Annotated in this window: 105 protein-coding genes and 1 tRNA gene (2 of these 106 only partly in view); 61 read left to right on the top strand and 45 right to left on the bottom strand. The window is 63.2% G+C overall.

The annotated features are described in order from the left end of the window. A protein-coding gene (locus IVB22_RS36665) for a methyl-accepting chemotaxis protein (RefSeq protein ID WP_247521999.1) crosses the window boundary here: on the top strand, positions 1-455 show its 3' end. It extends 1,243 nt beyond the left edge of the window; only the last 455 of its 1,698 coding nucleotides appear in the window; the start codon falls outside the window, past its left edge; its stop codon occupies positions 453-455. Between the two features lie 165 nt (positions 456-620). On the opposite strand, the gene IVB22_RS36660 is transcribed toward IVB22_RS36665, so the two are convergent. Then, positions 621-1,769 (bottom strand): transporter, encoded by a 1,149-nt coding sequence (locus IVB22_RS36660; RefSeq protein ID WP_247521998.1) that lies wholly within the window; start codon positions 1,767-1,769, stop codon positions 621-623. A gap of 36 nt (positions 1,770-1,805) precedes the next feature. Here IVB22_RS36660 and IVB22_RS36655 point away from each other — a divergent pair, with 36 nt between their 5' ends. The 3 genes from IVB22_RS36655 to IVB22_RS36645 all read left to right on the top strand — a co-directional run bounded on the left by IVB22_RS36655 (position 1,806) and on the right by IVB22_RS36645 (position 3,472). Beyond that, on the top strand, positions 1,806-2,054 hold the full coding sequence (locus IVB22_RS36655) for a hypothetical protein (protein ID WP_247521997.1): 249 nt from the start codon (positions 1,806-1,808) through the stop codon (positions 2,052-2,054). A 63-nt stretch (positions 2,055-2,117) separates the two neighbouring features. Continuing rightward, positions 2,118-2,633 (top strand): copper chaperone PCu(A)C, encoded by a 516-nt coding sequence (locus IVB22_RS36650; RefSeq protein ID WP_247521996.1) that lies wholly within the window; start codon positions 2,118-2,120, stop codon positions 2,631-2,633. A 617-nt stretch (positions 2,634-3,250) separates the two neighbouring features. Continuing rightward, positions 3,251-3,472, top strand: coding sequence for a hypothetical protein (locus tag IVB22_RS36645; protein ID WP_247521995.1), 222 nt, complete (start codon positions 3,251-3,253; stop codon positions 3,470-3,472). A 358-nt stretch (positions 3,473-3,830) separates the two neighbouring features. On the opposite strand, the gene IVB22_RS36640 is transcribed toward IVB22_RS36645, so the two are convergent. Next, positions 3,831-4,805: a squalene cyclase gene (locus tag IVB22_RS36640; protein ID WP_247521994.1), complete on the bottom strand. Its 975-nt coding sequence runs from the start codon at positions 4,803-4,805 to the stop codon at positions 3,831-3,833. Positions 4,806-4,911: 106 nt separating this feature from the next. Then, positions 4,912-4,988 (bottom strand) — tRNA-Arg (locus tag IVB22_RS36635). 173 nt (positions 4,989-5,161) lie between these two features. On the opposite strand from IVB22_RS36635, the gene IVB22_RS36630 reads away from it, so the two are divergent. After that, positions 5,162-5,638, top strand: a complete 477-nt coding sequence (locus IVB22_RS36630; protein WP_247521993.1) for a universal stress protein — start codon at positions 5,162-5,164, stop codon at positions 5,636-5,638. A gap of 18 nt (positions 5,639-5,656) precedes the next feature. On the opposite strand, the gene IVB22_RS36625 is transcribed toward IVB22_RS36630, so the two are convergent. Beyond that, positions 5,657-6,064: a YccF domain-containing protein gene (locus IVB22_RS36625; RefSeq protein WP_247521992.1), complete on the bottom strand. Its 408-nt coding sequence runs from the start codon at positions 6,062-6,064 to the stop codon at positions 5,657-5,659. A gap of 140 nt (positions 6,065-6,204) precedes the next feature. Here IVB22_RS36625 and IVB22_RS36620 point away from each other — a divergent pair, with 140 nt between their 5' ends. Together IVB22_RS36620 and IVB22_RS36615 are read left to right on the top strand one after the other, a co-directional pair. Beyond that, positions 6,205-7,284 (top strand): LLM class flavin-dependent oxidoreductase, encoded by a 1,080-nt coding sequence (locus IVB22_RS36620; protein WP_247521991.1) that lies wholly within the window; start codon positions 6,205-6,207, stop codon positions 7,282-7,284. Between the two features lie 140 nt (positions 7,285-7,424). Next, complete coding sequence (locus tag IVB22_RS36615) at positions 7,425-9,359, top strand: patatin-like phospholipase family protein (RefSeq protein WP_247521990.1); 1,935 nt, start codon at positions 7,425-7,427, stop codon at positions 9,357-9,359. On the opposite strand, the gene IVB22_RS36610 is transcribed toward IVB22_RS36615, so the two are convergent. The 3 genes from IVB22_RS36610 to IVB22_RS36600 all read right to left on the bottom strand — a co-directional run bounded on the left by IVB22_RS36610 (position 9,275) and on the right by IVB22_RS36600 (position 15,513). Then, positions 9,275-12,382, bottom strand: coding sequence for an EAL domain-containing protein (locus IVB22_RS36610; RefSeq protein ID WP_374207821.1), 3,108 nt, complete (start codon positions 12,380-12,382; stop codon positions 9,275-9,277). The genes IVB22_RS36615 and IVB22_RS36610 overlap by 85 nt on opposite strands. 187 nt (positions 12,383-12,569) lie before the next feature. Continuing rightward, complete coding sequence (locus IVB22_RS36605; RefSeq protein WP_247521989.1) at positions 12,570-14,345, bottom strand: bifunctional diguanylate cyclase/phosphodiesterase; 1,776 nt, start codon at positions 14,343-14,345, stop codon at positions 12,570-12,572. Positions 14,346-14,550: 205 nt separating this feature from the next. Then, positions 14,551-15,513 carry a sensor histidine kinase gene (locus IVB22_RS36600; protein ID WP_247521988.1) on the bottom strand — a complete coding sequence of 321 codons (963 nt, stop codon included), beginning with the start codon at positions 15,511-15,513 and terminating at the stop codon, positions 14,551-14,553. Between the two features lie 189 nt (positions 15,514-15,702). On the opposite strand from IVB22_RS36600, the gene IVB22_RS36595 reads away from it, so the two are divergent. Then, entirely contained in the window at positions 15,703-16,545 is an 843-nt protein-coding gene (locus IVB22_RS36595) for an SDR family NAD(P)-dependent oxidoreductase (RefSeq protein WP_247521987.1), read from the top strand. A gap of 13 nt (positions 16,546-16,558) precedes the next feature. Then, entirely contained in the window at positions 16,559-17,059 is a 501-nt protein-coding gene (locus IVB22_RS36590; RefSeq protein WP_247521986.1) for a cupin domain-containing protein, read from the top strand. A gap of 115 nt (positions 17,060-17,174) precedes the next feature. On the opposite strand, the gene IVB22_RS36585 is transcribed toward IVB22_RS36590, so the two are convergent. Further along, positions 17,175-18,551 carry a cytochrome P450 gene (locus IVB22_RS36585; protein ID WP_247521985.1) on the bottom strand — a complete coding sequence of 459 codons (1,377 nt, stop codon included), beginning with the start codon at positions 18,549-18,551 and terminating at the stop codon, positions 17,175-17,177. Positions 18,552-18,939: 388 nt separating this feature from the next. Beyond that, positions 18,940-20,181 (bottom strand): LLM class flavin-dependent oxidoreductase, encoded by a 1,242-nt coding sequence (locus tag IVB22_RS36580; RefSeq protein ID WP_247521984.1) that lies wholly within the window; start codon positions 20,179-20,181, stop codon positions 18,940-18,942. 96 nt (positions 20,182-20,277) lie between these two features. Here IVB22_RS36580 and IVB22_RS36575 point away from each other — a divergent pair, with 96 nt between their 5' ends. Together IVB22_RS36575 and IVB22_RS36570 are read left to right on the top strand one after the other, a co-directional pair. Further along, a complete protein-coding gene (locus IVB22_RS36575) occupies positions 20,278-20,700 on the top strand; it encodes a hypothetical protein (RefSeq protein WP_308200497.1) in 423 nt (140 codons plus the stop codon). Between the two features lie 138 nt (positions 20,701-20,838). Then, positions 20,839-22,050, top strand: coding sequence for a PHB depolymerase family esterase (locus tag IVB22_RS36570; protein ID WP_247521983.1), 1,212 nt, complete (start codon positions 20,839-20,841; stop codon positions 22,048-22,050). A 28-nt stretch (positions 22,051-22,078) separates the two neighbouring features. Here the strand turns inward: IVB22_RS36570 and IVB22_RS36565 are convergent, their stop codons facing one another. Further along, complete coding sequence (locus IVB22_RS36565; RefSeq protein WP_247521982.1) at positions 22,079-22,765, bottom strand: MBL fold metallo-hydrolase; 687 nt, start codon at positions 22,763-22,765, stop codon at positions 22,079-22,081. 160 nt (positions 22,766-22,925) lie between these two features. Here IVB22_RS36565 and IVB22_RS36560 point away from each other — a divergent pair, with 160 nt between their 5' ends. Continuing rightward, on the top strand, positions 22,926-23,741 hold the full coding sequence (locus tag IVB22_RS36560; protein ID WP_247521981.1) for an RMD1 family protein: 816 nt from the start codon (positions 22,926-22,928) through the stop codon (positions 23,739-23,741). 158 nt (positions 23,742-23,899) lie between these two features. Here IVB22_RS36560 and IVB22_RS36555 read toward each other — a convergent pair whose 3' ends face one another. Beyond that, positions 23,900-25,021: a VWA domain-containing protein gene (locus tag IVB22_RS36555; RefSeq protein WP_247521980.1), complete on the bottom strand. Its 1,122-nt coding sequence runs from the start codon at positions 25,019-25,021 to the stop codon at positions 23,900-23,902. A 155-nt stretch (positions 25,022-25,176) separates the two neighbouring features. Between IVB22_RS36555 and IVB22_RS36550 the strand changes: the two genes are divergently transcribed. Next, positions 25,177-25,665 (top strand): MmcB family DNA repair protein, encoded by a 489-nt coding sequence (locus IVB22_RS36550; protein WP_247521979.1) that lies wholly within the window; start codon positions 25,177-25,179, stop codon positions 25,663-25,665. 122 nt (positions 25,666-25,787) lie between these two features. Here IVB22_RS36550 and IVB22_RS36545 read toward each other — a convergent pair whose 3' ends face one another. Both IVB22_RS36545 and IVB22_RS36540 read right to left on the bottom strand, forming a co-directional pair. Next, on the bottom strand, positions 25,788-26,342 hold the full coding sequence (locus IVB22_RS36545) for an ActR/PrrA/RegA family redox response regulator transcription factor (protein WP_057852373.1): 555 nt from the start codon (positions 26,340-26,342) through the stop codon (positions 25,788-25,790). A 104-nt stretch (positions 26,343-26,446) separates the two neighbouring features. Further along, positions 26,447-27,772 (bottom strand): ActS/PrrB/RegB family redox-sensitive histidine kinase, encoded by a 1,326-nt coding sequence (locus IVB22_RS36540; RefSeq protein ID WP_247521978.1) that lies wholly within the window; start codon positions 27,770-27,772, stop codon positions 26,447-26,449. A 133-nt stretch (positions 27,773-27,905) separates the two neighbouring features. Between IVB22_RS36540 and IVB22_RS36535 the strand changes: the two genes are divergently transcribed. The 6 genes from IVB22_RS36535 to IVB22_RS36510 all read left to right on the top strand — a co-directional run bounded on the left by IVB22_RS36535 (position 27,906) and on the right by IVB22_RS36510 (position 34,321). Further along, positions 27,906-28,703 carry an ABC transporter ATP-binding protein gene (locus IVB22_RS36535; RefSeq protein ID WP_247521977.1) on the top strand — a complete coding sequence of 266 codons (798 nt, stop codon included), beginning with the start codon at positions 27,906-27,908 and terminating at the stop codon, positions 28,701-28,703. Positions 28,704-28,750: 47 nt separating this feature from the next. Further along, positions 28,751-29,518: an ABC transporter permease gene (locus IVB22_RS36530; RefSeq protein WP_249805631.1), complete on the top strand. Its 768-nt coding sequence runs from the start codon at positions 28,751-28,753 to the stop codon at positions 29,516-29,518. A gap of 127 nt (positions 29,519-29,645) precedes the next feature. After that, positions 29,646-31,016, top strand: a complete 1,371-nt coding sequence (locus IVB22_RS36525) for a polyhydroxyalkanoate depolymerase (protein WP_247521975.1) — start codon at positions 29,646-29,648, stop codon at positions 31,014-31,016. Positions 31,017-31,241: 225 nt separating this feature from the next. Then, complete coding sequence (locus IVB22_RS36520; protein ID WP_374207818.1) at positions 31,242-32,063, top strand: M48 family metallopeptidase; 822 nt, start codon at positions 31,242-31,244, stop codon at positions 32,061-32,063. Between the two features lie 314 nt (positions 32,064-32,377). After that, positions 32,378-33,412: an amino acid ABC transporter substrate-binding protein gene (locus tag IVB22_RS36515; protein ID WP_247521974.1), complete on the top strand. Its 1,035-nt coding sequence runs from the start codon at positions 32,378-32,380 to the stop codon at positions 33,410-33,412. A gap of 18 nt (positions 33,413-33,430) precedes the next feature. Beyond that, a complete protein-coding gene (locus IVB22_RS36510) occupies positions 33,431-34,321 on the top strand; it encodes a L,D-transpeptidase (protein ID WP_247521973.1) in 891 nt (296 codons plus the stop codon). A gap of 206 nt (positions 34,322-34,527) precedes the next feature. Here IVB22_RS36510 and IVB22_RS36505 read toward each other — a convergent pair whose 3' ends face one another. Next, positions 34,528-36,747 (bottom strand): penicillin-binding protein 1A, encoded by a 2,220-nt coding sequence (locus tag IVB22_RS36505; RefSeq protein WP_247521972.1) that lies wholly within the window; start codon positions 36,745-36,747, stop codon positions 34,528-34,530. Positions 36,748-36,892: 145 nt separating this feature from the next. Here IVB22_RS36505 and IVB22_RS36500 point away from each other — a divergent pair, with 145 nt between their 5' ends. Then, entirely contained in the window at positions 36,893-37,318 is a 426-nt protein-coding gene (locus tag IVB22_RS36500; RefSeq protein ID WP_247521971.1) for a DUF1330 domain-containing protein, read from the top strand. Between the two features lie 76 nt (positions 37,319-37,394). Here IVB22_RS36500 and IVB22_RS36495 read toward each other — a convergent pair whose 3' ends face one another. The 3 genes from IVB22_RS36495 to IVB22_RS36485 form a co-directional block, all read right to left on the bottom strand. Continuing rightward, the gene (locus tag IVB22_RS36495; RefSeq protein ID WP_247521970.1) at positions 37,395-38,621 is read right to left on the bottom strand and encodes an ABC transporter substrate-binding protein; all 1,227 of its coding nucleotides are present in this window, start codon (positions 38,619-38,621) and stop codon (positions 37,395-37,397) included. 289 nt (positions 38,622-38,910) lie between these two features. Continuing rightward, complete coding sequence (locus IVB22_RS36490; protein ID WP_247521969.1) at positions 38,911-40,137, bottom strand: ABC transporter substrate-binding protein; 1,227 nt, start codon at positions 40,135-40,137, stop codon at positions 38,911-38,913. A gap of 130 nt (positions 40,138-40,267) precedes the next feature. Further along, positions 40,268-40,630: a DUF1304 domain-containing protein gene (locus tag IVB22_RS36485; RefSeq protein WP_247521968.1), complete on the bottom strand. Its 363-nt coding sequence runs from the start codon at positions 40,628-40,630 to the stop codon at positions 40,268-40,270. Between the two features lie 92 nt (positions 40,631-40,722). Here IVB22_RS36485 and IVB22_RS36480 point away from each other — a divergent pair, with 92 nt between their 5' ends. Then, on the top strand, positions 40,723-41,295 hold the full coding sequence (locus tag IVB22_RS36480) for a methylated-DNA--[protein]-cysteine S-methyltransferase (RefSeq protein ID WP_374207833.1): 573 nt from the start codon (positions 40,723-40,725) through the stop codon (positions 41,293-41,295). Positions 41,296-41,970: 675 nt separating this feature from the next. Here IVB22_RS36480 and IVB22_RS36475 read toward each other — a convergent pair. The 3 genes from IVB22_RS36475 to IVB22_RS36465 all read right to left on the bottom strand — a co-directional run bounded on the left by IVB22_RS36475 (position 41,971) and on the right by IVB22_RS36465 (position 44,900). Then, positions 41,971-42,360, bottom strand: coding sequence for a response regulator transcription factor (locus IVB22_RS36475; RefSeq protein ID WP_247521967.1), 390 nt, complete (start codon positions 42,358-42,360; stop codon positions 41,971-41,973). 93 nt (positions 42,361-42,453) lie between these two features. After that, on the bottom strand, positions 42,454-43,125 hold the full coding sequence (locus tag IVB22_RS36470; protein WP_247521966.1) for a response regulator transcription factor: 672 nt from the start codon (positions 43,123-43,125) through the stop codon (positions 42,454-42,456). After that, the gene (locus IVB22_RS36465; protein WP_247521965.1) at positions 43,122-44,900 is read right to left on the bottom strand and encodes a PAS domain S-box protein; all 1,779 of its coding nucleotides are present in this window, start codon (positions 44,898-44,900) and stop codon (positions 43,122-43,124) included. Before IVB22_RS36465 ends, IVB22_RS36470 begins: the two co-directional genes overlap by 4 nt. Before the next feature lie 427 nt (positions 44,901-45,327). On the opposite strand from IVB22_RS36465, the gene IVB22_RS36460 reads away from it, so the two are divergent. Next, positions 45,328-45,597 carry a hypothetical protein gene (locus IVB22_RS36460; protein ID WP_247521964.1) on the top strand — a complete coding sequence of 90 codons (270 nt, stop codon included), beginning with the start codon at positions 45,328-45,330 and terminating at the stop codon, positions 45,595-45,597. A gap of 656 nt (positions 45,598-46,253) precedes the next feature. On the opposite strand, the gene IVB22_RS36455 is transcribed toward IVB22_RS36460, so the two are convergent. Next, entirely contained in the window at positions 46,254-49,049 is a 2,796-nt protein-coding gene (locus IVB22_RS36455; protein ID WP_247521963.1) for a [protein-PII] uridylyltransferase, read from the bottom strand. A 209-nt stretch (positions 49,050-49,258) separates the two neighbouring features. On the opposite strand from IVB22_RS36455, the gene IVB22_RS36450 reads away from it, so the two are divergent. Together IVB22_RS36450 and IVB22_RS36445 are read left to right on the top strand one after the other, a co-directional pair. Further along, positions 49,259-49,768 (top strand): OsmC family protein, encoded by a 510-nt coding sequence (locus tag IVB22_RS36450; RefSeq protein ID WP_247521962.1) that lies wholly within the window; start codon positions 49,259-49,261, stop codon positions 49,766-49,768. 182 nt (positions 49,769-49,950) lie between these two features. After that, positions 49,951-50,754: a hypothetical protein gene (locus IVB22_RS36445; RefSeq protein WP_247521961.1), complete on the top strand. Its 804-nt coding sequence runs from the start codon at positions 49,951-49,953 to the stop codon at positions 50,752-50,754. 89 nt (positions 50,755-50,843) lie between these two features. Here IVB22_RS36445 and mutS read toward each other — a convergent pair whose 3' ends face one another. Then, the gene (mutS, locus tag IVB22_RS36440; protein ID WP_247521960.1) at positions 50,844-53,579 is read right to left on the bottom strand and encodes a DNA mismatch repair protein MutS; all 2,736 of its coding nucleotides are present in this window, start codon (positions 53,577-53,579) and stop codon (positions 50,844-50,846) included. 321 nt (positions 53,580-53,900) lie between these two features. Between mutS and pcaF the strand changes: the two genes are divergently transcribed. The 18 genes from pcaF (at position 53,901) to IVB22_RS41490 (ending at position 71,677) form a co-directional block, all read left to right on the top strand. Next, on the top strand, positions 53,901-55,109 hold the full coding sequence (pcaF, locus tag IVB22_RS36435) for a 3-oxoadipyl-CoA thiolase (protein ID WP_247521959.1): 1,209 nt from the start codon (positions 53,901-53,903) through the stop codon (positions 55,107-55,109). 135 nt (positions 55,110-55,244) lie between these two features. Beyond that, positions 55,245-55,946 (top strand): protocatechuate 3,4-dioxygenase subunit beta, encoded by a 702-nt coding sequence (pcaH, locus tag IVB22_RS36430; protein WP_247521958.1) that lies wholly within the window; start codon positions 55,245-55,247, stop codon positions 55,944-55,946. Next, the gene (pcaG, locus tag IVB22_RS36425; protein WP_247521957.1) at positions 55,947-56,549 is read left to right on the top strand and encodes a protocatechuate 3,4-dioxygenase subunit alpha; all 603 of its coding nucleotides are present in this window, start codon (positions 55,947-55,949) and stop codon (positions 56,547-56,549) included. Between the two features lie 64 nt (positions 56,550-56,613). After that, positions 56,614-57,552 carry a LysR family transcriptional regulator gene (locus tag IVB22_RS36420; protein ID WP_247521956.1) on the top strand — a complete coding sequence of 313 codons (939 nt, stop codon included), beginning with the start codon at positions 56,614-56,616 and terminating at the stop codon, positions 57,550-57,552. 126 nt (positions 57,553-57,678) lie between these two features. Further along, complete coding sequence (locus IVB22_RS36415; protein WP_247521955.1) at positions 57,679-58,569, top strand: shikimate dehydrogenase; 891 nt, start codon at positions 57,679-57,681, stop codon at positions 58,567-58,569. 50 nt (positions 58,570-58,619) lie between these two features. Further along, the gene (locus IVB22_RS36410; RefSeq protein ID WP_247521954.1) at positions 58,620-59,756 is read left to right on the top strand and encodes an ABC transporter substrate-binding protein; all 1,137 of its coding nucleotides are present in this window, start codon (positions 58,620-58,622) and stop codon (positions 59,754-59,756) included. 94 nt (positions 59,757-59,850) lie between these two features. Continuing rightward, positions 59,851-60,726, top strand: coding sequence for a branched-chain amino acid ABC transporter permease (locus IVB22_RS36405; protein WP_247521953.1), 876 nt, complete (start codon positions 59,851-59,853; stop codon positions 60,724-60,726). Further along, positions 60,723-61,724, top strand: coding sequence for a branched-chain amino acid ABC transporter permease (locus IVB22_RS36400; RefSeq protein ID WP_247521952.1), 1,002 nt, complete (start codon positions 60,723-60,725; stop codon positions 61,722-61,724). The genes IVB22_RS36405 and IVB22_RS36400 overlap by 4 nt, the downstream gene beginning before the upstream one ends. Then, positions 61,721-62,479, top strand: a complete 759-nt coding sequence (locus IVB22_RS36395) for an ABC transporter ATP-binding protein (protein WP_247521951.1) — start codon at positions 61,721-61,723, stop codon at positions 62,477-62,479. The genes IVB22_RS36400 and IVB22_RS36395 overlap by 4 nt, the downstream gene beginning before the upstream one ends. Continuing rightward, entirely contained in the window at positions 62,476-63,216 is a 741-nt protein-coding gene (locus IVB22_RS36390; RefSeq protein WP_247521950.1) for an ABC transporter ATP-binding protein, read from the top strand. Before IVB22_RS36395 ends, IVB22_RS36390 begins: the two co-directional genes overlap by 4 nt. Further along, positions 63,213-65,084 (top strand): bifunctional sugar phosphate isomerase/epimerase/4-hydroxyphenylpyruvate dioxygenase family protein, encoded by a 1,872-nt coding sequence (locus IVB22_RS36385; protein ID WP_247521949.1) that lies wholly within the window; start codon positions 63,213-63,215, stop codon positions 65,082-65,084. Before IVB22_RS36390 ends, IVB22_RS36385 begins: the two co-directional genes overlap by 4 nt. 36 nt (positions 65,085-65,120) lie before the next feature. Continuing rightward, on the top strand, positions 65,121-66,950 hold the full coding sequence (locus IVB22_RS36380; protein WP_247521948.1) for a tannase/feruloyl esterase family alpha/beta hydrolase: 1,830 nt from the start codon (positions 65,121-65,123) through the stop codon (positions 66,948-66,950). A 6-nt stretch (positions 66,951-66,956) separates the two neighbouring features. Beyond that, the gene (locus tag IVB22_RS36375) at positions 66,957-68,708 is read left to right on the top strand and encodes an FAD-dependent oxidoreductase (RefSeq protein ID WP_256467508.1); all 1,752 of its coding nucleotides are present in this window, start codon (positions 66,957-66,959) and stop codon (positions 68,706-68,708) included. 53 nt (positions 68,709-68,761) lie between these two features. Continuing rightward, on the top strand, positions 68,762-69,685 hold the full coding sequence (locus IVB22_RS36370; RefSeq protein WP_247521946.1) for a DMT family transporter: 924 nt from the start codon (positions 68,762-68,764) through the stop codon (positions 69,683-69,685). A gap of 295 nt (positions 69,686-69,980) precedes the next feature. Next, a complete protein-coding gene (locus tag IVB22_RS36365) occupies positions 69,981-70,793 on the top strand; it encodes a sugar phosphate isomerase/epimerase (protein ID WP_247521945.1) in 813 nt (270 codons plus the stop codon). A 76-nt stretch (positions 70,794-70,869) separates the two neighbouring features. Continuing rightward, entirely contained in the window at positions 70,870-71,193 is a 324-nt protein-coding gene (locus IVB22_RS36360; RefSeq protein ID WP_247521944.1) for a metalloregulator ArsR/SmtB family transcription factor, read from the top strand. Between the two features lie 11 nt (positions 71,194-71,204). After that, positions 71,205-71,552 (top strand): SRPBCC domain-containing protein, encoded by a 348-nt coding sequence (locus IVB22_RS36355; protein ID WP_247521943.1) that lies wholly within the window; start codon positions 71,205-71,207, stop codon positions 71,550-71,552. Continuing rightward, positions 71,552-71,677: a hypothetical protein gene (locus tag IVB22_RS41490; RefSeq protein ID WP_256467507.1), complete on the top strand. Its 126-nt coding sequence runs from the start codon at positions 71,552-71,554 to the stop codon at positions 71,675-71,677. The genes IVB22_RS36355 and IVB22_RS41490 overlap by 1 nt, the downstream gene beginning before the upstream one ends. Positions 71,678-71,698: 21 nt before the next feature. Here IVB22_RS41490 and IVB22_RS36350 read toward each other — a convergent pair whose 3' ends face one another. From IVB22_RS36350 to IVB22_RS36340, 3 genes are read right to left on the bottom strand one after another with little or no spacing between them, the layout of a single operon-like run. Then, on the bottom strand, positions 71,699-73,255 hold the full coding sequence (locus IVB22_RS36350; RefSeq protein WP_247521942.1) for a DHA2 family efflux MFS transporter permease subunit: 1,557 nt from the start codon (positions 73,253-73,255) through the stop codon (positions 71,699-71,701). Between the two features lie 4 nt (positions 73,256-73,259). Further along, complete coding sequence (locus IVB22_RS36345; protein ID WP_247521941.1) at positions 73,260-74,429, bottom strand: HlyD family secretion protein; 1,170 nt, start codon at positions 74,427-74,429, stop codon at positions 73,260-73,262. After that, positions 74,422-74,916 carry a MarR family winged helix-turn-helix transcriptional regulator gene (locus IVB22_RS36340; protein WP_247521940.1) on the bottom strand — a complete coding sequence of 165 codons (495 nt, stop codon included), beginning with the start codon at positions 74,914-74,916 and terminating at the stop codon, positions 74,422-74,424. Before IVB22_RS36340 ends, IVB22_RS36345 begins: the two co-directional genes overlap by 8 nt. A 140-nt stretch (positions 74,917-75,056) precedes the next feature. Between IVB22_RS36340 and IVB22_RS36335 the strand changes: the two genes are divergently transcribed. Beyond that, positions 75,057-75,542 (top strand): Fur family transcriptional regulator, encoded by a 486-nt coding sequence (locus IVB22_RS36335; protein WP_247521939.1) that lies wholly within the window; start codon positions 75,057-75,059, stop codon positions 75,540-75,542. A gap of 35 nt (positions 75,543-75,577) precedes the next feature. Further along, positions 75,578-76,516: a DMT family transporter gene (locus IVB22_RS36330; protein WP_247521938.1), complete on the top strand. Its 939-nt coding sequence runs from the start codon at positions 75,578-75,580 to the stop codon at positions 76,514-76,516. A 133-nt stretch (positions 76,517-76,649) separates the two neighbouring features. Here the strand turns inward: IVB22_RS36330 and IVB22_RS36325 are convergent, their stop codons facing one another. Continuing rightward, complete coding sequence (locus IVB22_RS36325) at positions 76,650-77,525, bottom strand: sulfurtransferase (protein ID WP_247521937.1); 876 nt, start codon at positions 77,523-77,525, stop codon at positions 76,650-76,652. A gap of 264 nt (positions 77,526-77,789) precedes the next feature. Here IVB22_RS36325 and ispG point away from each other — a divergent pair, with 264 nt between their 5' ends. The 3 genes from ispG (at position 77,790) to IVB22_RS36310 (ending at position 81,581) form a co-directional block, all read left to right on the top strand. After that, positions 77,790-79,076: a flavodoxin-dependent (E)-4-hydroxy-3-methylbut-2-enyl-diphosphate synthase gene (gene ispG, locus IVB22_RS36320; RefSeq protein ID WP_247521936.1), complete on the top strand. Its 1,287-nt coding sequence runs from the start codon at positions 77,790-77,792 to the stop codon at positions 79,074-79,076. Positions 79,077-79,277: 201 nt separating this feature from the next. Continuing rightward, positions 79,278-80,171 (top strand): TauD/TfdA family dioxygenase, encoded by an 894-nt coding sequence (locus IVB22_RS36315; RefSeq protein WP_247521935.1) that lies wholly within the window; start codon positions 79,278-79,280, stop codon positions 80,169-80,171. 69 nt (positions 80,172-80,240) lie between these two features. Then, positions 80,241-81,581 carry a Rieske 2Fe-2S domain-containing protein gene (locus tag IVB22_RS36310; RefSeq protein ID WP_247521934.1) on the top strand — a complete coding sequence of 447 codons (1,341 nt, stop codon included), beginning with the start codon at positions 80,241-80,243 and terminating at the stop codon, positions 81,579-81,581. A 155-nt stretch (positions 81,582-81,736) separates the two neighbouring features. Here IVB22_RS36310 and IVB22_RS36305 read toward each other — a convergent pair whose 3' ends face one another. Continuing rightward, a complete protein-coding gene (locus IVB22_RS36305; protein ID WP_247521933.1) occupies positions 81,737-83,344 on the bottom strand; it encodes a Na+/H+ antiporter in 1,608 nt (535 codons plus the stop codon). A 36-nt stretch (positions 83,345-83,380) separates the two neighbouring features. Between IVB22_RS36305 and IVB22_RS36300 the strand changes: the two genes are divergently transcribed. Next, entirely contained in the window at positions 83,381-83,641 is a 261-nt protein-coding gene (locus IVB22_RS36300; RefSeq protein WP_247521932.1) for a hypothetical protein, read from the top strand. Between the two features lie 7 nt (positions 83,642-83,648). Here IVB22_RS36300 and IVB22_RS36295 read toward each other — a convergent pair whose 3' ends face one another. Continuing rightward, entirely contained in the window at positions 83,649-84,023 is a 375-nt protein-coding gene (locus IVB22_RS36295) for a nuclear transport factor 2 family protein (protein WP_247521931.1), read from the bottom strand. 330 nt (positions 84,024-84,353) lie between these two features. Between IVB22_RS36295 and IVB22_RS36290 the strand changes: the two genes are divergently transcribed. Continuing rightward, positions 84,354-86,132: a caspase family protein gene (locus IVB22_RS36290; RefSeq protein WP_247522089.1), complete on the top strand. Its 1,779-nt coding sequence runs from the start codon at positions 84,354-84,356 to the stop codon at positions 86,130-86,132. 91 nt (positions 86,133-86,223) lie between these two features. Here the strand turns inward: IVB22_RS36290 and IVB22_RS36285 are convergent, their stop codons facing one another. Both IVB22_RS36285 and IVB22_RS36280 read right to left on the bottom strand, forming a co-directional pair. Next, positions 86,224-86,904, bottom strand: a complete 681-nt coding sequence (locus tag IVB22_RS36285; RefSeq protein WP_247521930.1) for a DUF1345 domain-containing protein — start codon at positions 86,902-86,904, stop codon at positions 86,224-86,226. Between the two features lie 19 nt (positions 86,905-86,923). Next, on the bottom strand, positions 86,924-87,844 hold the full coding sequence (locus tag IVB22_RS36280) for a polyprenyl synthetase family protein (RefSeq protein ID WP_247521929.1): 921 nt from the start codon (positions 87,842-87,844) through the stop codon (positions 86,924-86,926). Between the two features lie 176 nt (positions 87,845-88,020). Here IVB22_RS36280 and mtgA point away from each other — a divergent pair, with 176 nt between their 5' ends. The 3 genes from mtgA to IVB22_RS36265 all read left to right on the top strand — a co-directional run bounded on the left by mtgA (position 88,021) and on the right by IVB22_RS36265 (position 89,908). After that, positions 88,021-88,692 (top strand): monofunctional biosynthetic peptidoglycan transglycosylase, encoded by a 672-nt coding sequence (gene mtgA / locus IVB22_RS36275; protein ID WP_247522088.1) that lies wholly within the window; start codon positions 88,021-88,023, stop codon positions 88,690-88,692. Between the two features lie 153 nt (positions 88,693-88,845). After that, positions 88,846-89,028, top strand: coding sequence for a 50S ribosomal protein L32 (gene rpmF / locus IVB22_RS36270; protein WP_028347701.1), 183 nt, complete (start codon positions 88,846-88,848; stop codon positions 89,026-89,028). 133 nt (positions 89,029-89,161) lie between these two features. After that, positions 89,162-89,908: a hypothetical protein gene (locus IVB22_RS36265; RefSeq protein ID WP_247521928.1), complete on the top strand. Its 747-nt coding sequence runs from the start codon at positions 89,162-89,164 to the stop codon at positions 89,906-89,908. Positions 89,909-89,972: 64 nt separating this feature from the next. Here IVB22_RS36265 and IVB22_RS36260 read toward each other — a convergent pair whose 3' ends face one another. Next, complete coding sequence (locus tag IVB22_RS36260; RefSeq protein ID WP_247521927.1) at positions 89,973-90,257, bottom strand: hypothetical protein; 285 nt, start codon at positions 90,255-90,257, stop codon at positions 89,973-89,975. Between the two features lie 230 nt (positions 90,258-90,487). Here IVB22_RS36260 and IVB22_RS36255 point away from each other — a divergent pair, with 230 nt between their 5' ends. Then, on the top strand, positions 90,488-92,179 hold the full coding sequence (locus IVB22_RS36255; protein WP_247521926.1) for a bifunctional diguanylate cyclase/phosphodiesterase: 1,692 nt from the start codon (positions 90,488-90,490) through the stop codon (positions 92,177-92,179). Between the two features lie 155 nt (positions 92,180-92,334). Here the strand turns inward: IVB22_RS36255 and phaR are convergent, their stop codons facing one another. Continuing rightward, complete coding sequence (gene phaR / locus IVB22_RS36250) at positions 92,335-92,934, bottom strand: polyhydroxyalkanoate synthesis repressor PhaR (RefSeq protein ID WP_247521925.1); 600 nt, start codon at positions 92,932-92,934, stop codon at positions 92,335-92,337. Positions 92,935-93,250: 316 nt separating this feature from the next. On the opposite strand from phaR, the gene IVB22_RS36245 reads away from it, so the two are divergent. The 3 genes from IVB22_RS36245 (at position 93,251) to IVB22_RS36235 (ending at position 96,406) form a co-directional block, all read left to right on the top strand. Continuing rightward, positions 93,251-94,429, top strand: coding sequence for an acetyl-CoA C-acetyltransferase (locus IVB22_RS36245; RefSeq protein WP_247521924.1), 1,179 nt, complete (start codon positions 93,251-93,253; stop codon positions 94,427-94,429). A gap of 224 nt (positions 94,430-94,653) precedes the next feature. After that, positions 94,654-95,379 carry an acetoacetyl-CoA reductase gene (gene phbB / locus IVB22_RS36240; protein WP_247521923.1) on the top strand — a complete coding sequence of 242 codons (726 nt, stop codon included), beginning with the start codon at positions 94,654-94,656 and terminating at the stop codon, positions 95,377-95,379. Between the two features lie 160 nt (positions 95,380-95,539). Further along, positions 95,540-96,406, top strand: a complete 867-nt coding sequence (locus IVB22_RS36235) for a DMT family transporter (protein WP_247521922.1) — start codon at positions 95,540-95,542, stop codon at positions 96,404-96,406. Between the two features lie 86 nt (positions 96,407-96,492). Here IVB22_RS36235 and IVB22_RS36230 read toward each other — a convergent pair whose 3' ends face one another. Continuing rightward, the gene (locus tag IVB22_RS36230) at positions 96,493-96,924 is read right to left on the bottom strand and encodes a cupin domain-containing protein (protein ID WP_374207812.1); all 432 of its coding nucleotides are present in this window, start codon (positions 96,922-96,924) and stop codon (positions 96,493-96,495) included. Next, positions 96,924-97,691, bottom strand: coding sequence for a hydroxyacylglutathione hydrolase (gene gloB, locus IVB22_RS36225; RefSeq protein ID WP_247521921.1), 768 nt, complete (start codon positions 97,689-97,691; stop codon positions 96,924-96,926). Before gloB ends, IVB22_RS36230 begins: the two co-directional genes overlap by 1 nt. 119 nt (positions 97,692-97,810) lie before the next feature. On the opposite strand from gloB, the gene IVB22_RS36220 reads away from it, so the two are divergent. Continuing rightward, positions 97,811-98,563: a methyltransferase domain-containing protein gene (locus IVB22_RS36220; protein WP_247521920.1), complete on the top strand. Its 753-nt coding sequence runs from the start codon at positions 97,811-97,813 to the stop codon at positions 98,561-98,563. Positions 98,564-98,665: 102 nt separating this feature from the next. Here the strand turns inward: IVB22_RS36220 and IVB22_RS36215 are convergent, their stop codons facing one another. The 5 genes from IVB22_RS36215 to IVB22_RS36195 all read right to left on the bottom strand — a co-directional run bounded on the left by IVB22_RS36215 (position 98,666) and on the right by IVB22_RS36195 (position 105,944). After that, positions 98,666-99,409 carry a DUF4167 domain-containing protein gene (locus IVB22_RS36215; protein ID WP_247521919.1) on the bottom strand — a complete coding sequence of 248 codons (744 nt, stop codon included), beginning with the start codon at positions 99,407-99,409 and terminating at the stop codon, positions 98,666-98,668. A 487-nt stretch (positions 99,410-99,896) separates the two neighbouring features. Next, positions 99,897-100,778, bottom strand: coding sequence for a peptide chain release factor N(5)-glutamine methyltransferase (prmC, locus tag IVB22_RS36210; RefSeq protein WP_247521918.1), 882 nt, complete (start codon positions 100,776-100,778; stop codon positions 99,897-99,899). A 184-nt stretch (positions 100,779-100,962) separates the two neighbouring features. Next, positions 100,963-102,042, bottom strand: a complete 1,080-nt coding sequence (prfA, locus tag IVB22_RS36205; RefSeq protein ID WP_247521917.1) for a peptide chain release factor 1 — start codon at positions 102,040-102,042, stop codon at positions 100,963-100,965. Positions 102,043-102,098: 56 nt separating this feature from the next. Then, positions 102,099-104,366, bottom strand: a complete 2,268-nt coding sequence (ptsP, locus tag IVB22_RS36200; protein WP_247521916.1) for a phosphoenolpyruvate--protein phosphotransferase — start codon at positions 104,364-104,366, stop codon at positions 102,099-102,101. A gap of 324 nt (positions 104,367-104,690) precedes the next feature. Next, a complete protein-coding gene (locus tag IVB22_RS36195) occupies positions 104,691-105,944 on the bottom strand; it encodes an aspartate kinase (RefSeq protein ID WP_247521915.1) in 1,254 nt (417 codons plus the stop codon). Between the two features lie 173 nt (positions 105,945-106,117). Between IVB22_RS36195 and IVB22_RS36190 the strand changes: the two genes are divergently transcribed. The 3 genes from IVB22_RS36190 to IVB22_RS36180 all read left to right on the top strand — a co-directional run bounded on the left by IVB22_RS36190 (position 106,118) and on the right by IVB22_RS36180 (position 108,526). Then, entirely contained in the window at positions 106,118-106,597 is a 480-nt protein-coding gene (locus IVB22_RS36190; RefSeq protein ID WP_247521914.1) for a PH domain-containing protein, read from the top strand. 4 nt (positions 106,598-106,601) lie between these two features. Then, positions 106,602-107,363 carry a bifunctional 2-polyprenyl-6-hydroxyphenol methylase/3-demethylubiquinol 3-O-methyltransferase UbiG gene (gene ubiG, locus IVB22_RS36185; protein ID WP_247521913.1) on the top strand — a complete coding sequence of 254 codons (762 nt, stop codon included), beginning with the start codon at positions 106,602-106,604 and terminating at the stop codon, positions 107,361-107,363. A gap of 263 nt (positions 107,364-107,626) precedes the next feature. Next, entirely contained in the window at positions 107,627-108,526 is a 900-nt protein-coding gene (locus IVB22_RS36180) for a DMT family transporter (protein WP_247521912.1), read from the top strand. 116 nt (positions 108,527-108,642) lie between these two features. On the opposite strand, the gene IVB22_RS36175 is transcribed toward IVB22_RS36180, so the two are convergent. The 4 genes from IVB22_RS36175 to IVB22_RS36160 are packed head-to-tail and all read right to left on the bottom strand — an operon-like array spanning position 108,643 to position 111,098. Further along, on the bottom strand, positions 108,643-109,116 hold the full coding sequence (locus tag IVB22_RS36175; protein WP_247521911.1) for a DUF1178 family protein: 474 nt from the start codon (positions 109,114-109,116) through the stop codon (positions 108,643-108,645). Then, positions 109,113-109,991 (bottom strand): carbon-nitrogen hydrolase family protein, encoded by an 879-nt coding sequence (locus IVB22_RS36170; protein WP_247521910.1) that lies wholly within the window; start codon positions 109,989-109,991, stop codon positions 109,113-109,115. Before IVB22_RS36170 ends, IVB22_RS36175 begins: the two co-directional genes overlap by 4 nt. Continuing rightward, the gene (grxC, locus tag IVB22_RS36165; protein ID WP_247521909.1) at positions 109,988-110,260 is read right to left on the bottom strand and encodes a glutaredoxin 3; all 273 of its coding nucleotides are present in this window, start codon (positions 110,258-110,260) and stop codon (positions 109,988-109,990) included. Before grxC ends, IVB22_RS36170 begins: the two co-directional genes overlap by 4 nt. 28 nt (positions 110,261-110,288) lie before the next feature. After that, positions 110,289-111,098, bottom strand: coding sequence for a ComF family protein (locus IVB22_RS36160; protein ID WP_247521908.1), 810 nt, complete (start codon positions 111,096-111,098; stop codon positions 110,289-110,291). A gap of 78 nt (positions 111,099-111,176) precedes the next feature. On the opposite strand from IVB22_RS36160, the gene IVB22_RS36155 reads away from it, so the two are divergent. After that, positions 111,177-112,022 (top strand): methyltransferase domain-containing protein, encoded by an 846-nt coding sequence (locus IVB22_RS36155; protein ID WP_247521907.1) that lies wholly within the window; start codon positions 111,177-111,179, stop codon positions 112,020-112,022. Between the two features lie 120 nt (positions 112,023-112,142). Here IVB22_RS36155 and IVB22_RS36150 read toward each other — a convergent pair whose 3' ends face one another. Beyond that, the gene (locus tag IVB22_RS36150; RefSeq protein ID WP_247521906.1) at positions 112,143-112,553 is read right to left on the bottom strand and encodes a (deoxy)nucleoside triphosphate pyrophosphohydrolase; all 411 of its coding nucleotides are present in this window, start codon (positions 112,551-112,553) and stop codon (positions 112,143-112,145) included. Positions 112,554-112,568: 15 nt separating this feature from the next. Further along, positions 112,569-113,250, bottom strand: partial view of a bifunctional glutamate N-acetyltransferase/amino-acid acetyltransferase ArgJ gene (gene argJ / locus IVB22_RS36145; protein WP_247521905.1) — the 3' portion only. The gene runs 575 nt beyond the window's last position; 682 of the gene's 1,257 nt are visible here — the last part of the coding sequence; its start codon lies off the right edge, out of view — the gene reads right to left on this strand; its stop codon occupies positions 112,569-112,571.

The following is a 113,250-nucleotide window of genomic DNA, read 5'->3' as shown; positions in this document are numbered from 1 at the left end:
CCCTGAACGCAACCATCGAGGCCGCCCGGGCCGGCGAAGCCGGCAGGGGTTTTGCCGTCGTGGCCAACGAGGTCAAGGCGCTGTCGTCGCAAACCGCCAAGGCTACCGACGAAATCACCAGCCAGATCCAGGAAATTCGCGACGCGACCGGCTCGACGGTCAACGCCATCCGCGAAATCGGCACCACGATCGGGCAGATGAACGAGATCACCGGCTCCATTGCCGCAGCGGTCGAGGAGCAGGGGGCTGCGACCCAGGAAATTGCCCGCAGCGTGCAGCAGGCGGCGCTGGGCGCCCAGGGCGTGATGCAAAACATCACGGGCGTTCGTGAGGCTTCCAGTCAGGTCGACGCGGCCGCAACCCTCGTATTGAACGCCGCCGCGCGGCTCACCTCGCAGTCCGAGCAGCTCGAGACCGAAACCGGCAAATTCCTCGGCAACATCCGCGCCGCTTGAAGGGTAGGCGTGAGCTTCCTCGTCATGCCCGGCCTTGTGCCGGGCATCCACGTTCTTGCGTCACTTTGGCAGGAAAGACGTGGATGGCCAGGACGTCTGCGCGAAGACGCGCTTCGCGCTTTTGCCCGGCCATGACGGACAAGCAGTGATCGCCGACCTCCGCGTTCAATTCAGCCGCGCACCAATTCCCGTAAGCACGCGAAAATCCGGCTTGGACTGAACGCCGTTGTGCTGGTTGATGACCGGAACGCCGACGGAGACGAAGCCCGAGAAGCGATCGAAGCCCACGCGCACGCCGGGTGAGAGATAGACCGTGGTGCCGCCCGAATTGGGATCCGGAATGCCGGCGATGCGCTGCTTGTCGTGCCACTCGCCATTCAGCTCGAGAACGAGGTCGAGCGTGTAGGGCGTCTTCTTCATGTCGCTGTGGTCGTGATTGGCGTGATAGAGGCAATGCTCCTGCAGCTGGTTGCGGGGCTGCATGCAGTATTCGTGCAACTCCACCTCTTTCGCCGAGCCTGTGGCGCCGACCAGGCGATACGACACCGCGGTGCCGAACAGGAAGCGGTCGCCGAGATTGGTGTTCTGCGTGCCGTTGCTGATCAGATAATAGAGGCCGCTCACGTCGAACGACCAGCGGCCTGTGCGCTTGGTGAAGGCGGCGCCGAACAGGCCGTCCCACGAACCGGAGCCCGGCTGAAATTCGGCCTGAAAGAGCTGGCCGGCGGCGTCACGTTGGTTGGTGTTGCCGGTCGGCGCCTTGAAGCCGAACAGCACGGCGGCTGATGTCCCGGTCTGCGCGTTGTTATGGAAGCGGTATTGCCCGAGCATGGTCACGTCGCCGAAGCCCGCCGAGTTGCCGCGCCGGTTGATGCCGTCGGGGCTCATCAGGCTGCTCATGTCGCTCATATTCATCATGCCCATATGGCCGCCGCTCAGCATGTCCCCCGCGGGTTCGCTGATCCCCGTGCGGCGGACGCCGGCCGCGCGAACGCCAACGGTGAAGTCATTGGTGATGCCGTAGGCGACCGAGAGCGAGACGCTGTCGATCGAGCGGAGCGAGTGCGCATGCGTGCCCTTAGCTGCGGCGGCGAGCAGGTCGGCGTCACTGAGCTGGCCCAGCCGGATGAATTCGTAGCGCACGGATGCTGCGATCAGCCCTTCGGAAAGCGTGTCGGCCGAGATGGTGTTGATGGGCCCGCCGCTACCGGTATTGCCGCCTCCGCCGGGATGATGCGCTTCCGCAGGAGCTGCGAGAAAAAACATTATGGATGAAAATACGCCGGCAGCCGGCCGTTTAAGATACGCACGCACATACGCCCCCTTTACTCACTGTCGGACGATTAGCCATTGCAATCGGGCGCGAGATTGACTGGATCATGCGAGAAGCGCGGCCTGCTCGCGACGGAAGGGAAGCGAAAAAGCGAAGGCGTCATCGCGGGCGCGGCATCGGTGTGGCTGTCGCGTGTTGAGCGAATGGCGAAAGAGGCGCAGTCCGATTGCCCGGTTGTGTGTCCGATTTTCTTCGCGTCGCGCCGCGATGCGGTGGCCGTAATCACGTCCGGCAGTAGCCGCAATCGCGGCGAGCACCGGCCGTAATCGCGTCTGATTGTTTCTCTACATGCCTTAGCCGTCCAGCGCGCGTATCGGAGTAGGACAGTTATGACAACCGTCGTCAGAGATATCTTTGTGTTTGTCACAGCGGCCATTTTTGTCGCAGCCGCTGTGCTCATTACGACCGCGGCCGGTGCGCACGATTTCAAGGTGGGTGCACTCGACATCGCTCACCCCTGGTCGCGCCCGACCCCGAAAGACGCCAACATCGCGGGCGGCTATCTCACCATCACCAACAAGGGAAAGACTGCGGATCGCCTGATCGGAGGCGCCTCACCCTCGGCGAGCCAGATCGAGGTACACGAGGTGATCGATGTGGACGGCATGTCGAAAACACGCCCGCTCGCGAACGGCATTGAGATCAAGCCCGGCAAGACCGTGGAGCTCAAGCCCGGCTCGTATCGTATCTTGCTGCTCGGCCTCAAGGAGTCATTCCAGCTCGGTCAGAAGGTGAAGGGCACGCTGGTGTTCGAGAAGGCCGGGCCCGTCGAGATCGTCTACAACGTCGAGGAAAATGCTGGAGCCGCCGTCAGTGGAGTCGCGCAGCAGCATAAGCACCATTAGGGCGCGGCTTTGCGTGCTCTGCCGGGGAAGGGCTCCCCGCCCTTGAGCATCGAATAGCTCTCCGCAGATCGAGCGATGTCCGCGAACTGCGGCGTCGCCCTGTGTTCGGCGTCACGCGCGGGACGAACCGCGCCGGGCCATCGCGATCGGCGATGGCTGGTCTCGAACTCATCATTCTCCAGCCAGGATCCTGACCAGTGTCCAGCCCGAACCAAATGTCAGCTGTCACCGCGGCCGGCCTGCAACCATCACCGCAAAGAAGACGAGTGACCTGGCCGTTCGCTGCGACGATGTTGTGCGCATCGCTTCTCGGGATCGGGTTGGCCTACTGTGTCCGCACACTGCTGCCCGCATGGGGGCTTGAAGCAGGCATCGCGTCTTTCTTGCCAGCGGATGTCGTCTGTTCGAGCGACAATTCTTCGACCGCGCCGCAGACAACTCGCGCGGACAAGTGAAGCGTTCGAGCTTCCGGCCTCCGGGGAGGCCACCCCGCGTCTGTCTGTGAGCGTCCGCCATCAACCGTTCGGAAACCACACGATCTCTCTTCCTCTCCCGCTAACGAATCGAAAATCGTTCTGCCGCAAGTTCGTGCCCGGGAAAGAAAGGGGAGATCTGACATGAACAGCATGGCCATCATGGAAAACGTTCGCCGATACCGCACCATCGCGTCATTGTACCGCCAAACCGCGGCCTTCCGCCCGCTTCATAGCGGCTCCCTCCTGGCGCAAGCCAGGGAATGGGAGCATCGCGCCGTTGTGGAGCTGGAAGCCTACTATGAGGCTTTCTGTTACGCGGCTTCCGGCAATACCACGACCCACTCGGCGAGCTGCGCAGCGTGAGCTGACGCGGGCGCACCGGAAAACGGACGCGCCTCGGGCTCGTTAAGGAAATTGTAGCGGTGTCGGGTGAGATCAACCGGCAGTTAACCGGCCTTCGCCGTCCCAGGCGGGTGGCTTGATCTGCGAAGGCGCCGTGATCGACGGCGATACGATCAAAATTCACAGCCGCGCATTCGGCTTTGGGCCGTCGACGCTTCAGAGGTTGACCAATCCTGGATCAGGTCGCCTAGCAAATTTCAAGAAATTCTTAAAAGTCGGTGGCGCGCCCGAGAGGATGAAACTGAGAACCGCTATGTCATTACAGGGGCTATAATGTAGCGACGGTCCGCTTCGGGTGGAGCAGTCGCCTCTGGTCGCTTCAACGGCCTTGCTCTTCCCACCACTTGAGCACGCGCATTGCTCGGAGGGTCACCCACTTGGAAGGCTTACCTGGGCCAGCGTCTACCTGGAACCATACCTGCCCCGCAGGAATCCAGTCGAGAGGCCAAGTGCCGTCTGCCAAGCGTTTGGAGCGGACATGGCTGATGGCTTCCGCAAGCCGTGGATCGGGAGTGGCGCCCGTGTGCATCGCGGAGGATCGGCAATAGTCGAGCGCGCGCAAGACATCGTAACGCCAGCCGTTTGGATGCAGAAAGCGCAGAAACTGCTCGTCCGCCGGCTCCCCCGTGCTGCGGCGGCGGAAGAGGTTGCGCTCCAGCAAATAAGCCTCGCCAGACCTGCGTGCCTCGCGTGAGGCCGGAGTGCCGCCGGTGGCCTTCTCATATTCCAACAGCCCCTCCAGCACGTTGATCGTGGTATGGAATGACGAGCGGCCCGACCCATTCGCCCTTTCGCAATTCCAACCGCCGTCATGGAGACGCTCGCCGAGCAGCCGAACGACAATGGATGAAACATCGACTCCGAAATATGCACCGTCAGCAACAGTTCGCCCGTTGATGCACTCTTCGACTTCCCCTTCCCAATAGGGCTGGCCGCCCTCATCCCAGCGCGAGTTGAGACCAACCAGCTCGACTATCCGTTTCGCGCGGTCCGACGAGGGATCGAGACCGAACTCGCGAAGCTGAGAAAGCGAATAGGTCGTAGCCGTCCAAGGCTGGCCGAACTTCTTCCAGTCTTGAAGGGTGAAGCCACGCGGGACGAACGAGCCTCCCGCCCATTGGCCGTCCGCATCCTGGAGAGCCAGTAGTTTGGCCCCCCACCCCACGGACTCGATCTTGGCGCGCTCCGCCGCCCAACCCGATTCCAGAGCGCCGACGAGGTCCCGCATTACCTGCCAGCGGATCGATGGGTCGGAATCGAGAAGCCAATCAGTCACATCGCTCGGAGCAGTCATTTGCCATCCAACTGGCTGGCCTTACAAAGGCACATTGGCCGGTAGCACAGTCGATTGATCGACAGCGAACCTCCAGTGCAGCTTAGTTCCGGATTGGCGGAAAAAATGGCGCACCCGACACGATTCGAACGTGTGACCTTTGCCTTCGGAGGGCAACGCTCTATCCAGCTGAGCTACGGGTGCTTCGCCGGTTCATTTAGCCGATTGGCTGGGCAGGGGCAACGGCCCTTCTCGGGGGTGGGGAGACGAAGGTGGCATGACGCGGGTCGCATCCCCCATGCAAAATTCCGATCCGTTCCTGCCAATTGGTGTTAATCTTGCCGCACTGATCTTCTCGCCATGGATGGGGACGTCCGATGTATAAGAAGGTTCTTCTCGCCTATGACGGTTCGGTCGAGGGGCGGCGCGCGTTGCGGGAGGGCGCAAAGCTCGCACAACTCTGCCGTTCCGAGGTCTTTTTGCTCGCCGTCGTCGAGGTTTCCTCGATCATGACGCCCGAGGCCGGGCTCACGATCCCGATCGAACTGCAGACCGAGGATTACAAGGCCATCCTGAACGAAGGCACCGAGCGGCTGAAGGCGTTGGGATTTAACCCGACCGCGCGACTCGAGGTCGGCGATGCCGGCCAGAAAATCGCTGAGGTCGCCGAAGAAATCGGCGCGCATCTCGTCGTCGTCGGCCACCGCCCGCAGGGGGCGCTGGCGCGCTGGTTCGGCTCGATCGGCAGCTATCTGGTCAAGCGCCTGCGCTGCAGCGTGCTGGTGGCCCAGACCGAGATCAGCGACGCCGAGTTCGAGCGGCTGAAGCCGGCGGAAATAGCAGCCTCGGGATAGTCAGAGGCTGCTTCGAACTTAAGTCGTGGGAACGATGATCTTGCCGATAGGCCACAGCGCGATGCCGGCAAGTTTTAAGTGCGCCCAGGCAAAGGGAATGCCGATGATGGTCACGGCCAGCACGACCGCCGTGATGACATGCCCGAGCGCCAGCCACCATCCCGCCAACACCAGCCAGATGATGTTGCCGATCACGCCGAACGGCCCGGTGCCGATATCCTCTTGCCCGCTATAGGCGTCGCGGGAGACCGCCGTGAAGCCGAACGGGAACAAGGTGTAGGCCGCGATATTGAACGCCGCCCGCGCCCAGGGAATCCCGATGATCGTGATCGCCATGACGATGGCGGCAACCAGCCAGCCGAACGCCATCCAGGCGCCGCCGAGAACGATCCAGATGATATTAAGCAGCAGCGAGACAGGTGACATGGCTGAGAACTTATCTTGCCGTGAACGCGATTGAAATCGAAAATCGCCCCTCGCAGGGAACCCGATTGCCCCAGGCTTCGCAGCCGCTAAACTCATCTGCCTAACGACCGAGCAACAAGGATCGACAGGGAGAAACGTTCATGCGTCCGCTCGAATTCGGCTGGTATCTGCCCACGCATGGCGACACCACGGCCTATGGCCTGATGGATGCACAGATTCCGGGCTCTCCCGAACTGTGCGACCGCGTAGTGCAGGCGGCGGAAGCGGCCGGTTTTGAGTATCTTTTGATCCCGGTCGGCTCGGTGTGCTGGGAAGCGTGGATCACGGGCGCGTTCATGGCAGCGCGTTCGTCGTCCATCAAGCCGCTGATTGCGGCGCGGCCCGGCTACATCAACCCGGTGCTGCTGGCGAAGATGATCTCGACCTTCGACCAGATGTCAGGCGGGCGCATCTGCATCAATTTGATCGCCGGCCAGAATGAAAGCGAGGTCGAAGGCGAGGGCGTGCGTTACCCCAAGGAAGAGCGCTACGCGCTGATGGAGGAGGAAGTCTCGATCCTGAAAGCGCTGTGGACCACGCGCGGACCGCTAAACTTCGAAGGAAAGTTTCACAAACTGTCCGGAGCGCATATCCGGCCGCGCCCGCACCAGCAGCCGTTTCCAAAATTCTATCTCGGCGGCGGCTCGCGCCAGGCCTGGGAATTATCAGCGAAGCACTCCGACGTGCATCTGTTCTGGGGCGATTTGCCGGAAAAGATTGCCTCGAACATCGCCGAGATCAGGGAGATGGCGCGCGCGCATGATCGCGAAAACGACATCGGCTTCGGCATGCGGCTGCAGGTGATTTGCCGCGAGAACGAGGCGGATGCCTGGGAGGCCGCCGATCAACTGGTGCGGCACGCCACCGAGCGGCAGAAGCAGGAAATCAAGACGCTCTACAACAAGTCGGAAGCAAACCTGCGCGTTCAGCAGCTTGCCCGCGAGCATGGCGATCTCCTGCTGCCGCATCTGTGGACTGGCATCACCAAGGTCCGCCCCGGCGCCGGCATCGCTGTCGTCGGCAATCCCGTCCAGTGCGCCGACACGCTGCAGCAATTCATTGATGCAGGCTGTCATTCCTTCTGCCTGTCCGGCTATCTGCATGATGAGGAGGCCGAGCGTTTTGGTCGCCTGATCCGGCCCATTCTGGCCGAGAACAATCGCGGCCGGTGGGCGGCGTAACGCGGACGCGGCTTCCGCCTCCATGTTGCAGCGCATCCGGGCGTATTGCTGCGGTGCGCTCCCGCGGCGTTGATATCGCTCGCGGTGGTGTGGGCCCGGCGGTAAGGTTGAGCCTTAAGAATTCAACTAGGTCCCGCCAAATGAGTGGATCGAGCTCGGTGCTTGCGTGGAGCTCCGCCCTGGAGGAGTTCGCGCTGTTTCGAACGCTCAGTTCCGAACAGCGGCTGAAGACGCTCAACGCCATGGTCCGCCAGGATCTGGTGCGCGGGCAGATGCTGGTCGCGCAAGGCGGGCCCTCGGATTCGCTTTTCCTGGTGCTGCACGGTGCGCTCGCGGTGCGCAAGACCGGCTATCTCGAGCCGATCGCCGAGCTTCGGGCCGGCGAACTGGTGGGCGAGATCGGCTTCTTCGCCGATGTCCCGCGCACCGCCGATGTGATCGCCATCCGCGACACCAGCGTGCTGGCGTTGACGCGCCCGGCCTACCAGAAGCTGGTTGAGGAAGCGCCCGCCATCGTCGAGGCGCTGCTGGCTGCGCTGGCGCGGCGGTTCGCCAAGGAGACCGCGCGCATCGCGCCGTTCCCCACCTCGCCGAAGGCGCGAACGGTGGCGCTGATCGATGGAGGATTGGAGCCGCTGCCGGGCGCTTTCGATCGCCGGATGCGCGAGGGGCTCGCCGCGATCGATGCCGAGATCGTCGACGCCGATCGCCTGCAGGCGATGTTTCCGGGGCGCGCGCTCGATGCACACGAAGTCACCGAGTGGCTCAACAGGCTCGAACACACCGCGCCGCTGGTGGTTTATCTCGGTGGCGGGGAGGCCTCGCACTGGGCCCGCAAGGCCATCCGTCAGGCCGACATGGTGGTGTTTGCGTGCCGCGGGGATGCGCCTGCGGCCGCACTGACTGATATCGAGGCCTTTGCCTGCGAGGTTCATGCCGTCTCGGCCAGACGCCTCGTCCGCGTTCATGACCGGCGAAGCGGCGAGGTCTCTCGCACCGCGGCCTGGCTGGCCCGGCTGCCGGCCTTCATGCATCACCATGCAGCCCTCGAAGACCAGATCGATATCGACAGCCTGATCCGTTTTCTGTGCGGCCGGGCGGTCGGCTTCGTCGCCGCCGGCGGCGGTAGTTTTGGGACCGCGCATGTCGGCATCTACAAGGCCTTTCGCGAACGCGGCGTGATGTTCGATATCTTTGTCGGCACCAGCGTCGGCTCCGCGATGGTGGCCGGCTTTGCCAAAAATCTCGAAGCCGAGCATCTCGAGCGCGGCACGCATGAAATCTTCGTCAGGAGCAGAAGCTTTCGGCGGCCGACGTGGCCGCGTTACGCGCTGCTGGATCACAAGGCGTTCGATCGCGCGCTTGCCCATCAGTACGGCCCCGACTGCCGGATCGAGGATTGCTGGCGGCCTTTCGCCGCCGTCGCGACCAATCTTTCGACCCATAATCTCGAACTGATCCGGACGGGGCCGCTCTGGCAGGCGGTGCGCGCATCGAGCGCGATCCCCGGGCTGTTGCCGCCGTTCTACACGCCGGAGGGCGCGATGCTGGTCGATGGATGTCTCATCGACAACGTGCCCTTGGCGTCGATGCACCAGCTCAAGAGCGGTCCCAATCTGGTCGTGCATTTCGGCGAGCCGGCGGCGGAGCTGTTCGACGTCGACTATGCGTCGCTGCCGGGACGGTTCGAACTGATCGCCGCCATGCTGACGCCGTTCCGCAAGAAGCTATTACCCGCCGCGCCGAGCGCGGTGAACGTGCTGTGGCGAAGCCTGGTTGCGCATCAGCGCTACGATACGTTGCCGGTCGGGCCGTTCGATACGGTGATGCGGCCGCCGTTTCCGGTCGGGATCGACGTGACGGATTTCGATCGCCACACGGAGATCTTTGAAGCTTCCTACCTGTGGGCCAAGGAGGCCATTGCGGCGCTGGAGGCGGGAGGCAGTTCGGCCATCGCCGCGATGCTCGACACCGGCGCGCTGGAACGGCGTCAGGCGACGGCTGTCGCGGTCTCCAATCGCACGCCCAGCAATCGCCTCGCCTCGGCGGCCGGCTTCGGCGCGCTGAACAGATAACCCTGCATCTGGGTGCAGCCGAGCTGGCGCAGGATCTCGCGCTGCTGCTCGGTTTCGACGCCTTCCGCGGTCGTTGTCATGTTGCGGGCTGCTGCGATGTTCACCACCGCCTGCACGATCGCCGCCGAGCCGTCGACCTCGATGTCGCTGACGAAGCAGCGGTCGATCTTGATCTTGTCGAACGGGAACCGCTTCAGATAGCTCAACGAAGAGAAGCCGGTGCCGAAATCGTCGAGCGCGATGCGCACGCCGATGCCGCGGAGCTGATGCAGGATCGTCAGCGCGCTTTCGTCGTCATGGATCAGCACCGCCTCGGTAATTTCGATTTCGAGTCGGTCGGGCGGCAGGCCGGAAGCGGCAAGCGCGCCCGTGATCCGCAGCGCCAGCGTCGGCGATTTCAACTGGATTGGCGAAACGTTGACGGCGAGCCTGACCCGTGACGGCCAGCCGGCCGCTTCAGTGCAGGCGGTCTGCATGACCCAGTCGCCGAGTTCGTTGATCAGGCCGGTGTCTTCGGCGACCGGAATGAATTCCGCGGGCGAGACCATGCCGCGTTCAGGGTGGCGCCAGCGCAACAGCGCCTCGCAACCCGTCACCTCGCCGCTCGCGAGATCGAGCAGCGGCTGGTAGTGGATTTCGAAGCCGCCATCGGCCAATGCCTGCCGCAGGTCCTGCTCCATGGTGAGCCGCGCCTTGGCGCGGGCATCCATGGCGGGCTCAAAGAAGCGATGGACGCGGCGTCCCTCGGCCTTGGCGGCGTACATTGCGAGGTCGGCGTGCTTGATCAGCTGGTCGAGTTCGGTGCCGTCTTCGGGCGCGATCGCGATACCGACGCTGGCGTCGGTCGAAAGGTGGTGGCCGAGGCATTGATAGGGCTGGCGTATCGCCTCGTAAATGCGGGTCACGAATTCCTCGACCTCGGCGCGGCCGCTGACCGCAGTCTGGATCACCGCAAATTCGTCGCCGCCGAGGCGAGCGATGAGGTCGCCCGGCTTGATGCAATCCTTGAGGCTGGCCGCGACCGCCTTCAGAAGTTCATCCCCGACATGGTGTCCAAGCGAGTCGTTGATGCCCTTGAATTCGTCGATGTCGATATAGAGCAGTGCGAATTGTTGGCCGCGAACCGCCTTGCGAAGCTCGCGTTGGATCTGCTCGCGGAACAGCACCCGGTTCGGAAGGTCGGTCAGCGCGTCGTAATGCGCCAGATGCGCGATCTTCTCGTTGGCAACCCGGCGCTCGGTAACGTCGTCGACGACGTTGATGATGTACCGTACTTGACCGGCCGCATTGCGGATTCCGAGCCGCTTGGAGGTAATGTAGCGCGGGCCCATCCCTTGGGTTTCCCAGACGTGCTCGTCCTTGAACAGGCCGTCGGGACGTTGCAGCGTTTTCTCTTCGTCGGCCGCGATGAGCTCGGCGGCGGCGTTTGGAAAAAGGTCGAAGGCCGTCTTGCCGATGATCTGATCGCGCGAAATGCCGAACTGGGCTTCCGCCACGCGGTTGACCAGCAGATAGCGGCGGTCGTGCACATCCTTCACGGTGATCTGCGACGGGATGTGATCGATGATCTGGCTCAGGAAGGCGTAGTTGCGGTCGCGCTCCTGCTCGAGATTGAGCCGCTCGGTGATGTCTTCCATGGTGGCGACCCAGCCGCCGTCCGCGAGCGGCCTGCTGACGGCCAGGAAGGCACGTCCGTCCGGGCACTGCATGACGCTGTGGGTGACCTGACCGCGCGCGACGTTTCGCACGACGAGGGAGCAGAACGCATCGACGTCGCCGTCGAACGATCCGTTGTCCTTGCGATGCTGCATCAGGTCGCGGAAATGGCAGCCCGGCTTCACGATGTCGGTCGACAGGTCGTGCATCTCGATATAACGCCGGTTGAAGGTGACGAGGCGCGCCGAGGCGTCGAACGTCACCAGGCCCTGGATCATGTTGTTGAGCGCGGTATCGAGCCGGCCCCGTTCCGCCTCCAGCCGTTGCTGCGCCTCGCGGCTCTGCCTCGTGATCTGCTTGATGATCAGGAACAGGATCAGGGCGATCACCACCGCGGCCAGCGTTGCTGCGAGGACCAGGAATCTGGTTTGTTCGCGCCAGTCGGAGAGCGCGGCGGTAACCGTGTTGGTTGCGACCACGACGCCCGAGTAGTGGCCGAGCGGGGCTGCAGATCCCAGCCTGTCCGTCTGATCGATCGGGCTTTGCACGCGCAGCGTCTGCTGGGTACCCCGCTCCCGGACCTGCTGCAGCAGCGGCGCTTTCGCGAAATTCTGGCCGATCAGTTCGTCGACCCGCGGATAGCGCGCCAGCAGGGTGCCGTCCGCATGAAACATCGAGATGGCGGCGCCCGTGCCGAGCGCTACGGAAGCGAAGAATTTTTCGTAATTGGCGGGGTTGATGCGCCGTGTCATCACGCCGAGGAAAGTGCCGTCTTCGCCCCGCAATCGATGAGCGATGACCGAGTTCAGATTGCCGGTGCGATAGCTGCGGACCGACTCGGTCAGGATGGATGGCGATCGCGAATCGAATTTGAAGCTCTTGAAGTAGGTCCGCTCGGAAATGTTGAGCGCCGGCGTCGGCAGCGGCCGCGACCAGTTGACCATGTCGCCGTTGGAATCGAAGATGGAGATGTCGCCGAGATAGGACAGAACGCCCGCCTTGGATCTCAGGATCTCGTGCGCTTCGGAGCTTCCGACGTGTTTCCGGAATTCGTTCTCCGAGGCGATGCCGGAAATTTGCAGCCGGGAGATCACGTCGTCGGCGAGCGTATCGGAGTCCTCGAACTGCTGGTCGAAGTGACGGGCAAGCAGGAGGACGGTATTCTCCAACTCGCGTTCGCTGTTGCGAAGCGCGCGCTCGCGGAATTCACCGGTCATCATGATGGTGCCGACGAAAATCGCTGCGACCAGCAAGGTGCCGCAAAGGGTCAGCCACAACACCGGGCCCGGGATGGTCGCGGCGAGGTGCCGCCCGGTGGCTGCGGTTCGGGCCTTCATGCCGTGCAGGTAGTGAAACAGACCGCGCATTCTCCCTTCTCCCCGGGAACATGCATACGATGGGTGGATGTCATAAGCCGTTAGGAAATCCGGTTAGCTAAGGCTTAATCGGGTGTCCTTCGGGCGCGCGATCGCGAGACGAAGCGGTATTCTACTGCTTCTGTTGTTGTGTCGATGCAGATGGAATGCTTGTCCGCGGCGCGCCCCGCCCCACCCCTCAGCGGCGATAGCTGCCGCTGCGTGCGTAGGCGGCGCGGGTTTCCGGCGCGGGGCGGCTGACGAGGCTGGCGCGGGCCTCGCTGGCGCGCGGGGTCGCGAGTTTGAGGTCTTCCAGGAAAATCGGCCTCGAGAAGTAGTAGCCCTGGGCGTAGCGGATCCTGGTCGCGGCCTGCAAATAGGCCAGTTCCTCGAAGCTTTCGAGCCCTTCGGCGATCACGGTCATGCCGAGCGCTTCGCTCAAGGACTCGATCGCCCGCAAGATGCCCTGGCTGCGCGGACGCTTGTGGATGTCGGTGATGAAGGAGCGGTCGATCTTGATCTCGTCGGCGGTAATGTCGGCCAACGCCGACAGCGACGAATAGCCGATGCCGAAATCGTCGATCGAGATCTTGACGCCAAGCTTGCGAAAGAAGGGCAGGATATCGTCCTGGAAATGCGTCTTGGTGACGAAAGCGTCTTCCGTCACCTCGATCATGAAGCGCGCTGGAAATCCGGTGGCCTCCAGCGCCTCGGCAAACGGCCGCATGAATTCGGGATTGCCGGCCTGCTTGGCCGCGACGTTCATGCTGATCGTGGTGTCGGGGCCGAAGGTCTCGTTGATCAGGTCGATCGACTTGACGATCTCCGCCAGCACCAGATGAGTCAGTTCGTCGATCAGGCCGAGTTCGGTGGCGAGGTTGATGAAGGTGCTGGGGGCCTGAATCACCCCCTCGTCGTCGCGCAGGCGCACCAGCGCCTCGACGCCAATGACCTCCTGGGTGCGGATATCGACCTTGGGCTGGAAGGCGCAGCAGAAGCGCTTTTCAAGGATAGCCAGCCGCAGCGATTGCTCGATCTTCATCCGCGCCAGCGCCTCGCGCTCCATGCTGGCATCGAAGAACGCCGCGGCGCCCTTGCTGCCGTTCTTGACGCGGTACATCGCGATGTCGGCGTTCTGGCGCAGCACCTCGTAGCTGCGCCCGTGTTCGGGATAGAGGCTGACGCCGATCGAGGTCGAGGCGAATATCTCGGATTGGTCGATGAAGAACGGCGCCTTCAGCCGCTGCAGGATGAAGTGGATGTGCTCTTCGACCTCGGCGTCGCTCTGGATCGGGTTGAGCAGCAGCACGAATTCGTCGCCGCTGATCCGCGACAGGATGTCGGATTCGCGCAGGTCCAGTCCCAGCCGCTTGGCCATCTCCTTCAGCAGCGCGTCGCCGACCGCGTGTCCGTAATAGTCGTTGATGTGCTTGAAATTGTCGACGTCGAGAAACGCCAGCGCAAAACGGCCCTGTCCGTTGTCGTACTTCAGGAGACTGTTGACGCGATGCTCGATCACGCGCCGCGTCGGCAGGCCGGTCAGCTCATCGTAATAGGCGGAGCGGAACAGGTGATCCTCGAACGCCTTCTGTTCGCTGATGTCGGTCGAGCTCGAGATCAGCAGATTCCGCCCGGCGACCTGGATGGGCCGATGCGAGGTGAGAAACACCTGCTTGGCCGGACCGCCGGCAATGGCTTCTTCCAGCACGGCCGGGCGGCCGGTACGCAGCAATTCGAGGCAGGTTTCGCGGCGATCGCTCAATTGCGAGGCCGACGGCGCCGCGGCGGCTGCCTCCAGCAGGGCAGTCGCGGCATCGTTCATCAGCACGAACTCGCCGTGCTCGTCTTGAACCGTCACGCCGGCCGGAAGCAACCTGAAGACATCCCGCAGGATGTTCAATTCGGATTCAAAAATGCTTTCATCACTGGCCTGCGTCGCCGCCGTCTGAAAGTCGTGCTCGTTGGGACTATGCATGCCACGGAGCTTGGCAAAGTCCCTTGTAGCATTGGTTAAGCGGAACTGCGAAAAGCCGTAACAACCGTAGAAGTCGGCGATTTCCAGCGGTGTTGGGCTTGATCGTCATTAACAGAATGTCAACGGCGATGGAGAGAAGGCCGCTTGCGAGGCGAATGCTGGTTCTCGCGTTTCGCCAGCGGTCCTCGCTCCGCCGGAAAACACGCTAATTCGCCGGAATCCGGCATTGCATCGTGCAATGCACGCCGGTCTTCAGGAAGCGGACCTCCGTCTTGCCGTCGAAGGAGCGAAGCGCCGATTGCAACAGCTTGGTGCCGAAGCCCGCCGGGCCGACATTTTCGACCACGGGACCTTCCGTTTCATCCCAGGTGACGTTGAGGCGATTCTCCGACACCGACCATGACACCTGCAGCAGCCCGCGGGCCGAAGAAAACGCGCCGTACTTGCCCGCATTGGTGGCCAGTTCGTGAAAGATCAGCGCCAGGCTGACCGCCAGTTTGGCCGGCAGGAACAGTGGATCGCCGTTCAAGTTGAACCGGACATGGCCGTATGGCCCGAGTTCGGAATGCAGCATGTCTTTGATGTCGCAGCCGCTGCCGTCCAGCCGCGCGATCAAATCGTCGGTCGCCGATAGCGCGCGGAGGCGGCGATCGATGCTGCCCCAGATTTGCGGCTGGTCCTGCAGGACCTGATGCAGCACGGCGTGGATCGTCGACGTCTTGTTCTTGAGCCGGTGCTGCAATTCCTCGACCAGGAGCTTGCGGTATTCCTCTTCCTTGATCAGGCGTTTCGAATTCTCCCGCTGCTGCGCGACGATCGTTCGGTAATGCTCGACGCCCCAGATGGCGAAGCCGCAAACCGCCCAGAACATCAGCAGCAGCGCAAACCGCGCGGAATCGGCAACGGCGCTACTGAAATTGACGGCGACGCCGAGCACCCCTCCCGCGATTGCCGTCGCGATCCCGACCCGGGCGCCGCCGACGGCGGCGGCCAGGAACACGGCCGGGAAATAGGGCGTGAAGAATACGTCGGGACGCATCTGGGCTATGCCCCACCGCGCGATCGTCGACAAAGCAAGGCAGCCGACTGCGAAGACCGCGCTGAAATGCAGCGAGGGCTGGGAAATTCCCTGCCAGCCGTGCCTGAACTCGTCGATCAATTTCTTCATCGGAGTTGTCACTTCACGTGATCAGCGAATCCAAAATATGGCCAAACCTGACGGAATCCCCCGGATTTCACCGTGATCGGAGGTCGGCCAGCCGGATCAGCAGGCAGATGCACAATGGAACAAGCTCGCTTGCGTTGTTTCCGGCGGCCGGGAATATTGGATTCAACCGAGATCAACAGGGGTACCGAGATGGGACGGTTGGACGGCAAGGTCGCGGTCATTACCGGCGCGACGAGCGGTATCGGACTGCACACCGCGGAGATCTTCGTCGCGGAAGGCGCGAAGATCGTGGTTGCCGGGCGGCGCGCGCCGGAAGGCGAGGCGCTGGCCAGGAAACTCGGCGCCAACTGCATATTTCGCCAGACCGACGTCACGGTGGAAGAGCAGATGAAGGGGCTGATCGCCCTTTCGGTGGAGGAATTCGGCCGTATCGATTGCCTGTTCAACAATGCCGGCGGACCCGCGCAGACCGGCGGCATCGAAGGCCTCGAGGTCGAGCGCTTCGACGCGGCAATGGCGACGCTGATTCGCAGTGTCATGCTCGGCATGAAGCATGCTGCGCCCCATATGCGCAAACAAGGCTCCGGCAGCATCATCAACAATGGCAGCATCGCCGGCCGGCTTGCCGGCTATTCGTCGTCGATGGTCTACAGCGCGGCGAAGGCCGCCGTCATCCATCTCACCAAATGCGTGGCGATGGAACTTGGCGAAGCCAACGTCCGCGTGAATTCGATCTCGCCCGGCGCGATCGCGACGGGCATTTTCGGCAAGGCGCTGGGCCTGTCGGTGGAGGCGGCCGAAAAGACCCCCGCGGTCATGCGGGAGGTCTACAAATCGGCGCAGCCGATCCCGCGCGCCGGTCTGCCGGAGGATATCGCTTACGCCGCGGTGTTCCTGGCGAGCGACGAATCCTCCTTCATCAACGGCCATGATCTCGTGGTCGATGGCGCCATGATCGGCGGCCGCAACTGGAGCCAGCAACAGCAGGGTTATGTGACCCTGCGCAAGGCATTCGATCAGGGTGCCGGGTAAGGGAGAGACGCAAATGTCTGCAACATTCCACCTGTCACCGAAATCGGAAGGCCGCCCGTTCTATCTCGCCATCGTCGCCGGCCTCGCCTGCGCCTTCGTCATCGGCAAGGCGCTGCCATCGACCGTGGATGCGATCTCGGCAGTCATCGAGCCGCTATGCATGAGCGGCGATCCGGCGGGATCGACACAGGACGTCGTCGAGCCGATCTCATCGCATGCGTTGCCGAATGTGCCGGGCAAGCGCGTGACCATCGTGCGCGTGTTCTATGGTCCCGGCGGGTTCACGCCCGCGCACCGGCATGCCGGTTCGGTCACCGCCTATGTCACCAAGGGCGAAATCCGCTCGCAATTGGCGGGCGGTCCGGTCGAGACCTTTGGGGTCGGGCAATCCTTCTTCGAGCCGCCCGGTGCCGTGCATCTGGTCTCGGCCAATGCCAGCATGACCGAGCCAGCCGAATTGATCGCGGTGTTCGTGGCCGACGAGGGCGCGCAGCTCACGACGCTCGTGAAGTAGTTAGCAGCGACACGGATGTAGATCGTAGGGTGGGCAAAGCGAAGCGTGCCCACCATTCAAGACAATGATCGCGGATAGATGGTGGGCACGCTGCGCTTTGCCCACCCTACGCGGCTCACACCGGCTTCAACACCACGCGCAAACCATCCCGCGGTTTCGGGATCGGCCACATCTGCCAGTCCGATTTGTAGCCGGGCTCCAGCGACACTTCGAGATTCTGCAGGAAATGCCGTGCAAAACATTTCGCCTGCATGTAGGCGAAGTGCAGGCCGAGGCACATATGCGCGCCGCCGCCATACGGCACCCACGCAAAACGATGGCGGGTGCGCTGCGCTTCGTCGGAGAAACGCATCGGATCGAACTTATCCGGCTCAGACCAGATCTCCGGCATGTGATGCGTGAACAGCGGGTTGACACCGACCAGCGTGCCGGCGGGAAGGTCGTACCCCCTGAACGAAAAGTTGCGCACCGCGCGGCGCGGCATCGACGGCACCGGCGGCTTCAGTCGCAGCGCTTCCTTGAACGCCATTTCCGACAGCGGCATCTTTTCGAGATTGTCGATGCTGGAGGGATCGTTGGCCTCGATGCCGAGGCCTTTGACTTCCTCGCGCAACTGCTGCTGCCATTCGGGGTGGGCGGCAAGTTCGCCGACAAAGGAGGTCAGCGACGATGTCAGCGTGTCATGCGCCGCCATCATCAGAAAACTCATATGGTCGATGATGTCCTGGGTCGACAGCAGCGCGCCGTCCTCGTGCGTCGCCTGGCACAGTTGCGAGAACAGGTCATTGCCGCCGCCCCGCGCGCGGCGGATCGGAATCTGCTCGGCGAAGTAGGCAACGATCCGCTTGCGGCCTGCAACGCCGCGGCCCATCTGCGTGAACGGCAGCGGCCGCCGGATCGGCGCCACGGCTGCGGCCACCATGTCGATGAAGGCGCGGGTGATCTCGTCGACCTCAGGCCCGATGTCGGCGCCGAGGAACGACGTCGCCGCCAGATCGAGCGTGAGCTGCTTCATCGCCGGATACACCAGCATCTCGCCCGGCTGCGCCTTCCACTGCTTGACCCGCGCGGCAATGCCGCGGTCGAGATCGACGAGGTAGGATTTCATCGGCCCCGACTTGAACGCGACCGACAGCGCGCGGCGGTGCAGGCGGTGCTCTTCAAAATCCAGCAGCATCAACCCGCGCGGAAACAGCAGGCCGAGGATCGGTCCCCAGCCATGGGTGGAGGAGAACAGGCGCGACTGGTCGAACAGCACGAGCTCGTTGGCCTCGGGCCCGAGCATCGTTATGCTGGTCTCGCCGAACAGATGGGTGCGGTAGATCAGACCGTATTTGGCTGCCGACTTCTCGATCTGTCCTTTGGGGTCGGCCAGCACCGCCAGCGTGTTGCCGATGAAGGGCCAGCCCTCGTTACCGGGAATGTGCCGTAACGCCTTGGGGTTCGGCGGCACCGGGATATTGACGGGGGAAGCCACACTCTGCATCGACATGGCAATTGCTCCGGTTGAGCCTCGGAATTGCAAATATTATCCACCCTGTTGGCGGCTTTGTCGCGACCTGAATATTGGCGGGCACCGGTGGCGCACCTAGGTAAATACCCCTTTGGCTCGTCGCCACAAGTGCGTTGGCTCACAATGCCGCAATCGAATTCGCAGCGCAGGAAACCGTGCAGGAATATACAGGAAGTAGGGCGCCTTGGCGCAATAACGAGGCAAGCCTGCAAGCCCCGTCATTGCCTGCGACAAACGCGAAGCGTTTGCGCAAGGGAACCCAAGCGACGAAGCAATCCATACTCGGCACCGGTGAGGGTTAATGGATTGCTTGGCTGACGCTCGCAATGACGGGTGACAGGCTTCGTCCCTTACGTGAGAGACGCGGTCACGCCTTGCGCTTCGCCGCTTCCTTCTGCAGATCTGGCGCGTTGATGGTCGGGATCGCGACCCTGCCCGGGCCGGTATGGGCAAGCGCGGCGGCAGCCTTTTCGTTTTCCATGATTTTCGCCATCACGGCCTGACCCGCCCGCTCGAACACCGCGCGGTTCTCGATCAGGAATGTCTGCGATTCGCGCAATCCCTTGACGTAGCCGTTGATCTCCGGGATCACGTAGCGCGCCACCATGTCCCAGCTACGGCGGGTATTTTCCGGGTTGGCCCAGTCGTGCACGAAGCCGATGATGGTGCCGACGCCACCCGAGACCTGCATCAGGTTCTTGATGGTTTTGACAAGGTCATCAGGCGTGCCGATGGTGGACGCAGCGTTCTCGCCGCCGGCGGTCTTCTCGATCGCGTCCTCCGGCGAGGTGAACGGCTCGAGGCCCGGCCGCTGCAACGTCCGGACATTATATTCGTTGTGCCAGCGCATCAGGCCGGGGCCGGCCTCGCGTTGCGCCTGCTCGCGGGTTTCGGCGATGTGCCAGGAGAGCAGCACGCGCCAGTCGAAGCGGCTCACAGTGGTGCCGGCCTTCTTCGCGGCGTCCTCGGCAAAGCCCCATTGCGTCGGCAGCGCCATCAGGCCCTGCGTCGACATCGAGCCGAGCGAGATGATGCCGATGCCGTATTTGCCGGCGAGCGTCATGCCCGATGGCGAAATCTGGGAGGCCACCACGAACGGCATGTCTTCCTGCAGCGGCAGCAATTGCAGCGCAGCGTCGTTCATGGTGAACCAGTCGCTTTTGGCCGTGACGCGCTCGCCCTTGAACAAGCGGCGGATGATCGCGATCGCCTCGTCCTGACGATCGCGCTGCGTCATCGGGTCGATGCCGAGCGTGTGTGCATCGGAGGCCAGCGCGCCCGGGCCGGAACCGAAGATCGCGCGGCCGCCGGTCATCCAGTCGAGCTGCACCATGCGCTGCGCGACGTTGTAGGGATGGTGATAGGGCAGCGAAACCACGCCGGTGCCGAGCTTGATCCGCTTGGTGCGTTCGCCGGCAGCCGCCAAAAACATTTCCGGCGAGGCGATCATTTCCCAGCCCGAGGAATGGTGCTCGCCGCACCAGAATTCATCGAAGCCAAGTGTGTCGATCTGCTCGACGAAATCGAGGTCGCGGCGGAATTGCAGCAGCGGATTCTCGCCGATCGGGTGATGCGGGGCGAGAAAGGCTCCGAATTTCAGGCGTGCCATGCGTGTTCCTCATTTATTTTGTTTTTGGAATTGCTTGGGTCCCAAACTACGGGGAGGGCAAGGGCAAGGCAATCCTCGAAGCCGGGCGGCCAGCGCATGGTTGTCGCGCAAAGTCAGGCGGCATGCCGCAGCCCGGAATTCCCGCGTTTGTTCTTCTCTCACGGTGCGCGTCGTCGAGTGACATCAGAATTGCGCGGCCTCGAGACTGACCTTCCACGTCTCCTTTGCCGACGACAGCGTGATTCTTGCCCTCATGCTGACGATCTTCGGCTACGGCGAGGGGCTGGTCATGGCGCCATTGTCGAGCGTCGTGCTCTCGACTGTGAAGCCCGTGAGCGCCGGCGCGCAGCCTCCGGCATCTACGGCACGACGGCGCAGATTGCGAACGCCGCGGTGTTCTTCGCGATCGAATCGAGTCAATCGAGCCAGCTGGCGCTGCTTGCCGCGTGCGCGCTGTTTGCACTGTCGATCATCGCCTGCGCCGCATTTCTGACGCGGATGCGACGCGTCACGGGATGACAAATTAACGTCATCTGCCAAAATTTGATTGTGGGGAATGACAGCGCACGGCCTTTTTATTTCGCAGTGCAGCAACTATCTGTTCTGTGTAACGTCATCAAGAACAAGCGCCCAGACACAATCGCCCCAGGAGTCATTTTGTCGCTCGCGAAGAACGTCGAATTCTTGCGCCATTTCCCGAAGCTGAACGGGTTCAATGGCCTGGGAATCTATGGCCGAACCGCTTCACCGGCGGGACGGAGTCCGCTCGTCGAAATCCCAGCATTTGGCACCAATCCCGGCGCGCTCAAAATGTTCGCCTATGTGCCGGAGCAGTTGCCGCGCGCGTCCGCGCTCGTCGTCGTCCTGCACGGCTGCGGCCAGACCGCGGCCGCTTACGACTTCGGCACCGGCTGGTCGACGCTCGCCAAACGCTATGGCTTTGCGTTGCTGATGCCCGAACAGCAGGGCTCCAACAACGCCAACACCTGCTTCAACTGGTTCAATCCGGGCGATGTCGCGCGCGGCCGCGGCGAAGCCGCGTCGATCCGGCAGATGGTCGCGCGGATGGTGGCCGATCACAAAATCGATCCCCACCGCATCTATGTGACCGGCCTTTCCGCCGGCGGCGCGATGACGTCGGTGATGCTGGCGACCTACCCGGAAGTGTTCGCGGGCGGCGCCGTGATCGCCGGTCTCCCCTACGGTATCGCCAGCAATGTGCGGGAAGCGCTCGGCGGCATGATGCAGTCGACGTCGCGCCCCGCCGGCAAATTGGGCGATCTCGTCCGCAAGGCCTCCAAGCACAAGGGCCCGTGGCCGAAAGTGTCGGTGTGGCACGGCAGCGCCGATCGCACGGTGAACCCCGGCAACGCCAACGAAATCGTCAAGCAATGGCTCGACGTTCACGGCCTGCCGCCCGCGCCGATGTCGACCGGCGATGTCGACGGCCACCCGCGCGACGTCTGGTGGAACGAAGACGGGCAGACCGTCGTCGAGTCCTACACCATATCAGACATGGCCCATGGCACGCCGCTGGGCTTGGCCGGCAAAGACGAGCGCTATGGTGCGGAAGGTGCGTTCCTGATCGAGGCGGGAATTTCCTCGTCCTATCACATCGCTGATTTCTTCGGCCTTACTGATCGCGTCAGCCCCGCCAGCGAAGCGGCCAAGCCGGCGCCGGCGTCGAAAATCATTCCATCCGCTGCCACGGAATCCCTGCAGTCGTCCGATCTTGCCGCCACGCTGTGGTCGAGGGTCCACAAGCCGGTTCGCCAACCCAAGCCGGCGCCGCGCGAACCGAAGCGCCGTGGGATCGATGTCGGCGCCGTCATCACCCGCGCCCTGACGGCCGCGGGACTGATGAAATAGCCGCGCCGGCCTTCAGCCCCTTGCGGAATTAAATTCCGATCTCGCCGGTGAGGAACGGATTGGTCAGGCGCTCCTGGCCGATGCTGGAGCCCGCGCCATGGCCGCAGATGAAGCCGACGTCGTCGCCGAGCGGCAATAGCTTTTCCTTGATCGAGTTGATCAGCGTAGCGTGGCTGCCGCCGGGCAGATCCGTGCGCCCGACCGAGCCGTTGAACAGCACGTCGCCGACATGGGCGAAGCGCAATTCCTTGTTGAAGAACACCACGCTGCCAGGTGAATGGCCGGGGCAGTGCAGGATGTCGAAGGTCAAGTCGCCGATCGAGACCTGATCGCCCTCGTCGAGCCAGCGGTCGGGCCCGAAATCGCGCACGCCGGTCATGCCGAAGCGCTCGCCGCTGCTCACGACATTGTCGAGCAGGTACTTGTCGGCGATATGCGGGCCCTCGATCTTCACCTGCAGCGCGTCGCGCAAATCAGCCGCGCCGCCGACATGATCGATATGGCCGTGGGTGAGCCAGATCTTCTCGATCGTGACGCCGGTCTGCTTGATCGCCTCCAGAATCTTGGGAACGTCCCCGCCGGGGTCGATCACCACGCCTTTCTTCGAAGGCTCGTGCCAGATGATGGTGCAGTTCTGCTCGAACAGCGTCACCGGCACGATCATCGCGCCGGCCTTCGCTTGGGTCTCGGCCTGGGTCTCGGTTTTGTCATCCATGGCGGGCACCATATTCTACCCTGAATAGGGGTCAACACGGGCGGGAACCGGCATGTGGTCCGTTTCACTCCGTGATAGGTTTGCACATCAGGATATTTAGTGGCGAAAGCCGATATCGCACCGGTCAGATCGCAATTTCGTCACCGGGGATACGCAGTTCATGGACCAAGCCTCCAAATCGCCGCTCGGCGGGATCCGAACGACGGCCCGGGCATTTTTCGTCAGCGACCGCCTCAACACGTCGGGCCTCGAGCGCGGCGACGTGCTGGCAACAACGCCACTGGCGTTTCGCGTCAACGAGAACGGCGTCGCTATACTCTTCCGCTATGGCGTGGTGGTCCTGATCGGACTGAATGCGCTGGAAGAGGAGGAGTTCCTTCGCGGCCTGGACCACCGCATGACCGGCAAGTTTGCGCGGCGTGACGAGGAAATCGCGATCATCGAGCTGGCCCCGGAGAAGGAGGACCTGATTTCCCCGGGCGGTCCGATCTGCCTGCAAAGCCTGTCGCCCGACCGGCTGATCCTGATCGGCGAGGCGCTGGCGAAGAGCGTCGTTCTGGCCCGGCATGAACGCGAGGTTGCCAGTGTCTTTGACACGACCGAACCGGTCGCGCGGGAACTGGCGCAGAGCGGGCGTATGCGCGGCAGCCGTCGCTCGATCCTGAAAAACATCGGCAGTGCACTTCTGGTACGGCACCGGGTGTCGGGGCCGGTCGAAGTGGAAGAAAAGCCCGACGTGCTCTGGGACAAGCCGCATCTGGAGCGGCTGTATGCCCGGCTGGAAGACGAGTACGAACTGAAGGAGCGCGCGGAATCGCTGAACGGCAAGCTCGCCGTGATCGCCGAGAGTGCGCAGGTGTTGACCGATATCATCGACACCCGGCGCTCGCTGCGGCTCGAAGTGATCATTGTGCTTCTGATCCTGTTCGAGGTTCTGGTGACGATCTATCAGCTCGCCATGGGCCGGCACACGTGATCTCTGTCGTCCCGGCCAAGCGAAGCGCGAGCCGGGACCCACAACCACAGGCGTGCATTGCGCGAAGGCTGTAGCTCCAGCCTGGCGTAACAACACCGATCGGTGGTTATGGGTCCCTGCGTTCGCAGGGACGACAATCTTCAAACGGCGCTTCTATCTCACCGCTTGATCTGCGCCTTCAGCGTATCCTCGACGACACGGTCGAACGACGACGCTTTCGGCGGCGCCTTGGCGCGCTGGTCGGCGACGTATTTGTCGCGTTTCGCCACCAGCGCCGCCAACTTTTCGTTGAGCGCCTTGCGCTGGCCCATCTGCTTGTTGACCTCGTCCATGCGCGCTTCGGGCTTCATCGCGCGCAGATTGTCGGGCAGCTCTTCGTCCTTGATGGCGGAAAGCCTGCTGCGCCCGGCAGTCACGTCGGCGACGAGATCGCCATCGCCCGTGACGGCTTCGGACGTAACCTTGGAACGCTTGTTGAGGTAGCTCGCCATCTCCGAGGCCTGTGCCGGCGCGGCGGCGGCGACCTCGGACAATTGCTTGGTCTTGCCCTCAGTGCGCTTCTGCAGGTGTTTCGGTCCGTAGGGGATCACGGTGCCGTTGATCTCCCGCTGCAGGATAATGATGTCCTCGTCGTAGGGCGTTTCGATGATGACGACCTGGCCGCCGTCCTGCGGGATCGGGATGAAGCGGCCATTGCCGTTCTGGGCGATGTCGCGCCACACCCGCTCGGTATCGCGGGCATCGCCGGCCAGCACCGCGTTGACGATGATGTCCCTCTGCTTCGCCACCGAAAGCGTGCGCGGATATTTGGTATCCTGCGCGTAATCCATGTGCGGCGGCGCGTCGCCGACCAGGAACACGATCCGCCTGGTGTCGCCACCAGAGGTCCATTGCAGCTTGTTGACGGCGACATCGAGCGCCTCATTGACGCTCTCCGGCCAGTCGCCGCCGCCGCGGGCTTTCAGTTCCAGAAGATTGGCGTAGAGATCCTGGATGTCGGTGGTGAGTTCGACCTTCTTGGTGACGTAGTCGTCGCCGATGTCGCGATAGGCGACGAGGCCCATGCGGATGTCGGCGTCTGGGTTGGAATCGACGATCGCGGTCGCGATCGACCAGATCTTGCGCTTGGCGCCTTCGAGCAGGCCGCCCATCGAGCCCGTGGTGTCGAGCACGAACGCCACTTCGACGGCGGGTTTTGCGTTTGCCTGTGACAGGCCGGCGGACAGGGGAAGGGCGGCGAGAGCGAGTGCGAGCGAGCGAAGCGTGATGGGTGACTTCATGGATCTCCTCCAGATGTTTCGTCCCCTCGGAACCCAGGTTTCACCGGCTTCGCGGTGGGCGATGGCCGAAAAAGGCGGGCTGGGGTCGAAATTGCGGCTGACGTTGCGCTGGTCCGCCTGTTGGACGGTCCGAAATCGGTTATGGTTCGAACGCCATGGAATCATCACCCGCCCGTCAGATCAGCCTCGTGCCTGCGCCGGACCGCCGTCAGTCGGAGACGGCGCTCGCAATCGCACGCGGCACCGCGCGGCTGTTACGATCGCTGGGGTTCTCCTGCATCAGCGAATTGCCGCTGCCATCGGGCCGGCGCGCCGATCTGGTGGCGCTGAACGAAAAGGGCGAGATCTGGATCGTCGAGATCAAGTCATCGGTGGAGGATCTGCGCGCCGACCAGAAATGGCAGGACTACCGGATGCATTGCGACCGGCTGTTCTTCGCCTTCACGCAGGATCTGCCTTGCGAGATATTCCCGCAAGATACCGGCCTGATCATCGCCGACGCCTATGGCGCCCATCTGCATTGCGAAGCCCCCGAGCATCGCCTGCCGGCGGCCACGCGCAAATCAATGACCGTGCGCTTTGCGATGGCGGCAGCGCAGCGGATCAACCGCTTGGTCGACCCGCAGGGCCACGCGGAGTTTTGAGAGACGGTGCCGTAGGGTGGGCAAAGCGAAGCGTGCCCACCATCTCTCGGCGACCATTGCCTTGAATGGTGGGCACGCTTCGCTTTGCCCACCCTACAATCTTCGCTACGAAACTTCGCAAACTATCGCGGCGCGCGCTTGGCCAGAATCCGCTGCAGGGTGCGGCGGTGCATGTTCAGTCGCCGGGCGGTTTCGGAGACGTTGCGGTTGCACATCTCGTAGATGCGCTGGATGTGTTCCCAGCGCACGCGATCCGCCGACATCGGATTTGACGGCAGCTCCGATTTCTCGGTGCCGCTGGCGAGCAGCGCTGCAACCACGTCGTCGGCATCGGCGGGCTTGGAGAGATAATCCACCGCGCCCATCTTCACCGCCGTGACGGCGGTTGCGATGTTGCCGTAGCCGGTCAGCACGATGGTGCGTGCGTCGGGGCGCTTGCGCTTCAGCGCCGACACCACGTCGAGTCCGTTGCCGTCGCCGAGCCGCAGGTCCACCACCGCGAAGGCCGGCGCGGCCTTGTTGATCTGCGCCAGTCCGTCTGACACGGTGTCGCACGATGTTACCGCGAAGCCGCGGGTTTCCATCGCGCGCGACAGGCGCTCGAGAAACGGCTTGTCGTCCTCGACGATCAGCAGCGAGCGGTCGGCGAGATCGTTCAGTTCGGCGATGGCGTTCAAAGTCGGGTTCCCCCGGGGTTGCAGATGTAGGGCATCATATAGAGCATATGGCGCGGCAGTTTTGCACTGCCAAGGCCCATAAAAGTCGATCGGCTCGCTTTCGCCTAATCCGCTGGGCCTACAGCACTTTCCTCGGCCTCGAAACGGGCGCGCGGCCAGGCGATCTGCACCACGGCGCCGTGATCGGGAAAGGTCCGGTTGGAAAACGAAACCTTGGCGCCCGTCCGTTCCAACAGTGTGCGGGCGATGAACACGCCAAGGCCGAGGCCGGCGCGTGCGCGATGAGCCTCATCGGCGCTGCGGCGCCTTGATAAATAGGGTTCCCCGATCCGTTTCAGCATATCGGGCGCGATGCCGGGGCCGTCGTCGGAAATGATGATTTCGACCGTATCGGCGTTCCACCACGCGTTCACCTCCACGGTCGTTCGTGCGAAATCGACGGCATTTTCCAGGATGTTGCCGACGCCGTAGAGGATGGCCGGGTTCCGGGCGACGACCGGCTCGCGCGTGGCTGCGACAGCTAGCCGCACCTTGATCGCGACGTCGAAATCGCGGTGCGGCGCCACCGTTTCCTCGATCAGCGTCGACAGCGGCATGAGGTCGAACGGCGCGCCGGACGAGGAAAGCTGGGTGATCTTGGCCAGGATGTCCCGGCAGCGCTGCGCCTGCTCGCGCAGGGTTTTCAGATCGGACGCCAATGGCTCGTTGCCGTCAACCGTCTTTTCCAGCTCCCGCGAAATCAGGAAGATGGTCGAGAGCGGCGTGCCGAGTTCGTGCGCAGCGGCAGCCGCAAGGCCGTCGATCTGGGTCAAATGCTGCTCGCGCGTCAGCACCAGCTCGGTCGCGGCCAGCGCATCGGAAAGCTTCCGCGCTTCCTCGGTCGCCTGGAACGCATAAAGACTGGTGACGCCGATGGCGAGCACGATCGAGAGCCAGACCCCGAACAGATAGATCGGCGGCAGCACCAGCGGATCGTCGCTGTCCCACGGCAGCGGCAGGTGGAAGAACACCAGCGCCGAAGCGCAGGCGACCGCGAGCAGGCCGAGCCCGGCCGTCATCCGGACCGGCAGCACCGTCGCCGAGATCAGGACCGGGGCGAGGAACAGAAACGAAAACGGATTCTGCAAGCCCCCGGTCAGGAACAGCAACGCGGCCAATTCGACGATGTTGAGTGCGAGCAGCGCCGCCGCATAGCCAGGTTCCAGCCGCTGCATCGGGTTGAAGGCAACTTGCAGCGCGAGATTGAGCAGCGCCGAGACGCCGACAATTGCGACGCAGGCAATGACGGGAAAGGCGAATTCCAGCCCATGCGCCACGATGAAGATTGCGGTGAGCTGGCCGAGCGCAGCCAGCCAGCGCAGCCGGAGGATCGTATCGAGACGGACATAGCGGTACGGAAGGCGGAAATCGGAGGCTGCAACGTCGGACATTGCTGGAGTTTAGCCGTGCGGGGTCGCGATCACAAATTCGCGCGGTCGTTCGGTCCTGCATGCAGGCCCGCCCGCCGCCAAGCACCCCGAACCCTTGCGCTATCGGCCCTGATGGCCCAATGAACAGGCCGAAATGGTCAACAGCGACGCCACGCCAGCACAGTCGCCCGCGGCGGGGCCGGAAAGCTCCGCCGCGATCGACGTTGCGCATCTCATAAAACTCTACAAGACCACCCGCGCGGTGGATGACGTGTCGTTCCGGATCGCGCGGGGCAGCATCACCGGCCTGCTCGGCGGCAACGGCGCCGGCAAGACCACGACGATCGCGATGATCATGGGGCTGGTGCTGCCGACCTCGGGGCGCGTCCAGGTGCTCGGTCATGCGATGCCGGAGCAAAGCGCCGAGGTGCTCGGCCGGATGAATTTCGAGAGCCCCTATGTCGACATGCCGATGCGGCTCACGGTGCGGCAGAACCTCAGCATCTTCGGCCGGCTCTATGCGGTGAAGAATCTCGCCGAGCGCATCGAACAGCTCGCATCCGACCTCGATCTCAAGGATTTTCTTGATCGCGCCAACGGAAAACTCTCGGCCGGGCAGAAGACCCGCGTTGCGCTGGCGAAGGCGCTGATCAACCAGCCGGAGCTGCTGTTGCTCGACGAGCCGACGGCCTCGCTCGATCCCGATACCGCCGACTGGGTGCGGCAGCATTTGCAGGATTTCCGCAAGACCCATGACGCCACCATCCTGCTGGCTTCGCACAACATGCTGGAAGTGGAGCGGCTGTGCGACCGCGTCATTTTCATGAAGCGCGGCCGCATCGAGGATGACGACAGTCCCGACCAGATCATGGCGCGCTACAACCGGAACACGCTGGAAGAAGTGTTCCTCGATGTCGCGCGCGGACGGGTAGCGGAGGGGACATCGTCGTGAGCGAGATCACAGTCCATCGCGGCATTTCCTGGCACCGTATCCAGGCGATGGTGCTGCGCTACTGGTATCTCCTGATGTCGTCCTGGCCGCGGCTGTTGGAGCTGATCTACTGGCCGGCGCTGCAGATCATCACCTGGGGCTTTCTGCAGAACTACATTTCGCAGAACGATAATTTCTTTGCGCGTGCCGGCGGCACGCTGATCGGCGCGGTGATCCTGTGGGACATCCTGTTCCGCGGCCAGCTCGGCTTTTCGATCTCGTTCCTCGAGGAGATGTGGGCGCGCAACCTCGGCAATCTGATGATGAGCCCGTTGAAGCCGATCGAATTCCTGATCTCGCTGATGATCATGAGCCTGATCAGGCTTGCGATCGGCGTGATCCCGATGACGCTGCTGGCGCTGTTCTTCTTCGATTTCAATTTTTTCGCGATCGGCCTGCCGCTGATCGCGTTCTTCTGCAACCTGATCTTCACGAGCTGGTCGGTCGGAATTTTCGTGTCCGGCCTGGTGCTGCGCAACGGGTTAGGGGCCGAGAGCATCGTTTGGACGATGATGTTCGGCCTGATGCCGCTCGCCTGCATCTATTATCCGGTCGAGGTGCTACCTACCTGGCTGCAATATATCGCCTGGACGCTGCCGCCGACCTATGTGTTCGAGGGCATGCGCGCGCTCTTGATCGATCGCGTCTTCAGGGCCGACCTGATGGTCTGGTCGCTTGGCATCAACGCGGTGCTGTTCGTTGCCTCCTTTGCGATCTTTCTCGCCCTTTTGCGCAGTGCCAAACTTCACGGATCTTTGCTCGGGGGTGGCGAATAAGTCACAGTTTCCCGTGGATTCACGGGGGCTTTAGGCCTTTTGGCGCGTGGACATAACTAATCGGTCCATTGACGCAATATTACGCATTCTGCACTATGCTGCGGCGCAAACAGAGGTCAGAATTAAAATGCCGATTGGTGAGTTTGGCGGCGCACCGCCCCTAGTGGCCGAAGGCAGTCCGGCGCTTACGACGCCGATGTACTGGATGTACGAATTGGGCCATGCGTCGCTCAACCCGGCACGCGCCGTGACCGACGCCACCAAGATCCTGTTTCAAAACCCGCTGAATCCCTGGTCGCACACCCAATTCGGCAAATCGATCGCCGCGGCCTGCGAATTATTCGAACGCACCACCCGCCGTTACGGCAAGCCCGAATGGGGGCTCGACTTCACCGAGGTCAACGGCGTCCGCACGCCGGTCGAGGTCCGCTCGATCTGGGAAAAGCCGTTCTGCCGTCTGCTGCATTTCGATCGCAAGCTGACCCGGCCGCTGCGCAGCCCCCATCCGCGCGTGCTGATCGTGGCGCCGATGTCCGGCCATTACGCGACGCTGTTGCGCGGCACGGTCGAGGCGTTCCTGCCGACGCATGAGGTCTATATCACCGACTGGTCCGACGCGCGCATGGTTCCTCTCACCGAGGGCCGCTTCGATCTCGATGACTATGTCGATTACGTCATCGAGATGCTGCACGTGCTCGGCGGCAACATGCATGTGATCGCGGTGTGCCAGCCCTCGGTGCCGGTGGTGGCGGCGGTTTCCGTGATGGAAGCCGCGCGCGATCCCTTCGTGCCGCTGTCGATGACGCTGATGGGCGGCCCGATCGATACCCGCCGCAATCCTACTTCCGTGAACAACCTTGCGGGCGAGCGCGGCATCGAATGGTTCCGCAACCATGTCATCACCAAGGTGCCGTTCCCGCATCCCGGCGTGATGCGCGACGTCTATCCGGGCTTTTTGCAGCTCTCGGGCTTCATCACCATGAACCTCGATCGCCACACCGACGCGCACAAGGCCCTGTTCAACAACCTGGTGAAGGGCGACGGCGACATGGTCGACAAGCACCGCGAATTCTATGACGAATATCTCGCGGTGATGGATCTGACGGCGGAGTATTATCTGCAGACCGTCGACCTCGTCTTCGTCAAGCACGCGCTGCCCAAGGGCGAGATGACCCATCGCGGCAAGCCGGTCGATCCGTCGCAGATCCGGCGCGTGGCGCTGATGACAGTGGAAGGCGAAAACGACGACATCTCCGGGCTCGGCCAGACCGAAGCGACGCACGCGCTGTGCCCCGCAATTCCCGATCATCGTCGCGTGCATTACGTGCAAAAGGGCGTTGGACACTACGGAGTGTTCAACGGTTCGCGATTCCGTTCCGAAATCGTGCCGCGCATCTCCGATTTCATGATGTTGGCGGCTAACACGGTGATGTCACTGGCGGATACGAAGATATCAGCGGCCAAAACCAAGCCAACGTTGGTCCGTGCAGCCGAATAGTGTCCAGGCTGCATCGATTCTGATGCCCCGATAAGTTGCTGAATAGATTCAAACATTCCAATTTCCGGTCGAATCAAGGGGTGAGTTCAGACTCACTTCTTGAGGCCGTTTTTGACCCCTGGTTCCAGCCAAAATTTTGGGTTCCAACCCCTGCCGGTAGACGTAATTTGGCTGCCAGCCCCTGTATATTGGGCAAATGATTTGTTTTTACGCCGAGCGATTTAGATGCGATTTCCCTGGCGGCGGATATGGCAGAATCCGGGCGAACTCCTGCTCCCCGGACTCCAAGATATGGCTACTCGCGCCCTCCTTTATCGGCGGCCCGCCGAACCCGCGACTCTTTTGGTCAAGCACGGCTCGCAAGTCTTTGCGATCAGGCTGCGCCGGCACCGCCGCGCGAGGCGATACACCTTGCGCATTCATCCAACGGATCGCGAAGCCATCCTGACGATGCCGCCGCGCGGCACGATCATGGAAGCCAAGGATTTTGCGCAGCTTCACGGCGGCTGGATCGCCGCCCGTCTCGGCCGTCTACCGAAGGCCGCACCGTTTCAGGCCGGCACTGTCATACCGTTGCGCGGTGTGCCGCACCGGATCGTGCATCGCGCCGGTGAGCGCGGCACGGTGTGGACCGAAACCCGCGACAGCGGCGATAAGATTCTGTGCGTGGCCGGCGGCGCCGACCACATGGACCGGCGCGTCCACGACTTTCTCAAGCGCGAAGCGCGCAAGGACCTGCACAAGGCATCGCTCGCCTATGCGGCGGATCTCGGCGTGCGGGTCAGGCGGGTGTCGATCCGCGACCAGTCCAGCCGCTGGGGATCGTGCACCTCGGCCGGCTCATTGTCGTATTCCTGGCGATTGATCCTCGCGCCACCCTATGTGCTGGACTATCTCGCCGCCCATGAGGTAGCGCACCTGGTCGAGATGAACCACTCGCCCAGGTTCTGGCGTGTCGTCGGCCGTATCTGCGACCATGTCGAACGTGCCAAGCGCTGGCTCGACACCTACGGCAACGATTTGCATCGTTACGGGGTCGAGGATTAGTTCCTCGTCGTCCCTGCGAACGAACGCAGGGACCCATACCGCGTGATCTATCGAGAAAGCGTGGTCGTAGACGCCCGCGTTAGCCATATCGCCGTAGCTTGCGGAAGCGAAGTTGTCTTCGGTCGTACCCATTACGCCGGCCGCGGCGTATGGGTCCCTGCGTTCGAACGCAGGGACGACGGATTGGTTTGCGGGTTCGGCATCTGCAAGCCATCCACGAGCCGGCCAGGCATTGGGAACCCTTCCGGTTGTGTTAGCCTGCGGATGTCCCTTCGGCTGAAGGCGGCGGAGGCGCTACCGATCGCGAGGTTCAAATGCGTGATTTCAAGAAACGGCCTCTAATCCTCCCGCTCCTCTTATTGCTGGCCTTCGTCGTTGCGGGCGGCCATCCCGCCGGCGCGCAGACGCTGAAAGCGGTCAAGGAGCGCGGCATGCTCAATTGCGGCGTCGGCCAGGGGCTGCTGGGTTTTTCCAGCATGGACGACAAGAACGCGTGGACCGGCTTTGACGTCGACATTTGCCGCGCCGTGGCGGCGGCGATTTTCGGCGATCCCGCCAAGGTGACGTTCATGCCGCTCGATGCGGCGGCGCGCTTCACGGCGCTGCAGTCGAGCCAGATCGACGTATTGTCGCGTAACTCGACATGGACGATGTCACGGGAAAGTTCGCTCGGCCTGATGTTCACCGGCGTCGCCTATTACGACGGCCAGGGCTTTCTGTTGCGCCGGGATGCCGGGATCGACACCGCCTTGCAGCTTGGCGGCAAGACGGTTTGCACCCAGACCGGCACCACCAGCGAGTTGAATTTGACGGACTATTTCCGCGCCAACGACATGGCGCTGAAGGTGCTGGCGCTCGGCACCGCGGAAGAGAGTTTGAAGGCCTATGACGATCGCAAATGCGACGTGCTGACGAGCGACGTTTCGCAGCTCTACGCCGAGCGCCTCAAGCTGTCAGCGCCCGACAGCCATATCATCCTGCCCGAAGTCATTTCAAAGGAGCCGCTCGGGCCGGCGGTGCGGCAAGGCGATGACCAGTGGTTCAATCTGGTCAAGTGGACACTCTATTCGCTGATCAATGCCGAGGAACTGGGCGTCAAGTCGGCGACGATCGACGATGCGGTGAAATCTCCCAACCCCAACATCAGGCGGCTGGTCGGCACCGAAGGCGAATTTGGCGAGCAGTTGGGCGTTGCGAAGGACTGGGCCGCGCGCGCCGTCCGCGCGGTCGGCAATTACGGAGAGATCTATGAGAGAAACGTTGGAACGCAGTCGAGGCTCAGCATCCCGCGCGGATTGAACGCGCTCTGGACCCAGGGCGGAATCCAATACGCGCCTCCCGTCAGGTAGTTCTTCAGGGGTCAGACCATGACCGTGGACTATTATTCGCTGCTGATGAAGGCGGTTGCAGGCAAGGACGCCATCGCGCGCGACCAGATTTACAAGGATGCCTTCAGCCTTATCACGAGATCCCACCTCACGCGCGAGGCCGCTGCATCTCATACCGCCGCGCTCGAAGACGCCGTCCGGCGGATCGAGGATGACATCGCCGCCGAGGAGGCGAGCTCTGCGGCGGCAATCAGCGAAACATTGTCGACAGGAAGGAGCTGGAAGCCGATCGTCATTGGCGCCGGCGCGGTCGCTGTCGTCATCGCCCTGTCGGCTTTGGTCTACGGCTTTGTCGTAACCAAAGGCCCCGCCATCGTCGCAGCCAGCGTGAAGACGTCATCGCCGAAAGAGCTGCGCGGGCGAGAAGATGTCGTCGTAGCGGACCTGAAGCCTGGCGTTGATGGCGGCTCTTCGGGCGAAGTCCTGCCGTTTGCGCTGCAGCGGCAAGTGGTGTTCTACCGCACCACCGTCGTTCCCGGCTCGATTGTGGTCGATCGGGAAAACCGCTTTCTCTATCTGATCGACGCCAACAATTCCGCGCGCCGTTACGGGATCGGGATTGCGCAGGAATGCCTGAAGGGAGGCAGCCTGTCTCGCGTCATGAACAAGCTTGAATGGCCTGATTGGCGATCTTCGGGCGCGAACACAAAGGACGCTGACGCGTTGCTCGCGGCGGCCGGCCGTCCCGGCAGCCTCCTCGGCGCACGCGCGCTGTTGCTGGACAAGCCGGGGCTGCTCATTCACGGCACCAATTCGCCCAAGACCATCGGCCATCTGGTCGCGTCCGGATGCATCCGGCTCGTGAACGACGACGTCGAGGATTTGTACCGGCGCGTTTCGGTGGAAACGCGGGTCGTCTTTGCCAGCTAGCCGCTTCCACGACCCGCATCGCTACGTGATCTAGGATTAGGATGTCTCGTCGTCCCTGCGAAAGCAGGGACCCATAACCACAGTCGCCCATTGTTACGAAGATAGCCGACACCATCGCCCACTGATAGGCCGCGGCGTATGGGTCCCTGCGTTCGCAGGGACGACGCCGAATAATTCGGATCGTAGCCTCGCCCGCTACTAACTGCCTACCGCCCGAACAGCCGGTCCACCAGCCAGCCATCCAATCCCGCTGCCGCTTCCGGGCGTGCCGATGGGTTGGGTGGCGGCGCGGACGTTCGCGCCGGCGCTGGCCGATATCCACCGCCCTGTGGGACCGGTGCCGGCTGCGGCGCTGCGCTGGTCTGCGACGCGGTCTGGAACAGGTTCGACATGAAGCCGCCGCGCTGTGAGTTCGGCAAGCCCGCCACTGCCACGCCCTGATGGGCTGACCGCATGAAGCGGGTCCACACTTCCACTGGCAGGCCGCCGCCGGTCGCCTTCTTGGTCGGCGAGTTGTCGTCATTACCGAGCCAGACGCCGGTGACGAGGTTGGCCGTGTAGCCGATGAACCAGGCGTCGCGGAAATCCTGGCTGGTGCCGGTCTTGCCGGCGGCCATCCAGCCCGGAATCTCCGCCTTGCGCGCGGTGCCCGAGAGCAGCGTCTCCTGCATCATCGTGTTCATCATCGCGACATGGCGCGGCTCGATCACCTGGCCGAGCCGGTCGGGTTGCCGCGCATACAGCAGCTTGCCTTCACTGGTGCGGATCTTGGTCACGACATGCGGGGAGACGCCGAGCCCGCCGTTGGCAAACGGCGCATAGGCGCCGACCAGTTCGATGACGGATACTTCCGAGGTGCCGAGCGCGATCGAGGGATTGGCCTCGAGTTTTGATGAAATCCCGAGCCGGTGCGCGGTCCGCACCACGTTCTTCGGCCCGACTTCGAGGCCGACCCGCACCGCGACCGTGTTGAGCGACATCGCCAGCGCCTGTGTCAGCGTCACTGCGCCGAAATATTCATGGGTGTAGTTCTCCGGCCGCCAGCCCTTGAGATCCAGCGGCGCGTCCTGGCGGATCGATTCCGGTGTCAGGCCGCCTTCGATCGCCGTCAGATAGATGAACGGTTTGAACGCCGAGCCTGGCTGGCGTTTTGCCGTCACGGCGCGGTTATACTGGCTGTCGGCATAGTTCCGGCCGCCTACCATCGCTCGCACCGCGCCCTCGGGCGTCATCGCCACCAGCGCGCCCTGGGTGACGTTGAACTTCACGCTCTTCGCGGCGAGCTCGTCGATGATGGCGGCTTCCGCGACACTCTGCAGCTTCGGATCGATCGTGGTTTCGACCACGATGCTCTGGTCGATCTGGCCGACGAGATCGTCGAGCACCTCGCCGATCCAGTCGGCGACGTAATTGACCGTGCCGGCGCCGGCCGGCTTCACCTTGTAGGAGGGATGTCCGATCGAGGCCTTGGCCTGCGCGTCGCTGATGAATTTGGCTTCCGCCATCGCCGCGAGCACGATCTGAGCGCGCGCTTCCGCGCCTTCGGGGTTGCGGTTCGGCGCCAGCCGCGATGGCGACTTGACGAGGCCGGCCAGCATCGCGGCCTCCGCGACCGTGACGTTTTTCGCCGATTTGCCGAAATAGCGCTGCGAAGCCGCCTCGACGCCATAAGCGCCGGAACCGAAATAGACGCGGTTGAGATAGAGCTCGAGAATTTCGTTCTTGGAGTGCTTGCGCTCCAGCCACAGCGCAAGCTCCACTTCCTGCAGCTTGCGCGCCATCGTGCGTTCCTGGGTCAGGAACAGGTTCTTCGCGAGCTGCTGCGTCAGCGTCGAGCCGCCCTGCGACACGCCGCGATGCATGACGTTGGCGACGGCCGCGCGCGCGATGCCGACGGGGTCGATGCCGTAATGCGAATAGAAGCGGCGATCCTCGATGGCGATGAACGCCTTCGGCAGATACGGCGGCAGGTCCTTCAGCGCGACATTGGTGCCGGCCATTTCGCCGCGCGAGGCCAGAAGGCTGCCGTCGACGCCGACAATCTGGATCGTCGGCGGACGCTTTGGAATTTCCAGCGACTGGATCGCCGGCAAATGCGCGCCGACCCAGACCACGACGCCGATGATCGCGATCGCCGCCCACAGGCCGAGCACCGCGCCCCAATAGATCAGCCGGCCGAACCTGAACCGGCCGCGCGATTTCGCGCGCCGCTTGGCGCCGCCTTTAGCCGCGCGCGGCTTGCGCTCGCGCGGCGGCTCGTCGTCGTCCTCTTCGTGTTTGCGCCTGGGCACTGATTTCTTCGGTTTGTCGTCGTCGACGGCGGCTGGAATGCGATCCTCAGGTGAAAGCCGCAAGTCCGCGAGCGCTGCCGGAAGCCCAAACAGCGGTTCCTTGCGTCCGCCGCTCTTTTTCCGTCCCCACGCCATGACAAACGCCGTTCACACCCGTCTCGCCGCAGGGTAGCGGGGGCTGTTTAAGGGACGGTTACGGAAAGGTTAATGCGGGATTAGGAGGTGCGGCGGGCCCATATTAAGATGGCTGCAAACCACAGCGCGCTCAGGGGAAATTTGCATGGGCCACATCGATCCGACCAAGGAAGTGTTCGCGCAATTCAAGGCCAATGACCGGCCGGGTCCCATCCACATGCTCAATCTGGTTCGCTTACGCGCGCTGGCCGCCTATCCCGACGGCCGCAAGGCGACCGGCGCGGAAGCCTACGCGGCCTATGGGCGCGAAAGCGGCCCGGTGTTCGAACGGCTCGGCGGCCGCATTGTCTGGCAGGGCAGGTTCGAGCTGATGCTGATCGGGCCCGAGGCGGAGCGCTGGGATCACTGCTTCATCGCCGAATATCCAAGCGTCGCCGCGTTCGCCGAGATGATCCGCGATCCCGTCTACCGCGAAGCGGTGAAGCACCGCCAGGCCGCGGTGGAGGATTCCCGCCTGATCCGGCACGCGGTGCTGCCCGTCGGCAAGACGTTTGGGGAGATTCCGGAGTAGCGTTCAAAAAAATCGGCGGCCCCGAGGGGCCGCCGACCGCTTCTTTCCGCCGATCGTTTCGATTGGGTTGCCGCGACTAACCCGCCGGGCCTGCGTCCTCGAGAATCGGGCCGAACATTTCCCAACGCTCGCCGTTGAACTTCATCATCTGAAGCTGCTTGTTGACGCGGTAGTCGGTCGGCGTGGTGTTGGCCGAGATGCCCGGCAGTAGCAGGTCGAGCTGAACGTTCTTCAGGTTGGTGGCCTGCTTCAGTACGTTCTCACGGGTCAGATTATCGCCGCACGCCTTGAGCACATGGATCATCAGCTGCGAGGTCATGTAGCCATAGGAGTTGAAGCTCGAGTCCTTGTCACCATCCGGATAGTACTTCGCCATAAACTCGAAATACTTCTTCATGCCCGGATCGTCCTTCCAGGTCGGATCGAGCGGATCCTTGCCGTAGTTGACGCTGATCACGCCCTTGGAGGCTTCGAGCCCCGCCGGCTTCATCACCGCGCCGACCGAGGTGGCGTTGATGTCGAGGATGTGCACCGGCTTCCAGTTAAGCTCGTAGATCTTCTTGATGGCCTGCGCCGCCTGCTTGGGCGTGGTTGCCGAGAAGAATAGGTCCGCGCCTGCATCCTTGATCTTGAGGATCTGCGAGTCGATGGTCGGATCGGCGACTTCGTAGGAAGCTTCCGCCACGATCATCTTCGCCGCCTTGTCGCCGAGGCCGGCCTTGATGCCGTTCAGATAATCCTTGCCGAGGTCGTCGTTCTGATAGAGCACGCCGATCTTGGCGTTCGGGTATTCCTTGATGATGTACTGGCCGTAGATGCGCCCTTCGACGAAGTAGTTGGGGTTGAAGCCCATCGTCCAGGGGAAGTTCTTCGGGTCGGTGAACTTCGAGGCGCCCGTCGCGGCGAACAGCTGCGGCACTTTCTTCGAGTTGAGGTATTTCTGCACGGCCGCGTTCGAGGGCGTGCCGAGGAGCTGGAACGTGAGCAGCACTTCGTCGCTCTCGACCAGCTTGCGCACCTGCTCGACTGCTTTGGGCGGCGAGTAGGCGTCGTCATACTGGATCAGGTTGATCTTGCGGCCGTTCACGCCGCCCTGATCGTTGATCATTTTCATATAAGCGGCCTGGGTCTTGCCGATGGTGGCATAGGCGGAGGCCGGGCCCGAGAATGGATTGGTCTGGCCGATCTTGATCTCGGTGTCGGTCGCGCCGGTGTCGTATTTTTTCTGCGCGGAAGCCGTCGAGACCGACAGCGCAAATGCGAGCGCCGTCCCGGTGACCAAATGGAAAATACTCTTCTTCATTATGCTGCGTTCCTCGTGTGTTTTTGATTGAGCCGATGATCTTACCGCGAGCTTCATTTGGCCGCACGGATGCCGTCGCTGCCACAATAGTGGCGGAAGGCATGTTGCAATGCAAGGCATCGAAACCCCGGATAATTTCGGGGTCGGGTTCCGTCTGCTCAAAAAGAATCCATTACGTGTGTCAGCCGCAAAATGATGCACGGCCGCGCGGCGTTGCGGGCCTCAAAACAAAGCCGCCGGCATCGTGGGTGATGCCGACGGCTTCTGTCCTTGAATCAGGGGCAGGGTGCTAACCGGCAGGTCCGGCATCCTCGATGATCGGGCCGAACAGTTCCCAGCGATCGCCGTTGAATTTCATCATCTGCATCTGCTTGTTGATGCGGTAGTCGGTAGGCGACGTATTGATGACCATTCCGGGCAGCGACAGGCTGCCAACAACGTTCTTCAGGCTTGTTGCCTGCTTCATGATGTTTTCGCGGGTGAGATCGTCGCCGCATTGCTGCAGGATATGCACCAACAGTTCCGCGGTCCCATAACCGTAAATGTTGACCGTGTTTTGCTTGTCGCCTTCAGGATAATATTTGTCCATGAAGGCGAAATAGGCCTTCATGCCGGCATCGTCCTTCCACTGCGGATCGCCCGGATCCTTGCCGTAGTTGGTCGAGATGATGTCCTTTGAAATATCGAGGCCCGCGGGTTTGAGTGTAGCGGAGATCGGGCTCGCATTGATGTCGAGGATGTGGACCGGCTTCCAGCCGAGGTCCGCAACCTTCTTGATCGCCTGCGCGGCAAATTTGGGCGTCGAGGCGTCGTAGAGCAGGTCGGCCCCCGCAGCCTTCAGCCTGACGATCTGCGAGTCGATGGTCGGATCGGTCAGTTCATAGGAGGCTTCGGCGACGATCATCGTCGCCGCCTTGCCGCCGAGGGCTTCCTTCAGGCCGGTGACATAATCGCGGCCGAGATCGTCGTTCTGATAGAGGATACCGATCTTGGCGTTGGGATGGTTCTTGAGGATATATTGCCCGTAGATGCGCCCCTCGGACTGGTAGTTGGGATTGTAGCCCATCGTCCAGGGGAAGTTCTTCGGATCGGTGAATTTCGATGCCCCGGTCGCCGCCAGTAGCTGCGGCACCTTCTTCGAATTGAGATATTTCTGGACGGCGGCGTTCGACGGCGTGCCGATGATCTGGAAGGTGAGTAGCACCTCGTCGCCTTCGACCAGCTTGCGGACCTGCTCGACGGCCTTCGGCGGCGAGTAGGCGTCGTCATACTGAATGAGGTTGACCTTGCGGCCGTTGATGCCGCCCTTTTCGTTGATCATCCGCATATAGGCAGCCTGCGTCTTGCCGATGCCGGCATAGGCGGAAGCCGGGCCTGAGAATGGAACAGTCTGGCCGATCTTGATCTCGGTATCGCTCGCGCCGGTATCGTACTTCTTCTGCGCGCTTGCGGATGTCGCCGATAGCGCGATCGCAACCGCCGCGCCTGCAAGCAGATGGAGAATGCCACTTCGCATGTCGCTGCCTCCGTTGTGTTGACCGATGATCATGTCCGGTCACCGGTTCGGATGGCCAGCCGTCATCGTTGACAGCGAGTGTGGCGGAACGGATTCGGCAACGCAAGGCAGTGACGGAAAGGTGAGCCTCTCACGCCAGCCAGAGCAGGACCATAGCGAGCGCCGCGGGCGCCGCCTGCACGTAGAGAATCCGGCGGCTGACGGTCGCCGCGCCATAGGCGCCTGCCGCGATTACGCAGAGCAGAAAGAACACCTTGATCTGGAAGGCGAAGCCCGGATTGGGGTGGAGCAGGCCCCAGACGAGGCCCGCGGCCAGGAAGCCGTTATACAGGCCCTGGTTGGCGGCCAGCACCGCAGAATCCCTTGCCTTCTCGATTCCGTTGCGGAAGATCTTCAGGCCAAGCGGCTTGTCCCAGAGAAACATCTCCAGCACGAGAAAGAACACATGCAGCGCGGCAACCACCGCGACCAGAAAATTGGCGATGAAGATCATGTTGCGGTCCCCCAACCGGCAGCGGAATTCGGGTGGACGCTAACACGGCGCGCGTGAAAAATGCGGGGGCGCTCGCCGATATTTTTCAGGGAATGATGACGATGCCAGAGAGCTTCAACCTCGACCGCCTGCCGACGCCCATCGGGACGGCGCTATTGGTCAGCGATGCGGATGGCCTGCTCCGCGCGCTGGACTGGGAGGATTATGAGCCGCGCATGAAGCAGTTGCTGCGCCTGCATTATGGCGTGGTGGAGATGAGGAATGCGCCCGCGCCACGCGAACTGCGCGCCGCATTGACCGGCTATTTCAAGGGCGACCTCGACCGCCTCGCTACGATCGAATGGCGTGTCGCCGGCACGCCGTTCCAGCAAAAGGTCTGGCAAGCGCTGCCGAAGATCCCACCCGGCACCACGTTGAGCTACGGCGCGCTCGCCGCGAAGCTTCGGATGCCCAAAGCCGTCCGCGCCGTCGGCCACGCCAATGGCTCGAATCCGATCAGCGTGGTCGTGCCCTGTCACCGCCTGATCGGCGGCAACGGTTCGCTGGTGAAGTACGGTGGTGGGCTGGAGCGCAAGCGCTGGCTGTTGATGCATGAGGGCGCTCGGATTCAAAAAGGGGACGGGTCGATCAAGCGGCTGGGAGGTGTGCTTGAGGACCCGTCATAGTTTAATCGAGGCCTCGTGTGTTTCGCATGTCCCGCACGATATAGATGAACACAAGAACCGTGGGCGCCCAGGCGAGTATCGCGCCCGCCAGCATCGCATACACTGTCGTCATGATGGCTCCTTGGGTGTCCGCTCCACCCGTGGCTGGATCAGTTTCTTGCCGCGACCGACGCTTCAGGACATTTATAGAGCCATTTCCAATAGGCCCGGTTGCGCTCCTGCTGCCGCTTGTAGAGCTCGCGGCACTTCATCGAGCAAAATTGCTCGAAGTACCAGCTGCGCCGAACCAGCCCGAAGGGGCGCTTGCATTCCGGATTTCCGCAACAATTGGTCATGACGCGACCTCCGCATTAGTACGCCGTATCCAGCGAATGAAATTCTCGTGACCCTTGTCGAGACAGAAGCGTCCGCAGTAGCGTTCACGTGCAGGATCCCGCAGAGAGATGATTTTCGGGTCCTCACTGTCGCAATGTGCGCAGCGCGGTTCTAAATGCATGGCGACCTCCTTCTGAGGAATTGCCACTTGCCGATCAGAATGTGATGCATTGCTGTCGCCTCGTTCTCTCGAGGAGCGACAATGCGAAGTCTCGCGCCGCCACCGCTTTTCTTCAACTTGTCTAGATGTTTGGCGAGATCATCCATGCGTATAGATGGTTCGCGCAGCGCCGGATCGGCTCATTTGCTCGCTGCCGCGCCGTTCTGAGCCAGCGCGGTTTCGAGGCATTCGATCAGGGTCTCCCCGTCGAATGGCTTGCTCAGGAAGCAGGTTGCTCCCGCCTTCAGGGCCCGATCGCGATCGCCTTCGACGGAAAAGGCCGTGACGAAAATGAAGGGAAAGGTCTGGCCCTTGGTCAGCAAGTGGGCTTGCAGATCTAACCCGCTCATCTCCGGCATTCTGACATCGGTTATCACGCACGATGTTTCGTTGAAGTGCGGCGATCGCAGGAAATCTTCGGCCGAGGCAAATGTATGGACGACGTAGCCAAGCGACCTGACGAGATTCCGGGTGGCGGCGCGAACCGAGCCATCATCATCGATGATCGATATGACTGGTGGGTTGGACAAGGAGATTTTTCCTGGAGACGACCAGAGGCTGTCCTTTGCCGTGCCGCCGCATACCGGGAGAGTGCGCCGCAAATCACGGTCGGAGAATCATACTTAGGTTTGCTGCCCGCCCGATGCGGGCCCAATCCCGAGTAGCTCGGCCATCCTGACCAGATCGGGCAACGACTTCGCAGCCATTTTCCTCATGATGTGCCCGCGGTGTATCTTCACGGTGATCTCGGCAATGCCGATTTCGGCGGCGATCTGCTTATTCATGAGGCCGGACGTGACCAGAGCCATCACCTCCCGTTCCCGCGGGGTCAGGGTCGCGAAACGAGCCTGCAAGCCCGAGAGCATCCTGGCTTCATCGCGGCTAACCCGGTCGCGCTCGATTGCCGTGGTTACGGCATCCAGCATGTCCTGGTCGCGGAATGGCTTGGTCAGGAAGTCGACGGCTCCGGCCTTCATCGCCCTGACCGTCATCGGGATATCGCCGTGACCCGTCATGAAGATGATTGGAATGCGGATATCGGCCTTCGCCAGCTCGGCCTGAAAGTCGAGGCCGCTCAACCGGGGCAGCCTGATGTCGAGGATCAGACAGCTGGCAACGTTCGGAAGCGTGCTCTGCAGAAACTCGTGAGCCGAACCGAACACTTCCACCCGCAAGCCCACCGACCGGAAAAGATTGCTCAGTGCTACGCGCACCGATGCGTCGTCGTCGATCACGTAGACGACCGGTTCCTCGGCGCTTGCGAGGGTGGAAGGCGATGCTGGGCGGCCGGTCACGTATTGTCCTCCTGATGCAATGGCAAGGTGAACTGAAACGTCGCGCCGGGACCGGCATTGGCCGAGGCTGATAGCCGTCCTTCGTGTGCACTGACGATCGAGCGGCAAATCGACAACCCCATGCCCATGCCGCTGGACTTGGTGGTGAAGAAGGCATCGAACAGCCGATCGGCATTCTCGGCGGCCACGCCGACGCCGCAGTCGCTCACCGTAACCAGAACCTGGCTTGTCTCATCCTGTTGCGTCCGGATCACCAACTCGCGCAGCCGGTCCTTGACCGACTGCATCGCTTCGATCCCGTTGATGACGAGGTTGAGGATGACTTGCTGCAGCTGGATCCGGTCGGCGACGACCAGGGGGAGGGCGGGGGCAAGTTCCAGCCGCAGCGCCACCCGGTGGCTGAACAGCTCATGCTGCACGAGGCTGATGACCTCGTTGACGACGTCATTGATCTGGAGCGGCGCCTTCTGATCGGCAGTCTTGTCCACGAGCGCACGGACGCGCTGGATCACTTCGCCCGCCCGATTACCGTCCGCGACGATCGATTGCAGGGTGCTGCGCGCTTCTTTCAGGTTGGCAGGCTCGCGGTCGAGCCAGCGCAGGCATGCGGCGGCATTGGTGACGACGGCGGCGAGCGGCTGATTCACTTCATGGGCGATCGACGCGGCGAGCTCGCCCAGCGCAGTCACGCGCGTGACATGCGCGAGGTTCGCCAGCGCTTCATGCAATTCCACTTCGGCTCGCTTGCGGGAGGTGATATCAGTCACCGCTCCGACAAGTTCGATCTCGCCCGACGCATCTGTTACAGCATGCGCGGTGGCATGGACATGTTTGACCGAGCCGTCGGGCATCAGCAATCGATATCCGTGCGCGAAGTCCTTTCCGTCGCGGGATGCGCGGTCGATGGTCTGTTCCACCCGCGCACGATCGTCTGGATGAACGCGCTGAAAAACCGTGGCGTGTTTGATGGAGGGGGCCTTGTCGTAGCCAAATATTCTGAATGTTTCCTCCGACCAAATGAGTTCGCCGCTGGCGACGCGCCAGCCGAAGCTGCCGGTGCGGCTCAATCGCTGGGCTTCGGCCAGATACATTTCACTCTGCCGCAAGGCATTTTCAGCCTCCTTGCGTTCGGTGACGTCCTCGCATGCGATCAGGACGATCAGTTGATTGTCCAGCCGCCGCACGGCCTTGGCGTTTTCACGAACCCAGAGCGACGAACCGTCCTTGCGAACCTTGCAGATCTCCCAACTGTGGGTTTGGCCGATATTTTTCAGGCATATGGCAACGTTGCTCTGAGCCACATGTTGCTCTTCGGCGGGAAAGACTTTCAACACGGATTGCCCAAGCAATTCGCTGACGGAATAGCCAAGTTGTGCAGCGCCGAATGTGTTGACGGACAGGACGGTGCCGGACGCGTCGACCATGAAATACATCACCGGGTTGTGCTCGAATACCTCCTTCCATTGCGCTTCGCTATGACGCAGCGCTTCTGTCGCGCGTTGTTCGGCTCTCGCCCGGCCGTGGAGCACGGCTTCCATCTGCCTGCGGGTACTGCCCACCCGGCGCATCATGATCAGGGAGGCGAGAAGCGAGGCGATGAGCAGTACGACGGCAGTCGAATAGGCCGGGGCCGCCGGTGCGGGGCCGAGAACAAGCCAGATGAAAGCCGCCGCAGCCAACGCCAGCACCATGCTGCCCAGCAGCCATTGCTCGGCCGAGCGCCAAGATTTTATCGTCTGGTTACGCATCATAGGCAGCACAAAAGGCTTGGCCATCCCGGGCCGGCGCTGCGTCGCTAGGTGATCACCATCATCAGCGGCGACAACGTCGCCCTCCTAACAGGCCGCATACTAGCAGCTTTTGGACGTTCGGATGGGTATAAAGATCCAGGCGTTCCCTGCGTGCGTCGATGCGCCTCCCGGGAGTGCCCATCACCCGCCGTGGGCCGGATCGCGATCCCAAACCTAGGTATGATCCTGCCAACCGAATGTAATGTGTGGATCAACCTCCGTTCAATGGTTCGTTTTGTTCCAATGATGAAGCTTATCGGGTAACCCGATGGCACATACTTTCTAAAAAATTGCCCTGCGGGAAAGGCCTTTACGCGAGACCTTCAACCGGACGTCTCGCCGAACGCAAACGTCTCGTTGCAGTTGTCAAACCCGTAGCCCGCGCTCGCCGACCGCAAATTTGGGGATTGATATGCCGAAAGCACGCCTGCACTTGATCTGTTGCTCCGATGACATCGAACCCGAAGCAATGCATCGGAGGCGCGGGCGCGGCTTCCGGTTGTCCGTCATCGACGGAGGCAAGCGAGCCATCGACGCGCCGAGAGAGAAGCTGTGGGAAACCACGCTTGCTCTGTTCGACCTGGGCATTCTGGTTTCCCAGGCAAACTATCTGGCCTTCGTTGCAGCGAGCCTGACGGCTCTTGAGCTCCAGGGTTGGGCCGATCCAAAACAGACCGACTAGATCGCGATAGTGATTTGCCTCGCATGCAAGGGCAATCTCGCTCAAGTGCATGCGACAAAGCAACGCGACGGGCAAATCACCAAAAATCTGTCCAGCCCTCCGTGCAAAAATATTCCGCTTAACTTGCAGGCCAAATCAGCCGCATAACTCCGCCCGTCTCACGGCGGATGAGGGGCGCTCGCGATCGTCACGAACGTGCGGTGAGATGCGATGGACGCGGAAGGCGCGCTAGACGTACGCGCCTGACACGTACGGCGAAGTCGTGTGGTCCTGACGCCGCGGTGCTGGCGCTAAGTTTCACGGGGTTACCTCGTGGAGCGACGGTGGCAAGAAAGCCGTTCACCGGGGAGAGCTCGAAGTAAGCCGTAAAGCCATTGCGCAGGGAAGGCCGGAGTGTTTCCGCTGCCCTGTATGCTCGTGTGCATTTTCTTTAGCGCAAATCGCACGCGAGACCGCGGGTGCAGCAAGCACCCGGTCTTCCCTGCGCCCTCTGACAAGGAAGGCGGGAAGTTCTCAAACAAACCTCGGGCGCAATTCGCCGCGAGATCGCGAAGGTATGCCATTCGTAGGATGGGTGGAGCGCAGCGATACCCATCGCCACACGCACCGGCATTGATGGGTATCGCTTCGCTCCACCCATCCTACAGGACTGCGTATCACGCCGCCGGCTGCGCGACGTTGTCTTCGCTGGAGAGCAGATGAATCAGCGCGCTCTTGATCGCGGCCTGCCGGGTCGGCGCGGTGATCTGGGCGCCGAGCAAATCCGTCACGTAGAACACGTCGCGGGCGCGTTCGCCGAAGGTCGCGACATGGGCGGAGGCAATGTTGAGGTTGAGTTTCGAGATCGCGGTGGTGAGCTGATACAACAGGCCGGGGCGATCGAGGCCGGAAACCTCGATCACGGTGTAACGGTCCGACCACTGGTTGTTGATGGTGACCTCCGGCTCGACCACGAAAGCGCGCACCTTGCCGCGGTTGGCCGCCTTGCGGGCTACCGCTTCGGGCAGCCGCAGCTTGCCTTCCAGCACCTGCTCGATCATCTCGCCGATGCGGGTGGCGCGCCGTCCCTCGTCCTCGTCGCGGTCGTACTCCCTCGAGATCGCGATGGTGTCGAGCGCGCGACCGTCGGTGGTCGTGTAGATCTGCGCGTCGACGATGTTGGCGCCGGCGGACGCGCAGGCGCCCGCAATGATCGACAGCAGCCACGGATGGTCGGTCGCGAGTATCGTCAGTTCGGTGACGCCGCGCGCCTCGTCGAAGCCGACATTGATCGCGAGCTGATGTCCGGCCTGCTCGCTGGCGCGGATGAAGCGCGCCTGGCGGATTTTCCGCTGCAGGTCGACCTTGAGCCAGTAGGCCGGATAATGCCGCCCGATATAGGCGTTGAGCTCGGCGTCCGGCCATTCGGTGAATGCGGCGCGGAATTCGGATTGCGCTACCGCAATGCGCTGCGCGCGGTTCACTTCCGAGAAACCGCCGGTCAGCACCGGCTCGGTTTCGTAATACAGCGTGCGCAGCAACTGCGCCTTCCAGCCGTTCCACACGCCGGGGCCGACGCCCCTGATGTCAGCTGTGGTCAGGATGGTCAAAAGCTTCATCTGCTCGACGGATTGCACGACGGCGGCAAAATTCTCGATCGTCTTGCGGTCGGAGAGGTCGCGCGACTGCGCCACCGTCGACATCGTCAGATGCTCCTCGATCAGCCATGCCACCAGCTCGGTATCGGCGGTGTTGAAGCCGAGCCGCGGGCACAATCGCCGCGCCACCCTGGCGCCTGCAATCGAATGATCTTCCGGGCGGCCCTTGGCGACGTCGTGCAGCAGGGTTGCGATGTAAATCACCGCTCGATGCTCGGGCTGGATCTTGCGGAACAGGTCGCTGGCAACCGTGAACTCGTCATTGCCGCCGCGCTCGATCTCCTGCAGGAAGCCGATGCAGCGGATCAGATGTTCGTCCACCGTGTAGTGGTGGTACATGTTGAACTGCATCATCGACACGATCTTGCCGAAGGCGCGGATGAAGTGACCGAGCACGCCGGTCTCGTTCATGCGCCGCAGCACGGTCTCGGCGTTATCGGACGTCAGGATCTCCATGAACAGCCGGTTGGCTTCCGGATTTTCGCGAAGCTGGGCGTTCACCAGTTTCAGCGAGCGCGTCACCGTGCGCATCGCGTCGGGGTGGAAGGCGAGGTTGTTCTTCTGCGCCAGCTGGAAGATCCGGATCAGGTTGACCGGGTCGTGCTTGAAGACGTCGGGCGCGGCGAGGTTGATGCGGTTGTTGTCGATGATGAAGTCGTCGCTGTCGGGTACCCGCCGCCGCTTGGTGCTCGGCCGCAGCCGCGCCACCATGCGGCTCAGCACCGGCGCGGGCTTGGCCTGCTCGTCTTCCAGCTTGGCGCACAGGATCGCGGTCAGATCGCCGACGTCCTTGGCGACGAGGAAGTAGTGCTTCATGAAGCGTTCGACATCCTGCATGCCGGGATGCGAAGTGTAGCCGAGCCTCACCGCGATCTCGCGCTGCATGTCGAACGACAGCCGCTCTTCGGCGCGCCCCGAGACGAAATGCAGGTTGCAGCGCACCGACCACAGGAAGTCGGCGCAGCGTCGGAAGGTGCGGTACTCCTGCGCGTCGAACACGCCGCGTTCGACCAGTTCATCGGTCTCGCGCACGCGGTAGACGTATTTGGCGATCCAGAACAGCGTGTGCAGGTCGCGCAATCCGCCCTTGCCGTCCTTGACGTTGGGCTCGACCAGGTAGCGCGATTGGCCGGCGCGGCGGTGGCGTTCTTCGCGCTCGGCGAGTTTGGCGGTGACGAATTCGGAAGCGGTGCCCTGCACCACATCCTTGTCGAACCGCGCGACCAGTTCGTCATAGAGCGGTTGGTCGCCGGTCAAGAATCGCGTCTCCAGGATCGCGGTGCGGATCGTCATGTCGCCCCGCGCCTGGCGGATACATTCGTCGACCGAGCGCGTGGCGTGGCCGACCTTCAGTCCCAGGTCCCACAGGCAATAGAGAATGGCTTCGGCGACCTGCTCGCCCCAGGCGGTCTGCTTGTAGGGCAGGATGAACAACAGATCGATGTCGGATTCCGGCGCCATCAGGCCGCGTCCGTAACCGCCGGTGGCGACCACGGCCATGCGCTCGGCGCCGGAGGGCACATGCGAGCGATAGAGATGCCGTGTGGCGGCGGAGTAGAGGATGCGGATGATTTCGTCCTGCATGAAGCACAGCCGCTCCGCGCAGCGGCGGCCGTGGCGATCCTTCAGCAGTACGGCCTGCGCGGTCGCGCGCGCCGCGATCATCTCGGCCTTGAGCAATTGCGCCAGCGCCGAGCGAAACACGTCTTCGCGGCCGGCATGTTTTTCGGCCAGGACATCGACCGCCGCGGTGATCCGCGCGGTATCGAAACGTTCATCCGCCCCGGAGCGGTCCTCGGTCACGACGCTATCCATGATCTATCCCGATATCGGACGGCGCAGGGGCTGTCACGGGCGATTGTAGGTCAAATCAAAGCTATGCCGCCGCGTGCTAGAATGCCAGCCATAACCTGTTGGAAAAGCGTGGATTTCCCATGCCGCATGGGTCGGCCGCGGAGGACCGTGATGACAGCGCGCCGATAGCCCATTATATCCGATGCACAAACAAAAGTCGGGAGAACAAAATGGACGCCGCCGAACTTCGCGCGATGCAGGCCCCGATCAAGGAACGCTACAAGTCGGACCCCTCGGCCGCGGTCATTACACTGAAGGCCAAGGGCTCGATCGACAATGAAGGCATCGCCTGCAAGGTCGAGACCGGCCGCGCGCTGGCGGTAGCCGGCCTGCACCCCGCCACCGGCGGCTCAGGCCTGGAGCTCTGCTCCGGCGATATGCTGCTGGAAGCGCTGGTCGCCTGCGCCGGAGTCACGTTGAAGTCGGTCGCCACCGCTGTCGAAGTGCCGCTCAAAAGCGGCACCGTCATCGCCGAGGGCGACCTCGATTTTCGCGGTACGCTCGGCGTCGACAAGGAAGCCCCGGTCGGCTTCGAGGAAATCCGCCTGCGCTTCGAGATCGGCACCGACGCGCCGCAGGACAAGCTCGACCTGCTGTTGAAACTCACCGAGCGCTATTGCGTCGTCTACCAGACCATCAGGAACGGCCCGAAAATTTCGGTATCGATGAAGCGGGTGTGATGAGGTGACACCCTCCCCTGGAGGGGGAGGGTCGACGCGCGTGTAACGCGCGGCGGGGCGGGGTGAAGGTCTCTCCACCTCCAACAGTGCCCGAGTTGAGAGATCACCCCACCCCGTCTTGCATTTCGCTACGCTCATGCAAGCCGACCCTCCCCCTCCAGGGGAGGGTGAGAGAATGCTGAATGTCCCCCGAACTCGCCTTCATCCTTACGCTTGGCCTGCGCATGGCGATCACTGCGGCGTTCGTGGTGACCGCTTCCATCGTCACCGAGCGCTCGGGCCCGGTGATCGGCGCGCTGATCGCGACGCTGCCGATCTCGGCCGGGCCCTCCTACGTGTTCCTCGCGCTCGATCATGACGCGGCCTTCATCGCCGAGGGCGCGCTGGCAAGCCTGCCGATCAACGCCGCGACGATCTTCCTCGGGCTGACCTATGTCGTGCTGGCGCAGCGCCATGGCGCGCTGCTCAGTTGCCTTTCGGCCGTCGCCGTATGGCTCGCGCTCGCCGCCATCATCCGCTCCGTGCAATGGTCGCTGATCGGCGGCCTCATCGTGAACGCTATTGCATTTGCCATCTGCGTCCCGCTGCTCGCCCGCTATCGCCACGCCAAAATGCCGCCGATCAGACGCCGCTGGTACGACATCCCGCTGCGCGCATCGCTGGTCGCAACGCTGGTGGCGACGGTGGTCACCACATCGAGCTGGGTCGGCCCCAAAGTCAGCGGCATGATCGCGCTGTTCCCGATCGTGTTCACCTCGATGATGCTGATCCTGCATCCGCGCATCGGCGGCCCGCCGACCGCCGCCGTGCTCGCCAACAGCGCCTGGGGCTTGATCGGCCTCGGCATCGCGATTGCGGTGCTGCATGTCGCCGCGTTGCAGTTCGGTTCGGCGATCGGGCTGAGTCTGGCGCTGGCCACCTGCGTCGGGTGGAATCTCGGCCTGTGGTGGCTCGGGCGACGGAAGGCCGCGCGCCGACTCCTGTAGCCCGGATGAAGCGCAGCGAAATCCGGGGTCGGCCGATCCGCTGGCGAGATTCCCGGATTGCGCTGCGCTTCATCCGGGCTACGGTCTCGTTACCCCTTCGGCAATTTCGCCTTCAGCGCATACAGCGCCTCCAACGCCTCGCGCGGGGACATCTCGTCGGGATGCAGCGCCTTCACGGCTTCCATCATTTGCTCCGCCTCGCTCGGTGGCGCGGCTTCCGCGGCGGCGCGGGAGGGGACGGCGAACAGCGGCAGGTCGTCGGCGAGCGCGCGGGCGGTCTGGCCGCGGTCCTGGGCTTCGAGCTTCGCCAGCACCGACTTGGCGCGCGTGATCACCGCTGGCGGGAGGCCAGCGAGCTTCGCGACCTGGATGCCGTAGGAGCGGTCGGCCGAGCCGGGCAGCACCTCGTGCAGGAACACGACGTCGCCCTGCCACTCCTTGACGCGCACGGTGGCGTTGAACATCCGCGGCAGTTTGGCGGAGAGCGCGGTCAGCTCATGATAATGTGTGGCGAACAGCGCGCGGCAGCGGTTGGCTTCATGCAGATGCTCGATCGCAGCCCACGCGATCGACAGGCCGTCGAAGGTCGCAGTCCCACGGCCGATTTCATCCAGGATCACCAGCGAGCGTTCGCTGGCCTGGTTGAGGATGACGGCGGTCTCGACCATTTCGACCATGAAGGTGGAACGGCCGCGCGCGAGATCATCGGCCGCGCCGACGCGTGAGAACAGCCGATCGACGACGCCGATGCGCGCGCGCGATGCCGGCACGTAGGAACCGATCTGCGCCATCAGCGCGATCAGCGCGTTCTGCCGCAGGAAGGTCGATTTGCCCGCCATGTTGGGGCCGGTGATCAGCCAGATCTGGCCGGACTTCTGCGCAGGCCCCGGTGAGAGATCGCAGGCGTTCGCAATGAACGGCTGGCCGTTGCGCTTCAACGCCTGTTCGACCACGGGATGCCGGCCGCCTTCGACCGCGAAGCCGAGCGAGCCATCGACCTCGGGCCGCACGTAATTGTCGTCGACCGCGAGTTTTGCGAGCGCGGTCGCGACATCGAGCAGCGCAAACGCGTGCGCCGCGGCGCGTAAATCGTCGCTGGCGGCGAGCGCCATCGCGCAGAGTCGCTCAAAAATTTCCAGTTCAAGATTCAGCGCGCGATCGCCGGCATTGGCGATCTTGGCCTCGATCTCGCCGAGTTCGGACGTGGTGAAGCGAACCTGCCCCGCCAGCGTCTGGCGATGGATGAAGGTCGCATTCAAGGGTGGCGCCATCAGCTTGTCGCCATGCTGCGCCGTGACCTCGACGAAATAGCCGAGCACGTTGTTGTGGCGGATCTTCAGCGCCTTGATGCCGGTGTCATCCGCATAGCGCGCCTGCATCGCAGCGACGACAAGGCGGGAGGCGTCGCGCAGGTTACGGCTCTCGTCGAGCGCGGGTTCATAGTTCTCGCGGATGAAGCCGCCGTCGCGCTTGATCAGCGGCAGTTGCTCGGCGAGCGCGCGTTCGAATTCGCGGGCGAGGGCGCGCGAGGGACGGCGCAGTGCCTCCATCACGGCGATGATTTCCGGCGGCGGCGCCTCCAGTTGCGCGAGCCGCGCCAGTGCCTGGTCGGCGGCGAGGATGCCATCGCGCAGGCCGGCAAGGTCGCGCGGGCCGCCGCGTCCGACCGACAGCCGCGCCAAGGCGCGCGACATGTCGGGCGCGGCGCGCAGCGTTGTTCTGATATCGTCGCGCGCCGCGCTATCGGCGACAAAGGCCGCAATCGCATCCAGCCGCCGTGCAATTCCCGCGCTATCCGTGAGTGGCGCGGCGAGGCGTTGCGCCAATAGCCGCGAGCCGGCGGCGGTGACCGTGCAATCGATCGCGTCGAGCAGCGATCCGCGCCGCTCGCCCGCCAGCGTGCGGGTCAGTTCGAGGTTGGCGCGGGTCGCGGGGTCGATCGCCATCGTGGTGCCGGCGGCCTCGCGCGAGGGCGGCGACAGCGGCGGACGCTTCCCGACCTGCGTGCGGTCGATATAGGTGACGGCGGCGGCCGCCGCGGTTGCCTCCAGCCGCGACATCGCGGACAGGCCATCCATGGTCGCGACCGCGAAATAGTCGCACAGCCGCCGTTCCGCGGTGGCGCTGTCGAAGACGTCGCGGGTCAACGGCGTCACTGACGGCAATTCGCGCAGCAGCGGGCCGAGATCGGCGTCGCCGTAGAGCGCGTCGGTGACGATGGCCTCGTTCGGATTGATTCGCGCCAGCGTCGCCGCCAGTTCCGCGGTCGCGCATTCCGTGACCATGAACTCGGACGTCGAAATGTCGATCCAGGCAAGCCCGATGCGGTCGCCGCCGGAGGAGGCGCGGGCGCGCGCGATCGCCAGCAGATAGTTGTTGGTGCGCGCATCGAGCAGCGTGTCTTCGGTCAGCGTGCCCGGCGTCACCAGCCGGACCACGCCGCGGGCCACCACGCTCTTGTTGCCGCGGGCGCGCGCCGCGGCGGGATTCTCGGTCTGCTCGCACACCGCAACGCGGTGGCCGGCGTTGATCAGCCGGTGCAGATAATCCTCGGAGCGCTCCACCGGCACGCCGCACATCGGGATATCAATGCCCTGATGCTTGCCGCGCTTGGTCAGCACGATGCCGAGCGTCCTGGAGGCAATCTCGGCGTCCTCGAAGAACAGCTCGTAGAAATCGCCCATCCGGTAGAACAGCAAGAGCCCGGGATGGGCGGCCTTGATCTCCAAGTATTGTTCCATCATCGGCGTGACGCGCGAACTTGCATCAGCGGCAGGCGCGGCTTCGGGGGGCGCAGGGGCGGGGATGGATTGCTGGATCGTCATCAGAGCGTTTTCAAGTGAAGTGGTACCGGTTCGCGTGAAGAAAACGCGTCAAAGCGAGAAGCTGGAGCCGGCCGAGGCTCCAGGGGCGGCAAACTACAAAATTTCGTCGTCCGGTCCTATTCCCTTACCTGCGTTGTCAGAGTTTTTCCACGGCGACCGCCCTCCGGTTCATCACGTCAGCGTTGAGGGCATGACGGACATCCCGCGAAAGCACCACCCGGGAATGACGCCTCAATTGACCTGTCGCGGGCACGCTCCTAAAACTCGCCATCAGTTCCATAGGGCTCAACGCCTAAAGGCCGGCATTCAGGGAGAGATTCAATGCGTGATGTGTTCATTTGCGATGCCGTCCGGACCCCAATCGGCCGCTTCGGCGGCGCGCTCGCCAAGGTGCGCGCCGACGATCTGGCCGCCGTTCCGATCAAGGCGCTGATGGCGAAGCATCCCAATCTCGACTGGGCGCAGGTGGATGAGGTGTTTTTCGGCTGCGCCAACCAGGCCGGCGAGGACAACCGCAACGTGGCGCGGATGGCACTGTTGCTGGCGGGCATTCCGGAATCGGTTCCCGGCCAGACCCTCAATCGCCTGTGCGCATCGGGCCTCGATGCGGTCGGCGCCGCAGGCCGGGCGATTCGATCAGGCGAAATCGATTTCGCGATTGCCGGCGGTGTCGAATCCATGACGCGGGCGCCGTTCGTGATGGGCAAGGCGCCGGAAGCGTTCGCGCGCTCGGCGGAGATCTATGACACCACCATCGGCTGGCGCTTCATTAACCCGCTGATGAAGGCGCAGTACGGCGTCGATGCGATGCCGGAGACCGGCGAGAACGTCGCCGAGGAATTCCAGGTGTCGCGCGCCGACCAGGATGCGATGGCGATCCGCTCGCAGCAGCGCGCGGGTGCCGCGATCGCGGCCGGTTATTTCGCCGAGGAAATCACGCCCGTGTCTGTTCCCGGCGGCAAGGCCGGCCCGATCACCGTCGACAAGGACGAGCATCCGCGTCCCGAAACCACGCTGGAAGGTCTCACCAAGCTGAAGCCGATCGTGCGCAATCCCGGCACGGTGACAGCGGGCAACGCGTCTGGCGTCAATGACGGCGCGGCCGCGATGATCCTGGCGTCCGAGGCCGCCGTGAAGAAGCACGGGCTGACGCCGCGGGCGCGCATCCTGGGGCTGGCATCCGCCGCGGTGCCGCCGCGCATCATGGGCATCGGCCCGGTGCCAGCCACCAGGAAGCTGATGGAGCGGCTCGGCATCAAGATCAGCGACTTCGATTTGATTGAGCTCAACGAAGCCTTCGCCTCGCAGGGCATAGCCTGCCTCCGGCAATTGGGCGTCCAGGACGACGCCGATTTCGTCAACCCGCACGGCGGCGCGATCGCACTCGGCCATCCGCTCGGCATGAGCGGCGCACGGCTGGCGTTGACGGCAGTACACGGCATGGAGAAGCGGGGCGGGAAGCTTGCCTTGGCAACCATGTGCGTCGGCGTCGGCCAGGGCGTCGCGGTCGCGATCGAAAAGGTGAATTAAGCCAACGGTTTGGGAAGGCCAAAAACAGGCCTTTCCCAAATTAGTTATGTCATATAATGATCCGGCGGCGCGGCTGAGCGACAAAATTGCAAAGCAATTTTGCGCTGCGAGCGCAAGGCGAGGGAAGGATACGTCATGACATTGGTCTATCCAGTGCAAAGTCTCGCGGCGCATCCGCCGCGGCTGTCCCCCGCCTACAAGAGCACGGTCAAGCGCTCGCCCTCCAAGCCGCTGATTCCGATGCGGCATACGCTGTCGGAATTGACCGGGCCGGTCTACGGCCACGAGACGGTGCGCGAGAACGATCACGATCTCACCATTCAGGGCAAAAGCGAGCCGCTCGGCGAGCGCATCATCGTGCACGGCCATGTGCTCGACGAAGACGGTCGCGGCGTGCCGAACACGCTGGTCGAACTCTGGCAGGCCAATGCCTGCGGCCGTTATGTGCACGTCGTCGACCAGCATCCCGCGCCGCTCGATCCGAATTTCACTGGTGCAGGCCGTGCGCAATCCGACGCCCAAGGCTATTACCGCTTCGTCACTATCAAGCCCGGCGCCTACCCCTGGGGCAATCACCACAACGCCTGGCGGCCGGCCCACATCCACTTCTCGGTGTTCGGTCACTCGTTCGTGTCGCGTCTCGTCACGCAGATGTATTTCCCCGGCGATCCCTTGTTTCCGTTCGATCCGATCTTCAATTCGGTCACCGACGAGAAGGCGCGCAACCGGATGATTTCCGCGTTCGATCTGGAGAACACAAAGCCGGATTGGGCGCTGTGCTACCGCTTCAACATTGTGCTGCGCGGGCGCAACGCCACGCCGATGGAGAAAAAGTAAGTGCAACAGCCCAAGCCAGACGGGGTCACCCCGTCGCAGACCGTCGGTCCGTATTTCGCCTACGGCCTGACCTCGAACGGCAAATACGACTGGAACGACGCGTTCACCAACAATCTCGTGACGGCGGATACGTCGGGCGAGCGCATTCGCATCGAGGGTCAGGTGTTCGACGGCGACGGCGCGGTCGTGCCGGATTGCATGCTGGAGATCTGGCAGGCCGACGCGCAAGGGCGCTTCTCCGACCCGCAGGACAAGCGGGCGCTGCCCAATACGTCATTCAAAGGATTCGGCCGCATCGGGACCGATGCGAAGGGCGGTTACGCCTTCGACACCATCAAGCCGGGGCAGGTCGCCGATCCCGACGGCAAGCCGCAGGCGCCGCATATCATGCTCGCCGTGTTCGCGCGCGGCATGCTGCTGCACAATTATTCGCGGATCTATTTTGACGGCGAGGCCGCCAATGCGTCAGATCCCGTACTGGCGCTGGTGCCGGCCGATCGCCGCGCCACGCTGATCGCGACGCGCCAGCCGGGCGGCAATGCCGTCTATCGTTTCGACATCCATCTGCAGGGCGACAAAGAGACGGTGTTCTTCGACGTGTAGCTGCATTCACATCGCAGCCGCAGCCAAGCGACAGGCAAGACTTCCGACAGGCAAGACTTCGCACATGATGACGCTTCGCCAGGTCGAGGTGATCCGCGCCGTGATGGTGACCGGCACGATCGGCGGAGCTGCGAGACTGCTGAACGTGTCGGCGCCCGGCATCAGCCGGCTGGTGAAATACACCGAGAAATCGCTGGGCGTCCGCTTCTTCCAGCGTCAGAACGGGCGCTATTTCCCGACGGCGGAAGCCCGCAACATCTTCGAGCAGATCAACGGCGTCTACGAGAAGATGGACGATCTCTCCGAGATCATCTCAAAGATCGGACGCGGCGATCTGTCCGAGCTGCGTATCGGCTCCGTACCCAGCATCTCGCAGGTCATGGTGCCGCGCGCGATCGAACGGGTGCGGCGCCGCTATCCGGAGCTGCGGATCGACATCAACATCCTCAAGATCGAGGAGGCCGTCGATTATCTGCTGCTTGGCCGCGGCGATTGCGTCGCCATGAGTTATCGGCTCGAGCATCCCGGCCTCGACTTTCTGCCGCTGGCGTCGGGCGAATTGTTCTGCATCGTGCCGGCGGGGCATGAACTTGCCGGATGCAAGCAGGTCTCGGCCGCCGAAATCATCCGCTATCCCCTGATCGGCATCGATCCGAACGATCCGTATGGGCGGATCATGGCGGAGATATTTGCGCGCAGCAAACTCGACTACGACATCACCATCCGCGCACGCTTCGGCACGACGGTGTGTGCGCTGGTCAAGGCCGGCCTCGGCATTGCCGTGATCGACCAGTTCACTGTCGCCCATGGCGGCTATCCAGGCGTCGAATTGCTCAGGATTGTCGAGCCGACCAGGTTCGACACCTACATTGCGGTGAAACGCGGCGCGCCGCTGTCGCTGCACATCGAGCATTTCATCGAATGTCTGCGTTCGGAAATGCGGGCGGTAGGACCGGGCAAGGCGGCGCCGCGAAAGCCTGATTCCAGACCTCGCAAGAAATAACATGATGTTATCTATCTGGCATAAATGGGTAATTGTGTTAGGTCGGCAAAGCGCTATCGTCTGGGCGGATCGGGGCGTATCCCGAACCGACCGCCGCCAACGCGCATTGGGACCCCTGACGAGATCATGAGCCCTGCCGCCCGACCGCTCGCTCCAGCCGACCGCCGCTTTCTCACCGGCCTGATCGGCGCGCCGATCGCGCATTCGGCGTCGCCGGCGATGCATGAGCGGGCCGCCGAAGCGCTCGGCGCGCATTGCCACTATCAGCTGATCGAAGTCGCGGGCGCTGCCTCCGAAGAATTGCGGCTACTGCTGGACGGGGTGCGCCGTCTAGGCTTCGCCGGCGTTAACGTCACCTTTCCCTACAAGGAAGCGGTGGTCTCCCTGCTCGACGAACTGTCGCCGGGCGCGCAGGCGATCGGCGCGGTCAACACCGTCGTGGTCCGCGATGGCAGGCTGATCGGACATAACACCGACACCACAGGATTTGCCCGGGCAATCACCGAGCTTGTCCGTGACCCCGCGCAGAGTACGGTTGCCGTGATCGGCGCAGGCGGCGTCGGCAAGGCGATTGCTTTCGCGCTGGCCGGAATCGGCGTCGCCGAGATCAGGATCTTCGACACCGACCGCGCCAAGGCTACGCAACTCGCCAGCCAGATCGGGAAGCGTGGCAAGACGAGCGTGGTCGGAAGCGTCGAGGACGCCATGAGCGGCGCCACCGGGGCCGTCAACGGCTCGCCGGTCGGCATGTTACCGAACCGCGGCACGCCCATTCCGGATGCTCTGCTGCACAAGAGCGTGTGGGTCGCCGACGCGGTCTACACGCCGCTATGGACGCCGCTGTTGAACGCCGCAAAGGCAAAGGGCGCGGAGGTGATGACCGGGCGCGAGCTCGCGATCTATCAGGCCGCGGACGCATTCGAACTGTTTACGGGACTGAAGCCATCGGCCGTCGAGATGGGAAATGCATTCGACGCCGTGATGGCCAAGCGCTACGATAAAGTGAACGCAGCTTAAAACACGGCCGGTCACAAGGCCGCTTGTCGTAACGAGAAGAGGGGATGGAAATGAGATCTGGAATTTTCGCAGGGCTCCTGCTTGCCACCGTGTCGGCCGCAGCCGCATTCGCGCAAGGAGCGCCGATCAAGCTCGCGAATGTCGCCGAACTGTCCGGCGGCGGCGCCACCGTCGGCAACAACTGGAAAAACGGCATCGATCTTGCGATCGAGGAGATAAACACCAAGGGCGGTGTTCTTGGCCGCAAGCTCGAAGTGACGCATGCAGATTCGCAGTCGAATCCCGGCGTCGCGCGTGCGCAGGTGCAAAAGGCGCTCGACAATGAACCCTACGTCCTGCTCGGCCCCGGCTACTCCGGCTCCGTCAAGGTCACTTCGCCGCTCGCCGCCGAAGCCGGCATCGCGCAGATCATGGGCGGCGAGGCCGCTGAACTGACTCAGGGCGGCAACAAGTTTCTGTTCCGCACCTCGTTCGGCCAGCAATCCTCGATGCCGAAGGTCGCCAAATACATCAACGACGAGCTGAAGGCGAAATCGGTCGCGATCGTCTGGGTCAATAACGACTTCGGCAAGGGGGGGCGCGACGTCATCACAAAGGAATTCGCCAAGCACAATATCAAGGTCGCCGCCGACATCTCGACCGAAGCCGGCCAGGCCGATTTCGCCGCTGACGTCAGCAAGATCAAGGCCGCATCTCCCGATGCCGTCTTCATCTATCTCAACGAGGAAGAGAGCGCGCGCATGCTGAAGGAGCTGAAGCGTCAGTCGATATCAGTGCCGCTGATGGGCGAGACCACGCTCGTCGGCCAGAAAGTCGTCGAACTCGCCGGCGATGCCGCCAACGGCGCGCGCGGCCATGTCGGCCTCACCACCGATGCACCGGTCGATCTGGTCAAGGCGTTCCGCGAAAAGTTCCTCAAGAAGTACAACTACGTCCCCGATCATAACGGGCTGAAGGGCTATCTCGCGATCTATATGATCAAGGCCACCACCGAGAAGATGGGCAAGGTCGACGCCAAGGCGTTCGCCGACAATCTTCACGGCCTCACCATCAAGGCTGCGAGCGAGCCCGGCATCCTGATGGATGTGACTTTCGACGAGAAGGGTGACATCGATCGCCAGGGCTTCCTGGTCGAGATCGTCGACGGCAAGCAGGTCGTCAAGCAGGTGCTGCCGAAACTGAACTGAGCCGCGACGGGGCGTGCGCTTGAACGTACGCCCCCGAGATCAGCATGGTGAAATCATTTGACGCCGTCCGCATGTGACGGGTGAGGGGAGGAGCATGTCCAATCTGCTCGATCTGCTCGTGGCAGGCCTTGCGACCGGGGCGATCTATGCCCTCGTCGCGGTCGGGTTCACGCTGCTGTGGCAGACGTCGCAAACCATCAATTTCGCGCAGGGCGAATTCGTGATGCTGCCGGCGTTCCTGATGCTGGCGGTGATGCACGCGGGCGCGCCGTTCTGGCTCGCGATCATTCTCGGCATCCTGCTGTCGCTGCTGCTGCTGGGGCTCGGCTTCAAGCTGCTGCTGGTCGACCCGATGCTGCGGCACGGCGTGCTGCCGCTGGCGATCGCGACCATGGCGCTGGCGATCGGCATGAAAGAGGCGGTGAAGCAGTTCTTCAGCGCCGAAGCCTCGCCGTTCCCCTCCATCGTGCCGGCCGGTGACGTCTCGATCCTCGGCACGGTGGTTTCCCTGCAGAGCCTCGGTGTGCTCGCGCTCGCGATCGCGGTGGTGATCGGATTGACCATGCTCCTGAACCGTACCTCGATCGGCCACCAGATGCAGGCGACCGCGCAGAATCCGACGGTCGCCCGTATCATCGGCGTGCCGGTTGAACGCATGATCCTGATGACGTTCCTGATAAACGCGTTTCTGGTGGCGCTGGCTTCGCTGCTGATCACGCCGATCTATCTGGCGAAATTCTCCTCCGGCGAGGTGCTGGGGCAGGCGGCGTTCATCGCGGCGATCGTTGGCGGCTTTAACCAGGTGCGCGGCGCCATCGCCGGCGGGCTGTTGATCGGCGTGGTGGACAATCTGGCCGCCGCCTATGTGTCGACGCAATACCGTGCCGCCGTGCCGTTGATCCTCCTGATCGTCATCATCCTGTTCCGTCCGCAGGGCCTGCTCGGCCGGCCCGAGGAGCGCACAGTATGACCGCCACTGGGAAATATCTGCGCATCGCGCTCGGCATCGCCGTCATCGCGGCCTTGATCATCGTGCCGATGAACTTCAACCGCTATGGCCTCTACATCCTGAGCCAGTGGGCGGTGATGACGATCGCCGCGATGGGACTCAACCTCACGCTCGGATATGCCGGCCAGGTCTCGCTGGCGCAGGGCGCGTTCGTCGGCATCGGCGCCTATGCGGCGGCGATCATGACCACCCAGGGCGGCATGCCGCTGATTGCGGCGCTGGGCGTGGCGATCGTGCTGTGCTTCGCGATCGGCTGGATCCTCGGTTATCCCGCGCTGCGCGTGCAGCATCATTACCTTGCCTTCGTGACGCTGGCGTTCTCGACGCTGGCGTTTCTGGTGTTCCGCAATGAGGACTGGCTCACCAAGGGCATCTACGGCATCTCAAACATTCCGCGGCCCAATGTTATGGGCTTCGCCACCAACCGGCCGCTGCCGTTCTATTATTTCTGCCTCGGCTCACTTGCGCTCGTCTCGCTGGCGATGTGGTGGCTGATCCGCTCACCCTGGGGCCGCGCCTTTGTGGCGCTGCGCGAAAATCCGGTTAGGGCACTGTCGCTCGGCATCGACACCCGGCGTTATACACTGATGGCGTTCGCGATCGGATCGGCGCTCGGCGGTGTCGCCGGCACGCTCTATGCCCCACTGACGCAATATATCGACCCGGTTCCCTTCAACCTCTCGCTCTCGCTCGATCTGCTGATGATGGTCATCGTCGGCGGCTCCGGATTCTTCTTCGGGCCGTTCCTCGGCGCGATGATCGCGGTGCTGCTACCGGAATGGCTGCGCTTCACGCAGGGTTATTATCTGATGCTCTACGCGGTGGCCGTGATGCTGCTCTTGATCTATTCGCCGACCGGCATCCTCGGCATCCTCGATCGCTATCTGGCCGAGCGCCGCACCAAAGCAGCGTCGGCGCTCCGCGCGGTCGCCAAATCCCGGCTGGAGACCGCGCCATGACCGCGGTTCTCGAAGTCACCAATGTCAAAAAGAGCTTTGGCGGCATCAAGGCCGTCGACGGCGTCAGCTTCGATGTGCAGGAGGGTGAGATCCTTGGCCTGATCGGCCCGAACGGCTGCGGCAAGTCCACGCTGTTCAACTGCATCCTCGGCCAGCTCACGCCAACCGATGGTGAGGTCAAGGTCGACGGCAAGATCGTCACCGGATTGCGGCCGTCCGAATTGAATCGCCTCGGTGTCAGCCGCACCTTCCAGCTTCTGCAGGTGTTTCCGAAACTGTCGGTGCGGGAAAATCTCATCCTCGCCGGGCAGGAACATCAGGGCAACATGATGTCGCGGTTGTTCGGTCCTTCCGACGCCGGACTATCCGCGGCAGCCGACCAGATGATCGGCTTCTTCAAGCTCGACCATCTCGCCACCGAAGCCGCGGGTGGCCTATCTTACGGCCAGCAGAAGCTGCTTGACGCTGCTATGGCGTTCATGGGCGGTCCGCGGCTGGTGCTACTTGATGAACCGGCCGGCGGCGTCAACCTCACCATGCTCGGCGATCTCAAGGAGCGGCTGGCGGCGATCAACCGCGAGAAGCGCGCCACCTTCGTCGTCATCGAGCACAACATGGAATTCGTGATGTCGCTGTGCACGCGCGTCATGGTGATGGCGGAAGGCAAGCTGCTGGCGATGGGCACGCCGGCCGAAGTGCGCGCCAATCCCGCCGTCATCGAAGCCTATCTCGGCCACTGCGGGATCGATCCATGAGTGATACCATCCTGGATGTTCAAGGCCTCGTCGGCGGCTACGGCAAGATGACGATCCTCAACGGCACCAGTTTTTCGGTGCCGGCAGGCTCCATCACCACCGTGATCGGCCCGAACGGCGCGGGCAAATCCACCGTGTTCAAGGCGATCTTCGGCCTGTTGAAGCTCCGCGAAGGCAGGATCGTGTTCAAAGGGCGCGACGTCACCGGGCAGAGCCCGCGCGAATTGCTGACATCAGGCATCTGCTACGTGCCGCAGGGACGCAATATTTTCCCCGAATTGTCCGTGCGCGACAACATCCAGCTCGGCGCCGTCGTCGCGGGGCGCGACATCACCGACCTGCCCGCGAGAATAGAGGCGGCGCTCGACAAGTTCCCGGTGCTGCGCAAGAAGGCGACCCAGCAGGCGTCCACATTGTCGGGCGGCGAGCAGAAGCAGCTCGAAGTCGCCCGCGGGCTCCTGCTCAATCCGCAACTGGTGCTGATCGACGAGCCGTCGATCGGGCTCTCGCCGCTGATGGTGGCGCAGACCTTCAACATTCTGAAAGATTTGCGCGACCGCGGCGTGTCGATCCTGATGATCGAACAAAACGCGCGCTCGGCGCTCGAGATTTCCGATTACGGTATCGTGCTCGAGCTCGGCCAGACCCGGCTCGTCGACACCGCGCAGCGCGTGCTGAACGATCCCCGCATCGGGCAATTGTTCCTGGGCGGCGCCATGACGGAGACGGCCGCATGAACAAGCGCTCGATCGCCACGGTGTCGCTCAGCGGCGCGCTTGACGAAAAGCTCCGCGCCATCGCCGCCGCCGGCTTCGATGCCGTCGAGATCTTCGAGAACGATCTGCTGTCGTTCAGCGGCAGCCCGCGCGACGTCGGCCAGATGTGCCGGGATCTCGGGCTTTCGATCTGCGCCTTCCAGCCATTCCGCGATTTCGAAGGCATGCCGGAGCCGCAGCGCACCCGTACCTTTGCGCGCGCCGAGCGCAAGTTCGACCTGATGCAGGAGTTGCAGACCGATCTGATGCTGATCTGCAGCAGTATTTCTCCGGCGTCGCTCGGCGGCATCGACCGTGCGGCCGCCGATTTCCGCGAACTGGGCGAACGCGCTGCCGCGCGGGGCTTGCGCGTCGGCTATGAGGCGCTCGCCTGGGGGCGGCACGTCAACGATTATCGCGACGCCTGGGAGATCGTGCGGCGCGCCGACCACAAATCGATCGGAATCATCCTCGACAGTTTTCACGCGCTGGCGCCGTCGTTTCCGACGATGCCGATCCAATCGATCCCGGCCGACAAGATCTTTCTGGTGCAACTGGCCGATGCACCGAAACTCGGCCTCGACGTGCTGTCCTGGAGCCGGCACTTCCGCTGCTTCCCGGGTCAGGGCGACCTGCCGGTCTCGGCTTTCGTGGAAGCCGTGCTCGCCACCGGCTATGCCGGGCCTTTGTCGCTCGAGATATTCAACGACCAGTTTCGCGCCGGCTCCGCGGTCCGCACCGCGACCGATGGGCTGCGCTCCCTCATCCTGCTCGAGGATGACGTCCGCGGCGCCGCGGCGGGCGCTCCGGCGATGCCGCTGCAGCCGAAGGCGAAGAGCCGCGGCGTCGGCTTCATCGAGTTCGCCGTCAGTGAAGAAAAAGCCAACAGCCTCGCCGCGCTGTTCGGTCAGCTCGGTTTTCGCAAGACCGGCGCGCATCGCAGCAAGGACGTCGAACGCTGGTCGCAGGGCCATATCGATCTCGTGATCAATTGCGAGCCTGATGGCTTCGCGCATTCGCACTTTGTCGCGCATGGTCCCGGCGTCTGCGCCATCGCCATTGATGTTGACGATGCCGCCAGGACCATGGCGCGCGCGGAAGCGCTGAAGGCGCGGACCTTCTACCAGCCGGTCGGGCCGGGCGAACTCGAGATTCCGGCGATCCGCGGCGTCGGTGGCAGCCTGCTGTATTTCCTGGAAGAGGCCGGCAAGAACTGGGACCTCGATTTCGAGGCGCTGCGCAGCGATGCGGCCGGCGACCAACTCGATGCGGTCGACCATATCTCGCAGTCGATGCCCTATGACGAGATGCTATCGTGGCTGTTGTTCTACACCGGCATTCTCGATCTGGAGCGCCTGCCGCAGATGGAGATCGCGGACCCCGTTGGCCTCGTGCAGAGCCAGGCGTTGATCAACGGTAGCGAAAACCTGCGTGTGGTGCTCAACGGTTCGTCGGCGACGCGCACGCTGTCGGCCCGCTTCATCCACGAATTCTTCGGCTCCGGCGTGCAGCACGTCGCGTTCTCCTGCCGCGACATCTTCGCCGCAGTCGCAGACATGCGCGCGCGCGGCGCGGACTTCCTCAGGATTCCCGACAATTACTACGACGACATCGAAGCCAAATATGGCCTCGACCCCGACATGATGGCCGCGCTTCGCCACAACCAGATTCTCTATGACCGCGAAGGCGACGGCGAATTCTTCCAGGTCTACACCCGCGCCTTCGACGAGCGATTCTTCTTCGAGATCGTCGAGCGGCGTGACTATCACGGCTTCGGCGCCGCCAACGCCGCGATCAGGCTCGCGGCCCAAACCCGGGAATCGCGGCCGCTGACCATGCCCAAGGCGTGACTTGCACAACAAGAAAACCAAAAGGGAAGTGAAACGATGTCGATCACGCGAGGAACGAATATCTCCGCGGCGCTGCTGTTGGCCGCCTGCTGCCATCTGACGCCGGCGTTGGCCGATTCGATTCCCTGCGATGACGGCATCAAGACAGCCTTTCATCCCGACGCCGACACAAAGGTGATCGCAGTCCGGCTGGTGAAGAAGGGCGAGGAGCTGAAGGCGATCGATGCGCAGCAGCCCATCACGGCGGCAGCCGACCTTTGCCTAGTGAAATTGCTGGTCGGCCCCGGCGCCACGGCGGAAAAGGACAAGAACGCGCGCTCCTATTCGGAAGGTATCGGCATCGAGGTCTGGCTGCCGACGCAGGCCAACTGGAACGAGCGCATCCGCAACTATGGCGGCGGCGGATGGGTCGGCGGCGGTCATCGCTATGCGGACAAGATCGGCAGCAAAGTGCCGGCGATCATCAACGCCAATATCGGCTACGCGTCGGGTACGACGGATGCGGGGCAGCCCTGGTATCAGGATGGCTCGTTCGCGTTTCTATCCAATGGCAAGGTCAACGTGGAATCGCTTCGTGATTTCTCCGTGCGAGCGATGGTGGAGCAGGCGGTCAAGACCAAGGCGCTGGTCAACCTCTATTACGGCAAGGCGCCGAAATATACCTACTATGACGGCCATTCGCAGGGCGGCCGCCAAGGCATGAAGCTCGTGCAGGAATACCCTGACCTTTACGACGGCTACATGATCGCGCAGCCGGCGTTAAGCATCGCGAAATTCGGAACGGCGGGACTCTATCCCCAGATCGTGATGAAGACCGAACTCGGTTTCACCTCGGCGGACAAGCCGAAGGCCACGGCCTTTGCCGTCAAGGTCGCCGCCGCCAACAAGCGCGCGGTTGCCGCCTGCGACAAGGCGGGCCTCGGCTTCCTGCTCGATCCCTTTGCCTGTGACTACAATCCCGCACGCGACGCCGACATGCTGTGCGCGGGAGAGGCCGGCGAGGGTGTCACCGGAAATAATGCCGATGCTGCGACCTGCATGAGCCTGAAGGAGGCCAACGCGCTGAACAGGATCTGGTACGGCGCCACCAGCGACGGAAGTTTCGATGCCACGCAGGGCGCGGAAGCGCGTTCCGGTAAATCTCTCGGCAAGAACCAGCTCTGGTGGACGTTCACCAAGAGCACCGCCATCGGGAATCTGATCACCAGTGCGTCCTCCTACGGCGTTGCCTTGGCGCTGCAGGATATCAGCTACGCCCCCGACGCCAGCACGGCGTCAGGCGAACCGATCACAAACGGTTCGACGAATGTACGCAACAAATGGCTTGAGCTGGATTACGCCGGCCTCGCCGACGCCGTGAACAAGGGCGTCGCATTGCAGCCGACGCTGTTCAGCGACCTCATCACGGACAAGGCGGACCTTGCGAAGCTGCGCGATCTCGGCCGCAAGGTCATCGTTCACACAGGCCTAGTCGACGATGCGATCCCGCCTGCTGGCAACATCAATTATCACGAACGCGTGGTGGCGACGATGGGCGGGCATGCCGAGGTGCAGAAGTTCATGCGGATGTATCTCCTGCCGGGTTCGGCGCACTCCTCGCAAGGCCGGGCCTATACCGTCGGAGGCAAGAACGACAACGTGCCGCTGCCGAAATTGCCAGGTAATGCCAACCAGACGCCGACGCGCGAGCAGGATCAGTTCTTCACGGCATTGGTTGACTGGGTCGAGAAGGGCACCGTGCCCGGCGAAATCCTGCTGACCTCGCGCGACAATAGCGTTAGCTATCCCGTCTGTGTCTATCCGCTGCGGACGACGTGGAGCGGCAACGGAGATGCAAAGCAGGCTTCGAGCTTTAGCTGCCGGTAGCTGTCCTTGCGCCGCCGTGGATTATCCGAGGTCTCGCCCGATTACGACGTCGTCGTAATCGGCGCCGGAGCCGCCGGCATGTCGGCCGCGCTTTTTTCCGCCATTCGCGGCGCGAAAACGCTGCTGGTCGAGAAGACCGGGTTTGTCGGCGGGACCTCCGCGCTGTCGGCCGGATCGATCTGGATACCCAATACGCGCCATGCGTCGGCGGTCGGGGCGGCCGATAGCGCGGCGAACGTCGAAAAATATCTGCAGCAGATCGTCGGAAATCATGCCGACGTTGCGCTGCGCGGGGCCTTCCTGAAAGCGGGTCCCGCGGCAATCGAGGTTCTGGAAAATCATTCCGAAGTGAAATTGCGGGCCTACGTTCGTCATCCCGACTATCGCTCGGAGCTTGAGGGTGCGGCGCTCGCCGGGCGCGCGCTGGAGCCGTTGCCATTCGACGGGCGGTTGCTTGGCGAGGCGTTCAAGCTGGTTCGGCCGCCGCTCCCGGAGTTCACGCTGCTTGGCGGAATGATGGTCGACAGGACCGATATCGGTCATCTGTTGTCGTCGACGAGGTCCGCCAATTCGTTGTGGCACTCCATCAAGCTCCTTGCGCGCCACGCGCGCGACAAAGCGAGCCATGGCAGGGGCACACGGCTCGTGATGGGCAATGCGCTGGTCGGCCGGCTTCTGTATTCATTGATGCGTCAAAATGTGGATATCCTGACGGGCGCGTCGCTCGCAAGGATCGTCCGGGAACCAGACGGTCCCGTTACGGCCGCGCGTTTGACCTCGGAGGGAGTATCGCGCGAGATCGGCGTCAACGCCGCGCTGATTTTGGCGGGAGGCGGTTTCAATCGCCATGCCGAGCGCCGGCTCGCCGCACTCGGAACTGAAGCCGGCTGGTCGTCCGTTGCGCCGGGCTCGAGCGGGGATGCGCAGGACAAGGCCCTCGAGATCGGTGCGCGGCTCAGCGAGCGCGATGTCAGCGCTACTTTCTGGGCGCCCGCATCGATCCGGCGGCGGCGCGACGGATCACAAGCGGTGTTTCCACACTTCGTGCTCGACCGCGCCAAACCGGGGACGCTGGTTGTCGACAGCAACGGGCGTCGGTTCGCCAACGAAGCGATCTCCTATCACCCCTTTGCGCTGGAGATGTTGGCGAAGGGAAAATCGGCCATCCCGGCGTTTCTGATCGCGGATGCAGTTTCAGTCCGGAAGTATGGTCTTGGCATGGTGCGGCCAGGTGGCTGGGGCGCCCGAGCTGCTGTCGCCGACGGCTATCTCTCTGCCGCCGATACCATCGAGCAGCTTGCGTTGCGACTGCACATCGATCCCGGTCAACTGCGCGAGACGGTCGACAGGATGAACCTGTATGCGCAAACTGGTCTTGATCCCGAATTTGGCAGGGGAAGCACGGTGTATCAAAATCACAACGGCGATGCATCAGCGGGCGGAGCCAATCCCAACCTTGGCCGCATCGCGACGGCCCCCTTCTACGCAGTCCGGCTTTATCCTTCCGATATCGGCACCTCGTCCGGCCTTGTAACGGACGAGGCTGCCCGCGTTCTCGATGTCGGCAATCAGCCGATTGCGGGCCTCTACGCTTGCGGAAATGACATGCAGTCGATCATGGGCGGAACCTACCCCGGACCGGGGATCACGCTCGGACCGGCGATCGCGTTTGCCTATATCGCCGTGTCCGATGCGCTCGATGTTCGCATCGGCGGCAACGGGGACGCAAAGCAGGCTTCGAGCTATGGCTGCCGCTAAGCTGGCGGGTTAGGCTCCGGTTCGTCGGCAGGGGCGCCAGCACCGGATTGAGTATGATCGAACCGAAAGAAGCCGCCAACACAACGCGCGAAATGCTGGGCCTGCTCGGCTTTCTTCTGGTTGCCACTGCCCAGGTCTCCAACATGATCCTGGCGCGCGGTGTTGCCGGAAGTGTTCCGCCGTTCTCGATCGCGTTCTTTCGCTGGAGCATCGTGGCGCTCGGTCTGCTGCCGGCCGTCGTGATGGCGTTGCGGGAAAAGCCCGGCGTGTTGCATGGGCAGACGCTCGGCATCGTCGCGGCTGGCTTTCTCGGCATGTTCATCTGCGGCGGCCCGGTCTATGTCGCCGGCGTTACGACTTCGGCGATCAACCTGGCGCTGATCATGGCGCTCTCGCCGCTCGTGGTGTTGTTGTTTTCTTTCATATCAGGTCAGGAAGCCATCCATCGAAACCAGATCATCGGCATGCTGTTCGCGTTGGCGGGTGCCGGGTTGATCATTAGCAAGGGGCAAGGCGCTATTGGTTCAGGCGTGGCTGTCGGGGACCTGCTCGCACTGATGGCGATGCTGGGCTGGGCCGGATACACCCTGCTGCAGAACCGTGTCGGCAGCGGCGTGCGCTTTCTGGCGCGGATCGGTTTGTTCGCGGCGGCAGGCGCGCTGTTCTCGCTGCCCTTCGCAGTCCACGAAATGTGGTCCGCGCCTGCCACCGCGTTCAGCGGGCGGGCTGCGCTGGTCTATCTCTTCGCAGGATTGGTCCCCGGCCTTTTTGCCTATTCGGCCTATGCCTATCTCGGCGGGAAGTTCGGCGCGGTGTCGACTTCGTTGAGCCTCTATCTCGGACCGATCGTCAGCGCCGTGCTGTCGATCCTGTTTCTTGGCGAGGCGCCGACCATGGTCCATCTGATCGGCGGCGCGCTGTCGCTCGGCGGCATGTGGTTGAGCCTGCAAGCCAAGCAGAGCGGCTCGCCACCATAACGCAACGTCGGCGGGATTGCCGTGACTGGAAATGCATTCGACGCCATCACGGCCAAACGCTACGCTGATGTGCAAGCGGGGGTAGAATCCGACCGATGACAGAGGGACAGGCGATGCGCGGAGCAGGTTTTCTGCCCATCTGGAGCGACGTTGAGCGAAAAGACCTGATCGATTATCGCCATTGGCGGACGCGCGAGCACACGACGGAGCGCGTAACCACCAGCGGGTTTCGTGCGACACGCGTATTCCAGGTGCGGCGCACCTTCTCACTTGATGTTCGCATCGGGAGTGTCGAATGAAGCCGTCGTTCTCCCTTGCCGCGCTTACCGCGCTCGAACTTGCACCACTCGAATTGATCGCCGCCGCCGCCGCCTGCGGCTACGACCACGTCGGACTCCGGCTTCTGCCTGCGATGCCCGGAGGCGTTGCCTATCCGCTGATGGAAGATGACGCGGCCTTGCGCGCAACCATCGCGCGGCTGGATGCGACCGGCGTGACTGTCGCGGACCTGGAGGTGGTCGCCATCCGGCCGGAAACGCAGATCGCAGCCTTCTCCGCGTTTTTCGAGGCGGGTGCGCGGCTCCGCGCCAGGCATGTTCTGGTCGCGGCATACGATCCCGACCTGGACCGGTTCGCGGATCGCTTTGCCGGATTTTGCGAGGCTGCTGCGCCTTATGGATTGACCGCGGATCTCGAGTTCATGCCGTGGACGAGCGTGCCTGATCTTGAGACTGCCAGACGAATTGTCGAACAGGTTGCGCAAGCAAATGCCGGGGTTCTGGTGGACGCCCTGCATTTCGACCGGTCGCAAAGCTCGGTTGATAACATCGCAAGGATTCCCGCCGGCAAGCTTCACTATTGGCAATTATGCGACGCGCCGGCCGAACGGCCGGCGACATCAGAGGAAATGATGCACGCCGCTCGAAACGAGCGGATGTTTCCCGGAGAGGGTGGCCTCGATCTTGTCTCGCTGGCGCGAGCCATGCCGCCGGATATCGCAATCAGCATCGAGGTCCCGACCGCGACGCTCGCACGAACGGTGGGTGCTGAGGCGCGGGCCCGGCGCGCGCTAGAAGGGGCGAGGCGCATCGTCGCGGCGGCAAGGTAATCGCCTCCGGATTTCGGGTTGACAATCGCTTTCGGTTATATAATAAGTTAGTTATATAACTGATTTGAGACGTACGATGTCAAACCTCGATGCCGCCTTTTCCGCGCTGGCTGACCCAACTCGTCGGGCGATCCTCGCGCGTCTCGCGTTGGGTGAGGCAACCGTCATGGAACTGGTGGAGCCGTTCGAGATGACGCAACCCGCCATCTCCCGACACCTCAAGGTGCTCGAAGGCGCAGGTCTCATCCTCCGGCGTGTCGAAGGCACGAAGCGGCCGTGCCGGCTGGCGCCGACGGCCGTTGCCGAGATCGACGAATGGCTCGGCATGCTGCGAAAGACCCTGACGGCGAACTACAACCGGTTGGACGACGTTCTGGCCGCCATGAAAACCGAAGAGTGAAAGGCAATCCGATGAGCAAGTTGACGCTTAAGACCGAAGGCGACACGCACGTCGTTGTCACCAGGCACTTCGTCGCCACGCCGGAGGCTGTGTATCGCGCGCATACCGAACCGGTGCTGATCCAGAAGTGGCTGCTCGGTCCGGAAGGCTGGACGATGCCGGTTTGCATCAACGAGGCGCGCCCCGGCGGCAAGATCCGATACGAATGGAGCGACGGCAAGGGAGGCGGCTTCTACCTGACCGGAGAGTTTATTGAAACCGTGCCCTTCAGCCGGCTCGTTCACGTCGAACGGATGCATCTGCCCGACCCGACACCGGACAATCATGTCGAAACGAATTTTGCACCACCGGCACGCTGATGACCATGCGGATGACGCTGCCTGATGCAGCGACGCGTGCCACGATGCTGGCGACCGGCATGGAAGATGGAATGGAAGCGAGCTACGCGCGGCTTGACGCACTTTCCTTGCCGGCGCGGCCGTAACGAAAACCGCGAGCGGGCGGCCTACTCCATGACAGCATGATCCGGCGCGACCGACTGCTCGCGCAGGGTGGCTTTGGTCGAGCCGATCATGATCGCGAGCGGGATCGCGCAGGCGGTGAAGATCATCACCATCTGGTAATCATACGAGAACGCGATGATCTGCGCCTGCGCCTTGACCATCATATCAGCCATGGCGCGGCCCTTGTCGGTCGCGAGATCGATCAGGCCGCTCACCGTGGGCATCTGCAGGGCGTGATTGAACGGATTGATGTGCTCCGACAGGACGGCGTAGTTGTAGCGCGTTCCCTGCGTCAGTTGCGCGATCACGAGCGAGATCCCGACCGAGCTCGCGACGTTGCGCATCAAGGTCAGCATCGAGGTGCCGTCGGTGCGCAAATGATTGGGCAGCGTCAGGAACGCCACCGTGGAGAGCGGCACGAACACCAGGCCAAAACCAAAGCCCTGGATCACGCTGATGACCACGATTTCAGTCACGCCGGTCTGGTCCGTCCAGCCAGTCATGTAGAACAGCGAGGCCGCGGTCAGGCTGAGGCCTGAGATAATCAGCGTTCGTGCCTCGATATGGTTCATCATGCGGCCGACCAGCATCATCGCCACGAACGTGCCGCAGCCGCGGCTCGCCAGCAGAAGCCCGGCGGTGATGATGGGATAGCCGATCACGTTCTGCAGGAACGGCGAGGAAAGGGCCATGGTGGAAAACAGCACCAGCCCCATCACGGCCATGAACACGCAGCCGGCGACGAAATTCTTGTCCTTGAACAGCGCGAACTGGATGAAGGGCCGGTCGGTCGTCAGCGAATGCGCCAGGAAATAGTAGAAGCCGATACCGGCGATGATGAACTCGGCGATGATCTCGTTGGATTCCAGCCAGCCGAGCTGCTCGCCGCGGTCGAGCGCGAGCTGCAGCGCGCCGATCGCGATCGCGAGCGCAGTGAAGCCGAACCAGTCGAAGCGCAGGTTGAGGTCCTTTTTGGACTCGTCCATGAAGATCATGAGACCGAGCACGGTAAAAATGCCGAACGGCAGGTTGACGAAGAACACCCAGTGCCAGGAATAGGTTTCGGTCAGCCAGGCGCCGAGCGACGGTCCCATGATCGGCCCCATCATCACGCCCATGCCCCAGATCGCCATTGCCTTGGCGCGCTCATGCAGCGCGTAGGAGTCGAGCATCACCGCCTGCGAGAGCGGCACCAGCGCCGCGCCGAACACGCCTTGCAGCAGGCGGAACACCACCATCTGGGTGATGTCCTGCGCCAGTCCGCACAGCACGGAAGCAATGGTGAAGCCGGCCGAGCAGACGATGAAGATGCGCTTGCGGCCGAAGCGGTTGGCGATCCATCCCACAGGCGCGGTCATGATCGCGGCGGCGACGATGTAGGAGGTCAGCACCCAGTTGATCTGGTCTTGAGAGGCCGACAGCGTGCCCTGCATGTAGGGCAGCGCGACGTTGGCGATGGTTGTATCCAGCGCCTGCATGATCGTTGCCGTCATGGCGCAGATCGTCACCATGTTCCGGCGCAGGCCGGGAACGGCAGCCGATGGTGCGCCCGTCGTCATGGCGTTATTCGTGGTCCTGGTTCGCCACCGCCGGCGACAAGCCGAGCAGGGCCGAGAGCGAACGACGATGGTTGGTGTCAATCGTGGCGTAGACGCTCATGCCGGCTTTCAGCTTGCGGACGTACTTGTCGTTCTTGTCGAAATAGATCCGCACCGGAACGCGCTGCACCACCTTGACGAAATTGCCCGACGCATTCTGCGGCGGCAGGATCTGGAACTGCGCGCCGGTGCCGGGCGAGAGCGAGCCGACTGTGCCCTTGAACGGGTGGTTCGGGAACGCATCGACCTCGAGCGTGACGGACTGGCCGACCGCGACATAGGTGAAATCGGATTCCTTCGGATTGGCGTCGACCCACGGATTCGAGGTGTCGATGATGCTGAATACCGGCGTGCCGGCGGTCACGAAGCGGCCGAGCTGAATCTGCTCGACCTGCGTGGCGATACCGGACATCGGCGCGCGCATCATCGTGTGGTCGAGATTGCGCTGGGCCTGGTCGAGCGCCGCCTTGGCCTGCGCATAGGGCGGGAATTCGCCGATCGGCAGGTCGGGATTGCCGAGCAGTTGCGCTTTTGCGGTGGCGATCTTCTGCTGCAGCAACTGGAACTGCGCGCTCGCGGTGACGAGAGCGGTGGAAGCGTTGTCGAGGTCGAGCTGCGAGCCGAAATTGTTCTTCACCAGTGAAGACTTGCGTTCGACGTCGCGCCGTTTCAGGTCCATGCCCTGTTGCGAAAGCTCGCTCGTCTGGCCGTAAATCTTGAGGTCGGCGATCAAATTGTCATAGGTGACCTTGGCCTGCGCAAGATTGGCCTTGGCCTGCGCCACAGCGAGGCGGAACGGGACGGGATCGATCTCGAACAGCACGTCGCCCGGACCAACCTGCTGGCCCTCTTTCACCACGACCTTCTCGATCTTGCCGGAGATATCAGGCGTGATCAGAACCTTCTGCGCGCCGACATAGGCGTCGTCGGTGGTCACGTAGCGGCCGCCATTGAGATAGAACGTCACGCCGGCCACCAGCGCGACCAGCGGCAACACCACGAGCAGCAGGAAGCGGCGATAGCGGCGCATGCCCGCCATCAGCCGGCGGCGTGGCTCGGCGGCGAGCTTCGGCCGTGACGGCGTCGCTGGGGCGCCTTTCTGCTCGGGCGGAAATTTCAAAACGGGATCAGCCATAGCGCTGCTCCTTTCGAGGAGGCTCGTTCGCCGGATTCTGGATCGCGCTGCGAACGTTTTCCTTGATCAGGTCGAGTTGGTCGAGCAGGCGGTGGGCATCAGTAGGATTGATCCCGTCGAGCGCGGCCGCCGTCAGTTCGGAGCGAAGCCCGGCGAGCTTGCCGAGCAAGGGACGCGCGGCCTTGCGCAGATAAAGGCGGTTGACGCGGCGGTCGTTCTCGTCGCCGCGGCGCTCGATCCAGCCATTGTCACAGAGCTTGTCGATCAGCCGCGTCAGCGTGATCGGCTGCATCTCCATCTGCTCGGCGAGTTCCGATTGTTTCAGGCCTTCGGTTCGCTCGACCTTGGCCAGAACCGCCCATTGCGCGCGGGTGATGCCGTAGCGCGCCGCCTGCCTGTCGGCATAGGCGCGCATCATCCGCTGAACCTCACCGAGCGTGAACAGGAAGTTCATATCCACGGAACCGCGCATGACCTCAGCCTCCATAAGCTTGCGATATAATAAGCTTGCTTATGAATTCCGCATGGCGAGTTAACAATGGCCTGATCCGCTTCCAGCACATGGCTGGGAACCAAGCGGCGGACGGGCTTTGGGATTGGCGTTCAAACCTGCTACAAAATTGGGATATGACCCTGACGAAGCCGACATTTCCCGCGCCCGACCACGATCACGGCCGCTGCACTGCGGAAGCGATGGCGCATGCGGAAGAGGTCTGTGCGCGTCGGACGCAGAAATTCACGCCGATCCGGCGCCAGGTGCTGCAGGCGCTGCTGTCGAGCCACCGGCCGCTCGGCGCCTATGAGGTGATCGACGAACTCGCCAAATCGATGCCGCGGCCGGCGCCGATCACGGTCTACCGCGCGCTCGATTTTTTGATGGAAAATGGCCTCGTCCACAGGATCGAAAGCCGCAACGCTTTCCTCGCCTGCGCGCATGATCATGACGAGACCTCTATGGTGGCATTCCTGATCTGCGATCATTGCGGCTCCGTCGGCGAAATTCCCGCGGCTCCCGTGGCGCAAAGTCTCAATGCGGCGGCGCGCGCGTCCGGATTCGCGCCAAAGCTTTCCGTCGTCGAAATCGCCGGCACCTGCGCCCACTGTCAAAAATAACAAGAACACGGCGGCGAGGCCGGCCACGAGGATAGATGTCGTCCAAGCCAGTAAACCTGTCCGCCGGGCGTGCGCTCACCCCGGGCGCCATCGCCTTGATGCTGATGCTGTGCCTGAGTTGGGGGTTCAACCAGATCGCGGTGAAGCTGGTGTTGGCGGACGTGCCACCAATGCTGCAAGCGCTGATCCGCTCTGTCGGCGCGTTGCCGGTGTTGCTCGCGATCGGCTGGTTCCGCGGCGTGAAATTCTTCGAACGTGACGGCACCCTGTGGCCCGGCGTGAGCGCGGGCGTGATCTTCGGTATCGAATTCGTGCTGATCTATCGCGGCCTGCTGCTGACATCGGCATCGCGTGCGGTGGTGTTTCTGTATACGGCGCCATTCTTCGTCGCGCTCGGCTCGTATGTCTTTCTCCGCGAACGGCTGCGGGCGCCGCAATGGGGTGGCCTGGCGCTGAGTTTCGCCGGGGTCGCGCTGGCGATCGGCGTCCCCCAGGCCAATGTCGACGCGACGGTCTTGCTGGGCGACCTCCTGATCGTCGCCGGCGGCGCGCTCTGGGCGACCACGACGCTGATCGTCAAGACCACCGCGCTGATCAAGGCCCCCGCGGAAAAAGGGCTCGGCTATCAGGTGGCGCTATCGATTCCGATTCTCGCGCTTGCCGCATGGATATCGGACGAAACCATCACCCACGTTCCCGGGCCGCTGTCGCTGTCGCTGCTGGCCTATCAGGCGTTCTGGGTGGTGGGCCTGACATTCCTGTTGTGGTTTGCGCTGGTGAAAACCTACTCAGCCAGCAAACTGTCAGCCTTCACATTCGTCACGCCGCTGTTCGGCGTCGTCGCCAGCTATTTCATCCTGCACGATACGCTGACCATCGCCTTCGGTGTCGCGGCGTTGCTGGTCATTGCCGGGCTCTATCTCGTGAACAAGCCGGATCCGAAGGTCGTGCCGGATCCGAACCTGCCGGCGTAAGCGGATCGGAATCCGCCACGAGTTCGTCATTGCGAGGAGCGCAAGCGACGAAGCAATCCATCTCTCCTCATTCGCGGAGCGATGGATTGCTTCGCTTCGCTCGCAATGACGAGGAGAGGGCGGAGTTTGCGTGCTACCCCGTCTCGATCGGCAGCGACGTATCCTTGGCCCATTCGCCCATCGAGCCGTCGTAGAGGGTGAGGTTGTCGTAGCCGAGCTGGTGCAGCAGGAACAAGTCGATCGTCGCTGAGATGCCGCCGCCGCAGTAGGCGACCACGCGCTTGTCTTTCGTAATGCCCTGTGCCTTGAATTGTGCTTCGGCTTCCGCGAGCGGGACGAAGGCCTTGGTCTTTGGGTCGAGCAGCGTGGCCGCCGAGACGTTGCAACTGCCGGGTACGCGGCCGGGCCGGCCGTAGCGGCTCGGCTCGAGGCCCTTGTGAAACTGCGGGCCGAGCGCGTTGACGACGGCGGTGTTGCGGTCGGCGGTGGCGGCGAGCGTTTGGTGCTTGTCGACGAAAAATCCACCCCTCGGCTTGGCCGTGAAGGTCGCCGGCGGATATCCCTTCGCCGGTCCGGCTTCGAGCGGCCGACCTTCGAGCTTCCATTTGTCCAGGCCGCCGTCGAGCACCGCGACGTTCTCGAAGCCGAGCGATGTGAGCATCCACCAGAACCGCGTCGCCCACATCGGCGTGCCGATGCTGTACAGCACGACCTGGCTTTCATTAGACACGCCGTGACGTCCGAACGCCTGCTCCAGATGCGCGACACCAGGCATCATGAAGCGAAGCTCGGTGCTGGAGTCAGAGAACTCGCCCTGCAAATCCAGAAAGTCCGCGCCCGGAATATGCCCGGCTTCGAACGTGTGCCGTCCGGGCACCGCGAGATAGGGCTGACTGCGGCCTTCGGGCGCGGGTTCGAGGTAGGTGGTGCAGTCGAACAGGCGCAGGTCGGCCTGGCCCAGAATATCAGCGAGTTCCGCTGTAGAGATCAGCCCGTTACGCCCCGACATGATTGGCCTCCCGCGATTTTAGCTGATGCTAGGGCCCGCATCGGGCTATGAAAAGGCGGCCGGGAAATGCGCTTGCCCTTTCAATTCGGCGATTCCTGTCCAATATAGCGGTTAACGGAAGACGAGGTCTTTTGCCTTGCTTTTGGCCGCTGCGGCTGGCCTAAGCTATTGAATGTACAACGTAAAAATCCCCATGTGACGGGGCGCACAGACCGTTCGCCACCCCCTTGGTGAATGTCATCAAAACCTGATATTCGAGGCCCCATGAACAAGCCCGAAATAATTCCGCAAGACGACGTCGCAGGCCCCCGCGCCCGGCATAAAACCACCCAGGTCATGGTCGGCAATGTTGCCGTCGGCGGGGGTGCGCCGATCGTCGTCCAGTCGATGACCAATACCGACACCGCCGATGTCGATGGCACGATCGCGCAGGTCGCGGCACTGTCGCGCGCCGGATCGGAAATGGTGCGCATCACGGTCGACCGCGACGAGGCCGCCGCCGCCGTTCCGCACATTCGCGATGGCCTGCGCAAGCGCGGCATCACCACGCCCCTGATCGGCGACTTCCACTATATCGGCCACAAGCTGCTCGCCGACTATCCGGCCTGCGCCGAGGCGCTCGACAAGTACCGCATCAATCCCGGCAATGTAGGCTTCAAGAACAAGCGTGACACCCAGTTCGCCGACATCATCGAGATCGCGAACAAGAACAACAAGGCGGTCCGAATCGGCGCCAATTGGGGTTCGCTCGATCAGGAGCTGCTGACCAAGCTAATGGACGAGAACACGGCTTCTGCGAACCCGCGCGATGCACGCGCGGTGACCCGCGAAGCCATGGTGCAGTCGGCCTTGCTGTCGGCGGCGCGGGCGCAAGAGCTCGGCATGCCCAAGAACAAGATGATTCTTTCGGCAAAAGTTTCCGCCGTGCAGGACCTGATCGCGGTCTACCAGACGCTCGCCTCGCGTTCGGATTACGCGATCCATCTCGGCCTCACCGAAGCCGGCATGGGATCGAAGGGCATCGTGGCGTCGTCCGCCGCGCTCGGCATCCTCTTGCAGGACGGCATCGGCGACACCATCCGTATTTCGCTCACCCCCGAGCCCGGCGGCGACCGCACGCTGGAAGTTCAGGTCGCACAGGAACTACTGCAGACCATGGGTTTCCGCACCTTCGTGCCGCTGGTTGCGGCATGCCCCGGCTGCGGCCGCACCACCTCGACCACGTTCCAGGAACTGGCGCGCTCGATCCAGGATTTCATCCGCGAGGAAATGCCGGGCTGGAAGACGCAATATCCCGGCGTCGAAACCCTCAACGTCGCCGTCATGGGTTGCATCGTCAACGGCCCCGGCGAATCCAAGCACGCCAATATCGGCATCTCCTTGCCCGGCACCGGCGAAGCGCCGGCCGCGCCCGTCTTCGTCGACGGCAAGAAGTTCCGCACCCTGCGTGGGCCGAGCATTGCAGCCGACTTCAAGGCGCTGGTGATCGATTATATCGACCAGCGCTATGGCGCGGGCAGCAAGGCGCCGGAGACGACGGCGGCGGAGTAGTATTTCTCCGTCGTCCCCGCGAAAGCGGGGACCCATAACCACAGAACTCTGTGGTTATGCCGGGCTGTGGCTCCAGCTTTCACAACAACGTGCTCCTGTGGTTATGGGTCCCGGCTCAAGGCCGGGACGACACCTATTGCATTGCGCTCGTCATCGCCTGAGCTACGATGGTCCTAATCAAGAACGGTTGGGAGAGCGCCCATGTCTTCGTTGTCCGGCAAGCAAGGCCCCCGTTACAGGCACGTATCCGGCGACACCGACCCCTACGAGACCATCAGCGTCGAGAAACTCACCCCGATCATCGGTGCGGAAATCTCAGGCGTCGATATCGGCAAGCTCGTCTCGGACGATTCGCGCTCCAATCGCCAGATGGACGAGATCCATCGCGCGCTCGCCGAAAACCTCGTGATCTTCTTCCGCGACCAGCACATCACCGCGGCCCAACATCTCGCCTTCGGCCGCAAGTTCGGCGAATTGCATGTGCATCCGGCGGCGCCCAACGAGGGCGACCCGGCGCTGATGAAGATCTACGCCGACAAGGATTCCCCGCGCGCCAATGGCGAGGGCTGGCACACCGACGTCTCCTGCGACGCCGAGCCGCCGATGGGATCGATCCTCTACATCAAGCAGTGCCCGCCGCGCGGCGGCGACACGCTGTTCGCGAACATGTACGCCGCCTACGAGGCGCTGTCGGACCGGATGAAGACCTATCTCGACGGTCTCACCGCGCTGCATGACGGCGAGCAGACCTATCGCGGGCTCTATGCCAATTACGGCGTCGCTGACCGGGTGGAATATCCGCGTGCGGAACACCCGGTAGTGCGCACGCATCCGGTGACGGCTAAGAAAGCGCTTTACGTCAACCGTGGCTTCACCCGCTTTATTGTCGGTATCCCTCGCGACGAGAGCGACGCCATGCTGGCCTATCTCTACCAGCACGCGGAAAACCCGCTGTTCCAGTGCCGCTTCCGCTGGACCGAAAACGCCATCGCATTCTGGGACAACCGCTGCGCCCAGCACCGCGCAATGTGGGACTACTGGCCGCACACCCGGTCAGGCACGCGGGTGACGGTGAAGGGGGAGCGGCCGGTGTAGAGACGCGTTGACGTCTCGCGCCTCCTGCGCCAAGCTTGGCCAAAAGCAAAAACAATCGGAGGTCGCCCCATGCTCCGCGCCGAAGACAACAAATTCCTTACCGAAAGTGGTGCAGGCACCGGCATGGGCGAACTGCTGCGCCGCTTCTGGATCCCGGTGCTGCTTTCCGAAGAATTGCCCGAGGCCGACGGGACCCCGAAGAAGATCGTCGTCATGGGCGAGGAGCTGCTGGCCTTCCGCGATACGCGCGGCGTGGTCGGCGTCATCGATCAATATTGCCCGCACCGCGGCGCCAATCTCTGGCTCGGCCGCAACGAAGAATGCGGCATACGCTGCGTCTATCACGGCTGGAAATTCGACACCGACGGCCGCTGCGTCGACATGCCGACCTCCTATCCCGATCTCAACGCAAAAGACCTGATCCGCATCAAGTCATATCCAGTGCGCGAATGGGGCGACATGATCTGGGCCTATATGGGTCCGGCGGAGCAGGTGCCCGAATTGCCCGCGCTGGAAATGGCGCTGGTGCCGCCTTCACATCGCTACGTCTCGAAGAAATGGCAGGACTGCAACTGGGTGCAGGCGCTGGAAGGCTCGATCGACACCGCGCACTTCACCTTCGCGCATCTTTCCTTCGAGAAGGAAGAGAACGAAATCCTCGACATCAAGAAGCACTTTGTGAATCCGTTGACGCGGGTCGCGACCGATCACATGCGCTGGATCGCCGAAGACCCGCGCCCGGTGATCAAGATCAACCCGCACGAGGCCGGCCTGACGGTCGCGGGCGGACGGCTCACGGGAACTGACAACATTTATTGGCGCATCGCTCAATTCCTGATGCCGGTGCACGCCTATGCGCCGAGTTCGATGCCGGGTGAGAATATTTTCGGCCAGAGCTTCATTCCGGTGAGCGATACCAGCTGCTGGATCTTCACCTATGCCTGGAATCCGGAGCGCCCGCTGACGCAGGCCGAGCGCGACGGCTACGACCGCGGCAACGGCGTGATGTCGGAGGTCGACGAGAATTACATTCCGCTGCGAAACAAATCGAACGACTACCTGATCGATCGCAAACTGCAGAAGACCAATAGCTACACCGGCATCAAGGGCGTGTCCGAACAGGACGCCGCCGTGCAGGACAGCCAGGGTCCGATCGCCGACCGCACCCGCGAGCATCTCGGCCCGACCGATCTCGGCATCATGCATTTCCGCAAGCTGGTGATGGATACCGCCCGCGCGCTGCAGAAGGGTGAGGCGCCGCCGCATCTGAAGCATCAGGATCGCTACGCCGTGCGATCCGGCGCCTGCGTAACCAGCAAGACCAAGGATCTCACAACAGTCATGATCGAGCGGTTCGGCGATGCGGCTGGCTATGTCGGTCGTCCCGGCAGGAACGCGGCGGCGGAGTAGGGGGCACACTCTCATCACGTCGTCCCGGCCTTGAGCCGGGACCCATAGCCACCGATGTTCGTTGCGTCAGAATGTGTCTACCCGATCGTCCTATCGATAAGCCGCGGCGTATGGGTCCCGGCTCAAGGCCGGGACGACGTATGGAGAGACAACGCCTACAACGGCACCTTCCGATACTCCCGATTGCTCAGGCTTGCTTCCTCCAGATCGAGGTCGCGCTCGATCCGCCGTCTGGTTTCGTCGGTAATCTTGCCGTCGCGCAGCAGGACGTGGATGAATTTCCGCTCGGCTGCGATCAACTCCCGCGTCAGGGCGGTGCCGGCCGCCGAGATATCGTGGGCGTCGGGATCGAGCACGTCAGGGAGCTGGTTGCTGCGGACTTCGTGCCGCGCGCGCAGCAGCTTGACGACTTCATCGGATAGTTCGCGGTCGTCTGTGATGGCATCGAGCGACTTGAGCGCCGCAGCAAGCGCCTCGCGGCGCGCCGCGATCTCCGCTTCATGCTCGGCTCGATGTTCGTTGCGGCCGTCCTTTGTGACGTCGAGCCATCGTGCGACCAGCGGCAATCCCGAACCCATTCCGACCAGCGTGATGAAGATGACACCGAAGGCGACGAACAGGATCATGTCACGATGGGGGAAGGCCTCGCCGCTCGGTAGCGCAAGCGGCAATGCCAGCGCCGCCGCCAGCGATACCGCGCCGCGCACGCCAGTGAAGGAGATCACGAAAGTGGTCCGCCAGTTCGGAGCAGGATCGCGCTTGCGAATGCGCTCGCTGATCAGCCGCGGCAAATAGGTTGCCGGATAAACCCAGGCAAAGCGCGCGACGACGACAATGATCGCGACCAGCGCTGTGGCGAGCAGGATATCCTCAAGCGGAAACGCTTTCGATTTCTCGAACAGCAGCCGCATCTGGAATCCCGTGAGCAGGAACAGCAGACCTTCGATCAGAAAGATGACGAGGTCCCAGAAGAAAATGCCCTGCAGGCGCGTCGCCGACGAGATCAGCAGCGGGCCGTTCCAGCTGATGTAAAGGCCACATGCCACGGTCGCGAGGATGCCGGAGCCGCCGAGATGCTCAGGAATCCAGTAGGCGAGGTAGGGGGTAATCAGCGACAGCGTGATCTCGACCTGCGGATCGCGCGCGCGGTGTCGTGCGCGTAGCGAGAGCCAGCCTACGGCCAGACCGAACAGGATTTCGGCGACAACGATAAGCGCGAAGGTGCCGGTCGCCTTGGGCAGCGAGAACATTCCGGTCGTAATTGCCGCCACCGTGAATCGATAGAGGATCAGTGCGGTGGCGTCGTTGGCGAGCCCTTCGCCCTCGAGCACGACGAGAATGCGGCGGGGCATGCCGAGCCTGCGCGCAATTGCCAGTGGCGCCACCACGTCCGGTGGCGCGACGATGGCGCCCAGCAGGAAGCCCACCGTCCAGGGCAGCCCGATCAGGTAATGCGTCGCGGCGGCGACCGCGAAGGCGGTGAAGATCACGCAGCCGACCGCCAGCAAAACGATTGGCCGCAAGTTGGCCTTGAACTCGCGCCAGCTCATGGCGACGCCCGCCGAATAGATCAGCGGTGGCAACACCAGGAGCAGCACCACTTCAGGCGGCAATTCCACCATCGGCATGCCCGGCACGAAGGCGAGCACGATGCCGGCGAGCAGCAGCAGAATCGCCGGCGCGATATTGATTCGGCGCGCCAGCAGCGCGGTTCCTGCCAGCACGGCGAGCAGGATCAAAAAGATCTGAAACTTGGCTTCCATGATCGCCCCCATTCGCAGGGAAAAACCGCGGGGTCAATGCGAGAGGGCGCGCGCTCACGGACGAGGGGCGAGGGGCCGCGCCCGCCGAAGGTACGCTTCATCAACTGGTATATCGGTAAGCTGCACATGGCCGCGCGTTGCGACGCAAAGCTGGCGATCGTCTTTCTCGAGGTCGCCAATCTGGAGGCGCCGCCGACGCGGCTGTTGCAACCAGCCGTCGTGATGCGCGTGATCCGCGGCAACCTTGGCCGCCGCAGCGGCGGCGCGGCGGCAGCGCCGTCAGGTGCGCAAGCCTGAGTGGTTGTTACTCGCGCAGATCGTAGCGGTAGGACTTCGAGACGATCTTCCAGCCGTCGCGCAGTTTCATCGCCACCAGATAATCTGTGAAATAGCGCGGCGGCAACTGGCAGCGCACCTTGATGAAGGCGGTCTGATCGTCGGAACGGTCGATGGTGACGATGAAATCCTCGCGCGGGTTGCCTTCAGCCTTGGCTGAGGGCCGCTTGCGCACGCGATCGAGCCAGTCCGGCACGGTCAAAACCTGCAACTCGCCTTTCTCCAGCCAGCGCAAATCGGCGGTGGCGTCAAAGATCGCGCCGAGCTTGTCGGCATCGCCCTCATAAAGGCCATCGAAATAATTCTTGACCACGGCTTCGACGGACGATCGGTCAGGGCTCACGGCTTATCTCCCAGCAAAAGAAGAATTGTTCGAGGTGAATTAAGCCATGAACCGGCTGGTTGCGCTATTGAGAAAAGGCGAACGCTCGCATCGCTGCCGAAGAATGCGTGGGTCCTGCGGGCGCTGCCACCGGCCGTGGTTTGATCCGGGAACCGGGGCGGAAACGGCATTGGCGACGGCCGAACCTCCCGGCCAGTTCGCCTGACTAAGATGACAAGGGCACAATTCACGTCCGCGTGGATCGTGACTTAACTCACAAAGCCGGGCTGCGGCTTCTGGTAGGCAGGCCGGTGTGGTAAAAAAGTACGAGACTCCGGAGGAGTCATGATGATGTCTGGATCGCTAAAATTGTGCCGATGGGTACTTGCAGCCGCCACCCTCCTGCTGGTGAGCGAGCCGGCCCTTGCCGAGAAGCGCGTGGCGCTGGTGCTCGGCAATTCCGCCTACAGGAATGTCGCACCGCTGGCCAATCCCATTAACGACAGCGCCAAGATCGCGTCGACGCTGAAAGACGCAGGCTTTGATGTCGTCGATTCCCGCCGCGACCTGCCGGCGGCCGAGACCCGCCGCGCGCTGCGCGACTTCGCCGACCGCGCGCGCGATGCCGATATCGCGGTGGTCTATTACGCCGGCCACGGTATCGAGGTGGACGGCGCGAACTACCTGATCCCCGTCGATGCGCGGCTGGAACGCGACACCGACATCTACGACGAAGGCCTCTCGCTCGACCGCATCCTGATCGCGATCGAGCCGGCCAAGAAGCTGCGCCTGGTGATTCTTGACGCCTGCCGCGACAATCCGTTCGCCCGGACCATGAAGCGCACGGTTGCTTCGCGCGCAATCGGGCAGGGCCTGGCCAAGGTCGAGCCGACCAGCCCGAACGTCCTGATTGCCTATTCGGCCAAGGCCGGCTCCACGGCTGCCGATGGCGACGGCAAGAACAGCCCGTTCACATCAGCGCTGTCGCACCATCTCACGAAGCCCGGACTCGACGTGCGCCGGGCCTTCGGCTTTGTCCGCGACGAGGTGCTCAAGACCACGGGCAACAAGCAGGAACCTTTTGTGTACGGTTCGCTGGGCGGCGAAGACGTGCCACTGGTGCCGGCGCCCCGCCCGGCGCCCGCGGCGGCAACCGCGCCTGCCGCGCCCACCGTCAATGCGCAGGCCGAAGCCCGCCGCGATTACGAACTGGCGCTGCAGATCGGCAACAAGAGCGCGCTCAATGCGTTCCTAGCGCAGTACCCTGACGGCTTCTACGCCAGCCTTGCCAAGCTTCAGCTCGAAAAGGTTGCCGCCGAAGAGACCCGCGTCGCCGCGACCGAGAAGGCCCGGCTGGCCGAACAGGAGCGGGCACGGCTCGCCGCCGAGGGCGCCCGGAAGTCGCAGCAGGCAAAGGCCGAAGCGGAAGCGAAAGCTGCCGAGCAGGCGCGCATCGCGGCTGAGAAGGCCAAGCAGGTGGCGCAGGATCAGGCGGCCGCGGCCGAACAGAAGCGTGTCGCCAGCGAAAGCGCCAACGCCGACAAGGCGTCTGCCCCAGCACCCGCTGACAAGGACAAGGCGGTGAACGTGGCTGCCCTCGCTGCCGGTCCGCCGCAGGCTGACGTCACAAAATCGGTGCAGGCGGAACTGCGACGCGTCGGCTGCCTGACCGGCAGCGCCGATGGCAACTGGAATAACGCCTCGCAGCGGTCACTGACGCAGTTCAACCGCTACGCCGGGACCAAGCTCGACACCAAGGTCGCCAGCGTCGATACGCTCGACACGATCAAGCTGAAGTCGTCGCGGGTTTGCCCGCTGGTCTGCGAACACGGCTTCCAGGCAGATGGCGACCGCTGCACCAAGGTCGTCTGCGCCGAGGGCTCGTTCCTCAACGACGACAATGAATGCGAGAAGCGTCGCGCCAAGAAGCCGGTGGCAACGCGCGAAAGGCCGGAATCACGGCGCGTTTACGAAGCAAGGCCAGCTCAGGAACCAAGGCAGGTTATTGTCAGGCGTTCTCAAACACCGTCGGGTGCGGGAGTGTCGTCTTCAGGCCGGCCGCTTACCGGCCAGGAACGTGCGACGGGTTGCCACTCGTTCGGCGCCATCATGTCGGGCGTGTGCCCATAGCCGCAGCCGCGTGAACCCGCCGGGGCCTCGGCTCATCTCTGTCTCGACGGCAGGGGGCCGGGGCCCGATTCGAGGCCGGGACGACAGAGAGCTAGATCGCGCTCGCCGCGATATTTACCATCAATGCCAGCAGCGCGGTGTTGAACACGAACGAGATGATGCCGTGCACGGTCGCGGTGCGGCGGATGACCTTGTCGGTGATGCCGACGTCGGAAACCTGCGCGGTCATGCCGATCACGAACGAGAAGTAGACGAAGTCCCAGTAATCAGCCTCGGCATGGGCGTCGCCGCCCGGAAACTGCAAGCCGCCAGGCTTGTTGCCGCGATAGAACTCGTGCGCGTAGTGCAGCGAGAAGGCGGTGTGAACGGTCGCCCATGACAGCACGATCGTCACCGCGGCCAGGATCAGCCCGGCCGGGTTGCCCTTCGAGGCGCCGAGCTCGAGCACGATGGCGGCGAGGCTCGCGAAGGCGCCGAGCGCGGTCAACAGCAGCAGCAGGAAACGCCCGTCGTCCTGCAACATTGCGCTGCGGCGGATATGGGCGACGTCGCAGCGCAGCATCATGATGTAGGCAAGCACGAGATACAGTGCGGTGAATACGTCCCAGCCGACGACAAGCCGCGTCGGCAGCCGCAGCGTGCCGGGCAGCAGCAGGAACGCGATGACGCCGACCGCGAGCGCGACGAAGGTGCGCGGCCTGCCGTAGATCACGCGGACCGGCAGCGGCAGATTGCGGAACCGAACAAGGTGCTCTTCGAATTCCTTGCTCATCCGCTGCCTTCGATTCGCGCTAGTTTTTGCGCTCCGCGACGAAGCGCGCGGCTGCCCGCAATACGTCGCCCTTCGCCCCGAAGATTGAAAGGGCCGAATCGGCCCGCGCCAGCAGATCGTGCACGCGCTGCTTGGCGCCGTCGATGCCGAGCTGGGTGACGAAGGTGGTCTTGCCGAGCGCCGCGTCCTGCCCGGTCAGCTTGCCGAGCGCCGCCGCGTCGCCCTCGACGTCGAGCAGATCGTCGGCGATCTGGAAGGCCTCGCCGAGCGCGCGGCCGTAATCGTCGAGCGCCTGATACTCGCTCTGAGTGGACTGGCCGAGGATCGCGCCGGCGATGCAGCCATAGCGTAACAGCGCACCGGTCTTCATCTGCTGCAGCCGCGCCACGTCGACCGGTTCGCGGTCGCCGAACCGGCCTTCGCCAGCGAGGTCGAGGATCTGGCCGCCGACCATGCCGCCGATGCCGGAGGCGCGCGCCAGCGCCCGCGTCAGCAGCAGGCGGACGGTAGCGTCGTTGTGGATCTCGTCGCGGGTGACGATGTCGAACGCCAGCGTCAGTAAGCCGTCGCCGGCCAGGATCGCGGTAGCGTCGTCGGTCTTCTTGTGCAGCGTGGGCCGGCCGCGGCGCAGGTCGCTGTTGTCCATCGCCGGCAGGTCGTCATGGATCAGGGAATAGCAATGGATGCACTCCAGCGCCGCGCCGACCAGCAGGGCCGCTTCGCGCGGAACACCGAACACGGCGGAACTTTCCGCCACCAGAAAGGGCCGCAGCCGCTTTCCGCCGCCGAGGCTGGAATAGCGCATCGCGTCCATCAGCCGCTTCGGCCGGGTGATCTCGTCGGGCAACAGCGTATCGGACAACAGCTTCGCCAGCAGGGCTTCGGTGTCCTCCGCGGTCTGGTCCAGGCGTTTGGTAAAATCGGCAGTGGCGGTCGTCATTAAGAATAGCTCCAGATCAATTTGGCCGGACAATCGTTGATGGCAACGGCTTCGTCAATTCCATGACCCCGGTCACAAAAGCGCTGGAAAACGCACGAAATATCATGGAGATGTCACGTGGGTGGGGCCAATTCATGGGCCCCGGGCCGGCCTGGGCTGAACCGGAAGCGTCCAATTTGCGCATTGTCCGAATTTTGCTGCTGATCCTGCTCGCGGTGCTGTTGCTGCCTTATCTGGTGACGCCGTTCTACCGAACCGGCCATCCGGTGTCGGCGCTGATGGCCTGGCGCTGGCTCAAGGGTGCGCCGATGTCCCGGCAATGGGTCGATCTCAAAGCGATTTCGCCCTACCTGCCGCGTTCGGTGGTGGGCTCCGAAGATGCCAGATTCTGCAGCCATCGCGGGGTCGATTGGGGCGCGTTGCAGGATGCAATCGACGATGCCGAGGACGGTGAGCCCGCCCGCGGCGGATCGACCATCACCCAGCAGGTGGCCAAGAACCTGTTCCTCTGGCCGGGCCGCAGCGTCGTCCGCAAGGCGCTGGAACTGCCGCTGGCGATGTGGATCGATCTGGTGCTGCCCAAGCAACGGATCCTGGAAATCTATCTCAACATCGCCGAGCTCGGGCCATCCGGGCAGTTCGGGGCCGAAGCCGGTTCCCTTTACGCCTTCGGCCGCTCGGCCGCTTCGCTTTCGGCGCGCGAGGCTGCCTTGCTGGCGGCGATCCTGCCCAATCCCGTCAGGCGTAGCGCCCGCAATCCCGGCCCCGGCGTACGCCGCCTGGCGGGGACCTATATGGCGCGGGCGGGCGCAGTACAGCGGTGCTGGAGCGAAAATCGTGCTTTTTGAGCCAATTTTCGGCCCCTTTAACCGCAAGCTGGCCTAGCTTTACGCCATCCCATCCTCTATAAGCGCGGCCTTATCGACATCGCAGCCCGTGCGCGCAGCGCTGGGCCGTCCGACTTCGGACGATGCCTCCGACAACACCCCTAGAGGACCGTTATGGCCGTTCCCAGAAGAAAAACATCGCCCTCGCGGCGTGGCATGCGCCGCTCGGCGGATGCGCTGAAGAAGCCGACCTATGCCGAGGACAAGGATTCCGGCGAACTGCGCCGTCCGCACCACCTCGACCTGAAGACCGGCATGTACAAGGGCCGGCAGGTGCTGAAAAAGAAGGAATCCTGATCGGGTTCGGGGATAAGGCGTCGCTTTTAGCGACGTCTGCCCGAATTTGGCCAACGAGTGGGCCAACGGTTCCATAAGGCGAAGCGATGCTTCGCCGGGGGACATTCCGGTTTTCTAGGAAGGCGCGATACCCATGGTCGGTTTTCCGCTGCTTCTGATTCCGCTCGCGATCTACAACATCATCGTCTTCCTGATGCCCGACGTCTCGTTCACCGATCCGCTGGTGAAGGTGCCGTTGATGTCGGGTGCGGAATGGGCGGTGACGCTGAGCGATGTGTTGCTCACGCTCGGTATCCTGCTGCTGCTCGCCGAAGTCATCAAAGGCGCGCGGCCCGGCGCGAAATATCTCACTGACCATCTGCTGTCGCTGATTGTGTTCGGCGCGGCGGCTGCCGAATTCGTGCTGTGGCCGAAATTCGGCACTTCGACCTATTTCCTGCTGACGGCATTGTCGCTGGTAGATTTCCTCTCCGGCCTTGCATTGCGAACGCGCCGCCGTGCAGTTGCGGTGACGGCGGCGCCTGCGCCTGCACCTCCGCCAAAAGCCGCTGAACCTCCGCCAAAGGCCGCCGAAAAAGTCGAGGCACGGGCCGAGCCCCAAATCGATCCCGCGCCGGCCGCCGCACCTGCGCCCGCTGCGCCATCGGTACCGCCCGCAGCCTCTGTTGCCGAATCCGTGTTGAAGGATCGCCCCGAGCCGAAACCGGTGCAGCCCGCCGTCGTGCCCGAGGCCGCCCCGCCGAAAACGCTGTCGCCGGAAACCCGTTCACCGGAAGTCTCGTCGCCGGAGGTCCAGTCACCGGAGGTTCCGTCGCCGGGACTGCAACCCGGCCCAAGCTTTCCGCCATCTCCGGATAAGCCGGACACGCCTCAGCGCTGACTCATAGCGTTTTCGAGCGAAGTGGATCCCGGTTCGCGTCAAGAAAACGCGTCAAAACAAAAAGCTAGATGGTTTGCCGCGTGCGGAAGCCGGTGCCGGACCGCCGGGTCTGGCTGGCGCCGTAGGCCGTCTGCGCATCAGCCAGCGAAGCCCGCCTCAGGCCGCGGGTTTGCGGCGCCCGGTCGGCGGTCGCGATCAGCTGCGCGACGAAGGTTGGATCGGGCCGCGGCACCGGTCTCTGCGACCAGTGCACGGACTGGGTCACCGGCACCAGCTCGGTGCAGGCCGGTTCGTCGAGGTTGACGAACTCGCCGTCCAAGATTTCGTCTGATCCATCGATATCCAGCATCGCACACCGTAACCGGCTAAACTGTCACGTTTTGGGACATTACGCCCCACTGCGATCTGACTTCGCAAGTCCTATGCCGCTCCCTCCCGATTCGTTCCTGCCGGGCCCGAGAAGTCTGTGAAACGTGGTTTCCGGATTATTTATGAACTTGGCCTAGTCTCGTGTTCGAAACAGCCACTATCCTGAGGCGATGGGAATCACCCGGTGGTGTTCCGAATCGAGGCGTCCCGATGCCCCCTGTCCCGCAAGCCTCCAGCATCCTTGCCTCGCTAGGTCAGGCGGCCTTCCTCTGGGACCTGACAGCGGACACCATCGACTGGAGCGACAATGCCGGCGCGGTCTTCACCGACATTCCGGCGGAGGCGCTGGCCAGCGGCTCCGCCTTCGCCGGGCTGATCGAGCCCTCCCGTTCGATCCGGACCGAGGCGCTCGCTCAATCGGCGCCGGCGCGGGGCGGCGAAGGCGTCGCCTACCGGATCGAATATGGCGTTCGTGCCGCGGCCTCGGCGCCCGTGATCTGGATCGAGGAGACCGGATGCTGGTTTGCGGGGCCCGACGGCAAGCCGGTGCGCGCGCAAGGCATCGTCCGCGTCAACAACGAGCGCCACGCCCGCGACGAACAGCTCATGCGGCTTTCGAGGCACGATCCGCTGACCGGTGAACTCAATCGCACGCATCTGGTCGCTGCGCTGGCGGAAACGATCGAAGAAACCATGCGTTTCCGATCGTCCTCCGCCTTCATGCTGATCGGTATCGATCATCTGGCGCGCGTCAACGACGCCTTTGGCTTCGACGTGGCAGACGCCGTGATCGCCGAGGTCGGAAAACGCATCCGCGCCAAGCTGCGCGGTGGCGACGTGCTCGGCCGGTTCTCCGGCAACAAGTTCGGGCTGATCTTGAGGAACTGCACGGTCGACGACACCAATACCGCGGCCGAGCGCTTCCTGGCAGGAATCCGCGACGAGGTGATCCCGACCAAATCCGGCCCTGTCTCGGTGACGGCCTCGATCGGCGCGATCACCATCCCGCGCTACGCCCGCAATGCCGATGAGGCCATCAATCGCGCCCAGGAAACACTCGATGGCGCCAAGCGCCGCCGCGCCGGATCGTTCTCGCTGTGGCGTCCGAATGTCGAACGCGATGCGCAGCGTCGCGTCAACATCCGCGTCACCGACGAGATCGTCACCGCACTCAACGAGCGCCGCATCGTCACGGCGTTCGAGCCGGTGGTCGAAGCGCGCTCGCGACAGCCGGCGTTCTACGAATGCCTGGTGCGGATGGAGCAGGAGGACGGCCAGGCGCTGCTGGCGCCCGATATCGTTCCGGTCGCCGAGCGATTGGGCCTGATCCGGTTGGTCGATCACCGCGTGCTCGAACTCGCGGTCGCCGAACTTGCGGCGTCGCCGAACGTGCGGCTCAGCCTCAACATCTCGCCCGACACCACAATGGACCCGGATTGGTGGACTTCGATCGAATCGCTGATGCAGGCCCATCCCGGCGCCGGCGAGCGGTTGATCGTCGAAATCACCGAAACGGTCGCTATCCAGGATATCGACGATGTCCGAGGCTTCGTCACCCGCTTGAAGAATTTCGGCAGTCAGATCGCAATCGACGATTTCGGCGCCGGCTACACGTCATTCCGGAACTTGCGCAAGCTCGGCGTCGATATCGTGAAGATCGACGGCGCCTTCGTGCAGAACATCGCGCGCTCGGCGGACGATCGCGCCTTCGTGCATACGCTGATCGATCTGGCGCGGCGGCTGCAGATCAAGACGGTGGCGGAATGGGTCCAGGACGAGGAAGCCGCCGTGATGCTGCGCGAATGGGGCTGCGATTACATCCAGGGCCGCCTGATCGGGCTGGCGTCGCCGCAGCGGCCGTGGAGCGCGACGGCAGAGACGATGCTGCCGGCAGCGGGTTAGGTGATCGTTGCGTCGTCCCTGCAAACGCAGGGAGCCATACGCCGCGGCCCTTCAATGGGGCAATCGGGTAGACGCCTTCTGTAAACAACAAACGCCGGTGGTTATGGGTCCGTGCTTTCGCAGGGACGACAGCGGAGAGAGATTCGACGAGAGTTCTACTCTTCCTTCTTCGGCTCTTTCGACATGCGCTCGAGGCGTTCCTGCATGTCCTTCATCTGGCGGCGAAGATCGTCGATATTATCTTCGTCAGCCGCCGGCTCCGGCACTTTCTCCGGCTCTGACGACGTCGATCCGGGGCGCGGCGGCACGAACGGCTTGAACATCGAGAACGTCTGCTGAAACAATTCCATGTTGCGGCGGACATGTTCCTCGAGCGGCGCAAACGGCGTTCCACTGAAGGTGTTGGTGAGCTGCTTGCGGAATTTTTCCTGTTCGCGCGTTAGCGTGTCGATCGACTGCTCCAGATATTTCGGCACCACCATCTGCATGCTGTCGCCGTAGAACCGGATCAACTGCCGCAGGAAAGTGGTCGGCAACAGATTCTGCCCAGCCTTGTTTTCCTGCTCGAAGATGATTTGCGCCAGCACCGAGCGGGTGATGTCGTCGCCGGTCTTGGCGTCGTAGACGAGAAAATCCTCGCCATCCTTCACCATCGCCGCGAGATCCTCGAGCGTCACATAGGTGCTGGTGCCGGTATTATAGAGCCGCCGGTTGGCGTATTTCTTGATGGTCGTAGGTTGATCTGACTTTGCCATAAGCTCACACAATACACCGAGAGCGGGGAACCCGACGGCATCACCGACGGGCAGACGAGCAACGCAACGCAGCAAAGTAAGCATTTTCAATACGGTTCGGCTACCGTTTTGTGCGGCACGGTTAATTCCAAGGCATGGACGCTGCTATGGAAACCCTCACGGGGATCAATTTGAATGCGCCGCGGAAGGAATTTGGGCCTCGGCCAATTGACATGGGTCAATGGGGTTAACAGGATGAGGTGAGAGACAGGCACGCCATCCGGCCGCCCGCCGTCGAAGAAACCTCAAGCCCAAGAAACCTAATAAGGAGATGTCCATGTCAGACGATGTCGTCATCGTCAGCGCCGCCCGCACCCCGGTCGGCAGCTTCAACGGCGCGTTCGCCACCACCCCGGCGCATGACCTCGGCGCCGTCGCCATCAAGGCTGCGCTCGAGCGGGCTGGCATCGAGCCGGGCCGCGTCTCCGAAGTCATCATGGGCCAGATCCTGACCGCGGCGCAGGGCCAGAACCCGGCCCGCCAGGCCTCGATCGCCGCCGGTATTCCGGTGGAAAGCCCGGCCTGGGGCGTCAACCAGCTCTGCGGCAGCGGCCTGCGCACGGTCGCGCTCGGCTACCAGGCGCTGCTCAACGGCGATTCGGAAATCGTGGTCGCCGGCGGCCAGGAATCCATGAGCATGGCCCCGCACGCGCAGTATCTGCGCGGCGGCGTCAAGATGGGCGGCCTCGAACTGGTCGACACCATGATCAAGGACGGCCTGTGGGACGCCTTCAACGGCTACCACATGGGCAACACCGCCGAGAACGTCGCGCGGCAGTACCAGATCACCCGCGCGCAGCAGGATGAGTTCGCGGTTTTCTCGCAGAACAAGGCCGAGGCGGCGCAGAAGGCCGGCAAGTTCAAGGACGAAATCGTCCCCGTCACCATCAAGACCCGCAAGGGCGACATCATCGTCAGCGACGACGAATATCCGCGCCACGGCGCCACCATCGACTCGATGGCGAAGCTGAAGCCCGCCTTCGAAAAGGACGGCACCGTCACCGCCGGCAGCGCATCCGGCATCAATGACGGCGCCGCCGCCGTGGTGCTGATGACCGCCAAGCAGGCTGCCAAGGAAGGCAAGAAGGTGCTCGGCCGCATCGTGTCTTGGGGGCAGGCCGGCGTCGATCCCAAGATCATGGGCACTGGGCCGATCCCGGCTTCCCGCGCCGCGCTGAAGAAGGCCGGCTGGAACATCGGCGACCTCGACCTGATCGAGGCCAACGAGGCGTTCGCGGCGCAGGCCTGCGCCGTAAACAAGGACCTCGGCTGGGATACCGGCAAGGTCAACGTCAATGGCGGCGCGATCGCGATCGGCCACCCGGTCGGCGCCTCCGGCGCGCGCGTGCTGGTGACGCTGCTGCACGAGATGCAGAAGCGCGATGCCAAGAAGGGCCTCGCCACGCTGTGCATCGGCGGCGGCATGGGCATCGCGATGTGCATTGCACGCGACTGAACTAAAGGCAGCGTGACTGGTTGAATGATGAAAAGATCATCTCGCAACCGCGGCTCGAATTGATAAAGATGAAATGCCCGGTCTCGCGCCGGGCATTTTCATCTTACGCAAGCGCTTCCGAGAGCGCTGCAAAATAAGAGCGCTTCAAAACCCGAAGATTGAGTTTCGTCAAAAGACCGGGACAATTCCGGCGTATCAAGAAGACCACCAAGGAGGACTACGACATGGCACGTGTTGCATTGGTAACGGGGGGTACGAGGGGCATTGGCGCTGCGATCAGCAAGGCGCTGAAGGCCGCCGGCTATACGGTAGCGGCGAGCTACGCCGGCAACGACGCCGCCGCCGAAAAATTCAAATCGGAGACCGGCATCCCCGTCTACAAATGGGACGTCAGCTCATTCGACGACTGCGCAGCCGGCGTCAAGAAGGTCGAAGCCGACCTCGGCCCGGTCGACGTGCTGATCAACAATGCCGGCATCACCAAGGACGGCGCCTTCCACAAGATGACGCTCGATCAGTGGAACGCGGTCATCAACACCAATCTCGGCTCGCTGTTCAACATGACGCGCCAGGTGATCGAAGGCATGCGCGCCCGCAAGTTCGGCCGCGTCATCAACATCTCCTCGATCAACGGCCAGAAGGGCCAGTTCGGGCAAGTCAATTATTCGGCGGCCAAGGCCGGCGACATCGGCTTCACCAAGGCGCTGGCACTGGAGAACGCAAAGGGCGGTATCACCGTGAACGCGATCTGCCCCGGCTACATCAACACCGAAATGGTGCAGGCGGTGCCGAAGGAGGTGCTGGAGAAGAGCATCCTGCCGCTGATCCCGGTCAATCGTCTCGGCGAGCCCGAGGAAATCGCCCGCGCCGTGGTGTTCCTCGCTGCTGACGAGGCCGGCGGCATCACCGGCTCGACCATGACGGTCAATGGCGGGCAGTACATGGTGTGATGGCGTCTCGTCATCGCCTGGCTGTTGCATGTCGCAACGGCTCATAAATTGTCGTCATGCCCGGGCTTGTCCCGGGCATCCACGTCTTTAAAACCATCCGGCGAAAAAGAACGTGGATGGCCGGGAGCGAGCCCGGCCATGACGGAAAGTGCTTGGCCCCATGACTCCCCGTACCGCTACCCTGATCGGACTGACCGCGATCCTGATGTGGTCGCTGCTGTCCGTCCTGACGGTTGCGACCGGAAGGATCCCCGCGTTCCAACTCGCCGCGATGACGTTTGCGATCGGAGCCCTGGTTGCCCTTGCAAGTTTCCTGTTCCGGCCTTCCGCCTTCAACGCGCTCAGGCAGCCGGCGGTCGCCTGGGTCGTCGGCGTCGGTGGATTGTTCGGCTATCACGCGCTGTATTTCCTCGCGCTTCGCTTCGCGCCGCCGGCCGAGGCCGGCCTGCTGAACTATCTCTGGCCGCTGTTGATCGTGCTGTTTTCGTCGTTGCTACCGGGCGAACGGCTGGCGCCGCATCACATCATCGGCGCGCTGCTCGGGCTCGCTGGCACCGTGCTGCTGTTCGCCGGCAATGGCGCGAGCTTTGCGCCCGGCCAGATACCGGGACTTGCCGCAGCCTTCGTTGCCGCCTTCGTATGGGCGGCGTATTCGGTGATGTCGCGCAAGCTCAAGGCAGTGCCGACGGACGCGGTGGCGGGCTTCTGTCTCGCGACCGCAGCGCTGGCCGCGCTCGTGCATTTCATGGTCGAGACCACGGTGTGGCCGGAGACGATCGGGCAATGGCTTGCCATCATCGCGCTCGGCGTCGGACCGGTTGGCGCCGCGTTCTTTGTCTGGGACATCGGCATGAAGCGCGGCGATATCCGCGTGCTGGGCGCCGCGTCCTACGCGACGCCGTTGCTGTCGACGGCGTTTCTGATTCTTGCTGGCTTTGCTCAGGCAACCGCCACGATTGCGATCGCGGCCGTGCTCATCGCCGGCGGTGGTTTGATCGCAGCGAAGGATATGGTTTGGAAAAAGTAGGGTGGGCAAAGCGAAGCGTGCCCACCATCTATCTACACGTGCATCTTTGAATGGTGGGCACGCTGCGCTTTGCCCACCCTGCGAAATCAACTCGGCTCCCATTCCTTCGGCGCTAATTCAAACTTCGAAAACTCAAACCCGGGCGCGACCGTGCAGCCGACCAAGGTCCAATCGCCGTTGCTCTCGGCCGCCTGCCAGGCGTGCGGCGGCACGATCGCCTGCGGCTCTTCGCCAGCCGTGAAATTGGGACCAAGCTTCGCGCTGCGTTGACCTTTTTCGTCGGCGATGCGCAGCGTCAGCGCGGCGCCCGCGTAGTAATGCCAGGTCTCGACCGCATCGATGCGATGCCAGTGCGAGCGTTCGCCGCGCGCCAGCAGGAAATAGATCGCGGTCGATCGCGAGCGTCCATCGGCGTCCACGCTGATATCGCGAAACGTCTCGCGATAATGGCCGCCTTCCGGATGCGGCTTCAGCTCCAGCCGCGCGATGATCTCGGCGGCTTCTTTCGGCAGCGACATCAGGACTTGTTCTTGCGTTCGCGGAGTTCGCCGAACACTTTGTCAGCGCTCGCGCCCTTCATGTGCAGCTTGGCCGCCACCGACGGTTCGTCCGCGCGCAGGAACACGTTGGTTTTCTTCTCCTCACCCAGCAGCACCGGGATCGTCGGCTTGTTCTCCGCGCGCAGCCGCGTCACTTCTTCGGCGCGCGCCTTCAGCGCGGGATTGTCGGTATCGACTGACAGCGCGAACTTGACGTTCGACGCCGTGTACTCGTGACCGCAATAGAGTTTGAAATCGTCCGGCAGTGCGCGCAGCTTCAACAGCGAATCCCACATCATGGGATAGGTGCCCTCGAACACCCGGCCGCAGCCGATCGAGAACAGCGTGTCGGCGGCAAACACCGCCTTTTCGTTATCGAACACGTAGGAGATATGATCGAGCGTATGGCCGGGCGTTTCCAGCACCCGCGCCAGCAGGCTTCCCACCTTGAGCACGTCGCCATGGGCCGCGCGCAGGTCGACATCGGCGATCTTGGTGGACTTGTCGTTGGGGGCAACGACCCGGCAATTATACTTCTGCTTCAGTTCGGCGACGCCGCCGACATGGTCGTGATGGTGATGGGTGACGAGAATATCCGTCAGCGTCCAGCCTTCGCGCTCCAGCGCCTTGATGATCGGGGCGGCTTCCGGCGCGTCGATCGATGCGGTGGCCTTGCTTGCGGGATCGTGGATCAGATAGCCGAAATTGTCGCTGAGGCAGGTGAAGGTGCGAATTTCCGCGGCCATGATAGCTCCGTGGTTAAGGCTTTCGGCCTATTAATTCCAAAGAAATATGGCGTTAACGCTCGCGCGGCAATGCCATTTTCGGCGCGCCGCAATGAAACACGGTGTGGTAGATTGCGCCCATGACCATCGACGTCATCGATCTCCGCGACTTCTATTCGCAGCGCCTCGGCATCGTGGCGCGGCAGCTGATCAACCGCGGCATCCGGGCGCGCTGGCCCGATGCGGCCGGGCAGCGCGTGCTCGGGCTCGGCTATCCTACCCCCTATCTCGGCCTGTTTCGCGAGGATTCCGAACGTTGCATCGCCTTCATGCCGGCGGCGCAGGGCGTGTTGAAATGGCCGACCGCGCGTCCCGCGCTGGCGACCCTGATCGATGAATTTTCGATGCCGCTGCCGGACGCCGCGGTGGACCGGATCCTGCTGGTCCATGCGCTGGAAATGTCTGATGATCCGGAGCGCTTGCTGCGCGAGGTGTGGCGGGTACTGGCGCCGTCCGGGCGACTGATCGCGGTGATCCCGAATCGGCGCGGCGTATGGACGCGCACCGACACTACGCCGTTCGGTCACGGCCGGCCCTATTCGCGTGCGCAGATCACGCAATTGCTGCGGCAGACCTGGTTTACGCCGGCTTCGTGGGGCGAGGCGCTGTTCCTGCCGCCGGTCGGCAATAGCTGGTTCCTGCGCTCGGCGATGGCGTGGGAGCGTGTCGGCGCGGCGCTGTCGCTGCCGTTCGCAGGCGTCCATATCGTGGAGGCGACCAAGCAGGTCTACCGCGCGATCCCCGCCGGCCGCGAACGCACGCGGCTGATTCCGTCACTGGAGCCGGTGCTGGTGCCGTCGTCGACGGCGACAAGGGATAAGCTGAAATCGTAGGGTGGGCAAAGGCGCGCATGCGCCGTGCCCACCGTCTTGTTGGTATCGCTGGCAGAGGTGGTGGGCACGCTTGCGCTTTGCCCACCCTACGAAGCCGAACGTTTACTCATTCCCCGGATTGAAATCTTCGCTGGGGGCGGCTGGCGCGGCCATGCTGTCGGGACGCGGGCCATGTGGCCTGCGGCGCCGGCGCGGGAAACGCTCGCCGCCACGGCCCTCTTCATACCCGCCGGGCGCGCCATTCACCTGCGGCTGCGGGCCGGTGATGAAGGAGGGCAGGCGATCGACGCCGCCGGTATCGGCAATCACCGGCTGCGGCTGGGGTTGCGGCTGATATTGCGGCTGTGGACGATGCTCGCGTTCGCGATGATGCTCGCGCGGCTGCTGGTCGCGCTGGAAGGGCTGGCCGTCACCACGCTGTTCGCGCGGATTGTTGTCGCGGACGTAGGGCTGCGGCTGCTGCGGGACGAAGCCCGGTTCCTGGCCGAAATGCGAGAAGCTCTCGCCCTCGTCGTCGCCGTCTTCCGTCGCCGGCGCTTCGTTGTCGACGCGCGGCTGCGGCTGGTTCTGCCGGAACTGCTCCTGGGCGGCTGCGATCAGGCGGAAGTAATGTTCGGCATGCTGGTAGTAGTTCTCGGCCGCGACCGGGTCGCCGGAAGAGCGCGCGTCACGCGCCAGCTGGACGTATTTTTCGGCGACGTGCGAGGCGGTGCCGCGGATTTTGATATCGGGTCCGTTCGATTCGAACACCCGTGTCATCGGGTTTTGACCACGCCGGTTATTGTTGTTGCTGTTATTATTGTTGTTCCGGTTACGCATCCGCTTGTTGTTCTGACCGTTTCTCATGTCTCGCCTTTATTCCAGCCCTGAAGTTATGCAGTTGCCGTCGTATCCTCATCGGATCCGGGCGCGCTCAGGCGCGCCGAATCACGATGTCGTTCAGATTCATGTCGTCGATTTCGCCAACCATCGCGTTCAGCAAAGACGCGTTCCCCAACCGGCCACGTTCACCGCGCGCCGGACCAAATCATTCAGCCAGTCAAACCAGCCTAATCGTCTTGCGTGACGACTTCGCGTGATCAGCTGTTGCGTAAGTCTTCAAGCGCAATATCAGGCTTTCGTTCGCTTTGCGGTCGAGAGCAGCACAGCTCCAGCTATTGCGCTCAATTCGACCTGCGTTTTGGAACCTTTCACCCGGCGGGCTCTCGTTTCGAGAACTCTGGCCTCACCCGTGTAATCTTACGGGGCCAGCAACCCTGGACCGATGTTGTGAGCGGAACGTAGTCGCTCCCGGGGAATATTCCAAGGGGTTTTTTTGCGTTCCAAAAGGACTTTATCGGGCCATTTTGTGGCCCGCGACGGCCCTCGGAATGCCCGCCAGATCGGCTTTAGGGGCTGTTGCAGGCGTTAACCCTGCGGTCGTCATAAAAGCTTCAATCGGGCCGCTTTGGCCTTGCCCGGCTTCCACGACAAGGGAGCCGTCCGGTGCCAGAAGGCGAGCCGCCTGGGGAATCAGCGCGCGGTAGGCGTCCAGTCCGTCGGCGCCGCCGTCGAGCGCGGCCAGCGGATCGTGATTCCGCACCTCCGCCGCCAGACCATCGATGTCCGCCGAGCGGATATAGGGCGGATTCGAAACGATCAGATCAAGCGGGCCGGTTAGTCCGCTCGCATAATCGCACGCGATGAACGTCGCTCGATCCGACAGCCCTGCGCGAGCTGCATTGGCCCCTGCGGTTTGCAAGGCGGCTTCGGAAATGTCGGTCCCAAATCCTTGCGCCGCCGGCAATTCGGACAGCAGCGCCAGCAGGATCGCGCCGGAGCCGGTGCCGAGATCGGCGATGCGCAGCGGGCGATCCAGGTTCCCGCCGGCTCGCAGCAGTTCCAGTGCCAGTTCGACCACCGTTTCGGTATCGGGCCGCGGCACCAGCGTCGCGGGTGAGAGTTGCAGCGGCAGACCCCAAAACTCTTTCTCACCGGTGATGCGGGCGACCGGTTCTCCCGCGAGACGACGGCGGGCGAATTCTTCGAGGCGAGCCGATTCGTCCGGGGTGAGTTGGCGCTGCGCGGCCGATATCAGGCCGGTCAGGTCGAGGCCGAGTGCGTGACCGATCAGAAGCCGCGCGTCGAGCTCGGTGGATTCGATGGCGGTGGATTTGAACTCCGCGGCGAGGACACGCCGCGCGGTCTCGATGGTCTGGTGGGCGAAATCGTTCATGTGGCGTCTTCGCGAGTAACCGTCCGCTCGTCGTCCCTGCGAACGCAGGGACCCCGAGCGTGAGCGCGCTCATCGCGGCGCCGCGGCTTCTCGATTGAGGCGGTGCGGGTTGGCATCTTGAGCAACGTCGAACGCCGGTGGCTATGGGGCCCTGCTTTCGCAGGGACGACGGTGAGATTGGTGCTCACGCCGCCGCGCCCTGCGCGGCGAGTTGCGCCGCTTGATGCTCGGTCGTCAGCGCGTCGATCAATTCGCCCAGCGCTTCGCCCGAGATCACCTGCGGCAATTTGTAGAGCGTCAAATTGATGCGGTGGTCGGTGACGCGGCCTTGCGGGAAATTATAGGTGCGGATGCGCTCGCTTCGGTCGCCGGAGCCGACTTTCTCCCTGCGGTCGGCGGAGCGCGCTGCATCGACGCGCTGGCGCTCGGCGTCATAGATGCGCGAGCGCAGGATGTTCATCGCGGAGGCGCGGTTTTTGTGCTGCGAGCGGCTGTCCTGCATCATGACCACGATGCCGGTCGGAATATGGGTGATGCGGATCGCGGATTCGGTCTTGTTGACGTGCTGGCCGCCGGCGCCCTGCGCGCGCATGGTCTCGATCCGCAAATCGTCGGTCTTGATGTCGACATCGACGTCCTCGACCTCGGGCAGCACCGCGACTGTTGCGGCCGAGGTGTGAATGCGTCCCTGTGTTTCGGTGTCGGGCACACGCTGCACGCGGTGCACGCCGGATTCGAACTTCAGCTTGGCGAACGCGCCGCGGCCCTGCACCTCGGCGATGATTTCCTTGAAGCCGCCCATGGTGCCCTCGGAAGCCGAGATCACCTCGACCTTCCAGCCCTGCAAGGCAGCAAACCGCTCATACATCCGGAACAGGTCGCCGGCGAACAATGAGGCCTCGTCGCCGCCGGTGCCGGCGCGGATTTCCAGCATTACGTTGCGGTCGTCCATGGCGTCCTTGGGCAATAGCGCCACGCGAATCTTCTGCTCCAGTTCGGCCACCCGCGCCTGCAGCGTTTCGAGCTCGGCTTCGGCCATGCTGCGCATTTCGGGATCGGTGGCGGCATCCGCCAACAGCGATTCGGCACCGGCAATCTCGGCTCGCGCCACGCGATAGGCCTTTACCGCATCGATCAGCGGATTGAGCTCGGCGAGCTCGCGCGTGATCTGGACGTATTTTTCGGAATTCACCTGGCCCAGCAGCTCAGCTTCCAGCGAGGCGTGGTGGGCGAGCAGGATATCGAGTTTGGCTTCGGGTAGCATGGCGTTGTTCTCAGGGAGGCGGATGCGGACGGCTAAGTTGTCGGGCGCGAACCTCGCTACAACGACAGCCCCTCGGCTTCCGCGAATTCCGTCAGTTTCTTCCGGATCGAGACGCTGCCGGACGGCGCTTCCAGTAGCGGCATGATGACAGCCTCGGCCTTCTTGGCGTCGAGGTCGAGGATCATGGCCTTCACCGGACCGTGCGCGGTGGCGGACAGCGATAGCGAGCGGTAACCCAGCGCAATCAGCGCCAGCGCGCCGAGCGGCTTTGAGGCCATCTCGCCGCACAGCGATGCCATCTTCTTCGCGGCCTGCGCTTTGCGCACGATGTCGTGTAGCGCACGCATGATCGGCGTCGACATGGTGTCGAACCGCTCGGAAACCTTGGCGTTGCCGCGGTCGACCGCGAACATGAACTGGAACAGGTCGTTCGATCCGACGGAAACGAAATCGACCTTCTTCAGGAGTTCGTCGAGCTGATAGAGCAGCGCCGGTACCTCTACCATGGTGCCGACGTCGATCCGTTCCGGCAGTGCATGGCCATGCTGGCGCAGATAGGTCAGCTCGCGCTCGACGATCGCCTTGGCCTGGTCGAATTCGGCGACATCGGAAATCATCGGGAACATGATCTTCAGCGCGCGGCCGCCGCCGGCCCGCAGCAATGCGCGGATCTGGCCGCGCAGCAAGCCCGGCCGGTCGAGACCAAGCCGGATCGCCCGCCAGCCGAGCGCGGGATTTTCCTCGATCACGGTCTCCATATAGGGCAGCGCCTTGTCGCCGCCGATATCGAGCGTCCGGAACGTCACGGGCTTGGAGCCCGCGGCGTCCAGCACGGTGCGATAGAGCGCCAACTGGTCGGAAGAGCGCGGCAGGCTCTGGCCGACCATGAACTGCAGTTCGGTGCGGAACAGCCCGATGCCGGCGCTGCCGGTGTCGTCGATATGAGGCAGGTCGATCACGAGGCCCGCATTGATCATCAGCTCGACCGGCTGGCCATCCTTGGTCACGCAGGGCATGTCGCGCAACGCGGCATACTGCGCCTGCCGCCGCGCACGGAACCGCACCCGCTCGGCATAGGCCGATTCGATCTCGGCCGAAGGGCGGACATAGATTGAGCCCGAGGTGCCGTCGACGATGATGGCGTCGCCGGGATCGGCGATGCCGGGGGCGTTCGGCACTTCGCCGACGGCGGGAATGCCGAGCGCGCGCGCCACGATCGAGACGTGGGAGTTTGCGGTGCCTTCCTCCAGCACCAGCCCGCGCAGCCGTTTGCGGTCGTAGTCGAGCAGCGCCGCCGGTCCCATCGCGCGCGCGATCAGGATGGCGTTCTCGGGAAGCTGCTCACGCGACGGCGCATGATCCTGTCCCACCAATTGCCGCATCAGGCGATGGCCGAGGTCTTCGAGGTCGTGCAGGCGGTCGCGCAGGTAAGGATCAGTCGAGCGCAGCATGCGGGCGCGGGTGTCCGACTGCACGCGCTCGACGGCGGCTTCCGCCGTGAGGCCGGTGGCGACCGCCTCGTGCAATTTGTGCGACCAGCCGTGGTCGTTGGCGAACATCCGGTAGGCTTCCAGCACCTCGCGGTGTTCGCCGCCCTCGGCGACGTCGCCGCGCTCCAGCATGCGGTCGAGATCGGCGCGCAGCTTGGTCAGCGCCGCGTCGAGCTTCTTGATTTCCTTCGGCAGGTCTTCGGCGATGTAGTTGGTGATGACGACGCGCGGCTCGTGCAGCACGACGTGGCCGAGCGCGATGCCGTCGGAGAGGATCGCGCCGGTTTTGTGCAGGGAATGCCGCGCCGCCGGTTCCGCGCCGGGCTGCGCCAGCGCCGCCAGTTCGCCGGAGGCGATCATTTCCGCCAGCACCATGGCGGTGGTCTGCAGCGCCTCGACCTCTTCCTCGACATAGGTGCGCTTGGCGCGGTTCTGGACGACCAGCACGCCGAGCGTGTTGCCGGCGCGCAGGATCGGCACGCCGAGGAACGAATGGTAGATTTCTTCGCCGGTCTCGGGGCGGAACGAGAACGCCGGATGGCTTTGCGCGTCGGAGAGATTGAGCGGGCTCGCCTCGCTGGACACGAGGCCGACCAGGCCCTCATGCGCGTTCAGCACCGTTCGGTGCACCGCGTCGCGGTTCAGACCTTCGGTGGCATAAAGTTCGAGCGTGTTATCGATGCGCAGCACATAACAAGAGCAGACCTCGGCCACCATGTTGGCCGCGATCAGCACCACGATCTTGTCCAGGCGTTCCTGGGCCGAGACCTGCTCCGCCATGGTTTCGCGGAGCCGTCTCAACAAGACGCGGGGGCCTCCCGAAGCGCTCCGCATGTGCTGGTATCCTCCCCCGCGAGGCCAGCCCGCCGGGTGGCCGGTAGCTGGCGTGAAACGCACGAAAAACAACAATTTTATTCATTCGGCGCGGCCGCAGGCAACTGATCCCGGCCGAATCGGGATCGCCAAAACCGTGGCGCAGTTTGCGGCAACCCACCTCACAGGCCTATAGCCAATCGAGGCTTGCTTTGCCAAGCAAAACGCCTGCCAGAAGCAATAACGTGTGTGTCAGGGCCGATGCTGCGCCAGCGAAGCGCATGGTCTGCCAAAACCCGCCGGTTTGGCGATCAGACCATGCACTAAATTTGAGAGAAAATCGTTCTAAGTCTGGTCGAGCCCGTAGAGCGTGTGCAGCGTGCGCACCGCAAGTTCGGTGTAGGCGGCGTCGATCAGCACCGAAAACTTGATCTCGGAGGTGGTAATGGCGCGGATGTTGATATTGCGTTCGGACAGCGCCTTGAACGCCTTCGCCGCGACGCCGGCATGGCTGCGCATGCCGCTGCCGATCACCGAGACCTTGGACACGTCGGTTGCGCTGTCGAGCCTGATATAGCCGATCTTGGCCTTCGAGTTGGTGATGGTGTCGCGGGCGCGGTTATAGTCGGAGGCCGGAACGGTGAAGGTGAGGTCGGTGGTCTTGCCGTCCTCGGAGACGTTCTGGACGATCATGTCGACATTGATGTTGGCGTCCGCCAGCGGCCCGAAGATCGCGGCGGCAACGCCGGGCTTGTCCTCGATCTGGCGCAGGGAAATCTGGGCTTCGTCCTTGGAGAAGGCGATGCCGGTGACGACGTGGCTTTCCATGATTTCCTCCTCGCTGCAGATCAGCGTGCCCGGCGGCGTGCCGTGCGGGTCGATATCCTCGGGCTTGTCGAAGCTGGACCGGACGAACACGGGCATGTTGTGCACCATGCCGAGTTCCACCGAGCGCACCTGCAGGACCTTGGCGCCCAGCGAGGCCAGTTCCAGCATGTCCTCGAAGGCGATCTTGTCGAGCCGCCGTGCCTTGGGAACCACCCGCGGATCGGTGGTATAGACGCCGTCCACGTCGGTATAGATGTCGCAGCGGTCGGCGCGGATCGCGGCCGCAATGGCCACCGCGGAGGTGTCCGAGCCGCCGCGCCCGAGCGTGGTGATTCGGTTGGTCTGCGGATTGATGCCTTGAAAGCCGGCGATGACGGCGACTTCCTTGCGATCCTTGAAGCGGGCACTGATCTCGGTGCCGTCGATTTCGAGAATCCGCGCCGAGGCGTGGGCGTCGGAGGTCTTGATCGGGATCTGCCAGCCCTGCCAGGAGCGGGCCTGGATGCCCATGCCCTGCAGCGCGATCGCGAGCAGGCCGGAGGTCACCTGTTCGCCAGACGCCACCACGGCGTCATATTCGCGCGCATCATGCATCGGCGAGGCGTCGCGGCACCAGTCCACCAGTTCGTTGGTCTTGCCGGCCATGGCCGACACGACGACAGCGACATCGTGCCCGGCGTCGACTTCGCGCTTGACGTGACGCGCGACGTTGCGGATTCGGTCGATATTGGCGACGGACGTACCGCCGAATTTCATCACGAGGCGGCCCATGACGACGCGTGCATTCCCTGTGAGGATAAGTTAGATGACCCGCACGGAAAGTGGAGCGCCCGGGCCGAAAGCGGCGTATACATAGCGGCGCGGTCCGGGGCAAGCAACCAGCTTCGTTTTCGGCCCAAAATGGCGCAAATTGCTGTAGTAGCGGGTTAATTCAAGGCAGGCGTATGGGCCGTTTTATCGATGATATCCTGCAGCCCGGCGAGAGGGTGCTGTATTCGACCAACGCGCACTGGATATTCTTCCTGCCTGCGATCGCGGGCTGGGTCGTCACGATCGCGTTTCTGGTGCTCTCCCGCCTGGTAGCGGCTGACACGCCGATGTTGCTGTGCCTGTCGATGGCCGCGATAGCCGCGATTTTCTCGCTGTATAAAACGGCCACCGCCTGGTTCTACCACTGGACCACCGAGACTGACGTTACGAATATGCGCGTGGTCCACAAGACCGGCTTCATCAAGCGGCAAACATTCGAGATGAGCCTCGACAAGGTCGAGAGCGTCGACGTCAACCAGAGCATTCTCGGCCGCATCCTCAATTACGGCGACGTGTCGATCTTCGGAGTCGGCGAGGGCAACAAGACTATTGGCACCATTGCGTCGCCGCTGGCGTTTCGCAATGCCATCACGACGCGACCGGTCGGCACCTGAACCCATGGCCATGCAGCAAAATTCCTCCACCGGTTTCTCGGGTTCCACAGTCGACCCCGCCGAAGTCGCAAAATTTTCAAAATTGTCGGACGAGTGGTGGGACCCCAAAGGCAAGATGGCCCCGCTGCACAAGATCAATCCGTTGCGGCTCGCCTATATCAGGGACGCGGCCTGCCGCAAGTTCGAGCGCAACGCCAGGAGCCTGAGTTGCCTGTCGGGCCTGCGCATCCTCGATATCGGTTGCGGCGCAGGACTGTTGTGCGAGCCGTTCACGCGGCTGGGCGCGCAGGTGATCGGGATCGATCCTTCGGCGACCAACATCGCCGCCGCCAGGCTGCATGCCGACAAGGGGCATCTGTCGATCGACTACCGCTGCACTACGGTCGAGGCGATCGACGTGCGCGAGCGCTTCGACGTCGTGCTGGCGATGGAAGTGATCGAGCATGTCACCGATGTCGGCGCGTTCCTCGCCCGCTGCGCGGCGATGGTCAAGCCAGGCGGGTTGATGGTGGTCTCGACGCTGAACCGCAACTGGAAGAGCTTTGCGCTCGCGATCGTCGGCGCGGAATATGTGCTGCGCTGGCTGCCGCGCGGCACCCATCAGTGGGACAAGTTCGTCACCCCCGACGAACTCGCGCAGCATCTCGCCAACAACAGGCTCACCATCACCGAACAGGCCGGCGTGGTCTATAACCCGCTTGCCGACCGATGGAGCATCTCGTCCGACATGGACGTGAACTACATGGTGGTGGCGGAGGGGGTGTGAGTTGATGCTAGCGCTTTGATAACTGGTGTCGTCCCTGCGAAAGCAGGGACCCATACTCCGCGGCGCTAATTGGGCTACGAGACGTCTACCATTCGTGCTCACGTGAGAGAGCACGGCGTATGGGTCCCTGCTCCCGTGCGCAATTGCGCACTAGGCAGGGACGACACCGTATTCTGCGGCGCGCAATCCTGTCATGACGCCGGTTCTGTTGACCTAACGCATCCCGCCCGGCACGGTGCGGCAGCTTCCTGCCGGTACTCCCCATGCTCTCCGTCGCCACGCTCTGGATTCCCTTCACCATCATCGCTGCGCTGGGCCAGGTCGCCCGCAATGCGATGCAGCGGTCGTTGACGGGGCCGCTCGGGACTTGGGGCGCGACCAATATCCGCTTCCTGTTCGGTTTCCCGTTCTCGATCATCTTCTTTGTGGTCGTGGTGGCGGTGACCGGCGATCCCGTACCTTGGCCGACGGCGGTGTTCTGGCCGTGGCTGCTGCTCGGTGCGCTCAGTCAGATCGTCGCCACCGGTCTGATGCTGCTCGCGATGAACGATCGCTCCTTTGTCGTGACGACGGCGTATCTCAAGACCGAGGCGATCCAGACCGCGATCTTCGGATTCATCTTCCTCGGCGATCATTTGACGCTGCTGAAAGTGGTCGCGATCGTAATCGCGACTGTCGGCGTGGTCATTACGGCGCTGCGGCCGGGCGGCGAAAAGGGCTTTGCGGAGTTGAAGCCGACCATCATCGGCCTGGTCGCCGCCGGTTGCTTCGCACTCTCGGCGATCGGCTTTCGCGGCGCCATCATCACGGTGCCCGGCGTCTCCTTTGTGACCGCGGCGTCCTACACGCTGGTGTTCGGCCTGTTCGTGCAGACACTGGTGTTGACGATTTATCTGCTCGTCCGCGCGCCAGATGTGCTGATGAAGATTTTCGGACTGTGGCGGCCCTCGATGCTCGCGGGCTTCATGGGCGCGTTCGCCTCGCAATTCTGGTTTCTGGCCTTTGCGCTGACGGCGGCTGCGAACGTGCGCACGCTGGCGCTGATCGAGGTGCTGTTCGCGCAGGCGGTGGCGTATTATTCGTTCAAGCAGCCGCTGTCGGCGCGTGAGCTGTCCGGCATCGTGCTGATCGTGGTGGGCGTGGCGCTGCTGGTAGCGGCTTGACTCGGGAATCGGTAGGGTGGGCAAAGCGCAGCGTGCCCACCATTCCAGCGACAGGTGTTCGTTGAGATGCGGTGGGCACGCTGCGCTTTGCCCACCCTACGGCAGCATGTCTCGCGCTAATTCCTATCATCCGGCAGCACCGGCAGCGGAGAGACCTCGACGCCTTCGTCGATCAGGGAGCGTGCTTCCTCCGGCGAGGCCTCGCCGTAGATCGGGCGATGCTCGATATCGCCATAGTGCATCTTGCGCGCCTCGTTGGGGAAGCGCTCGCCGACATTGTCGGCATTTTTCACGATGTGATCGCGCAATTCCTTCAGCTTGGCGCGCAGCTCGCGCTCCTGCGCCATCAAGAGCGGCGTCGATTCGGACGGCGCGGTCACTTCCGCAGGCGCGGCCGGCGCAGGCGGGGCGGCCTCGCGGCCCTTCTTGCTCACGATCTGTGGAGCCATGATGGCGCGCTCGACCTTGACCGAGCCGCAGGCGGGGCAACTCACCAGCCTGCGTTTCTCCTGGCTCTCATAAGCCGTGGAGCTTTGAAACCAGCTTTCGAACGCGTGGCCCTTCTCGCAGCGAAGGTTATACCGGATCATGCCGAACCCCGGACCAGATGCAGATGCTCCGGGCCGGCCTTGGGGTCGGTGATGCCGAAGCGCCGTCCGTGCTGCAGCGACGGCACGGTCTTGCGTGCGGTTTCAACCTTCGCGGGGTCGATCTGCGCAAGGAACACGCCAGGCTCGACGCCGCCCTCGGCAAGAATCTCGCCCCAGGGGGCGATGATCAGCGAATGCCCGAAGGTCTCACGCTTGTTCTCGTGCATGCCGCATTGCGCCGCCGCGAATACGAAGCAGCCGGTCTCGATGGCGCGGGCGCGGAGCAGCGTGTGCCAATGCGCCTCGCCGGTCTTTCTGGTGAAGGCTGACGGCACCGTGAGGAACGACGCGCCGGCTTCAGCCAATGCGCGATAGAGCGCCGGAAAACGCACGTCGTAGCAGATCGTCAGCCCGATCCGGCCCCACGGCAGATCAGAGATCACCGCCGTCTCGCCCGGCTGGTAGTTGGCCGACTCGCGATAGCTCTCGCCGCCGGGCAGATCGATATCGAACATATGGATCTTGTCATAGCAGGCGAGCACATTGCCGTCGGGCCCGATCAGGAACGATCGGTTGACGGCGCGCTCCGGCGAATAGCGCAGGGCCAGCGAGCCGATATGGAGATGGATCTTCAATTCCGCAGCCAGCGCGCGATAGGCCTTCAGCGAGAGATCGTTTTCCTCGGCGGCCAAATGCTCGAACAGCGCCTTGCGGTTCAGTTGCATCATGTTGCTCACCTCAGGCGTGAGCACGTAATCGGCGCCTTGCGCCGCGGCCTCGCGGATCAGCTTGATGCCTTGCTCAAGGCTCGGCTCGGGCAACAGCCCGGTGCGCATCTGCACCATGGCAGCGGTAAAAATGGAGCCAGCGCTCATGAGGAGGCCTTTTCTCCCGCCAGCATGGCGTCGAGCTTGCCCGCGCGATCCAGCGCATAAAGCTCGTCGCAGCCGCCGACATGGGTTGTGCCGATGAAGATCTGAGGGAAGGTCGAGCCGGCGCCTGCGCGATCGTACATCTGGTCGCGATAGGCCGGGTCGGTTGCCACGTTCAATTCGGAGAACGCGGCGTTCTTGCGCGTCAGCAGCGATTTGGCAGCGGTGCAATAGCCGCAGCCCGGGCGGGTATAGATTTCAATGGCGGTCATGGCGCGCTCTGGTTGGCAAGTATTTGAATTATATGGGAGCCCGGTGGCTGTCCACAACCCGCGCGAATACCAGCACATCGACCTGCGTGGCCTTGGCGCGCAGCAGCGCCCGGGCGCAGGCGTCGGTCGTGGCGCCTGACGTCAGCACATCGTCGATCAGGACGACGCGGCGACTCTGGATATCGGCCATGCGCTCGGGAGCGACCTTGAAGGCGCCCTGAACGTTCGCGGCGCGCTGCGGCCGTGACAGCCCGATTTGCTGCTGGGTCGGGCGGATGCGCCGAAGCGCCTCAGTGGCCAGTTTCACGCCGCTTTGGCGCGAAATCACCCGCGCCAGCGCGCCGGACTGGTTGTAGCGGCGGCTCCAGCCGCGCCGCCAATGCAGGGGAACCGGCACCAGCACGTCGGCCTCTGCGAGCAATTCCTGGCCCGCGCGGGCCATCCAGCGGCCCATCGCCGGCGCCAGATCCGTGCGGTCCTGGTATTTCAGCGAATGAACCAGCGTGCGGGCGACGTCGTCATAGCGCACCGCGGCGCGGGCGCGCTGGTACGCCGGTGGGGTGGCGATCGCCTCCATCGACAGCAATTCCGGACCCGGATCATACACAAAGGGGATGCCGAGCCGCGGACAGAATGGCGGTGCGATGAACGACAGTTTGGCCCAGCACGCCGCGCAGACGCCCTCGCCATCGACCGGCTCGCGGCAGGACACGCACAATGTCGGCAGGGCAATGTCGAGCGCGAGCCGCGGAAGATGCGCGAACGCGTCGCGGCAGGCGCTCAACGCGCCGCGCAACTGGCTGGAGATGGAGCGTGATGGTGATGCCTCGGCGTCCATGGGGCGAGGCTAGCGCCAGCGGGCATCGTGCTCAAGCGCAGGATTGCCAGAGACAGGGGAGCCAGCGTACGAACCGGCATGGTTTCGAACCCGACCGCCGCACCCATCCTGTTCGACCGCGCACTGTTGCGTGCGCGGCTGGAGCGCGCGCGGCGTGGTGGGCCGGTGACGTTCCTGCTAGATCGCGTCAGGGAGGACATGGAAGAGCGGTTGCAGGCGGTGATGCGGAATTTTGCCGATGTCGCCGATATCTGGACGCCGGACGAATTGCTGCGAAAGCCTGTCGCTGATCGCTTCCGGTCGATCAGGCGCATCGATCTCGATTCGTCGGAAATTCTGCCGCTGCCACCGCAATCGCTCGACCTCGCCGTCTCGGCGCTCGCATTCCAGTTCGTCAACGATCTCCCCGGCGTGCTGGCGCAGATCCGACGTGCATTGAAGCCCGACGGACTGTTGCTGGCAGCAATGATCGGCGGCGATACGCTGACGGAGCTCAGGCAATCCTTTGCCGCCGCAGAGGCCGAATGCGAGGGCGGGGTATCGCCGCGCGTCGCGCCGTTTGCGGATCTGCGCGATATCGGCGGGCTGTTGCAACGCGCAGGGCTAGCGCTGCCGGTCACCGACGTCGATCGCGTCGTGGTGCGCTACGACAGCGCGTTCGCGCTGATGGCTGATATCAGGCGGATGGGCGCGACCAATATCCTGATCGAGCGGCGGCGCACGCCGACCCGCCGCGCCACCATGTTGCGGATGGCGCAGATCTATAGCGAGCGGTTCGCGGATGCCGACGGCCGCATCCGCGCGACCTTTGACGTGATCTGGCTGTCCGGCTGGGCGCCGCATGAGAGCCAGCCGAAACCGTTGAAGCCGGGCTCGGCGAAGGCAAGTCTCGAGGCGGCCGTGCAGCGGGCGAAGCGCGATTGACGCGCAGTTCCCTTCGGCGGAAGCCGCGAGCGGGGCCGCATTCTACTTTGCATGGGGTTGTTTTCGCGATTTTGTGACGCCAACCCATCAACGTACACTGGGAGCCGCCGACCTCCCGCTTCACATCAACAAATCAATCAGGTGCGGGATCAGCGGAATGTCCGCGGGCGGCATCGGGTAGTCGCGCAGCTTGTTGGCGCGGACCCAGGCGAGTTGCTGGCCTTCGCGCGCGATCACCATGCCCTCCCAGCGCCGGCAGATGTAGAGCGGCATCAGCAGATGGAAGCTGTCATAGGCGTAGCTGGCAAACGTCAGCGGCGCCAGGCACGGCTCGGTGACGTCGATCCCGATCTCCTCATGAAGTTCGCGGATCAGCGTCTGCTCCGGCCGTTCGCCGGGCTCGACCTTGCCGCCCGGAAATTCCCACAGGCCCGCGAGCGCCTTGCCTTCTGGGCGCTGCGCGAGCAGCACGCGCTTGTCGGCATCGACGAGAGCGCAGGCGACGACGAGGGTGAGCTTGATGTCAGCCATGCGCCGCTGTCTCGCTCATGACCGGTAGTCGCCGTTGATCGCGACATATTCCTTGGTGAGGTCGCAGGTCAGCACGCGGTCGCGGCCCTTGCCGAGGCCGAGCGTGACCTTGATCTGGATCTTCGGGTTCTTCATCACCTCGGAAACCTCGGCCTCGTTGTAGGACGGATCGCGCGCACCACTTTTGGCGACGCGAATGCCGTTGAACGAGATCGAAAGCTTGTCGCGGTTGGCGGGCTCGCCGGCCTTGCCGACCGCCATCACCACGCGGCCCCAATTGGCGTCCTCGCCGGCGATCGCCGTCTTCACCAGCGGCGAATTCGCGATCGACATCGCGATTCGGCGCGCGGAGGCCTTGGTGGTCGCGCCTTCGACGATCACCTCGACCAGCTTGCGCGCTCCTTCGCCGTCGCGGGCCACCTGTTCGGCAAGATCGGCCAGCACGTCACGGAACGCCTTGGCAAAAGCCTTCAGCCGGGGATCGCTGGCGCGGCTGATTTTCGGCGCGCCGTCGGCTGCGGCTGCGCCGGTGGCGAAGGCCAAGAGCGTATCCGATGTCGAGGTGTCGCTGTCGATCGTGACGGCGTTGAAGGTATCTTCGACGCCGCTCTTGAGCAGCGCCTGCAGCACGGAAGACGACAGCGGCGCGTCGGTGAATACGAATGACAGCATGGTCGCCATATCAGGGGCGATCATG

The sequence above is a fragment of the Bradyrhizobium sp. 190 genome, assembly GCF_023073415.1.
GTDB lineage: Bacteria > Pseudomonadota > Alphaproteobacteria > Rhizobiales > Xanthobacteraceae > Bradyrhizobium.
Note: the sequence above shows the minus strand (reverse complement) of the source record. Positions and strands in the feature narration are given on the sequence as shown.

Coding starts and splice junctions, on each gene's coding strand:
- IVB22_RS36370 (WP_247521946.1), top strand. CDS start 68,762: ATGATCGAACCGAAAGAAGCCGCCAACACAACGCGCGAAATGCTGGGC.
- gloB (WP_247521921.1), bottom strand. CDS start 97,691: ATGGCCGCGGAAATTCGCACCTTCACCTGCCTCAGCGACAATTTCGGC.
- IVB22_RS36380 (WP_247521948.1), top strand. CDS start 65,121: ATGTCGATCACGCGAGGAACGAATATCTCCGCGGCGCTGCTGTTGGCC.
- IVB22_RS36520 (WP_374207818.1), top strand. CDS start 31,242: ATGCGATTTCCCTGGCGGCGGATATGGCAGAATCCGGGCGAACTCCTG.
- IVB22_RS36505 (WP_247521972.1), bottom strand. CDS start 36,747: ATGGCGTGGGGACGGAAAAAGAGCGGCGGACGCAAGGAACCGCTGTTT.
- IVB22_RS36195 (WP_247521915.1), bottom strand. CDS start 105,944: ATGGGCCGCCTCGTGATGAAATTCGGCGGTACGTCCGTCGCCAATATC.
- IVB22_RS36450 (WP_247521962.1), top strand. CDS start 49,259: ATGGACGCCGCCGAACTTCGCGCGATGCAGGCCCCGATCAAGGAACGC.
- IVB22_RS36280 (WP_247521929.1), bottom strand. CDS start 87,844: ATGACGACCGCCACTGCCGATTTTACCAAACGCCTGGACCAGACCGCG.
- prmC (WP_247521918.1), bottom strand. CDS start 100,778: ATGAACGATTTCGCCCACCAGACCATCGAGACCGCGCGGCGTGTCCTC.
- ptsP (WP_247521916.1), bottom strand. CDS start 104,366: ATGCGGAGCGCTTCGGGAGGCCCCCGCGTCTTGTTGAGACGGCTCCGC.
- IVB22_RS36465 (WP_247521965.1), bottom strand. CDS start 44,900: ATGGCCAAGCCTTTTGTGCTGCCTATGATGCGTAACCAGACGATAAAA.
- IVB22_RS36180 (WP_247521912.1), top strand. CDS start 107,627: ATGCTCTCCGTCGCCACGCTCTGGATTCCCTTCACCATCATCGCTGCG.
- IVB22_RS36150 (WP_247521906.1), bottom strand. CDS start 112,553: ATGGCTGACATCAAGCTCACCCTCGTCGTCGCCTGCGCTCTCGTCGAT.
- IVB22_RS36590 (WP_247521986.1), top strand. CDS start 16,559: ATGTCTGCAACATTCCACCTGTCACCGAAATCGGAAGGCCGCCCGTTC.
- grxC (WP_247521909.1), bottom strand. CDS start 110,260: ATGACCGCCATTGAAATCTATACCCGCCCGGGCTGCGGCTATTGCACC.
- IVB22_RS36415 (WP_247521955.1), top strand. CDS start 57,679: ATGAGCCCTGCCGCCCGACCGCTCGCTCCAGCCGACCGCCGCTTTCTC.
- pcaF (WP_247521959.1), top strand. CDS start 53,901: ATGCGTGATGTGTTCATTTGCGATGCCGTCCGGACCCCAATCGGCCGC.
- IVB22_RS36400 (WP_247521952.1), top strand. CDS start 60,723: ATGACCGCCACTGGGAAATATCTGCGCATCGCGCTCGGCATCGCCGTC.
- IVB22_RS36290 (WP_247522089.1), top strand. CDS start 84,354: ATGTCTGGATCGCTAAAATTGTGCCGATGGGTACTTGCAGCCGCCACC.
- IVB22_RS36455 (WP_247521963.1), bottom strand. CDS start 49,049: ATGGATAGCGTCGTGACCGAGGACCGCTCCGGGGCGGATGAACGTTTC.
- IVB22_RS36460 (WP_247521964.1), top strand. CDS start 45,328: ATGCCGAAAGCACGCCTGCACTTGATCTGTTGCTCCGATGACATCGAA.
- ispG (WP_247521936.1), top strand. CDS start 77,790: ATGAACAAGCCCGAAATAATTCCGCAAGACGACGTCGCAGGCCCCCGC.
- IVB22_RS36555 (WP_247521980.1), bottom strand. CDS start 25,021: ATGAAGTCACCCATCACGCTTCGCTCGCTCGCACTCGCTCTCGCCGCC.
- IVB22_RS36350 (WP_247521942.1), bottom strand. CDS start 73,255: ATGACGACGGGCGCACCATCGGCTGCCGTTCCCGGCCTGCGCCGGAAC.
- IVB22_RS36245 (WP_247521924.1), top strand. CDS start 93,251: ATGTCAGACGATGTCGTCATCGTCAGCGCCGCCCGCACCCCGGTCGGC.
- IVB22_RS36390 (WP_247521950.1), top strand. CDS start 62,476: ATGAGTGATACCATCCTGGATGTTCAAGGCCTCGTCGGCGGCTACGGC.
- IVB22_RS36325 (WP_247521937.1), bottom strand. CDS start 77,525: ATGTCGGGGCGTAACGGGCTGATCTCTACAGCGGAACTCGCTGATATT.
- IVB22_RS36565 (WP_247521982.1), bottom strand. CDS start 22,765: ATGGATGACAAAACCGAGACCCAGGCCGAGACCCAAGCGAAGGCCGGC.
- IVB22_RS36335 (WP_247521939.1), top strand. CDS start 75,057: ATGACCCTGACGAAGCCGACATTTCCCGCGCCCGACCACGATCACGGC.
- IVB22_RS36190 (WP_247521914.1), top strand. CDS start 106,118: ATGGGCCGTTTTATCGATGATATCCTGCAGCCCGGCGAGAGGGTGCTG.
- IVB22_RS36485 (WP_247521968.1), bottom strand. CDS start 40,630: ATGATCTTCATCGCCAATTTTCTGGTCGCGGTGGTTGCCGCGCTGCAT.
- IVB22_RS36340 (WP_247521940.1), bottom strand. CDS start 74,916: ATGGAGGCTGAGGTCATGCGCGGTTCCGTGGATATGAACTTCCTGTTC.
- phaR (WP_247521925.1), bottom strand. CDS start 92,934: ATGGCAAAGTCAGATCAACCTACGACCATCAAGAAATACGCCAACCGG.
- IVB22_RS36215 (WP_247521919.1), bottom strand. CDS start 99,409: ATGAGAAACGGTCAGAACAACAAGCGGATGCGTAACCGGAACAACAAT.
- IVB22_RS36515 (WP_247521974.1), top strand. CDS start 32,378: ATGCGTGATTTCAAGAAACGGCCTCTAATCCTCCCGCTCCTCTTATTG.
- IVB22_RS36500 (WP_247521971.1), top strand. CDS start 36,893: ATGGGCCACATCGATCCGACCAAGGAAGTGTTCGCGCAATTCAAGGCC.
- IVB22_RS36315 (WP_247521935.1), top strand. CDS start 79,278: ATGTCTTCGTTGTCCGGCAAGCAAGGCCCCCGTTACAGGCACGTATCC.
- pcaH (WP_247521958.1), top strand. CDS start 55,245: ATGACATTGGTCTATCCAGTGCAAAGTCTCGCGGCGCATCCGCCGCGG.
- IVB22_RS36405 (WP_247521953.1), top strand. CDS start 59,851: ATGTCCAATCTGCTCGATCTGCTCGTGGCAGGCCTTGCGACCGGGGCG.
- phbB (WP_247521923.1), top strand. CDS start 94,654: ATGGCACGTGTTGCATTGGTAACGGGGGGTACGAGGGGCATTGGCGCT.
- IVB22_RS36650 (WP_247521996.1), top strand. CDS start 2,118: ATGACAACCGTCGTCAGAGATATCTTTGTGTTTGTCACAGCGGCCATT.
- IVB22_RS36235 (WP_247521922.1), top strand. CDS start 95,540: ATGACTCCCCGTACCGCTACCCTGATCGGACTGACCGCGATCCTGATG.
- IVB22_RS36480 (WP_374207833.1), top strand. CDS start 40,723: ATGATGACGATGCCAGAGAGCTTCAACCTCGACCGCCTGCCGACGCCC.
- IVB22_RS36490 (WP_247521969.1), bottom strand. CDS start 40,137: ATGCGAAGTGGCATTCTCCATCTGCTTGCAGGCGCGGCGGTTGCGATC.
- IVB22_RS36420 (WP_247521956.1), top strand. CDS start 56,614: ATGATGACGCTTCGCCAGGTCGAGGTGATCCGCGCCGTGATGGTGACC.
- IVB22_RS36535 (WP_247521977.1), top strand. CDS start 27,906: ATGGTCAACAGCGACGCCACGCCAGCACAGTCGCCCGCGGCGGGGCCG.
- IVB22_RS36255 (WP_247521926.1), top strand. CDS start 90,488: ATGCCCCCTGTCCCGCAAGCCTCCAGCATCCTTGCCTCGCTAGGTCAG.
- IVB22_RS36600 (WP_247521988.1), bottom strand. CDS start 15,513: ATGAAGAAATTGATCGACGAGTTCAGGCACGGCTGGCAGGGAATTTCC.
- IVB22_RS36580 (WP_247521984.1), bottom strand. CDS start 20,181: ATGGCACGCCTGAAATTCGGAGCCTTTCTCGCCCCGCATCACCCGATC.
- ubiG (WP_247521913.1), top strand. CDS start 106,602: ATGGCCATGCAGCAAAATTCCTCCACCGGTTTCTCGGGTTCCACAGTC.
- IVB22_RS36365 (WP_247521945.1), top strand. CDS start 69,981: ATGAAGCCGTCGTTCTCCCTTGCCGCGCTTACCGCGCTCGAACTTGCA.
- IVB22_RS36305 (WP_247521933.1), bottom strand. CDS start 83,344: ATGGAAGCCAAGTTTCAGATCTTTTTGATCCTGCTCGCCGTGCTGGCA.
- IVB22_RS36575 (WP_308200497.1), top strand. CDS start 20,278: ATGGTTGTCGCGCAAAGTCAGGCGGCATGCCGCAGCCCGGAATTCCCG.
- IVB22_RS36310 (WP_247521934.1), top strand. CDS start 80,241: ATGCTCCGCGCCGAAGACAACAAATTCCTTACCGAAAGTGGTGCAGGC.
- IVB22_RS36330 (WP_247521938.1), top strand. CDS start 75,578: ATGTCGTCCAAGCCAGTAAACCTGTCCGCCGGGCGTGCGCTCACCCCG.
- IVB22_RS36625 (WP_247521992.1), bottom strand. CDS start 6,064: ATGTCACCTGTCTCGCTGCTGCTTAATATCATCTGGATCGTTCTCGGC.
- IVB22_RS36300 (WP_247521932.1), top strand. CDS start 83,381: ATGCGAGAGGGCGCGCGCTCACGGACGAGGGGCGAGGGGCCGCGCCCG.
- IVB22_RS36160 (WP_247521908.1), bottom strand. CDS start 111,098: ATGGACGCCGAGGCATCACCATCACGCTCCATCTCCAGCCAGTTGCGC.
- IVB22_RS36260 (WP_247521927.1), bottom strand. CDS start 90,257: ATGCTGGATATCGATGGATCAGACGAAATCTTGGACGGCGAGTTCGTC.
- rpmF (WP_028347701.1), top strand. CDS start 88,846: ATGGCCGTTCCCAGAAGAAAAACATCGCCCTCGCGGCGTGGCATGCGC.
- IVB22_RS36620 (WP_247521991.1), top strand. CDS start 6,205: ATGCGTCCGCTCGAATTCGGCTGGTATCTGCCCACGCATGGCGACACC.
- IVB22_RS36540 (WP_247521978.1), bottom strand. CDS start 27,772: ATGTCCGACGTTGCAGCCTCCGATTTCCGCCTTCCGTACCGCTATGTC.
- IVB22_RS36615 (WP_247521990.1), top strand. CDS start 7,425: ATGAGTGGATCGAGCTCGGTGCTTGCGTGGAGCTCCGCCCTGGAGGAG.
- IVB22_RS36510 (WP_247521973.1), top strand. CDS start 33,431: ATGACCGTGGACTATTATTCGCTGCTGATGAAGGCGGTTGCAGGCAAG.
- IVB22_RS36550 (WP_247521979.1), top strand. CDS start 25,177: ATGGAATCATCACCCGCCCGTCAGATCAGCCTCGTGCCTGCGCCGGAC.
- IVB22_RS36360 (WP_247521944.1), top strand. CDS start 70,870: ATGTCAAACCTCGATGCCGCCTTTTCCGCGCTGGCTGACCCAACTCGT.
- IVB22_RS36355 (WP_247521943.1), top strand. CDS start 71,205: ATGAGCAAGTTGACGCTTAAGACCGAAGGCGACACGCACGTCGTTGTC.
- IVB22_RS36530 (WP_249805631.1), top strand. CDS start 28,751: ATGGTGCTGCGCTACTGGTATCTCCTGATGTCGTCCTGGCCGCGGCTG.
- IVB22_RS36610 (WP_374207821.1), bottom strand. CDS start 12,382: ATGCGCGGTCTGTTTCACTACCTGCACGGCATGAAGGCCCGAACCGCA.
- IVB22_RS36640 (WP_247521994.1), bottom strand. CDS start 4,805: ATGACTGCTCCGAGCGATGTGACTGATTGGCTTCTCGATTCCGACCCA.
- IVB22_RS36170 (WP_247521910.1), bottom strand. CDS start 109,991: ATGAGCGCTGGCTCCATTTTTACCGCTGCCATGGTGCAGATGCGCACC.
- IVB22_RS36230 (WP_374207812.1), bottom strand. CDS start 96,924: ATGTCGCTGCCGAAAGAAGCCGCCGAGATCATCGCGCGGCTGGAGCTG.
- IVB22_RS36445 (WP_247521961.1), top strand. CDS start 49,951: ATGTCCCCCGAACTCGCCTTCATCCTTACGCTTGGCCTGCGCATGGCG.
- IVB22_RS36155 (WP_247521907.1), top strand. CDS start 111,177: ATGGTTTCGAACCCGACCGCCGCACCCATCCTGTTCGACCGCGCACTG.
- IVB22_RS36495 (WP_247521970.1), bottom strand. CDS start 38,621: ATGAAGAAGAGTATTTTCCATTTGGTCACCGGGACGGCGCTCGCATTT.
- IVB22_RS36605 (WP_247521989.1), bottom strand. CDS start 14,345: ATGCATAGTCCCAACGAGCACGACTTTCAGACGGCGGCGACGCAGGCC.
- IVB22_RS36410 (WP_247521954.1), top strand. CDS start 58,620: ATGAGATCTGGAATTTTCGCAGGGCTCCTGCTTGCCACCGTGTCGGCC.
- IVB22_RS36560 (WP_247521981.1), top strand. CDS start 22,926: ATGGACCAAGCCTCCAAATCGCCGCTCGGCGGGATCCGAACGACGGCC.
- IVB22_RS41490 (WP_256467507.1), top strand. CDS start 71,552: ATGACCATGCGGATGACGCTGCCTGATGCAGCGACGCGTGCCACGATG.
- IVB22_RS36585 (WP_247521985.1), bottom strand. CDS start 18,551: ATGTCGATGCAGAGTGTGGCTTCCCCCGTCAATATCCCGGTGCCGCCG.
- IVB22_RS36645 (WP_247521995.1), top strand. CDS start 3,251: ATGAACAGCATGGCCATCATGGAAAACGTTCGCCGATACCGCACCATC.
- IVB22_RS36395 (WP_247521951.1), top strand. CDS start 61,721: ATGACCGCGGTTCTCGAAGTCACCAATGTCAAAAAGAGCTTTGGCGGC.
- IVB22_RS36345 (WP_247521941.1), bottom strand. CDS start 74,429: ATGGCTGATCCCGTTTTGAAATTTCCGCCCGAGCAGAAAGGCGCCCCA.
- IVB22_RS36265 (WP_247521928.1), top strand. CDS start 89,162: ATGGTCGGTTTTCCGCTGCTTCTGATTCCGCTCGCGATCTACAACATC.
- IVB22_RS36595 (WP_247521987.1), top strand. CDS start 15,703: ATGGGACGGTTGGACGGCAAGGTCGCGGTCATTACCGGCGCGACGAGC.
- IVB22_RS36220 (WP_247521920.1), top strand. CDS start 97,811: ATGACCATCGACGTCATCGATCTCCGCGACTTCTATTCGCAGCGCCTC.
- IVB22_RS36525 (WP_247521975.1), top strand. CDS start 29,646: ATGCCGATTGGTGAGTTTGGCGGCGCACCGCCCCTAGTGGCCGAAGGC.
- mutS (WP_247521960.1), bottom strand. CDS start 53,579: ATGACGATCCAGCAATCCATCCCCGCCCCTGCGCCCCCCGAAGCCGCG.
- IVB22_RS36385 (WP_247521949.1), top strand. CDS start 63,213: ATGAACAAGCGCTCGATCGCCACGGTGTCGCTCAGCGGCGCGCTTGAC.
- IVB22_RS36285 (WP_247521930.1), bottom strand. CDS start 86,904: ATGAGCAAGGAATTCGAAGAGCACCTTGTTCGGTTCCGCAATCTGCCG.
- IVB22_RS36175 (WP_247521911.1), bottom strand. CDS start 109,116: ATGATCCGGTATAACCTTCGCTGCGAGAAGGGCCACGCGTTCGAAAGC.
- IVB22_RS36630 (WP_247521993.1), top strand. CDS start 5,162: ATGTATAAGAAGGTTCTTCTCGCCTATGACGGTTCGGTCGAGGGGCGG.
- prfA (WP_247521917.1), bottom strand. CDS start 102,042: ATGCTACCCGAAGCCAAACTCGATATCCTGCTCGCCCACCACGCCTCG.